The 110,213-nt window shown below is 75.4% G+C and carries 113 protein-coding genes and 4 pseudogenes (2 of these 117 cut by a window edge); 52 read left to right on the top strand and 65 right to left on the bottom strand.

The window, feature by feature from the left end:
* On the top strand, positions 1-284 hold the 3' portion of the coding sequence (locus tag ACFPK1_RS11890; RefSeq protein WP_378021341.1) for an aldo/keto reductase. It extends 505 nt beyond the left edge of the window; only the last 284 of its 789 coding nucleotides appear in the window; its start codon lies beyond the left edge, outside the window; it ends in the stop codon at positions 282-284.
* An 8-nt stretch (positions 285-292) separates the two neighbouring features.
* Here ACFPK1_RS11890 and ACFPK1_RS11895 read toward each other — a convergent pair whose 3' ends face one another.
* The 6 genes from ACFPK1_RS11895 to ACFPK1_RS11920 are packed head-to-tail and all read right to left on the bottom strand — an operon-like array spanning position 293 to position 6,314.
* Positions 293-688 (bottom strand): PEP-utilizing enzyme, encoded by a 396-nt coding sequence (locus ACFPK1_RS11895; RefSeq protein ID WP_378021133.1) that lies wholly within the window; start codon positions 686-688, stop codon positions 293-295.
* Positions 685-1,749: a TIGR03857 family LLM class F420-dependent oxidoreductase gene (locus ACFPK1_RS11900; protein ID WP_378021134.1), complete on the bottom strand. Its 1,065-nt coding sequence runs from the start codon at positions 1,747-1,749 to the stop codon at positions 685-687. Before ACFPK1_RS11900 ends, ACFPK1_RS11895 begins: the two co-directional genes overlap by 4 nt.
* Positions 1,746-3,104, bottom strand: coding sequence for a hypothetical protein (locus ACFPK1_RS11905; protein WP_378021135.1), 1,359 nt, complete (start codon positions 3,102-3,104; stop codon positions 1,746-1,748). Before ACFPK1_RS11905 ends, ACFPK1_RS11900 begins: the two co-directional genes overlap by 4 nt.
* Positions 3,101-4,198, bottom strand: coding sequence for a phosphotransferase family protein (locus ACFPK1_RS11910; RefSeq protein WP_378021136.1), 1,098 nt, complete (start codon positions 4,196-4,198; stop codon positions 3,101-3,103). Before ACFPK1_RS11910 ends, ACFPK1_RS11905 begins: the two co-directional genes overlap by 4 nt.
* A gap of 23 nt (positions 4,199-4,221) precedes the next feature.
* A complete protein-coding gene (locus ACFPK1_RS11915) occupies positions 4,222-4,575 on the bottom strand; it encodes a nuclear transport factor 2 family protein (protein ID WP_378021137.1) in 354 nt (117 codons plus the stop codon).
* A 2-nt stretch (positions 4,576-4,577) separates the two neighbouring features.
* Complete coding sequence (locus ACFPK1_RS11920; RefSeq protein ID WP_378021138.1) at positions 4,578-6,314, bottom strand: PEP-utilizing enzyme; 1,737 nt, start codon at positions 6,312-6,314, stop codon at positions 4,578-4,580.
* A gap of 193 nt (positions 6,315-6,507) precedes the next feature.
* Between ACFPK1_RS11920 and ACFPK1_RS11925 the strand changes: the two genes are divergently transcribed.
* Both ACFPK1_RS11925 and ACFPK1_RS11930 read left to right on the top strand, forming a co-directional pair.
* Positions 6,508-8,052: an AMP-binding protein gene (locus ACFPK1_RS11925; protein WP_378021139.1), complete on the top strand. Its 1,545-nt coding sequence runs from the start codon at positions 6,508-6,510 to the stop codon at positions 8,050-8,052.
* Positions 8,052-8,675: a histidine phosphatase family protein gene (locus ACFPK1_RS11930; protein WP_378021140.1), complete on the top strand. Its 624-nt coding sequence runs from the start codon at positions 8,052-8,054 to the stop codon at positions 8,673-8,675. The genes ACFPK1_RS11925 and ACFPK1_RS11930 overlap by 1 nt, the downstream gene beginning before the upstream one ends.
* Before the next feature lie 6 nt (positions 8,676-8,681).
* Here the strand turns inward: ACFPK1_RS11930 and ACFPK1_RS11935 are convergent, their stop codons facing one another.
* The gene (locus ACFPK1_RS11935) at positions 8,682-9,299 is read right to left on the bottom strand and encodes a MarR family transcriptional regulator (protein WP_378021141.1); all 618 of its coding nucleotides are present in this window, start codon (positions 9,297-9,299) and stop codon (positions 8,682-8,684) included.
* A 101-nt stretch (positions 9,300-9,400) separates the two neighbouring features.
* On the opposite strand from ACFPK1_RS11935, the gene ACFPK1_RS11940 reads away from it, so the two are divergent.
* Genes ACFPK1_RS11940 through ACFPK1_RS11965 form a run of 6 tightly spaced genes read left to right on the top strand, consistent with a single transcriptional unit; the run spans position 9,401 to position 15,181 of the window.
* Complete coding sequence (locus ACFPK1_RS11940; RefSeq protein ID WP_378021142.1) at positions 9,401-10,606, top strand: cytochrome P450; 1,206 nt, start codon at positions 9,401-9,403, stop codon at positions 10,604-10,606.
* The gene (locus ACFPK1_RS11945) at positions 10,599-11,396 is read left to right on the top strand and encodes an SDR family oxidoreductase (protein WP_378021143.1); all 798 of its coding nucleotides are present in this window, start codon (positions 10,599-10,601) and stop codon (positions 11,394-11,396) included. The genes ACFPK1_RS11940 and ACFPK1_RS11945 overlap by 8 nt, the downstream gene beginning before the upstream one ends.
* A complete protein-coding gene (locus ACFPK1_RS11950) occupies positions 11,393-12,892 on the top strand; it encodes a pyruvate, phosphate dikinase (RefSeq protein ID WP_378021144.1) in 1,500 nt (499 codons plus the stop codon). Before ACFPK1_RS11945 ends, ACFPK1_RS11950 begins: the two co-directional genes overlap by 4 nt.
* Before the next feature lie 32 nt (positions 12,893-12,924).
* Positions 12,925-13,584 carry a TetR/AcrR family transcriptional regulator gene (locus ACFPK1_RS11955; RefSeq protein WP_378021145.1) on the top strand — a complete coding sequence of 220 codons (660 nt, stop codon included), beginning with the start codon at positions 12,925-12,927 and terminating at the stop codon, positions 13,582-13,584.
* A gap of 2 nt (positions 13,585-13,586) precedes the next feature.
* On the top strand, positions 13,587-14,216 hold the full coding sequence (locus ACFPK1_RS11960) for a DNA-3-methyladenine glycosylase family protein (RefSeq protein WP_378021146.1): 630 nt from the start codon (positions 13,587-13,589) through the stop codon (positions 14,214-14,216).
* An 11-nt stretch (positions 14,217-14,227) separates the two neighbouring features.
* Positions 14,228-15,181 (top strand): molybdopterin-dependent oxidoreductase, encoded by a 954-nt coding sequence (locus tag ACFPK1_RS11965; protein WP_378021342.1) that lies wholly within the window; start codon positions 14,228-14,230, stop codon positions 15,179-15,181.
* A 1,430-nt stretch (positions 15,182-16,611) separates the two neighbouring features.
* On the opposite strand, the pseudogene ACFPK1_RS11970 reads toward ACFPK1_RS11965, so the two are convergent.
* Together ACFPK1_RS11970 and ACFPK1_RS11975 are read right to left on the bottom strand one after the other, a co-directional pair.
* Positions 16,612-17,301, bottom strand: a pseudogene (locus ACFPK1_RS11970) (DUF222 domain-containing protein); the annotation flags it as partial.
* Positions 17,302-17,355: 54 nt separating this feature from the next.
* A complete protein-coding gene (locus tag ACFPK1_RS11975; RefSeq protein ID WP_378021147.1) occupies positions 17,356-18,507 on the bottom strand; it encodes a cobalamin-independent methionine synthase II family protein in 1,152 nt (383 codons plus the stop codon).
* Between the two features lie 35 nt (positions 18,508-18,542).
* Here ACFPK1_RS11975 and ACFPK1_RS11980 point away from each other — a divergent pair, with 35 nt between their 5' ends.
* A complete protein-coding gene (locus ACFPK1_RS11980) occupies positions 18,543-19,175 on the top strand; it encodes a class I SAM-dependent DNA methyltransferase (protein ID WP_378021148.1) in 633 nt (210 codons plus the stop codon).
* Between the two features lie 6 nt (positions 19,176-19,181).
* Here ACFPK1_RS11980 and ACFPK1_RS11985 read toward each other — a convergent pair whose 3' ends face one another.
* Positions 19,182-19,742, bottom strand: a complete 561-nt coding sequence (locus ACFPK1_RS11985; RefSeq protein WP_378021149.1) for a dihydrofolate reductase family protein — start codon at positions 19,740-19,742, stop codon at positions 19,182-19,184.
* A gap of 105 nt (positions 19,743-19,847) precedes the next feature.
* Between ACFPK1_RS11985 and ACFPK1_RS11990 the strand changes: the two genes are divergently transcribed.
* Positions 19,848-20,669, top strand: a complete 822-nt coding sequence (locus ACFPK1_RS11990) for an LLM class F420-dependent oxidoreductase (RefSeq protein WP_378021150.1) — start codon at positions 19,848-19,850, stop codon at positions 20,667-20,669.
* On the opposite strand, the gene ACFPK1_RS11995 is transcribed toward ACFPK1_RS11990, so the two are convergent.
* Positions 20,666-21,166, bottom strand: a complete 501-nt coding sequence (locus tag ACFPK1_RS11995; RefSeq protein ID WP_378021151.1) for a MarR family winged helix-turn-helix transcriptional regulator — start codon at positions 21,164-21,166, stop codon at positions 20,666-20,668. The two genes, ACFPK1_RS11990 and ACFPK1_RS11995, sit on opposite strands and share 4 nt — an antisense overlap.
* 96 nt (positions 21,167-21,262) lie before the next feature.
* Between ACFPK1_RS11995 and ACFPK1_RS12000 the strand changes: the two genes are divergently transcribed.
* Complete coding sequence (locus tag ACFPK1_RS12000) at positions 21,263-22,207, top strand: NADP-dependent oxidoreductase (RefSeq protein WP_378021152.1); 945 nt, start codon at positions 21,263-21,265, stop codon at positions 22,205-22,207.
* Here ACFPK1_RS12000 and ACFPK1_RS12005 read toward each other — a convergent pair.
* Positions 22,182-22,934, bottom strand: a complete 753-nt coding sequence (locus tag ACFPK1_RS12005; protein ID WP_378021153.1) for a hypothetical protein — start codon at positions 22,932-22,934, stop codon at positions 22,182-22,184. The two genes, ACFPK1_RS12000 and ACFPK1_RS12005, sit on opposite strands and share 26 nt — an antisense overlap.
* Positions 22,935-22,941: 7 nt before the next feature.
* A complete protein-coding gene (locus ACFPK1_RS12010) occupies positions 22,942-24,141 on the bottom strand; it encodes an MBL fold metallo-hydrolase (protein ID WP_378021154.1) in 1,200 nt (399 codons plus the stop codon).
* A gap of 150 nt (positions 24,142-24,291) precedes the next feature.
* On the opposite strand from ACFPK1_RS12010, the gene ACFPK1_RS12015 reads away from it, so the two are divergent.
* From ACFPK1_RS12015 to ACFPK1_RS12025, 3 genes are all read left to right on the top strand, one after another.
* Complete coding sequence (locus ACFPK1_RS12015) at positions 24,292-27,189, top strand: AfsR/SARP family transcriptional regulator (RefSeq protein WP_378021155.1); 2,898 nt, start codon at positions 24,292-24,294, stop codon at positions 27,187-27,189.
* Between the two features lie 74 nt (positions 27,190-27,263).
* Positions 27,264-28,655 (top strand): alpha/beta hydrolase family protein, encoded by a 1,392-nt coding sequence (locus ACFPK1_RS12020; RefSeq protein WP_378021156.1) that lies wholly within the window; start codon positions 27,264-27,266, stop codon positions 28,653-28,655.
* Positions 28,652-29,884, top strand: coding sequence for a serine hydrolase domain-containing protein (locus ACFPK1_RS12025; protein ID WP_378021157.1), 1,233 nt, complete (start codon positions 28,652-28,654; stop codon positions 29,882-29,884). Before ACFPK1_RS12020 ends, ACFPK1_RS12025 begins: the two co-directional genes overlap by 4 nt.
* Before the next feature lie 3 nt (positions 29,885-29,887).
* On the opposite strand, the gene ACFPK1_RS12030 is transcribed toward ACFPK1_RS12025, so the two are convergent.
* Positions 29,888-30,892, bottom strand: a complete 1,005-nt coding sequence (locus tag ACFPK1_RS12030) for an Acg family FMN-binding oxidoreductase (RefSeq protein WP_378021158.1) — start codon at positions 30,890-30,892, stop codon at positions 29,888-29,890.
* A gap of 221 nt (positions 30,893-31,113) precedes the next feature.
* On the opposite strand from ACFPK1_RS12030, the gene ACFPK1_RS12035 reads away from it, so the two are divergent.
* Positions 31,114-31,962, top strand: a complete 849-nt coding sequence (locus ACFPK1_RS12035; RefSeq protein WP_378021159.1) for a universal stress protein — start codon at positions 31,114-31,116, stop codon at positions 31,960-31,962.
* Between the two features lie 12 nt (positions 31,963-31,974).
* Here ACFPK1_RS12035 and ACFPK1_RS12040 read toward each other — a convergent pair whose 3' ends face one another.
* The gene (locus tag ACFPK1_RS12040) at positions 31,975-33,483 is read right to left on the bottom strand and encodes a CocE/NonD family hydrolase (protein WP_378021160.1); all 1,509 of its coding nucleotides are present in this window, start codon (positions 33,481-33,483) and stop codon (positions 31,975-31,977) included.
* Between the two features lie 91 nt (positions 33,484-33,574).
* Here ACFPK1_RS12040 and ACFPK1_RS12045 point away from each other — a divergent pair, with 91 nt between their 5' ends.
* The 3 genes from ACFPK1_RS12045 to ACFPK1_RS12055 are packed head-to-tail and all read left to right on the top strand — an operon-like array spanning position 33,575 to position 35,682.
* Positions 33,575-34,165, top strand: coding sequence for a TetR/AcrR family transcriptional regulator (locus ACFPK1_RS12045; RefSeq protein ID WP_378021161.1), 591 nt, complete (start codon positions 33,575-33,577; stop codon positions 34,163-34,165).
* Positions 34,166-34,205: 40 nt separating this feature from the next.
* Positions 34,206-34,496 (top strand): hypothetical protein, encoded by a 291-nt coding sequence (locus tag ACFPK1_RS12050; RefSeq protein WP_378021162.1) that lies wholly within the window; start codon positions 34,206-34,208, stop codon positions 34,494-34,496.
* Between the two features lie 40 nt (positions 34,497-34,536).
* Positions 34,537-35,682, top strand: a complete 1,146-nt coding sequence (locus ACFPK1_RS12055; RefSeq protein WP_378021163.1) for an MBL fold metallo-hydrolase — start codon at positions 34,537-34,539, stop codon at positions 35,680-35,682.
* 2 nt (positions 35,683-35,684) lie between these two features.
* Here ACFPK1_RS12055 and ACFPK1_RS12060 read toward each other — a convergent pair whose 3' ends face one another.
* The 3 genes from ACFPK1_RS12060 to ACFPK1_RS12070 form a co-directional block, all read right to left on the bottom strand.
* Positions 35,685-35,981: a hypothetical protein gene (locus ACFPK1_RS12060; RefSeq protein ID WP_378021164.1), complete on the bottom strand. Its 297-nt coding sequence runs from the start codon at positions 35,979-35,981 to the stop codon at positions 35,685-35,687.
* Between the two features lie 106 nt (positions 35,982-36,087).
* Positions 36,088-37,032, bottom strand: coding sequence for a non-homologous end joining protein Ku (ku, locus tag ACFPK1_RS12065; RefSeq protein WP_378021165.1), 945 nt, complete (start codon positions 37,030-37,032; stop codon positions 36,088-36,090).
* A 5-nt stretch (positions 37,033-37,037) separates the two neighbouring features.
* A complete protein-coding gene (locus tag ACFPK1_RS12070) occupies positions 37,038-37,352 on the bottom strand; it encodes a hypothetical protein (protein WP_378021166.1) in 315 nt (104 codons plus the stop codon).
* A gap of 77 nt (positions 37,353-37,429) precedes the next feature.
* On the opposite strand from ACFPK1_RS12070, the gene ACFPK1_RS12075 reads away from it, so the two are divergent.
* Positions 37,430-38,350, top strand: a complete 921-nt coding sequence (locus ACFPK1_RS12075) for an alpha/beta fold hydrolase (RefSeq protein ID WP_378021167.1) — start codon at positions 37,430-37,432, stop codon at positions 38,348-38,350.
* Between the two features lie 61 nt (positions 38,351-38,411).
* On the opposite strand, the gene ACFPK1_RS12080 is transcribed toward ACFPK1_RS12075, so the two are convergent.
* The 15 genes from ACFPK1_RS12080 to ACFPK1_RS12150 all read right to left on the bottom strand — a co-directional run bounded on the left by ACFPK1_RS12080 (position 38,412) and on the right by ACFPK1_RS12150 (position 52,333).
* Positions 38,412-39,071: a head GIN domain-containing protein gene (locus ACFPK1_RS12080; RefSeq protein WP_378021168.1), complete on the bottom strand. Its 660-nt coding sequence runs from the start codon at positions 39,069-39,071 to the stop codon at positions 38,412-38,414.
* A 58-nt stretch (positions 39,072-39,129) separates the two neighbouring features.
* Complete coding sequence (locus ACFPK1_RS12085) at positions 39,130-40,125, bottom strand: NAD-dependent epimerase/dehydratase family protein (protein ID WP_378021169.1); 996 nt, start codon at positions 40,123-40,125, stop codon at positions 39,130-39,132.
* Positions 40,122-41,768, bottom strand: coding sequence for a fatty acid CoA ligase family protein (locus tag ACFPK1_RS12090; protein WP_378021170.1), 1,647 nt, complete (start codon positions 41,766-41,768; stop codon positions 40,122-40,124). Before ACFPK1_RS12090 ends, ACFPK1_RS12085 begins: the two co-directional genes overlap by 4 nt.
* On the bottom strand, positions 41,765-42,670 hold the full coding sequence (locus tag ACFPK1_RS12095; protein WP_378021171.1) for an alpha/beta fold hydrolase: 906 nt from the start codon (positions 42,668-42,670) through the stop codon (positions 41,765-41,767). Before ACFPK1_RS12095 ends, ACFPK1_RS12090 begins: the two co-directional genes overlap by 4 nt.
* A complete protein-coding gene (locus ACFPK1_RS12100; protein WP_378021172.1) occupies positions 42,667-43,695 on the bottom strand; it encodes a 3-oxoacyl-ACP synthase III in 1,029 nt (342 codons plus the stop codon). The genes ACFPK1_RS12095 and ACFPK1_RS12100 overlap by 4 nt, the downstream gene beginning before the upstream one ends.
* 261 nt (positions 43,696-43,956) lie before the next feature.
* Positions 43,957-44,778: a mycofactocin-coupled SDR family oxidoreductase gene (locus tag ACFPK1_RS12105; protein WP_378021173.1), complete on the bottom strand. Its 822-nt coding sequence runs from the start codon at positions 44,776-44,778 to the stop codon at positions 43,957-43,959.
* A 14-nt stretch (positions 44,779-44,792) separates the two neighbouring features.
* Entirely contained in the window at positions 44,793-45,566 is a 774-nt protein-coding gene (locus ACFPK1_RS12110; RefSeq protein ID WP_378021174.1) for an IclR family transcriptional regulator, read from the bottom strand.
* Between the two features lie 14 nt (positions 45,567-45,580).
* Complete coding sequence (locus ACFPK1_RS12115) at positions 45,581-46,603, bottom strand: VOC family protein (RefSeq protein ID WP_378021175.1); 1,023 nt, start codon at positions 46,601-46,603, stop codon at positions 45,581-45,583.
* 19 nt (positions 46,604-46,622) lie between these two features.
* Positions 46,623-47,804: an FAD-dependent monooxygenase gene (locus ACFPK1_RS12120; protein ID WP_378021176.1), complete on the bottom strand. Its 1,182-nt coding sequence runs from the start codon at positions 47,802-47,804 to the stop codon at positions 46,623-46,625.
* 3 nt (positions 47,805-47,807) lie between these two features.
* Complete coding sequence (locus ACFPK1_RS12125; RefSeq protein WP_378021177.1) at positions 47,808-48,197, bottom strand: nuclear transport factor 2 family protein; 390 nt, start codon at positions 48,195-48,197, stop codon at positions 47,808-47,810.
* The gene (locus ACFPK1_RS12130) at positions 48,194-48,655 is read right to left on the bottom strand and encodes an SRPBCC family protein (RefSeq protein WP_378021178.1); all 462 of its coding nucleotides are present in this window, start codon (positions 48,653-48,655) and stop codon (positions 48,194-48,196) included. Before ACFPK1_RS12130 ends, ACFPK1_RS12125 begins: the two co-directional genes overlap by 4 nt.
* A gap of 9 nt (positions 48,656-48,664) precedes the next feature.
* Complete coding sequence (locus ACFPK1_RS12135; protein ID WP_378021179.1) at positions 48,665-49,567, bottom strand: VOC family protein; 903 nt, start codon at positions 49,565-49,567, stop codon at positions 48,665-48,667.
* Between the two features lie 32 nt (positions 49,568-49,599).
* Positions 49,600-50,340: an SDR family NAD(P)-dependent oxidoreductase gene (locus ACFPK1_RS12140; RefSeq protein WP_378021180.1), complete on the bottom strand. Its 741-nt coding sequence runs from the start codon at positions 50,338-50,340 to the stop codon at positions 49,600-49,602.
* On the bottom strand, positions 50,337-51,257 hold the full coding sequence (locus tag ACFPK1_RS12145; protein WP_378021181.1) for a fumarylacetoacetate hydrolase family protein: 921 nt from the start codon (positions 51,255-51,257) through the stop codon (positions 50,337-50,339). Before ACFPK1_RS12145 ends, ACFPK1_RS12140 begins: the two co-directional genes overlap by 4 nt.
* Positions 51,254-52,333, bottom strand: coding sequence for an alcohol dehydrogenase catalytic domain-containing protein (locus ACFPK1_RS12150; protein WP_378021343.1), 1,080 nt, complete (start codon positions 52,331-52,333; stop codon positions 51,254-51,256). The genes ACFPK1_RS12145 and ACFPK1_RS12150 overlap by 4 nt, the downstream gene beginning before the upstream one ends.
* 306 nt (positions 52,334-52,639) lie before the next feature.
* On the opposite strand from ACFPK1_RS12150, the gene ACFPK1_RS12155 reads away from it, so the two are divergent.
* On the top strand, positions 52,640-53,374 hold the full coding sequence (locus ACFPK1_RS12155) for a GntR family transcriptional regulator (RefSeq protein WP_378021182.1): 735 nt from the start codon (positions 52,640-52,642) through the stop codon (positions 53,372-53,374).
* A 69-nt stretch (positions 53,375-53,443) separates the two neighbouring features.
* Positions 53,444-55,990, top strand: a complete 2,547-nt coding sequence (locus ACFPK1_RS12160; protein WP_378021344.1) for an ATP-binding protein — start codon at positions 53,444-53,446, stop codon at positions 55,988-55,990.
* A 16-nt stretch (positions 55,991-56,006) separates the two neighbouring features.
* On the opposite strand, the gene ACFPK1_RS12165 is transcribed toward ACFPK1_RS12160, so the two are convergent.
* The 8 genes from ACFPK1_RS12165 to ACFPK1_RS12200 all read right to left on the bottom strand — a co-directional run bounded on the left by ACFPK1_RS12165 (position 56,007) and on the right by ACFPK1_RS12200 (position 61,548).
* Positions 56,007-56,894, bottom strand: a complete 888-nt coding sequence (locus tag ACFPK1_RS12165) for a DUF2188 domain-containing protein (RefSeq protein ID WP_378021183.1) — start codon at positions 56,892-56,894, stop codon at positions 56,007-56,009.
* A 98-nt stretch (positions 56,895-56,992) separates the two neighbouring features.
* On the bottom strand, positions 56,993-57,568 hold the full coding sequence (locus tag ACFPK1_RS12170) for a hypothetical protein (protein ID WP_378021184.1): 576 nt from the start codon (positions 57,566-57,568) through the stop codon (positions 56,993-56,995).
* Positions 57,569-57,571: 3 nt separating this feature from the next.
* A complete protein-coding gene (locus tag ACFPK1_RS12175) occupies positions 57,572-58,117 on the bottom strand; it encodes a DUF6286 domain-containing protein (protein ID WP_378021185.1) in 546 nt (181 codons plus the stop codon).
* The gene (locus tag ACFPK1_RS12180) at positions 58,114-58,494 is read right to left on the bottom strand and encodes an Asp23/Gls24 family envelope stress response protein (protein ID WP_378021186.1); all 381 of its coding nucleotides are present in this window, start codon (positions 58,492-58,494) and stop codon (positions 58,114-58,116) included. Before ACFPK1_RS12180 ends, ACFPK1_RS12175 begins: the two co-directional genes overlap by 4 nt.
* Complete coding sequence (locus ACFPK1_RS12185; protein WP_378021187.1) at positions 58,491-58,703, bottom strand: DUF2273 domain-containing protein; 213 nt, start codon at positions 58,701-58,703, stop codon at positions 58,491-58,493. The genes ACFPK1_RS12180 and ACFPK1_RS12185 overlap by 4 nt, the downstream gene beginning before the upstream one ends.
* A 24-nt stretch (positions 58,704-58,727) precedes the next feature.
* Positions 58,728-59,057: a hypothetical protein gene (locus ACFPK1_RS12190; protein WP_378021188.1), complete on the bottom strand. Its 330-nt coding sequence runs from the start codon at positions 59,055-59,057 to the stop codon at positions 58,728-58,730.
* Positions 59,054-59,566, bottom strand: a complete 513-nt coding sequence (locus tag ACFPK1_RS12195; protein WP_378021189.1) for an Asp23/Gls24 family envelope stress response protein — start codon at positions 59,564-59,566, stop codon at positions 59,054-59,056. The genes ACFPK1_RS12190 and ACFPK1_RS12195 overlap by 4 nt, the downstream gene beginning before the upstream one ends.
* A 326-nt stretch (positions 59,567-59,892) precedes the next feature.
* Positions 59,893-61,548 (bottom strand): NAD-dependent malic enzyme, encoded by a 1,656-nt coding sequence (locus ACFPK1_RS12200; RefSeq protein ID WP_378021190.1) that lies wholly within the window; start codon positions 61,546-61,548, stop codon positions 59,893-59,895.
* A gap of 85 nt (positions 61,549-61,633) precedes the next feature.
* On the opposite strand from ACFPK1_RS12200, the gene ACFPK1_RS12205 reads away from it, so the two are divergent.
* From ACFPK1_RS12205 to ACFPK1_RS12225, 5 genes are all read left to right on the top strand, one after another.
* A complete protein-coding gene (locus tag ACFPK1_RS12205) occupies positions 61,634-62,317 on the top strand; it encodes a uracil-DNA glycosylase family protein (RefSeq protein WP_378021191.1) in 684 nt (227 codons plus the stop codon).
* 115 nt (positions 62,318-62,432) lie between these two features.
* Complete coding sequence (locus ACFPK1_RS12210) at positions 62,433-62,843, top strand: NUDIX domain-containing protein (protein ID WP_378021192.1); 411 nt, start codon at positions 62,433-62,435, stop codon at positions 62,841-62,843.
* Positions 62,844-63,026: 183 nt separating this feature from the next.
* Entirely contained in the window at positions 63,027-64,094 is a 1,068-nt protein-coding gene (locus tag ACFPK1_RS12215; protein WP_378021193.1) for a hypothetical protein, read from the top strand.
* Positions 64,095-64,136: 42 nt separating this feature from the next.
* Positions 64,137-64,730 (top strand): dihydrofolate reductase family protein, encoded by a 594-nt coding sequence (locus ACFPK1_RS12220; RefSeq protein ID WP_378021194.1) that lies wholly within the window; start codon positions 64,137-64,139, stop codon positions 64,728-64,730.
* A 96-nt stretch (positions 64,731-64,826) separates the two neighbouring features.
* On the top strand, positions 64,827-65,486 hold the full coding sequence (locus ACFPK1_RS12225; protein ID WP_378021195.1) for a hypothetical protein: 660 nt from the start codon (positions 64,827-64,829) through the stop codon (positions 65,484-65,486).
* A gap of 8 nt (positions 65,487-65,494) precedes the next feature.
* Here the strand turns inward: ACFPK1_RS12225 and ACFPK1_RS12230 are convergent, their stop codons facing one another.
* The gene (locus ACFPK1_RS12230; RefSeq protein WP_378021196.1) at positions 65,495-66,193 is read right to left on the bottom strand and encodes a hypothetical protein; all 699 of its coding nucleotides are present in this window, start codon (positions 66,191-66,193) and stop codon (positions 65,495-65,497) included.
* Positions 66,194-66,222: 29 nt separating this feature from the next.
* Here ACFPK1_RS12230 and ACFPK1_RS12235 point away from each other — a divergent pair, with 29 nt between their 5' ends.
* Positions 66,223-67,275: a CHAD domain-containing protein gene (locus ACFPK1_RS12235; protein ID WP_378021197.1), complete on the top strand. Its 1,053-nt coding sequence runs from the start codon at positions 66,223-66,225 to the stop codon at positions 67,273-67,275.
* Positions 67,276-67,321: 46 nt separating this feature from the next.
* On the opposite strand, the gene ACFPK1_RS12240 is transcribed toward ACFPK1_RS12235, so the two are convergent.
* Positions 67,322-67,510: an RGCVC family protein gene (locus ACFPK1_RS12240; protein ID WP_378021198.1), complete on the bottom strand. Its 189-nt coding sequence runs from the start codon at positions 67,508-67,510 to the stop codon at positions 67,322-67,324.
* 130 nt (positions 67,511-67,640) lie between these two features.
* Positions 67,641-68,024: pseudogene (locus ACFPK1_RS12245) on the bottom strand (DUF5994 family protein); the annotation flags it as partial.
* A gap of 220 nt (positions 68,025-68,244) precedes the next feature.
* On the opposite strand from ACFPK1_RS12245, the gene ACFPK1_RS12250 reads away from it, so the two are divergent.
* From ACFPK1_RS12250 to ACFPK1_RS12260, 3 genes are read left to right on the top strand one after another with little or no spacing between them, the layout of a single operon-like run.
* Entirely contained in the window at positions 68,245-69,078 is an 834-nt protein-coding gene (locus tag ACFPK1_RS12250; protein ID WP_378021199.1) for an enoyl-CoA hydratase family protein, read from the top strand.
* Positions 69,075-69,857 (top strand): SDR family NAD(P)-dependent oxidoreductase, encoded by a 783-nt coding sequence (locus ACFPK1_RS12255; protein ID WP_378021200.1) that lies wholly within the window; start codon positions 69,075-69,077, stop codon positions 69,855-69,857. The genes ACFPK1_RS12250 and ACFPK1_RS12255 overlap by 4 nt, the downstream gene beginning before the upstream one ends.
* A 17-nt stretch (positions 69,858-69,874) precedes the next feature.
* Entirely contained in the window at positions 69,875-70,270 is a 396-nt protein-coding gene (locus ACFPK1_RS12260; RefSeq protein ID WP_378021345.1) for a RidA family protein, read from the top strand.
* Here ACFPK1_RS12260 and ACFPK1_RS12265 read toward each other — a convergent pair.
* The 4 genes from ACFPK1_RS12265 to ACFPK1_RS12280 all read right to left on the bottom strand — a co-directional run bounded on the left by ACFPK1_RS12265 (position 70,267) and on the right by ACFPK1_RS12280 (position 75,147).
* On the bottom strand, positions 70,267-72,567 hold the full coding sequence (locus ACFPK1_RS12265; RefSeq protein WP_378021201.1) for a bifunctional salicylyl-CoA 5-hydroxylase/oxidoreductase: 2,301 nt from the start codon (positions 72,565-72,567) through the stop codon (positions 70,267-70,269). The two genes, ACFPK1_RS12260 and ACFPK1_RS12265, sit on opposite strands and share 4 nt — an antisense overlap.
* Positions 72,568-72,569: 2 nt before the next feature.
* Complete coding sequence (locus ACFPK1_RS12270; protein ID WP_378021202.1) at positions 72,570-72,776, bottom strand: hypothetical protein; 207 nt, start codon at positions 72,774-72,776, stop codon at positions 72,570-72,572.
* A gap of 13 nt (positions 72,777-72,789) precedes the next feature.
* The gene (locus ACFPK1_RS12275; RefSeq protein WP_378021203.1) at positions 72,790-74,163 is read right to left on the bottom strand and encodes a phenylacetate--CoA ligase family protein; all 1,374 of its coding nucleotides are present in this window, start codon (positions 74,161-74,163) and stop codon (positions 72,790-72,792) included.
* A gap of 81 nt (positions 74,164-74,244) precedes the next feature.
* Positions 74,245-75,147: a PaaX family transcriptional regulator gene (locus ACFPK1_RS12280; RefSeq protein WP_378021204.1), complete on the bottom strand. Its 903-nt coding sequence runs from the start codon at positions 75,145-75,147 to the stop codon at positions 74,245-74,247.
* 70 nt (positions 75,148-75,217) lie between these two features.
* Here ACFPK1_RS12280 and ACFPK1_RS12285 point away from each other — a divergent pair, with 70 nt between their 5' ends.
* On the top strand, positions 75,218-76,534 hold the full coding sequence (locus ACFPK1_RS12285) for an MFS transporter (RefSeq protein WP_378021205.1): 1,317 nt from the start codon (positions 75,218-75,220) through the stop codon (positions 76,532-76,534).
* Positions 76,535-76,546: 12 nt separating this feature from the next.
* On the opposite strand, the gene ACFPK1_RS12290 is transcribed toward ACFPK1_RS12285, so the two are convergent.
* Positions 76,547-77,356, bottom strand: coding sequence for a methyltransferase domain-containing protein (locus ACFPK1_RS12290; protein WP_378021206.1), 810 nt, complete (start codon positions 77,354-77,356; stop codon positions 76,547-76,549).
* Between the two features lie 110 nt (positions 77,357-77,466).
* On the opposite strand from ACFPK1_RS12290, the gene hrpB reads away from it, so the two are divergent.
* Positions 77,467-79,896: an ATP-dependent helicase HrpB gene (gene hrpB, locus ACFPK1_RS12295; RefSeq protein ID WP_378021207.1), complete on the top strand. Its 2,430-nt coding sequence runs from the start codon at positions 77,467-77,469 to the stop codon at positions 79,894-79,896.
* Positions 79,897-79,920: 24 nt separating this feature from the next.
* Here hrpB and ACFPK1_RS12300 read toward each other — a convergent pair whose 3' ends face one another.
* Positions 79,921-80,316, bottom strand: coding sequence for a hypothetical protein (locus tag ACFPK1_RS12300; protein ID WP_378021208.1), 396 nt, complete (start codon positions 80,314-80,316; stop codon positions 79,921-79,923).
* Positions 80,301-81,494: an inner membrane protein YhjD gene (gene yhjD / locus ACFPK1_RS12305; RefSeq protein ID WP_378021209.1), complete on the bottom strand. Its 1,194-nt coding sequence runs from the start codon at positions 81,492-81,494 to the stop codon at positions 80,301-80,303. Before yhjD ends, ACFPK1_RS12300 begins: the two co-directional genes overlap by 16 nt.
* Before the next feature lie 138 nt (positions 81,495-81,632).
* Between yhjD and ACFPK1_RS12310 the strand changes: the two genes are divergently transcribed.
* Genes ACFPK1_RS12310 through ACFPK1_RS12320 form a run of 3 tightly spaced genes read left to right on the top strand, consistent with a single transcriptional unit; the run spans position 81,633 to position 85,666 of the window.
* On the top strand, positions 81,633-83,246 hold the full coding sequence (locus ACFPK1_RS12310) for an MFS transporter (protein WP_378021210.1): 1,614 nt from the start codon (positions 81,633-81,635) through the stop codon (positions 83,244-83,246).
* 45 nt (positions 83,247-83,291) lie between these two features.
* On the top strand, positions 83,292-83,933 hold the full coding sequence (locus ACFPK1_RS12315; RefSeq protein WP_378021211.1) for a TetR/AcrR family transcriptional regulator: 642 nt from the start codon (positions 83,292-83,294) through the stop codon (positions 83,931-83,933).
* Positions 83,930-85,666 (top strand): cytochrome P450, encoded by a 1,737-nt coding sequence (locus ACFPK1_RS12320; protein ID WP_378021212.1) that lies wholly within the window; start codon positions 83,930-83,932, stop codon positions 85,664-85,666. The genes ACFPK1_RS12315 and ACFPK1_RS12320 overlap by 4 nt, the downstream gene beginning before the upstream one ends.
* A 55-nt stretch (positions 85,667-85,721) precedes the next feature.
* Here the strand turns inward: ACFPK1_RS12320 and ACFPK1_RS12325 are convergent.
* From ACFPK1_RS12325 to ACFPK1_RS12335, 3 genes and pseudogenes are all read right to left on the bottom strand, one after another.
* Positions 85,722-85,910 (bottom strand): annotated as a pseudogene (locus ACFPK1_RS12325) (PGPGW domain-containing protein); the annotation flags it as partial.
* A gap of 78 nt (positions 85,911-85,988) precedes the next feature.
* Positions 85,989-86,258: a DUF2277 domain-containing protein gene (locus ACFPK1_RS12330; protein WP_378021213.1), complete on the bottom strand. Its 270-nt coding sequence runs from the start codon at positions 86,256-86,258 to the stop codon at positions 85,989-85,991.
* Positions 86,259-86,291: 33 nt separating this feature from the next.
* On the bottom strand, positions 86,292-86,885 hold the full coding sequence (locus tag ACFPK1_RS12335; protein ID WP_378021214.1) for a TetR/AcrR family transcriptional regulator: 594 nt from the start codon (positions 86,883-86,885) through the stop codon (positions 86,292-86,294).
* 107 nt (positions 86,886-86,992) lie between these two features.
* Here ACFPK1_RS12335 and ACFPK1_RS12340 point away from each other — a divergent pair, with 107 nt between their 5' ends.
* Together ACFPK1_RS12340 and ACFPK1_RS12345 are read left to right on the top strand one after the other, a co-directional pair.
* Positions 86,993-87,598 carry a hypothetical protein gene (locus ACFPK1_RS12340; RefSeq protein ID WP_378021215.1) on the top strand — a complete coding sequence of 202 codons (606 nt, stop codon included), beginning with the start codon at positions 86,993-86,995 and terminating at the stop codon, positions 87,596-87,598.
* 54 nt (positions 87,599-87,652) lie between these two features.
* The gene (locus tag ACFPK1_RS12345; RefSeq protein WP_378021216.1) at positions 87,653-88,249 is read left to right on the top strand and encodes a dihydrofolate reductase family protein; all 597 of its coding nucleotides are present in this window, start codon (positions 87,653-87,655) and stop codon (positions 88,247-88,249) included.
* Here ACFPK1_RS12345 and ACFPK1_RS12350 read toward each other — a convergent pair.
* Complete coding sequence (locus tag ACFPK1_RS12350) at positions 88,239-88,406, bottom strand: hypothetical protein (protein WP_378021217.1); 168 nt, start codon at positions 88,404-88,406, stop codon at positions 88,239-88,241. The two genes, ACFPK1_RS12345 and ACFPK1_RS12350, sit on opposite strands and share 11 nt — an antisense overlap.
* Positions 88,407-88,576: 170 nt before the next feature.
* Complete coding sequence (locus ACFPK1_RS12355) at positions 88,577-89,797, bottom strand: PP2C family protein-serine/threonine phosphatase (protein WP_378021218.1); 1,221 nt, start codon at positions 89,795-89,797, stop codon at positions 88,577-88,579.
* Positions 89,798-90,017: 220 nt separating this feature from the next.
* Here ACFPK1_RS12355 and ACFPK1_RS12360 point away from each other — a divergent pair, with 220 nt between their 5' ends.
* Positions 90,018-91,574, top strand: coding sequence for an acetolactate synthase large subunit (locus ACFPK1_RS12360; protein WP_378021219.1), 1,557 nt, complete (start codon positions 90,018-90,020; stop codon positions 91,572-91,574).
* 6 nt (positions 91,575-91,580) lie between these two features.
* Here ACFPK1_RS12360 and ACFPK1_RS12365 read toward each other — a convergent pair whose 3' ends face one another.
* Positions 91,581-91,916, bottom strand: coding sequence for a DUF1330 domain-containing protein (locus ACFPK1_RS12365; RefSeq protein WP_378021220.1), 336 nt, complete (start codon positions 91,914-91,916; stop codon positions 91,581-91,583).
* Between the two features lie 244 nt (positions 91,917-92,160).
* Positions 92,161-92,370, bottom strand: coding sequence for a hypothetical protein (locus ACFPK1_RS12370; RefSeq protein WP_378021221.1), 210 nt, complete (start codon positions 92,368-92,370; stop codon positions 92,161-92,163).
* A gap of 362 nt (positions 92,371-92,732) precedes the next feature.
* Between ACFPK1_RS12370 and xylA the strand changes: the two genes are divergently transcribed.
* On the top strand, positions 92,733-93,917 hold the full coding sequence (gene xylA, locus ACFPK1_RS12375) for a xylose isomerase (protein WP_378021222.1): 1,185 nt from the start codon (positions 92,733-92,735) through the stop codon (positions 93,915-93,917).
* Here the strand turns inward: xylA and ACFPK1_RS12380 are convergent.
* A complete protein-coding gene (locus ACFPK1_RS12380; protein WP_378021223.1) occupies positions 93,908-94,033 on the bottom strand; it encodes a hypothetical protein in 126 nt (41 codons plus the stop codon). The genes xylA and ACFPK1_RS12380 overlap by 10 nt on opposite strands.
* A 165-nt stretch (positions 94,034-94,198) precedes the next feature.
* On the opposite strand from ACFPK1_RS12380, the gene ACFPK1_RS12385 reads away from it, so the two are divergent.
* Both ACFPK1_RS12385 and ACFPK1_RS12390 read left to right on the top strand, forming a co-directional pair.
* Positions 94,199-94,549: a cupin domain-containing protein gene (locus ACFPK1_RS12385; RefSeq protein ID WP_378021224.1), complete on the top strand. Its 351-nt coding sequence runs from the start codon at positions 94,199-94,201 to the stop codon at positions 94,547-94,549.
* 146 nt (positions 94,550-94,695) lie between these two features.
* Positions 94,696-95,343 carry a cysteine hydrolase family protein gene (locus ACFPK1_RS12390; protein ID WP_378021225.1) on the top strand — a complete coding sequence of 216 codons (648 nt, stop codon included), beginning with the start codon at positions 94,696-94,698 and terminating at the stop codon, positions 95,341-95,343.
* A 69-nt stretch (positions 95,344-95,412) separates the two neighbouring features.
* Here the strand turns inward: ACFPK1_RS12390 and ACFPK1_RS12395 are convergent, their stop codons facing one another.
* The 4 genes and pseudogenes from ACFPK1_RS12395 to ACFPK1_RS12410 all read right to left on the bottom strand — a co-directional run bounded on the left by ACFPK1_RS12395 (position 95,413) and on the right by ACFPK1_RS12410 (position 99,519).
* The gene (locus ACFPK1_RS12395) at positions 95,413-96,663 is read right to left on the bottom strand and encodes an acyl-CoA dehydrogenase family protein (RefSeq protein ID WP_378021226.1); all 1,251 of its coding nucleotides are present in this window, start codon (positions 96,661-96,663) and stop codon (positions 95,413-95,415) included.
* 1 nt (position 96,664) lies between these two features.
* The gene (locus ACFPK1_RS12400; RefSeq protein ID WP_378021227.1) at positions 96,665-97,378 is read right to left on the bottom strand and encodes an SDR family NAD(P)-dependent oxidoreductase; all 714 of its coding nucleotides are present in this window, start codon (positions 97,376-97,378) and stop codon (positions 96,665-96,667) included.
* 142 nt (positions 97,379-97,520) lie between these two features.
* Positions 97,521-98,462, bottom strand: a pseudogene (locus ACFPK1_RS12405) (AraC-like ligand-binding domain-containing protein); the annotation flags it as partial.
* Positions 98,463-98,604: 142 nt separating this feature from the next.
* Entirely contained in the window at positions 98,605-99,519 is a 915-nt protein-coding gene (locus ACFPK1_RS12410) for a LysR family transcriptional regulator (protein WP_378021228.1), read from the bottom strand.
* A gap of 72 nt (positions 99,520-99,591) precedes the next feature.
* On the opposite strand from ACFPK1_RS12410, the gene ACFPK1_RS12415 reads away from it, so the two are divergent.
* The 5 genes from ACFPK1_RS12415 to ACFPK1_RS12435 are packed head-to-tail and all read left to right on the top strand — an operon-like array spanning position 99,592 to position 104,203.
* Positions 99,592-100,923, top strand: a complete 1,332-nt coding sequence (locus ACFPK1_RS12415) for an MFS transporter (RefSeq protein WP_378021229.1) — start codon at positions 99,592-99,594, stop codon at positions 100,921-100,923.
* A gap of 22 nt (positions 100,924-100,945) precedes the next feature.
* Positions 100,946-102,598: a cytochrome P450 gene (locus ACFPK1_RS12420; RefSeq protein ID WP_378021230.1), complete on the top strand. Its 1,653-nt coding sequence runs from the start codon at positions 100,946-100,948 to the stop codon at positions 102,596-102,598.
* Positions 102,493-102,906 (top strand): flavodoxin domain-containing protein, encoded by a 414-nt coding sequence (locus tag ACFPK1_RS12425; RefSeq protein WP_378021346.1) that lies wholly within the window; start codon positions 102,493-102,495, stop codon positions 102,904-102,906. Before ACFPK1_RS12420 ends, ACFPK1_RS12425 begins: the two co-directional genes overlap by 106 nt.
* Positions 102,903-103,739, top strand: coding sequence for a ferredoxin reductase domain-containing protein (locus tag ACFPK1_RS12430; RefSeq protein WP_378021231.1), 837 nt, complete (start codon positions 102,903-102,905; stop codon positions 103,737-103,739). Before ACFPK1_RS12425 ends, ACFPK1_RS12430 begins: the two co-directional genes overlap by 4 nt.
* Positions 103,682-104,203 (top strand): ferredoxin reductase domain-containing protein, encoded by a 522-nt coding sequence (locus ACFPK1_RS12435; RefSeq protein ID WP_378021232.1) that lies wholly within the window; start codon positions 103,682-103,684, stop codon positions 104,201-104,203. Before ACFPK1_RS12430 ends, ACFPK1_RS12435 begins: the two co-directional genes overlap by 58 nt.
* Before the next feature lie 37 nt (positions 104,204-104,240).
* On the opposite strand, the gene ACFPK1_RS12440 is transcribed toward ACFPK1_RS12435, so the two are convergent.
* Complete coding sequence (locus ACFPK1_RS12440) at positions 104,241-106,394, bottom strand: malate synthase G (RefSeq protein WP_378021233.1); 2,154 nt, start codon at positions 106,392-106,394, stop codon at positions 104,241-104,243.
* 343 nt (positions 106,395-106,737) lie between these two features.
* On the opposite strand from ACFPK1_RS12440, the gene ACFPK1_RS12445 reads away from it, so the two are divergent.
* The gene (locus tag ACFPK1_RS12445; RefSeq protein WP_378021234.1) at positions 106,738-107,493 is read left to right on the top strand and encodes a Pr6Pr family membrane protein; all 756 of its coding nucleotides are present in this window, start codon (positions 106,738-106,740) and stop codon (positions 107,491-107,493) included.
* A 24-nt stretch (positions 107,494-107,517) separates the two neighbouring features.
* Here ACFPK1_RS12445 and ACFPK1_RS12450 read toward each other — a convergent pair whose 3' ends face one another.
* Positions 107,518-108,201, bottom strand: a complete 684-nt coding sequence (locus ACFPK1_RS12450; RefSeq protein WP_378021235.1) for a LysR family substrate-binding domain-containing protein — start codon at positions 108,199-108,201, stop codon at positions 107,518-107,520.
* A 42-nt stretch (positions 108,202-108,243) separates the two neighbouring features.
* On the opposite strand from ACFPK1_RS12450, the gene ACFPK1_RS12455 reads away from it, so the two are divergent.
* The 4 genes from ACFPK1_RS12455 to ACFPK1_RS12470 form a co-directional block, all read left to right on the top strand.
* Positions 108,244-108,633: a DUF5997 family protein gene (locus ACFPK1_RS12455; protein ID WP_378021236.1), complete on the top strand. Its 390-nt coding sequence runs from the start codon at positions 108,244-108,246 to the stop codon at positions 108,631-108,633.
* Positions 108,634-108,734: 101 nt separating this feature from the next.
* Positions 108,735-109,310 (top strand): helix-turn-helix domain-containing protein, encoded by a 576-nt coding sequence (locus ACFPK1_RS12460; protein ID WP_378021237.1) that lies wholly within the window; start codon positions 108,735-108,737, stop codon positions 109,308-109,310.
* A 68-nt stretch (positions 109,311-109,378) separates the two neighbouring features.
* Positions 109,379-110,161, top strand: a complete 783-nt coding sequence (locus ACFPK1_RS12465; RefSeq protein ID WP_378021238.1) for a class II aldolase/adducin family protein — start codon at positions 109,379-109,381, stop codon at positions 110,159-110,161.
* A 24-nt stretch (positions 110,162-110,185) separates the two neighbouring features.
* Positions 110,186-110,213: the 5' portion of an alpha/beta fold hydrolase gene (locus tag ACFPK1_RS12470; RefSeq protein ID WP_378021239.1), read on the top strand. The gene runs 680 nt beyond the window's last position; the window shows 28 of its 708 coding nt (coding positions 1-28); the start codon lies at positions 110,186-110,188; its stop codon lies beyond the right edge, outside the window.

Below are 110,213 nucleotides of genomic sequence, written 5' to 3' on the forward strand. Positions count from 1 at the left end.
CCGAGGCGTGGAGCCCGCTGGGCCGCGGCGCCGTGCTGCAGGAGGAGGCCCTGCGCCGCATCGCCGAGCGCCTCGACGCGACCCCGGCGCAGGTCGTGCTGCGCTGGCACCTGCAGCAGGGCCACATCGTCATCCCGAAGTCGGACACCCCGCAGCGCATCGCCGAGAACCGCGCCGCCGCCGACCTCGAGCTCACCGACGACGACGTCGCCGCCATCGCCGCCCTGCACGTCGCGGGCGAGGCGGGACGCATCGGACCCGTGCCGACCGACCCCGGCGTCTGACCGGGCGCTCAGCCCAGGAGCACGGCGCCCTCCGTGCCGCTGATGTCGAGCCGCACAACGGTGTCGTCGGCCGGCACCGTCTCGCCGCGCTCGGTGCTCACCCCGTCGGTGAACACCACGCTCATGACGCACGGGATGCCGAACTCGCGCGAGAGGATCCCCAGGTGCGAGGTCGGCATCCCCTGCAGCGTCAGCAGCCCCCGCACTCCGGCGGCCAGGGCCGGCGCCATGAAGGTCGTCGTCCCGCCCCGGCTGATCGCGATGTACTCGCCGATCCGGCCCGAGCCGACCAGGTCGAGCACGGCGTCGGGGGAGTCGAGCCAGCGCACCGGCCCCGCCACGACCTCGGCCGAGGTGTAGGCGGACGTGCCCCGGCCGATGACGGCGTGCGCGGTCCCGGTCATGCGGTCCTCCGGTGGTTCGTGGCGTAGGCGTCGACGACGGGCGCGAGCTCGGCGGGCGAGGAACAGTGCATGATCACGCCGTCGACGCCGAGGTCGAACTGGGCCGCGACGCTCTTCGCGCACTGCTCGGGGCTCCCGGTCGCGGCGGGGGCGAGCCAGGCGTCGGGGAGCACGTCGGCGATGTGCTCGATCTCCGGGCGGGTGGCGACGATGTCGGCCCAGCCGGACAGCCCGGCGACGACGGGGTCGGCGCGGAAGCGTTCGAGCGCCGCGGGGTCCCAGTCGTTGGTGCGGACCAGCAGGTCGCCGTAGACCTGCAGGTACGTGGCGAGCCGGGCCACTGTGCGCTGGAGCCGGACCTCGTCGGGCAGGTGGTCGGGCACGGTCGCGAAGCACGCCCACACCCGCACGGCCGCGGGGTCCCGACCGGCCCGCTCGGCGGCCTCCCGGACGGTGCGCACGCAGCGCGCCGTGGTCTCGTCGGTGAAGTAGGTGTGCAGGACCACGGCGTCGGCGGCCCGTCCCGCGAGCGCGAGGGTGTTGGCCCCGAACGCGGTGAGGGCGACGGGGATGTCCTCGTCGAACGTGGGGTCGAGCCGCAGCCGGGGCCAGGTCCCGGCGGGTCCGTCGTGGCCCTCGACGGTCTCGCCGCGCCAGAGCCGGCGCATGAGGCCGATGAAGTCCTCCATCTGCGCGGTCGTGATCGGCGGGAGACCGAACGCCGCGAGCTGCGGGGCGAGTCCCCGGCCCAGGCCCAGGGTGAAGCGCCCGCCGGTGAGCCGGTGCATCGTCGTCGCCCACGCGGCGGTGACGGCCGGGTGGCGGGTGTTGTGGTTGGTCGCGGCGGTCGCGACGCCGAGCTCGGAGGTGACCGCCCCCATGGCGCCGGTGAGCGACGCCGCCTCCTTGATCGAGAAGCGTTCCGAGAGGAAGGCCGTGCCGAACCCCAGGTCCTCGCCCAGCGCCACCTCGTCGAGCATCTCGCGCGGCGACTCCGGCTGGCCGCCGAGCGTGTAGAAGCCGATCTCCGGCATGCGCGCCCGGCCCACGTCCCGGCTCACGGTGCGGCCACCGGGTCGTCGCCGTGGACCGGGACGAACCCCTCGCCGGCGATCAGCACGCGCGGGAGCAGCTCGCCGGCGGTCCCGGCGTCGGTGAGCAGCGGGTACGACGCCTGCGCGAGCGGCCCGAGGGCGTCGCGGTCGGGCAGGCGCAGGCCCAGCTCGCGCAGGGTGGGCTCGTCGGCGAGGCCGGCGAGGCGCAGGAAGGGCAGGACGAAGTCCAGCGTGTACATCTGGACCCCGGCCATGATCAGTTCGTCGCGCGACATCCGCGCGTACCGCGCGTAGAGCGCGGCGTTGCGCGTGCGCGCCGCGGTGGCGATCGGCTCGAGCTCGTCCTCGCCGAGCAGCCGCACGTCCCCGACGGGCGTGTCCCACCGGTCGCGGGCGTAGACCGCGGTCCCGGCGAGGTGGGGCAGGTAGTCGCCGGGGTCGGTGAACGTCGTCGAGAGGTCGTTGACGGTGAAGCGCATGCCCTCGGGCGGCCGGAAGAACAGCGCCTGGGTCACCGCGTGCGGCAGGTCGGCGGACACCTCGAACCACGGGTAGGCGGGGTCGTGCAGGAAGTGGTCGCGGACGACCAGCACGGTGCCGTCGGGCTGGGGGTAGGGGCCGGAGTCGGCGAGACCCAGCCGGTTGTCGAGGTGGAGCAGGAACGCGAAGAGCTGGGTCATCGCGTTGAAGGAGCGTCGCGTGGCGGCGCGCTCGCGGTCGTCGTCGAACCACGTCACGTCGTCGCGGAAGCGCTCGAGCCACCCGGAGCCGGCGAGCAGGGGCGCCCGGTAACCGCGGCCGGTGGCGAACATCGGCCCCTCGTCGCCCCACAGGCCGCGGTAGAGCCGCCGCGGGAACTGCAGGGCGGTGGCCAGCGCGTCGCCCCGGTCGGCCGGCGAGGCCAGCCCGAGCCCGGTGGTGAAGCCGCGCCCGGTCAGCAGCGGCATGCAGCAGCACCACGCGTGGAGCAGGTTGACCTTGGTGCCGATCTCGCGGCGGGCCGTGGCGCCGAGCTCCACCACGCCGTCCGCGCCGCCGACCGCCTCGGTGATCCGGGCGAAGACGTCGGGGTAGGCCGCGAACTGCGCGACTCCGGCGATCGTCTCGTACTCCTGGCGCGGGATCAGGCCCGACTCGCCCTCGGTGGCGCGGCTGCCGAGCATGTCCCAGACGTTCCAGCCGCTGTAGGCGATGAGGTCGTCGAGGTCGACCGCGTCCAGGGACGACGGCTCGAGCGAGGGGGCGGACAGGGTGAGGACGTCGCCCCGCAGCGCGGTGGTGATCTCGTCGTGGCCGGGCGAGCCGGCCGCGAAGCGGGTCCGGTAGCGGGCGAGGAGCTCGCCGATCGTCGGGGCCGTCACCGGCTGCTCCGCTCGCGGGTGGCGGCGACGCCGTCCCAGTCGCGCGCCGCGGCGCAGTTGCGCTCGAGCAGCGCGAGGATCAGCCGGTTCACCGCCTCGACGTCGGGCAGCACCGCGATCGCCGCCGTGGTGATCATCAGGCCGGAGAGCACCTGCGTGCGGTAGTCGGCGAACGCCTCGTCGGCGTCGTAGCCGGGGGAGATCGCGGCGTACTCGGCGAGGTAGCCCTCGATCAGCCGGCGCTCGTGTTCGCGGCGGTCGGCGATGCCGATGCTGCCCGAGAGGAAGTAGCCGACGTCGTACATCGGGTTGCGCAGGCCGGTGACCTGCCAGTCGATGAGCACGGCGCCGATCCCGGCGCCGAGCGGCTCGAACAGGACGTTGTCGACGCGCGGGTCGCCGTGGGTCAGCGTGAGGCGGGTCTGGGGCAGCAGGTGCCAGTCGCGGGCGATCTCGCCGGCCGCGGCGACGGTGTCGAGGTCCCCGCGCTCCAGCCGGTCGGCGAACCGGTCGAGGATGATCGCGGCGCCGCGCTCGATCGTCGGCGTCCAGTAGTCCGCGGCCTCGGCCATGCGGATCGGCCAGGCCGGCGCGGTGGCCGGGTCCATCGGGGCGAAGGTGGCGTGCAGCCGCGCGAGCTGCGCGAGCACCGCCGCCGCCTCGTCGGTGCCGCACCCGGCGACCTGGTCGCCCGGCCGCGCGGCGGTGAGGTCCTCGACGACGAGGTTGATCGTCGTCTCGTCCCCGGCGACGTGGAACAGCGACGGGATCCGGCACGCGCTGCGGCTCGTGATCGCGCGGTACCCGCCGATCTCGCGGTGGTAGGCGCCGCTGCCCAGCGCGTGCGCGTGGACCTCCGGCGCCCGCGGGCGGAACTTGGCGACGACGGCGTCCGGCGCGCCGTCCGGCCGGACCTCGTAGTCCAGGGCCAGGTGGACGGTGTCGCTGACGTTGCCGGCGCCGATGGGCCGGGCGGTGACGCCGCGGACGGCGACGCCGGGGAAGTGGTCGGCGAGCACCGAGGTGACCCACGCGGCGTCGATCTCGTCGGTGTCGTCGAGCAGTCGGACCGGGGGCGTGGCGGTGAGGCTCATGGGGTTCTCGCTCTCGGCGGCGGTCAGCTCCAGGGCTGGTCGGCGTAGGGGGTGTTCCAGACGTCGGTGATGCGCCCGTCGCGGACGCGGAAGACCTCGATCCCGGACAGCAGCTGGTCGGCGGTGCGCCCGCGGGCGGTCCAGACGAGGACGGCGTACTCGTCGTCGCCCGCGAGGACCTCGGCGGTGAACCACGGCTGCCACGTCGGCAGGTCGGCGCGGATGCGGGCGATCTGCGCCTCGTGGTCGAGCGTGCGGGTGCCGCCGGGGTCGTGGCGGACGACCCCGTCGGCGGTGATCTCGCGGACGAGCTCGACGTCGCCGCCGTGGTAGATCTCGTCGAGGTACCGGCGCACGACGGTCGTCGGTGTGGTCACCGTCAGCCGACGATCGTCACGGTGGCGGCGGTGCCGTCGACCTCGATGGTCGCGCCGTCGGGGATGCGGCTCGTGGCGTCCGCCGCCGACACCACGCACGGGATCCCCAGCTCGCGGCTGACGATCGCGGCGTGCGAGAACGGCGCGCCCACGTCGACGACGACCGCCGAGGCGGCGACGAACAGCGGCGTCCACGACGGGTCGGTGATGGGCGCGACGAGGATGTCGCCGGGCTCGAGCTCGGCGTCGTCGTCGGGGTCGGTGAAGATGCGGGCCCGCCCGCGGGTGACGCCGGTGCAGCCCGAGACGCCCTGGATGACCTCGCCGGCCAGCGCGGTGGTGTGCTGCTTGCTCGACCGCCGCGTCCACTCCGCCAGTGGCGGGGCGTCGCCGATGACGACGAACGGCGGCTCGAGGTCGAACAGCTCGAGGTAGGTCCGCTCCCGCTCGCGGAGCCGCTCGGTGAAGGCACCCGGGTCGGCGAGCCAGCCCTCGAGCTCGTCGGCGAACAGCATGAAGATCTGCGCGGCGGTGTCGAGGTGACCGGCGGCCTCACCGCGGCGCCCCAGCTCGAGGGCGGGCAGGCGCAGCTCGTGCACGAGCATCGCCGACGTGGTGCGCGAGCGCTCCCGGCCGCGCAGCCAGAGCGCCGCCGCGCCCAGGGCGGCCTCGAACTGGCCGGCGGCCTCCGCGTCGCCCGCGAGCATCTCGCGCAGGGTGGCGGTGGCGGCCTCGCGCTCGGCGGCGCGGGCGGCGTTCTTGATCGCGGGCGCCTCGTCGTCGGCGACGGTGCGCATCCGATCGACGGTGTGCAGCGCCAGCTCGGGCTTCTGGCCCCAGGTCAGGGCGCGCAGCTCCCACTCGGCGGGGCCGCGGAAGTCCCACTCGGCGAGGAACGCGTCGAGCTGCTCGCGGAAGGCCGCGACCGCCGGCTCGGAGGACGCCGCGATCCGCTCGGGCAGCCCGGCGACGCCGTCGTCGAACAGCGCGGCCACCGGGCCGGTGCGCGCGAGCCTGCTCAGCGCCCACATGCCGTTGGAGGGCCCGGCCGAGTCGACGTCACCGATGCCGCTGACCAGAGTCAGGCCCAGCTCGGGCCTGCCGACCGCGGCCGCGACCTGCGCGACGGCCCCGAGGCCGACGCCGGACTTCAGGCTCGACTCGATGTGGTGCTGGAACAGCCGGCGCTGCAGCGCGCCGAACGAGGTGAGCCGCTCGACGAGCTCGCGGTCGGACAGGGCGGCCACGTCGGGGCGGGCGCCGCGGACCGCGCGCACCTCGGCGCGGTCGGCGTCGTAGGCGGGCAGGCCCTGGGCGAGCAGGACCTCGTTCATCAGCCAGGCGCCGGCCTTCTCGCTCGCCGCCGGGTCGTCGTCGAAGTCGCGCTTCTCGCTCTCGTAGGACGGGATGCCCGGCATCTCGCCGAAGTACTGCAGGTCGACGGCCTCGGCGCCCATGCCGGGGACGCGGACGCCGAAGAGGCGCATCAGCGACATGTTGATGTAGAGGTAGCTGCCGAAGGCCGGGAGGATGTTGCGCTCGACCGCCGGGTCGTAGAGGTCGTGGTCCCAGACACCGCAGGCCACGAAGGCGTCGCGCCACCCGGGCTCCAGGTACTCCTGGAAGCCGACCGACGCGTTGAGGGGCGAGATCGGGTCGGGGAAGATCTCGCCGACGTTGGCCCGCGAGTACAGCGGGAACGTCTTCGAGGTCGCGTCGAAGATCGGCCAGTCGTTCACGGAGGTGTCTCCCTCGTCGCTGAGGACGCATCGAGCGCGGCGCCCAAGTCTGTGACCCGCAGTCGCATCGTGATGGCGGCCACTTCGCGGTGTCAAGGGCTGCCCTGCGAGCAGTGCAGCGATCCGGCGCCCTTGTCGTGGCGGCCCTCGACCGGCTAGACAATGCGAACCAGTGTCTACAGAGGGAGGGCACGTGTACCCCGGGAGCATCGCGGCGCAGGTGCCCGACCGGCCGGCGATCGTGCTCGCCGAGACCGGCGAGACGGTCACCCACCGCGAGCTCGACGTGCGCAGCGCCCGCCTGGCGGGGGCGCTGCGGCGCCGCGGGCTGACCGGCGGCGACACGGTCGCGATCCTGCTCGGCAACGACGTCCGCTGGGGCGACGTCTGCTGGGCGTGCTGGCGCAGCGGGCTCGTGCTCGCCGCGATCGACCACCACCTCACGGCCCGCGAGCTCGAGCCGGTCCTGGCCGACGCCGCCCCCGGGGCGGTCGTGACGACGCCCGAGCACCGACCGGTCGTCGCAGCGGCGATCGCGGCCGCGGGCCTCCCCGAGCCGGTGTGGCTGCTGGTCGGCGGGACGGGCGACACGGACCTCGACGCCGTCCTGGCCGACGACGCCCAGCGGCTCGCCCTGCCCGAGCGCGCCGGCGGGCGGCTCCTGTTCAGCTCCGGCACCACCGGGCGCCCGAAGCCCGCCCTCGTGCCGCCGAGCGGGCAGCACCCCGACGAGGTCGGCGTCCGCTCGGCCGGGCTCATGCGGATGCTGCGCTTCACCGTGCCCGACGGCGACCGGGTCCCCGCGGACGGCGACGTGCTGCTCGTGCCGGGGCCCGCCTACCACGCCGGGCCCCTCGGCTTCCTGCAGTCGGTGCACCAGTCCGGGGGCACCGTCGTGCTGATGCGCCGCTTCGACGCCGAGGGTGCGCTCGCCGCGATCGCGCGCCACCGCGTCACCCACAGCCAGTGGGTCCCGACGATGTTCGTCCGGCTCCTGCGCCTCCCCGACGCGGTGCGGACGCGGTACGACCTGTCGTCCCACCGCGTGGCGGTGCACGCCGCGGCGCCCTGCCCGCCGTCGGTCAAGCGGGCGGTCCTCGCGTGGTGGGGGCCGATCGTGTTCGAGTACTACGGCGCGAGCGAGGGGTACGGCCGGACGGTCATCGGGCCGGAGGAGTGGCTCGCGCATCCCGGCTCGGTGGGCCGGGCGGTCGCCAGCCGGGTCGCCGTCGCCGACGAGGACGGCCGGTTCCTGCCGGCGGGGCAGGACGGCACGGTCTGGTTCGCGCGCCCCGACGCGCCCGAGCCGGCCGTCGACGCCGACGGGCGCGCCGACCTCGCCGGCACCCCGGGCTGGGGGTCGGTCGCCGACCTCGGCCAGCTCGACGCCGACGGCTACCTGTACCTGACCGGCCGCGCCGGGCAGACGATCATCACCGGGGGCGTCAACGTCCACCCCCGCGAGGTCGAGGACCTGCTCCTCGAGCACCCCGCGGTGGACGACGTCGCGGTGGTCGGGGTCCCCGACGACGAGTTCGGCGAGCGCGTCGTCGCCGTGGTCGTCGCGGCCCCGGGCGTCGACGTCGGCGACGAGCTCCTCGACTGGGCCCGCGAGCGCCTCGCCCCCGCGAAGTGCCCGCGGGCGCTGCGCGTCGTCGCGGCGCTCCCGCGCAACGACGCCGGGAAGCTCCTCCACCGTCGCGTGCGCGAGCAGCTGCTCACCGTGGACGCCCGCTGATGGAGCTGCTGTTGGTCCGCCACGGGCGGCCGGTGCGCATGGACTCGGGGGGCGCCGACCCCGGCCTGACCGAGCAGGGCCACCGGGAGGCCGGTCTGCTGGGCGCCCACCTGGTCGCCGCCGACGTCCCGACCCCCGAGGTCGTGTGGAGCTCCCCGATGCGCCGGGCCCGGGAGACCGCCGAGCACGTGGCGGGGCCGGCCGGGGTCCCGGTCCGGATCGACGAGCGCCTCGCCGAGTTCGACCTCGGCGCGCCGGCCTACGTGCCGATCGAGGAGGTCGGCCAGGGGGACCGCGCCGAGCTCTGGCGCGCGCTGGAGACGGGGCGGTGGGGGAGCCACCGCTTCGACCCGGAGGCCTTCCGGCGCCGGGTGGTCGAGGCCGTCACCGACATCGTCGACGCGCGCGACGGTGGCGTCGTGGCCGTCGTGTGCCACGGCGGAGTGATCAACTCCTACCTGTGCTCGATCCTCGAGCGCCCGCACGGCATGTTCTGCCAGCTGGGGTACACGTCGGTGAGCCGGGTCCTGGCGTCACGCCGCGGGCACCGCCAGCTGGTGAGCATCAACGAGACCGCCCACCTGCAGCTCGCGCCGGGCCCGGTCGAGAGCGCGCTCTCCTGAGCCGCGTCACTCGTCGGCGGCGCCCCGCGTAAGCCCCAGCGAGACGATGAGGTCCTGGTGGAGCTCCATCCACACGTCGTGGTACGACGCGGTCATCGGCGCGGTGAACGCCGTGGCGTCGCCGTCGCGCACGCGGGCGAGGGCGTCGGTGAGGCGGGGGCGGTAGCCGGCCATCCGGTCGACCGCGCCGCCGAGGTCCCGGAGCACCCCGTCGACCCGCGCGTCCACCTCGGCGAGGCGCTCGATCACCGCGGCGTCGTACGCGGCGTCGGTGTGGTCGTTCGGGGTGGTGCCGTCACCCCGGGTCTGCCAGGCGGTGCACACCTCCTTGAAGTCGCCGTTGACGGGCAGGAACCCGTCGTAGGCGGCGTCGAGGGCGGCGCGGGCGTCCGCGTCCACGGCGTCGGCGAGCAGCTCGGCGTGCGCCGCCTTGCCCTCCTTGGTCAGCGTCCACCCCTGCACCCGGCCGGCGCCCCGGTGCCGGACCAGCCCCTCCGCCTCGAGCTCGGTGAGCCGCGCCTGCGCGTCGGACTCCGAGAGCGACACGATCTCGGCCGCCACCGCGGGGGAGGTCAGCCCCTTCACCCGCAGTGCGTGCAGTGTCCGGAAGCGGCCGTCGTCCACGTCGTCCTCCTCGGCGCAGTTTGCGAACGCTAGTTGCATTCTTGGGCAGACTAGTGTTGCGTGTCACCGGTCGGCAACCACGCCCACCAAGGGAGCCGAGGGTGACCTCAGCGGCGAACATCGACCTGACGGACCTGACCGTGTTCACGGACGGGCGCGACGCCGAGGTCCTGCGGCTCCTGCGCGACGAGGAGCCGCTGCACTGGAACGACGAGCCCGACGGCGGGCCCGGGTTCTGGTCGATCACGCGGTACGAGGACGTCCGCCGGGTGGCCTCCGAGCCGGCGGTGACGGTGCGGGAGGGCACGCAGATCCCGAGCCGGCGCGCGGAGGGCGAGGGCGCGCGCAGCATCCACCACCTCGACGCCCCCGAGCACCTCAAGCTGCGCCGCATCGTGGTGCCCCACGTCCGGCCCACGGTGGTCAAGCGGCTCGAGAACGAGATCGAGCAGACCGTCGACGAGCTGCTCGACCCGCTCGTCGGCGCCGGGGAGCTCGACCTCGTCGCGGAGGTGTCGGCGCGGCTCCCGCTGCTCGTCCTGGGCCGGCTGCTCGGGGTCCCGGCCGCCGACTGCCCGGACATCCTGCGCTGGACCAACCAGATGGCCTCGCAGGACCCGGAGTACTCCGACGGCCCGGAGACCGCGGCGCGGGCCCGCGACGAGGTGTTCGCGTACTTCCGCGCGCTCGAGGCCGACCGGAGGGCCGCGCCACAGGGCGACCTCGTCTCCGTGCTCGCGACCGCGGAGGTCGACGGCTGCCCGCTCTCCCGTGGCCAGCTCGACGCGTACTACCTGATCCTCATGGTCGCGGGGAACGAGACCACCCGGAACCTGCTCTCCGGTGGCGTCCACGCGCTCAACCTCGAGCCCGGCAGCCACACCTGGATGGGCGAGTCGCCCGAGAACCGGCGCTCCGGCGTCGAGGAGATGCTGCGCTGGGTCTCACCGGTGCTGTGCATGCGCCGCACCGCCGTCGAGCCCCTCACGCTGCACGGGCGCACGGTCGCGCCGGGCGAGAAGATCGTCATGTGGTTCGTCTCGGGCAACCGCGACGACCGCGTGTTCACCGATCCGGACCGGTTCCGGCCCGACCGCGCGGAGGCCGACCACCTCGGCTTCGGCTGGGGCCCGCACGCCTGCCTCGGCGCCCACCTGGCGCGCCTCGAGGCCCAGGTGTTCTTCCGGCGCCTGCACGAGCGCGGCCTCGTCGTCGAGCAGACCGGTGAGGTCGACCGCCTGAGCTCGAACTTCTTCCGCGGCATCAAGCACCTGCCCGTGCGGATCACGGAGGCGGCCCGTGTCTGAGCGCGTGCTGGTCACCGGCGCGGCGTCCGGCATCGGCGCGGCGCTGGTCGACCGGCTGCTCGCCCGCGGCGACCGCGTGCTCGCCCTCGACCGCGCCCCCGTCGCCCCGCGCCCCGGTGTCGAGGTCCTGACCTGCGACCTCGCCGACCCGGCGGCGATCACCTCCGTGCTGGAGCGGGTCGACGTCGACGGAGGGGTCGACCGCGTCGCCCACGTCGCGGGCGTCCCCGGCACCGCGCCGCCGCTGTCCGTCCTGGCGGTCAACGTCCTCGCGCCGGTGCTGCTCGTCGGGACGCTGATCGCGCGGATGGCGCCCGGCGGGTCGGCGGTGACGGTGTCGTCGGTGGCGGCGCACCGCTCCGCCGTGCCGGACGACGAGCTCGACGAGCTGCTGGCCGCCACCGACCCCGACGGGCTCGCGCGGTGGCTCGCCCGCCATCCCCACTCCGGTGCCGAGGCCTACGACACCGCGAAGAAGGCCCTCGTGCGCTGGACCCGCCTCGCGGCCGGGGACGCGGTCGCCCGCGGGATCCGGGTGAACTCGGTGAGCCCGGGGCCGGTCGAGACGCCGATCCTCGCGGACTTCCGCGCCTCCATGGGCGAGGCGGACATCGACCGCGCCGCCGCCACGGTCGGGCGTCACGGGCGGCCCGAGGAGGTCGCCGCGGCGATCGCCTTCCTCCTCGGCCCGGACGCGTCCTGGATCAGCGGCACCGACCTGCCCGTGGAGGGCGGCCTGCTGGCGGTGCGTGCCGCCCGCGCCGCCCGTCCGGTGAGGAGCTCGATATGACCGGCATCGTCACCACCCAGGTCGTCGCCCTCGACGGCACCTGCTCGCTGGGCCGCGACCGCCTGGGCGGCAAGGCCGCGAGCATCGACCGCATGCGGTCGCTCGGCCTGCCCGGGCCGCCGGCCTTCGCCATCACCACCGACGTCTGCGCCCGCTTCCGCGACGGCGGCGGCGAGCTCCCCGACGACGTCTGGGCGGCCGCCCTCGACGCCCTCGCCGGCATCGAGCGCGCCACCGGGCACGCCTTCGGCGACCCGTCCTCGCCGCTGCTGGTCTCCGTGCGCTCCGGCGCGGCGCAGAGCATGCCCGGGATGATGGACACCGTCCTGAACCTGGGGCTGACCCGCGAGCTCACCGACGCGCTGGCCACGCAGACCGGCGACCCCGCCTGGGCCCGGGACACCTGGGAGCGCTTCTGTCGCTCCTACGCCGAGGTCGTCGGCCTGGACGACGGGGCGACCGAGCCGCCGCCCGACCCCTGGCGCCAGCTCCGCACCGCGATCGGCGCGGTCTTCCGCTCCTGGGACAGCCCGCGGGCGCGGGTCTACCGGGACCGTCACGGCATCGACCACGACCTGGGCACGGCGGTCACGGTGCAGGCCATGGTGTTCGGCAACCGGGACGCGCACTCCGGGACGGGCGTGGTGTTCAGCCGTGACCCGAGGACCGGTGAGCCCGGGCTCTACGGCGAGTGGATGGCGCGGGGGCAGGGCGAGGACGTGGTGTCCGGCGTCGTCACCCCCGCTCCGGTCAGCGCCCTCGCCCAGGAGATGCCGGCGATGCACGCCGGGCTGCGCGACGCCGCGGCCCGGCTCGAGGCCGAGTACCGCGACATGGTCGACATCGAGTTCACCGTGGAGTCCGGGCAGCTCCACGTGCTGCAGGTCCGTCCGGGGAAGCGGTCGGCCGCGGCCGCGGTCCGGGTCGCGGTGGGCCTCGCGGAGGAGGGGGTCATCGACCGCGACACCGCCCTCGCCCGGGTCGGTGTCGAGCAGGCCGAGGCGCTCACGGCCGCGGCTGGCGCCGACGTCGACGGCGTCGTCCTCGCCCGCGGCACGGCCGCCGGGCCCGGCGTGGCCGTGGGGCTGGTCGTCACCGATCCCGACGACGCGCTCGACGCCGACGAGGACGAGCCGGTCGTCCTGGTGCGCCCCCACACCGCGCCCGACGACGTGCCCGCCATGTACGCGTCGGTCGCCGTGGTCACCGAGCACGGCGGCACGACCTCGCACGCGGCGCTCGTCGCCCGCGAGGCCGGGCTGCCCTGCGTGGTCGGGTGCGGCGAGGGCACGCTCGCGGCGCTGGCCGGACGGCGGGTCACGGTCGACGGCGCCCGGGGCGTGGTGCTCGAGGGCGACGTGCTCGCCGACCGGCCGGCCACCGGGCGCAGCGAGCACGAGACGGCGCTGCACGCCTGGGCCGCGGCCCGGCTCGGCGAGGACGGCGGGTCGGCGTCGTTGTCCGACCTCCTCGCCCGCGTCCAGCGTATTCTGTGAACCTCGGTCACGTCGGCGAGCGGAGAGCACCTGTGGGGCGACCCGAGTCCAGCGCCGCGGCCGTCGAGCCCCCGCCAGCCGTCAAGAAGAACGTCCGGGGCCTGCGGACGCGCAAGAAGCTCGTCGACGCGGCGGTCGCCTGCTTCTCCGAGTACGGCTACGCGCAGACCCGCGTCGCCGACATCGTGTTCCACGCCGGGGTCTCGCAGGGGAACTTCTACCGGCACTTCGAGAGCAAGGAAGCGATCTTCCTCGAGGCCCTGAAGCCGGGTATGGACGAGCTCCTCTCGGCGTCCGGTCGCTCCCCGGAGCCGCCGCGGGACCCGTTCGACGCCCTCGTCGACCGCACCAACGCCTACCTCGTCTCCTACTCGCAGAACCGCCGGCTGCTGCGGGTCCTGCGCGAGGCGGCCGCGATGACGGCCGACAGCGACTTCGCCCGCGTCTGGCTCGACCAGCGCGCCCAGTTCATCGACCGCACCCGCCGCTGGCTCGAGTCGCGCCACCGCGCGGGCGCGATCGGCGCCACCGACTTCGAGCTGCTCGCCGAGTGCCTGGGCTCGATGGTCGAGCAGATGGCCTACGTCCACATCGGGCTCCCCGAGCGGGCCCCGCGGCCCGAGCGGGTCAAGGCGATCGCCGTGTCGATCGCCGAGGTCTGGTTCCGCTCGCTGCCACCCGTGACGTCCTGACCGTGCGGCCGGTCCCGGAGGCCTACGGAGCCGCGGCGACCGAGCTGGCGGCGCGGGACGCCACGATCGCCCGCCTCGCGGCGACGTACGGGCCGCCGACGTTCCCCCCGCCGGCCGAGACCGCGTTCGCCGCGCTCGTCCGCGCGATCACCCATCAGCAGCTGTCCAACCGGTCCGCCGAGGCCATCCGCGGTCGCCTGGTCGCCGCGCTCGGCGGCGAGATCACCGCCGGCGCGCTCCTCGCGCTCCCCGAGAGTGACCTGCGCGAGGTCGGGATGTCCCAGGCGAAGATCCTCTCGTTGCGGGACCTGGCCATGCGGGTCCACGAGGGGACGCTGGTCCTCGACCGCGCGGTGCTGGCGGAGCAGGACGACGAGACGGTGACGGCGGCGCTGACCGCGGTGCGCGGCGTCGGCCGGTGGACCGCGGAGATGTTCCTGCTGTTCCAGCTCTCGCGCCTCGACGTCTGGCCGACCGGCGACCTCTCGATCCGGAAGGGCTACGCCGCCGCCTGGGAGGTCCCGGTGCCGACCGCGACGGAGCTGGACGTGCTGGGCGAGGCGTTCCGGCCGTACCGCGCCGTCGCGGCCTGGTACTGCAGGGCGGTGCTCGGGCAGGCTCCGGGGGCGTGACCGCCGCCCGCATGGACCCCGCGTCGACGATCAAGCGGATCCCCGGTCCGGAGCGTCTGACCGCGCGGGTGACCGACGTCGACGACGTCTACGTGATCGGGCACTTCGGGATCGCGCACGTCGACCCCGGGACCTGGCGGCTGCGCGTCGACGGGGACGTCGCGACCCCGCTCGAGCTCGACCTCGACGCGCTGCGCGCGATGCCGTCGGTCGACGTGCCCGCCGTCCTGGAGTGCTTCGGCAACCCTTTGGTGCCCGGGGAGTTCGTGCGCCGGGCGGCGAACGTGGTGTGGCACGGCGTCCCCGTGGCGGCGCTGCTGGAGGCGGCCGGCGCGGCGCCGGCCGCGGCGCTCTGGGCGACCGGGTCGGACGCCGGGGTGTTCGCCGACGTCGCGTGCACGGAGTACCGCAAGGACGTGCCGCTCGCGGTCGCCCGCGAGCGCGCGATCGTGGCGCTGAGCATGAACGGGGCGCCTCTGACCGACGAGCACGGGGGACCGGCACGGTTCGTCGTGCCCGGGTACTTCGGCACCAACAACGTCAAGTGGCTCCGGGAGCTCACCGTCGCCGACCGGCGCCCCGAGCACCTGTTCACCACCCGCCTGTACCAGCGCGTGCTGCCCGGCGACCCGCGACCGCAGCCGGTGCGCGACCTCGACGTCACGAGCGTGATCACGAGCCCGGTCGAGGGCGCCCGGACCGGTCTCGACGTCGAGGTCGCGGGGTGGGCGTGGGGTGCGTTCCCGGTGGCGTCGGTCGAGGTCGCCGTGGACGGGCGGTGGGCGTCGGCGGCGCTGGAGCCCCGCGGGGAGCACCGCACGTGGCAGCGCTTCGCCCTCGACGTCGCGCTGCCGCCCGGCGGGCACGTCCTCGCTGCCCGGGCCACCGACGTCGAGGGGCGGGTCCAGCCCGCCGACGCCGCGCGCAACGCGGTGCACGAGGTGGGGGTTCTCGGGGGGTCGTAACCGGCGTCAGAACGGCGGCGGGTCGTCCGGGTCGTGGACCGCGGGTGGGGTGGGCGCCGGCGCGGCGTGGCGTGGCCGACGATGCCGGTGCGGCGGAGGAACCGGTGGCGCCACCTGGCGTCGTCGGCGGCGGCCTCCGCGTCGCTCGGAGCGGGATGGGTGGGCCGGCCGTCGTCGGGCAGGGGCCGTGGCCGGTGCGCGGGGCGGGGCTCGGGGAGTGGCTCGAGGATCTTCTTCGGCGTCGTGGTGAGGCGCTGTCCGGCGCGGGTGCGGATCGTGAAGTGGCCGGGGGCGGGCTGGGTGATGCGCCAGCCGGCGTGGTGCTTGGCGCGGTGGTGGTGCTTGTCGAGCACCCCGAGGTTCCCGTGCGCGGACGGTCCGTCGTGCGCCCAGTCGCGGGTGTGGTCGAGCTCGGCCCGGTGCGCCGGTTGTCGGCAGCAGGGGACGATGCAGTGCCGGTCGCGGACCCGGGTCCAGCGATCCGTCTCGGCGCTGGGGGTGCGTCGGGTGTGGTCGGCGAGGCTCGCGGGGGGCGGGCCGGGGTGGTCGAGCTCGCCGAGCCGGTCCTGGAGCTCGCGCAGCACTTCCGTCCAGGCGGGGTGGGCGTGAGGGTCGAGGGCGGCCAGCAGCGTCGTCGGGACCTGGAGCTCGACGATGGCGTGGCGCGGCGCTGACCCCCGCGGCTCGCGCCGGCCGCGGGGGCGAGCTGGTCGTCGGCGGGCGAGCAGGACGTGCTGGAGATGGCCCTCGGGGTCGGTGAGCACGACGCGCCACTCGCCGCGGTGGGCGGCAGCGAGCAGGGTGCGGGCGTGGTGGGCCAGGACGGTGCCGTAGCCCGGGACGGCGGCCGGGAGCCGGTCGAGCCCGAGCGCGGTGGTCAGGCGCAGCCGCAGTTCGCTGGAACCGGCGCGGACCCGGCCAGGGCCGGGGTCCGGGCCGGCGAGCGTCGGCGGGTCCGGCGCGGACGGGTCCAGCGGACTGCGCCCGTCGGGCAGGTCGGGCAGGTCGAGCACGCCCTGGCCGCCCGCGTGAGCCTCGCCGGCCTCGCCGGTATCGGCGTCGTCGGTGCCGTCGTCCGGCCCGCCGTCATGGGGCCCGCTGTCATGCGGCCCGTCGTCCGGACCGTCGTCGGGTCCGTCGTCGGGTCCGTCGTCGGGTCCGTCGTCGGGTCCGTCGTCGGGTCCGTCGTCGGGTCCGTCATCGGGTCCGTCATCGGGTCCGTCATCGTCGGGTGGGCCGTCGTCGCGCGGCTCCTCCGAGCCGTCGTCCGGGCTGTCGGGCTCGGGTGGCTGCCCCGCGGCGTGGTACTCCCCGGCGAGCAGGCACACGATTTGGTGGTCGGTCATCCCGGCCGTCGAGCCGTCGAGCAGCCGGGACGCGACCTCGGCGCGCACGTCACGGACCGGCAGGCGGACCCCGAGCGCGCGGACCGCCGCGGCGAGCGCGTCGCAGCGGTCGCGCATCGCCAGCCCGCGCGGCGCGGTCACGTCGCAGACGGCGAAGGTGGCGGTGCCGGTCGGGTTCGCCGAGAGCACCACCCGCGCGTTCTTCGCCGCCCGCGCCTCGCGGCGCGCCGCCCAGTCCGGGTCGATCGCCGCCGCGGTCTGCTCGATGCGCCGGATCAGTTCCCCGACCGGGATGCCCGGCGCCTCGGGGAGCAGGACCTGGGCCACGTGGCGGGCGTGGTCGTCACACAGGTCGCGGGTCCACTCGCAGAAGCGGGTGGCCTTCGGCTCGTCGAGCCACCCCTCCCACAACGCCCGCCCGACCGCCGGGAGGCGGACCGCGAGGTCGTCGGCGAGGCCGAGCCTGCGCGACGCCATCGACCGCGACCAGCCCAGAGCGACCGCGACCTCGTCCTCGGAGTACTCGTCGAGACCGGGGCGGCGATCGGTGCGCGCGTCCTGCGCGCGCCCGAGGTGGTGCATCCCGTCCAGCAGGCGGGCGGTGCCGTGGCTGGTCAGCCGCGCGCAGGCCCGCACGTAGGCGGCCAGGTCGTCGCCGGTCAGCGTGTCCGGCGAGATCGCGTCCAGGGCGGCGAGCAGCTCCGGGCCGGGGGCGAGGGCATCGAGGGCGTCCAGACCGGCCACACGGCCGTCCCGCACACCCTGTTCGCTCATGTGTTCGAATCTATCCCGGACCCCCGACAACGACGGCGCGGAGCGACGACCCGATCAGAGCCGCCCCTCGGCGAGCCGGGCGCCCGCCACGAGGGCCTCGAGCTTGGCCCACTGGATGCTGGGGTGGACGCGGCGCACGAGCGGGCCCTGCGCGAACCCGCAGTCGCTGCTCGCCACGACGCGCTCGGGCCCGACGAGCCGCGCGAGCCGCAGGATGCGCTCGGCGACCAGCTCCGGGTGCTCGACGACGTTGGTGGCGTGGCTGACCATGCCCGGCATCAGCACCTTGTCGTCGGGCAGCGTGACGTCCTCCCAGACCCGCCACTCGTGCTCGTGGCGGGGGTTGGCCTGCTCGAGCGAGTAGGTGCGCACCGGCACCCGCAGGATGAGGTCGACGATGTCGCGCAGGGGCACGTCGCCGACGTGCGGCGCGTTCCAGCTGCCCCAGCAGACGTGGTAGCGGGCGCGCTCGGCGGGGATGCCGTCGAGCGCGCGCACCAGCGCCTCGGTGCGCAGCTCCGCCCACGGCCGGTAGGCGGCGAGGTCGCCGCGCATCGTGTCGTAGGCGATGGCGAAGTGCGCGTCGTCGATCTGCACGACGAGCCCCGCATCGACGACGGCGCGGTACTCCTGGTTCAGCGCGTCCGCGACGGCGAACAGCAGCTCCTCGTCGGAGGCGTAGTGGTCGTGGGTGGGGCGGGGCACTGCGCTGGCCGGGGCCACGACGGGCAGGAACCCCTCGGCCGGGGTTCCCCGCAGCGCGGCGGTGAGGTTCGCGATGTCCCGGCCGACCGCGTCCGCGCCGGTGTAGTGCACCGGACCCGTGGCCCGCCACTCCCCGCTGCCCCCGACGAACCCCTGGCCGGCCTCGTACTCGGCGTAGAACTCGCCGAAGAGGTGCTTGTCGGTGCCCGGCGGCACGTTCGAGCGGCCGCCGGCGGGGCCGGCGGCCGCCGTCGCGGTGAAGCCGCCCAGGCGCTCGCGGATGTAGCGCGACCAGCTGTCGGACTTGCCGTACTCGCCGTCACTGACCACGTCGAGACCGATCTCGACCTGGCGGCGCACGACGTCGGCGACCGCGGCGGTGAGGACCTCGGCGTGCCGGTCGGGGTCCACGGGCTCGCCGTACTCACGGGCGCGCATGACCTCGACCAGCTCGGGGGTGCGGACGAGGCTGCCCACGTGGGTCGTCCGGATCCGTGTCACAGGGGCACTCCTGTCCTCGGCGCTAGGTTCACCGCGTGGCTGACATCGATACCGGTTCGAGCCCGTTCCTGCGACGGGCCTACGACCTCACGGGGCCCGAGGACGCCGCGGCCCTCTACGACGAGTGGGCCGAGACCTACGAGGCCGACACCGCCGCGTCGATGGGGTACGTCGGACCCGCGGTGGCCGCGGGCCGGCTCGCCGAGCTGGCGCCCGCGCCCGCGACGGTCCTGGACGCCGGCGCCGGCACGGGCCTGGTGGGCGTCGAGCTCGCCCGTCGCGGCGACTACACCGTCGACGGGTTCGACGTGTCGCCGGCGATGCTGGAGAAGGCCCGGGCGACCGGTCACTACCGGCACGTCGACGTGGCCGACCTGACCGCGCGCCTCCCCGTCGCCGACGGCACCTACGACGCCGTCGTCTGCGTGGGCACGCTGACCGAGGGGCACGTGGGCCCGGAGGCCCTCGCCGAGTTCGTGCGGGTGACCCGCCCCGGCGGGCTGGTCGTCGCCACCATCCTCGACCCGATCTGGGAGCCCAAGGGCTACCGGGCGGCGGTCGACGCCCTGGCCGAGGCCGGGCGCGCCGACCTGCGCGAGGCCGACGAGCACCCGTACCGGACCGCGCAGGACGTCACCTGCCGCCTGGTGGTGCTCGACGTCCGCTGAGGCGGATCAGGCGGCGGGCGGTCCGTCGATGACCGTCGGGACGTACTCGAGCAGCTGGAGCCGGCCGTCGAACGTGCGGGTCTCGACCAGCTCCAGGGCGAGGTCGGGGTAGCCGTCGAAGACCCGCTCGCGGCCCGTGACGCCGGTGATCACCGGGAAGACGACGACCCGGAAGCGGTCCACGAGGCCAGCGCGCAGCAGTGCGCGGGTGAGCGTGAGGCTCCCGACGGTGTGCAGGGGCCGCGGGTGGTCGCGCTTCATGGCGCGCACGGCGTCCACGGGGCCGGTGTCGACCAGCTCGGTGTTCGCCCAGGTCAGCGGCGTCGCCAGGGTCGAGGAGAACACGACCTTGGGCTGCGCGGTCATGCCCGCGAGCTCCTCGGGCATCTCGGCGGCGAGCTCCGACATCATGCGGTAGGTCCTCGCCCCGAGCAGGGCCGTGTGCTGCGGCTGCTCGTCGAGCCAGCCCAGGTACTCCGGTCCCTCCAGGCCCCAGTAGCCCGGCCAGCCCTCGCCGTGGCCGTAGCCGTCGAGGGAGATGATGAAGTCGACCATGAGGGTCTGCATCGGACGTCCTTCCGCCGCCTTCGGTCCTAGAAACGTACTGAACCGGAGTGTTGAAGGACAACACCCCGGTGGCGGACGGGTTCGGTTGCGCGCGATCATCGGCCCGTGAAGTACGGGGTCGTGCTGTTCGCCACCGACGAGACCATCGCTCCGGCCGTGCTGGGGCCCGCGCTCGAGGAGCGGGGGTTCGACGCGCTGTTCGTCCCCGAGCACTCGCACATCCCCGCACGTCGCGAGAGTCCCGCGCCCGGCGGCGGTGACCTGCCACGGCACTTCCACCGCACGATCGACGTCTTCGTGACGCTCGCGGTGGTCGCGGCGACCACCACGCGCCTCGGCCTCGGCACCGGGGTCGCGCTGCCCGCCGAGCGCGACGTGATCCACACGGCCAAGCAGGTCGCGAGCCTGGACCTCGTGTCCGGTGGGCGGGCGCTGTTCGGCGTCGGTGTCGGCTGGAACCGCGAGGAGGCCGCCGACCACGGCGTCGACCCGCGCCGGCGCGGCAAGGTCCTCGACGAGAAGCTGGCCGCGATGGTGCGGATCTGGACCGAGGAGCAGGCCGAGTTCCACGGTGACCACGTCGACTTCGACCCCATGTGGTGCTGGCCCAAGCCGGTGCAGACGCCGTACCCGCCGATCTACGTCGGCGGCGAGAGCGATGCCGCGCTGCGCCGCCTGCGCGACCACGGGGACGCCTGGCTGCGCGACCGCTTCGACCTCGAGACCTTCCGTCGCGTGCGGACCTGGCTCGCCGACGAGGGGCGTCCCGACGTCCCGTTCACGGCCTTCGGCGCCGACCCGGACGCCTTCGACCCGACGGGGCTCGAGGACGTCGGCGTCGACCGTGTCGCGTTCTGGGTGGACCCGGGTCCCGAGCGCGACGTGCTGCACCGGCTCGACGCGATCGCGCAGCGCTGGATCGGCTAGGTGCCCTTCCGGCGCCGCGGCGCCGCGGACCGGGGCGGCGTCGAGCGCATGTGGTCGCGCACCGGGGTCAGGAGGCGCGCCAGGGTGTCGGCGTCGTCGCGCGAGAGCGGGTCGAAGAGCATCCGGGCGACGACCACCTCGTGGCCGGGGAGCACCCGGGCGACCAGCGCGCGCCCGGCGTCGGTGATGGTGACCGTGACGCCCCGCTCGTCGTCCGGGGACGGTGCCCGGCTGATCAGGCCCGCCTTCTCGAGCAGGCCGGCCTGGTAGGTGAGCCCGCTGCGGCTGTGGACGATCGCGTCGGCGAGGTCGGTCATGCGGTGGCTGCCGGTGGGCGACTGGCGCAGGCGCATCAAGACCTGGAACTGCACGAACGTGAGGTCGCCGTCCTCGCGCAGCTGCTGGTCGATCGCGTGGCGGAGCAGTCCGGACACCTCGATGAGGGCGAAGTAGGCACCGAGCTGCACGGGATCGACGGCGTGCGGCGGCTCGGTCACGGCAGGGAGTCTACTTGCTTCGAAATCGAAGCACGGCTAGCGTCGACGGTGTGCTTCGAGTTGGAAGCACCTGCGACGCGAGAGCGAGGCTCCCCGATGAAGGCAGTCCGGTTCCACGAGTTCGGCGACGCCGACGTCCTGCGCTACGAGGAGGTGGAGGAGCCCGTCCCCGGTGCCGGGGAGGTGCGGGTCCGCGTCGCCGCGACCACGTTCAACCTGGTCGACGACGGCATCCGCGGCGGCTGGCTGCAGGGCCCCTTCCCGGTGACGCTGCCGCACATCCCCGGTATCGACGTCGCCGGCACGGTCGACGCGCTGGGCGAGGGCGTGGACGGGTTCGCGGTGGGGGACGCCGTCGTCGGCTTCCTGCCGATGGTGCCCGACGGCGCCGCCGCGCAGTACGCGATCGCGCCGGCCGCGATCCTGACCGCGGCCCCGCGCAGCATCCCGCTGGCCGACGCCGCCGCCCTGCCCATGGTGGGCCTGACCGCGTGGCAGGCGCTGCTCGACGACGCGAAGCTGACGGCGGGCCAGCGCGTGCTGATCAACGGCGCGAGCGGCGGGGTCGGCGGGTACGCCGTGCAGCTCGCGGAGCACGCCGGGGCCCACGTGATCGCCACCGGCAGCGCGCGCAGCCGCGACCGGCTCCTCGCGGCGGGTGCCGACGAGGTCGTCGACCACACCGCGACCGACGTGGTGGCCGCGGTGACGGAGCCGGTCGACGTCCTGCTCAACCTCGCCAAGGTCACCCCGGAGCAGCTGAGCGCGCTCGTCACGCGGGTCCGGGACGGCGGCGTCGTCGTCAACACGGTGCCCGCGACGCCGGCGCCCGCCGACGAGGCGCGCGGCGTCCGCGCCGTCGACGTCTTCGTCCGCAGCGACGCCGACCTGCTGGCGCGGCTGGTGGCGCTCGTCGACGGCGGCGAGCTGCGCGTCGACGTCGACCGGCGGGCGGCGCTGGCCGACCTGGCGACGGTGCACGCGGAGGCGTCCGCGGGCACGCTGCGCGGCAAGGTCATCGTCGTCCCCGAGGCGACCTGACCAGCGCGGCGATCCACGCCATCGCGGCGTCCACCGGCGCGTCGGGCGGGAGGGCCAGCGTGGGGACGCCGGTCGCCGGGACGGGCACGTCGGTGCCCACCGGAGCGCACCACACCACCCCCGCCAGGTCGTGGTCGCGGCGGACCGCGGCGGTCACCGTCGGGGCCGCCGCCCCCCAGCCGACGAGCACCACCGGGGACCCACCGTGCGGGCACGTGCCGGCCGGTGGCGCGCTCCCGCCGAGGACCAGGCAGTCGACGCCGCGGGCCAGCGCCGCCACGGCGAACCGTGCGTAGCCCGCGGCGACCGGCACGCTCGCGGGCAGCGGGACCACCGCGCACACCAGCCGCGCGTCGCCGAAGAGGCAGGCGTCCACCCCGAGGACCGCGGTCGGCTCCGCGAGCAGCGGCACCGCCGCGCGGAACGCCGCCACCTGGGCCGCCCGGTTCCGGCGGTGGGCCTCCTCGTCCGGCCCGAGGAGGTCCGCCGCGAACCCGTAGGCCTCGGCGGCGGCGAGCAGGGCCCGCCGCGCCCCCGGGACGTCGTCGGCCGCCAGTCGCTCGTCGGCGCCCGCCAGGGCCCGGTCGCCGTCGGCGCGCCAGAAGCGTTCCCACCCGGCGACGTCCCCGCACGCGAGGCGGCGGGCGGCCGCGGCGACGGCCGCCGGGTCGGCGGCGCCGGGGTCGCCCAGCAGCCGGTCGAACGCCGGATCGGGGTGCAGGTGCACGTCCGCCTCAGGGCAGCCGGAAGGTGGGCCGGCCCGCGGCGTCACTGCCGACGGGGAGCCCGAGCAGCAGGCAGTGGTTGAGCAGGGTCAGCTTGAGGAAGGTGCCGAACACCGGGAACTGCAGGCCCGCCTGCACGGCGATCACCGACCGCGGCGCCGCCTCGGCCCGGAGCTCGGAGTAGAGCGCGTCGATGCACAGCCCCGCGGGGTGCCGGCGCAGGACCGCCTCGACCGCGGCGGTGAACTCCTGCCCCGCGTCGAGGATCTGCTGCAACCGCGCCCGGGCCTCGCCGCCGTGCACGGGCAGCATCGGCGAGTGCCCGGCGCCGATCCCGTCCAGCAGGCCCTCGTCGACCAGGGACATCGCGCGGGACGCGGTGGCGGCCGTCCGCCGCGGGTCGGCGTCGGTCCAGATCGGCAGCGCCGACGTCTCGTCGGCCAGCATGAGGAAGCGGGCGCCGGGCAGGTGGTAGACCACGCCGCCGGCCGAGTGCCCCGCCGACTCCAGCACCTCGACCTCGGGCTCGCCGCGCTCGTCGGCGAACGTCCAGCCCGTCCAGCCCGTGGACCCGATCGCGATCTCCTCGGCGGGGCCGAGGTCCTCGTAGTCGACCATCGTCCCGACGCTCGCGTGGATCGCGGGGTAGGTGCGCAGCAGGACGTCGACGACGAGCGACGGGACGAAGCCGCGCAGCGCGGGACCGAGACCGAGGCGGGCCATCCGCTCCCCGAGGTCGGCCACGTCGTCGGCCGTCAGGGTGGGCGGGGCGCCGAGCGCGCGGAGCAGGTCGGCGAGGCGGTCGGGCGCCAGGTCCAGCCCGTCGAGGTAGTCGAAGTACTCCAGGCCCGTGCGGTACATCCGCGCGAAGAAGGCCGCGTGGTCGAGCGCGGGGCGGGCCGCGCGGGCGATGTGGTGGCGGCGCCGCGCCGCGGGGATCGCCGCGAGGACGTGGTTGTTGCCGAGGTGGTCGGGGTGGCCGTGGCTGTTGAGCAGGAGCACCTCCTCGATGCCGGTGTACCGGGCCGCCACGGCCCGGATGGCCGCCTCCTGCTCGGGCCCGGCCCCCGTGTCGAGCAGGTAGAGGCGCGGTCCGCGGCGGTACACCGCGATCGTCGGGACGTCGGGGTCGCCCCACAGCGTGTGCGGGTGGCGGCCCTCGATGAGCACCAGGTCCGGGGTGATCTCGTGCAACGCTCCGACGGCCACGACAGCCAGCCCTCCGGGGAGTGGGACACCGACGCCGGCAGGCTCCCCGCCACGGCTCTCACAGCGGTCTCACGGCCGCACGCACGAACGGAGGACGCGGTCGGAGCGCACCGGACGAAACGACCATGATCGGCAGTACCGTGGCCCGTCGTGGAGTTTCGGGATCTCGGGCCGCTCCTGCTCGACGACGACGACGTCGTGCGCCCGCCGAGCGGCGCCCGGCTCTCCACCGTGCTCGCCGTCCTGCTCTCCCGGGTCGGCGAACCGGTCGGCGCCGCGCCGCTCGTCGAGGCGATCTGGGGCGCCGACCCGCCCGCGCGCAGCGGCAAGGTGCTGGAGTCGCACATCTGGCGGCTGCGCAAGGTCCTCGAACCCGACCGCGGCCCTCGCGTGGCCCCCACGGTGCTGACCACCGACGCGACGGGCTACCGGCTCGAGGTCGACCCCGAGCATCTCGACTCGCGCCGGCTGGCCGCGGTGGCCGCGTCGTGCCGCGCCCGGCTGGGGGAGGCGCGCCACGCCGAGGTCGTTGCGGCGAGCGAGCCCGCCCTGGCGCGCTGGCGGGGCCCGTTCTGCGCCGACGTCGCCGACACCGGCTGGCTCGCACCCGTGCGCGAGCGCTACAGCGACCTGCGCCTCGACCTCGCCGAGCACCGTGCCGTCGCGCTGATGGCGGTGGGCCAGCCCGAGCGCGCGGCCCACGAGCTCGCCGCCCTCGTCGCCGAGCACCCCTGGCGGGAGCGGCTGTGGGAGCTGCGGATCCTCGGGCTGTACCGCTCGGGGCGGCAGGCGGCCGCGCTGGCGGCGTTCGACCAGGTCCGCCGGACGCTCGCCGACGAGCTCGGGGTCGATCCCGGGCCCGAGCTGGCCCGCCTGCACCACCGGATCCTCACCCACGACGAGGAGCTCCGCCCGGACACCGCACCGCCCGTCGAGGGCCCGGCGCGGCTGGCCGACCCGCGCCTGCCGGGGCGGCGTCGGAGCATCGTCGGCCGCGAGGCCGACCAGGAGCGGGTCGTGCCGCGCCTCGGCCCGGCCTCCCTCGTCACGCTGGTCGGCCCCGGCGGGGTCGGCAAGACGCGGCTGGCCGCCGAGATCGCCGCCGTGGCGCGGGACCGCTTCCCGGACGGGGTGTGGTTCGTCGACCTGGCCCCGGTGCGGCACGCGGACGCCGTGGCGCCGGCCCTCGCCGAGGCACTGGCCCTGGCGCCGGTCGCCGACACGTCCCCGGAGGAACTCGTCCTCGCGCGCCTCGGCGGTCGGCGGGGCCTCGTGGTGCTGGACAACTGCGAGCACCTGCTGCCGGCGGTCGGGGCGGTCGTCGACCGGCTGCTCGAGGCCTGTCCCGGCCTGGCCGTGCTGGCGACCGGCCGCGAGCCCCTCGAGGTGCCCGGCGAGCACCGGCACGTCCTGGAGCCCCTGCCCGTCCCCGGCTACGACGCGCCGCCGGCGGAGCTGGCCGGCTCCGCGGCGGTCCGGCTGTTCCTCGAGCGAGCCGCCGACACCCGCCCCGGCCTCGACGCGGCCGGGCCGGACGGGGCGGTGCTGCGCCGGATCTGCGCGGCGGTCGGGGGCCTGCCGCTGGGCATCGAGCTGGCGGCCGCCCGGTCCCGGGCGTTCGAGCTGTCCGAGATCGCGGACAGCCTCGAGCGCTCGCCGGCCCAGCTGTCCCGCAGCGGCCCGGGACCCGACCGCCACGCCACCCTGCTGGCGACCGTGGAGTGGAGCTACCGGCTGGCGGGACCGGACGAGCAGACCCTGCACCGCCGGCTCGCGGTCCTGCCCGGACCGTTCACCCTGGAGGCCGCCGCCGCACTGTGCTCGGTCGAGCCGCTGCGCACCGAGCAGGCACTCGACCTCCTCGGCGGCCTGGTGCACCGGTCGTTGGTCACCGCGGTCCGGCCCGGCACGTCGGGACGCGCGACCACGTTCCGGCAGCTCGAACCGATCCGTGCCCACGCCGACCGGGCCCTCGACGCCGCGGAACGGGTCGCGGCCGCCGCGGCGCGGGACCGGTGGGTGCTCCGCCGCGTCCTCGCGGGACCGCTGCCCGGCGCGGCCGGCCAGCCCGCGTACTACGACTGGCTCGACGACGACCTCGCCCCGGTCCGGGCCTGCCTGCGCTCGCTGCTCGTCGAGCGCCCGGAGCCCGCCGGCGCCGCGCTCGCCGCCCGCCTGGTGTTCTACTGGCACGACCGCGAACGCCTCGTCGAGCTCGCCCGGTGGGCGGACGCCGCGTCGGCTGCCACGACGGTGCTGACCGGGCTCGACGCCGCGGTGGTCACGGCCGTGCGGGGATGCGCCGAGGCCCTCGGGCACGACGTCGCCGCCGCCGAGCGCCACCTGTCCGCGGCGGTGCCCGTCCTCGCCGCACCGCCCCCCGAGCGCGCCGCGGAGGCGGGGCGGGTGCTGCTCGTCGTCGCGGTCTGCGCGTGGAGCGGGGACGCGATTTCGTGGGCCACTACGGCGGCCACCGCCGCGGTCACCGTGGCCGACGGGGCCGGTGACGCGCACACCGCGCTCGCCGGGCGCGCCGTGCTCGCCGCGTCGGCCCTGCTCGACGGCGAGGGCGAGCGGGCCGTGGCGCTGGCCGACGCCGTGCTCGCCGACAACACGGCCGTCGGCAACCAGGTGGCGGCCCTGTTCGCCGAGGTCACGCACTCGATCGCGACCCAGTTCGCCCGCGACGGCGTCGCGGGCCTGCGCCACGCCGACGCGGTGCTGCGCACGCAGCTGCGTCTCGGCACCCGGAACTTCGCCGACTCCTTCGAGTCGCGGGGCACCCACCACCTCCACGCCGGGCAGCTCGACGAGGCGGCGCGGGCCTACGCGGTGTCCTCGGAGCTCAGCACGCGGCTGGGTCGCAGCTGGCCCTGGCACCCCGGGACCGACGAGCGCGTGGCGGCGCTGCGCGCGGAGCTCGGGCCCCGGGAGTTCGCCCGTCACTGGGACAGCGGCCGCCGGATGGGCCGCCTCGACCCCACGGAGCTGGTGGCGGGGCTCGTCCTCGACGGGACGCCGGCCGACGCGTCGTCGCACGCCCTTTGAGCGGCCTGCGAGCCCGGTGAGAGCGGGCCCGTCGATCCTCCGGCCGTCCCCCGACGCCGGTCCGAGGAGCCCCCATGGAGCCCGCCACCCCCCTCCCGCCCAGCCGCCGTGCCCTGCTGCGGGGTACGGCCGTCGGGCTGACGGGGCTGGCCGCGGTGGCCACCCTCGCGGCCTGCTCGGGCAGCGGCGCGGCGGCCGCCCCGCCGGCCCCGACCCCGGAACCGGCCCCGGAACCGACCCCGGAACCGGCCCCGGAACCGACCCCCACGACGCTGACCGGACTCGCCTTCGGAGACGGCGAGTTCGACGGCCAGTTCCTCCGGGCGCTCGACACGATCCCCTACGGCGGCGCCGACGTCGGGGAGGCCTTCATGACCGCCCGGCGGATCACGCCGGGCGACCACGACGGGTGGCTGCGGGAATGGCAGGCCCTCGGTGACCGGGTCCACGCCGCCGCCGACGCGAGCGCCGCGGCGGGGCGTCGGGTCAGCGCGTACGAGGGCTACCTGCGGGCGGTGACCTACTACCGGACCTCGGGGATCTTCCTCTACCGCCCGCCGCTGGACCCCCGGTTCGTCGATGCCTACCGCCGGCAGCGGGACGCCTTCGCCCGGGCCGCGCGGTTCGTGGAGTGGCGGATCGAGCCGGTCGAGATCCCCTACGGGTCGACCCGCCTCGCGGCGTGGTGGATCCGTCCCGCCGGCGAGGGACCGCACCCCGCGATCGCGATGGTCGGCGGCTACGACGGCACCAAGGAGGAGTCGTTCCTCGCCGGTGGGGTCGCGGCACTGCGCCGTGGCTATGCCGTCCTCCTGATCGACGGGCCCGGGCAGGGTGGCGCGCTCATCGAGCAGGGCCTCGTGTTCCGGCCGGACTGGGAGGCCGTGGTCACCCCGCAGGTCGACTGGCTGCTCGCCCGGCCCGAGGTCGACCCGGCGCGCATCGTGCTCATGGGACGCAGCTGGGGCGGCTACCTCGCGCCTCGCGCCGCGACCGCCGAGCACCGTGTCGCCGCGCTGGTCGCCGACGCCCCGCAGTACACGCCGGGTGCGAGCGGGCGGTATCTGCTGCCCGAGCAGTACCGCGACCAGTTCGACACCGGGAACCCCGACCAGCTCAACGCGGTGCTGCGCGAGGAGATGGCCCAGAGCCCGGAGCTCGCCTTCACGCTGGACCGCGGCATGCTCACCCACGGGTTCGCGACGCCGCTGGACTACCTGCGGCTCACCACGGCCTACACCCTCGAGGGCCTCGCCCCGCGGATCACCTGCCCGACGCTGCTGTGCACCGGTGAGGACGACGTGCGCGGCAACGACGCGCAGCCCCTGTTCGACGCGCTGACCGTGCCCAAGGAGTACATCCGGTTCACCAACGCCGAGGGCGCGGGCGAGCACGACGAGGCCGGCGCGGCGGCGCTCTGGAGCCAGCGCGTCTTCGACTGGCTCGACGCCACCCTGCAGCGATGAGCGCCCGACGCCTCGCCGTCGCGACGGCCGCCCTGCTCACCGCCGGCGCCCTGACCGCCTGCGGCACCGTGCCGGCGCCGCCGCCCGCAGCGCCCGACTACGCCGACGACGTCGCGCAGAGGATCACCGCGACGATGAGCGCGTACGTCGTTCCCGGCGCCGTCGTCCGGATCTCCTCGCCCACCCGCGGCGAGTGGACCGGCACGTTCGGCACGGGGACGATCGGCGCCGCCGAGCCGCCGACGGTGGACGACCACGTGCGGATCGGCAGCATCACCAAGACGATGACGTCGACGGTGATCCTCCAGCTCGTCGGCGAGGGACGGCTGTCGCTGGACGACCCGATCGGGAAGTTCCGTGCGGGGGTCCCGAACGGCGACCGCATCACGATCGCCCAGCTCTCCGAGATGCGCAGCGGCCTGTTCAGCTACACGTTCGACCCGGCCTTCAACGCCACCCTCGACGCCGACCCGGGCAAGGCGTGGACGCCGGACGAACTCCTGGCCATCGCCTTCGCGCACCCGGTGGACGCCGAGCCGGGGACGCAGTTCGAGTACAGCAACACCAACATCGTGCTGCTGGGGCTGGTGATCGAGCAGCTCACCGGGGCGCCCGTCGCGCAGGCCTTCCAGGAACGCATCTTCACCCCGCTCGGCATGAGCCGGACCTCGCTGCCGGCGCGCACCGACGCGGCGATCCCGGACCCGCACCCGCGCGGCTACTCGTTCGGGACCAACGTCTCGACGATCGACGGCTACGCCCTGCCCGTCGACCAGCAGGCCGAGGCGCTCGCCGGGCGGCTGCGGCCCCGCGACGAGACCGACGCCAACCCCTCCTGGGCGTGGACCGCCGGGGGAGCGATCTCCACCGTGCCGGACCTGGTGACCTGGGCGCAGGCGCTCGTCGGCGGCCGCCTGCTCGATCCGGGGCTGCAGCAGGTCCGGATGGACAGCATCCGGCCCGCGGACGCCGCGCACCCCGGGACCGGCGGCTACGGGCTCGGGATCGCGAGGTTCGGGCCGATCGTCGGGCACGACGGCCAGATCCCGGGGTTCATGACGTTCACCGGGCAGGACCCCGCCACGGGGCTGACCATCACGATCGCGACCAACCTCGCCACCGTCCCCTCCGGGGAGGGCTCGGCGGTCGCCCTGCTCAAGGCGATCCTGCCGGTCTTCTACCCGGGGATGGCGGTGCCGGGGAGTCCCGCCGCGGCGCCGAGCGGCTGACGCTCACCCCGTCTCGGTCAGGACCTCGGCGAGGGGGCGCCGCGGCGTCGGCACCAGGGGCGCGCTGAGCGGGTCCGGCCAGCCGAGGCGCAGCACGCACACCGGCGGGCGGTGGGCCCCGACGACGAGGTGACGGACCCGCTCGCGCGTCTCGGGCACCTCGAGGACCTGGGTGATGGGCGTCGTCCCGAGCCCCTGGGCCGTGGCCTCGAGCAGCACGGCGCTGAGGGCCTCGCCGGCGCGCAGCACCGAGACCGGGCTGTCGTCGACCGCGGTGAGGACCGCCAGCACCGAGGCGTCCCGGTCGTCCGCGCCTCCCCGTGGCTGGCGCAGCGTCCCGCGGGGGAACCACCGCAGCACGAGGTCGCGGTACGCGGGCGGCGGCCCGTCGAGACGGGCGCTCGCCGGGATGCCGTCGTGCCCGCCGGCGTAGCGGTGGGTCCACTGCTCCAGCTCGGCGGCATAGCCCTCCTGCCGGGGCTGCTGCTCGGCGGCCTTGCGCATGGCGTCCGCGACCACCGCGCGGTGGCCGCCGTAGGCGAGGTGGAGCACGCCGCCGAAGGGCCGCGCCGCGTCGTCGAGCGCCTGGAGCACGGTGGTGGGGACGGACCGTCCGGAGAACCGGCGGCGGTCGGTGTGGCGCCGGTCGATCGCCGCCGCGTGCCGGGCCGTCCACGGTCCCGCGCCGCCGGTCGCCGGCCGGATCCGCACCCGGGCGAGCGGGCGTCCCGACGGGCCCTCGGGCTGGTGGCGGACGTCGGCGTGCCAGCCCTGGTCGCCGAGCGCCACCGCCAGGTGGTGCAGGGCCGCCCCGCAACCGAGCAGCACCCCGTGGCCCCGCTCGTCGGTGAAGCGCAGCCGGCGCGTCGGGTCGACGTGGAGATCGAGGTGGTCGGGCCCGAGCACCCACCGCCAGGGCTGGGCGTTGTGCTCCGAGGGCGCCCGCAGCGCCCGCGCCACCGCGTCGCGCAGCGCGGCGCGCTCGGTGCCGACGGTCGGGGTGCTCATCGCGGGTCCTCCCTGCCTGCTCCGGACGGTCCGGGGTCCGAGTCCAGCGCCTCCGGCGGCCCGGGGCGAGGTCCGCAGGTCCCCGCCGCGGCGCCGGAGGTCCCGCCGTCCCGCGGGACCCGCCCCTGCCGCACCCGGGACGTCCGGCCCTGCCGCCGTCCGCCGCCACACGGCAGCGTCTGCGGTGGCCCGTCGTGGGGCCCGGGACGGAGGGATGCCGGATGGCGACAGAGTCGGCGGGCGCGGCCCGTGAGGTGACCGGGGCGCGGGGGCCGGTCGTCGTCGGGGTGCCCCTGCACGGCCTCGGTGCGGCGGCGGTGCGCTGGGCGGCGGCCGAGGCGCGCGACCGGGGCGTGGTCCTGCGGCTGGTGCACGCGCTGACGACCCCGGCCGGGAGCTACCCGGGCCGGTCGGTCGTCGGCGTCGACGTCCACCAGGGCCTGCTCGGGCTGGCGCGCCGCGAGCTGGCCGACATGGCCGAGGTGGCCCGGGGGACCGCTCCCGACCTGGTGGTGGAGGAGTCCGTCGTGGAGGGCGACGTGCTCGGCGTGCTGCGGGCCCAGGCCCGCGGGGCGGCGGTGCTCGTCGTCGGCACCGACGGGTTCGGGCTGATCGGCGAGCTGACCCTCGGCGGCGTCGCCCGCGGTCTCGTCGGCCACGTCGACGTGCCGGTGGCGGTGGTGCCCTCGACCACCAGCGGCACGGGCGGCGGGGACGTCGTCGTGGTCGGGGACGACGGCACGGCGGGCTGCCGCGGCGCCCTGCGCTACGCGGCGCAGCGGGCCGTGGCGCGCGGGGTGCCGCTGGTGGTGGTGCGGGCCGGTCCGGATGCCCGCCTCCTGTCCGAGGACCTCCCGGACCTGGGCGCGGTGCGTCCCTCCACGCTGCAGGTCGTGCTCGCCGAGGACCGGGCGGACCGGGTGCTCGCCGACCAGGCGCGCGACGCCGGGCTCGTCGTGCTCGGGGTGGGGCAGCACGGGTGGCGGCACCCGCGCCACAGCACCCGCCGCGGCCTCGCCGCGCACGCCCGCTGCCCGGTGGTCGTGGTGCCGCCGGACCGCCCGGCCTGACGCGGGCCGGGCTCAGCCCGGGACGACGGGCAGGAGCAGGTGCGAGGCGTGCTCGCCGCCGACGTGGACGGTGGTGCCGGGCGCGGGGCGGCGCAGGTCGGGGTGGGTGTGGGCCATCATCCCCATGTCGCCGTCCTCGGCGAGCAGCTCCAGGCGCAGCCGCTCGCCCGGGGCGAGCGTGATGCTGGTCGGCCAGATCTCGATCTCGAGCAGGGTGGGCTCGCCCGGGACCATCGGCGTCTCGCGGTCGTGGGGGTGCCACGGCCGGTGGGGCTCGGAGAGCGCCGGGTCGGTCTCGCGGTGCGAGGCGCGCAGCCAGCCCATCGCCATCGGCAGCGGCCCGCCCTGCGGGCCGATCGCCGGGATCGGCTGCCCGTCGACGTCGAGGTGCTGGAGGCGCACGAACACGTCGAGGTCGTCCTGGCCGGCCGACACCCACAGCCGCAGGGCGGCCGGCCCGGTCAGTTCGAGGGTCTCCGTCGCCGGGGCGGAGTCGACGGTGGCGGGGAAGCCGACGGTGCCCGGCTCCGGCGCCGACCACGCGAGATCCTTCTCGCCCAGGTACAGCTCCTGCCACCGCGTCTGCGGCAGCGGGAAGTCGGTGGCCGCGCGCCAGACGACCTCGCGGCCGTGGCGCACGGCGAGCTGCACCGGGGGCACGCCGTCCATGCGCTCCGGCTCGTCCTTGAGGAAGCGGTCGAGGAACCGCAGCTGCAGCTCCTGGGCCCAGTCGGCGTAGTAGGGGTCGATGTGGGTGCCGGTGTGCACCACGAGCCACTTGTCGCGCGACGCGGCCCGGCGCCAGCCCTCGATGTTGCCGCGCAGGTGCAGGTGCAGCGCGCCCCAGTTGGCCGCGGAGAGCACCGGCACGGTGACGCGGTCGAGGTCGGTGGTGCGCTCACGGTGGTAGTCGTCGAGCAGGGGGTGCTGCGGGAGCACCTCGCGCCAGTCGTCGCCGTCGGGGCCGTTGCGCTGCGGCTCGATCTGGCGGTCCCACCAGAAGTCGACGAACCCGTCGGCGTACAGGCCGCCCTGGAAGGCCATCTCGCGGTAGAAGTCGGTGGCGCCCTCCCAGGCGATCACCGCGGCCAGGTGCGGGGGCTGCAGCGCCGCGACGCGCCAGCCCATCATCGCCAGCCACGAGATGCCGCTGGAGGCGACCCTGCCGCTGCTCCACGGCTGCTCGGCGGCCCACTCGACGACGTCGTGGAAGTCCTCGGCGTCCCGCGGTCCGTAGAGGTCCAGCCGGCCCGGCGACTTCCCGGTGCCACGGGTGTCGGCGCGCAGCAGGGCGTAGCCGCGCGCGGTCCACCACACGGGGTCCGGGGTCTCCCAGACCATGTGCTCGTGCTGCGGCACCACCTCGAAGAGCGGGTAGCGCTCGGGCCAGTGCACGTCCTTGCCGTACGGGCTCACCGAGGCGATCACCGGGAACGGCCCGTCGCCCTCGGGGCGGAAGACGTCCACGACGATCGGGGATCCGTCGCGGGTGGGGACCGCGACGTCGCGATCGATCTGCATCGGGAGCTCCTCAAAGTCCAGTCGACTGGCGTTAGGAGTGTGCGGCCCCGCCGGCACGAAAAGCAAGACTACTGGCGTTAAGGTGGGCGGCATGAGCGAGCCGGAGGTGAAGCGGCGCCCGGGCGGACGCTCGGCCCGCGTCCGCGCCGCGGTCCTCGACGCGACGTTCGAGCTCCTGCGGGCGCGCGGCCTCGAGGGGCTCCGGATCGCCGAGGTCGCGGACCGGGCCGGGGTGCACGAGACCTCGATCTACCGCCGGTGGGGCAGCCGGGAGAACCTGCTGCTCGACGCGTTGCTCGAGATCACCGAGCAGCTCCGGGTGCCCGACACCGGCGTCCTGCGCGACGACCTCGTCGCCTACGCCACCGACCTCGCGGCGTTCCTGGCCACACCGCTGGGCCACGCGCTCGAGCACGCCCTCGCCGCCGCCGGCGACGACCCCGACGCGCGGCGCGCCCGCGACCGCTACTGGGACGCCCGCGCCTCGCGCTCCCGGCAGATCGTCACCCGCGCGATCGAGCGCGGCGACCTGCCCGAGACCGTCGACCCGCGAATGGTCATCGAGATGCTGGTGAGCCCCGTGCACTTCCGGGTGGTGCTGACCCGCGAGCCGATCGAGCCCGGGATGCCGGCGCGGCTCGTCGACGCCCTGCTGGGTGGTATCGCGCCCCGGTCGCCCTGACGTGTGTCTCACCCCACGGTCGCCGGGGTACAGACGTCCCATGGACTGGGCCGACCGGACCGGACCGCGGGCCAGGACGCCCTCCCGGGTGCGTCCCGCGGCGACACCCCCGGGCATGCACCTCGCCGGCGTCGGGCAGGGGAGGGGGCCCGCCCACGGCCGTGCCCGCAGCCAGGCCCGGGCGGTCGCGGGCCGGCTGGGTGCCGCGCTGATCGTCTTCGTGCTGGCGCTGCTGCTCGTCACCGGGATCGAGGCCGTGGTCGGCCACCCGCTGTCCGGCGGGCCCGCCGGCCACACGACGCTGGGCGACCTCGTCCACCCGTCCCGCTGAGGCACGCTCGCGCGGAGATCGCCTCCGTATCGTGGGGATCATGCCCCGTGGGTCGCGCGCCCTGCTCACCCTGCTCTCCGCCGCCCCGCTCGCCGGTGCCGCGTTCGGGGCGCACGTCCGGCGCGCCATGGGCGCGTCCCGCGCGGAGCTGCGGCGCGCGGCGGACCGGTCGCCGCACGCGACCGGGGGGACGTTCGCCAACCGGGAGCCGGGTCTGCCCCGCCCGGACCTCACGACGCGGCAGCTCGCGACGATGCTGCTCCGGCGCACCCCGCGGGGCCGGCCGGCCAGGGCGGTCCCGCTCGCGACGTCCGGGCCGTGGCGGCGGCGCGCCGAGCTGGCCGCCACCTGGTTCGGGCACGCCACGGTCCTGCTCGAGGTGGACGGCCGGCGCGTGCTCGTCGACCCGGTCTGGTCGGAGTACACCTCGCCCGTGCCGCGCACCGGACCCCGGCGCCTGCACCCGCTGCCGGCCCCGCTCGGCGCGCTCGGCGAGGTCGACGTCGTCCTCCTCAGCCACGACCACTACGACCACCTCGACCGCCCGACGGTCACCGAGCTGGCCCGCACGACCGCGGCGGTGTTCGTCGCCCCGATCGGGGTCGGCGCGCACCTGCGGGCCTGGGGCGTCGCGCCGCAGCGCATCGTCGAGGCCGACTGGGACGACGTGCTCGAGGTCGCCGGTCTGCGGTTGACGTGCCTGGAGTGCCGGCACTTCTCGGGTCGGAGCTTCCGCCGGAACACGACGCAGTGGGCGGCGTGGAAGGTGGCCGGTCCGGCGCACGCGGTCTACGTCGCCGGGGACACCGGGCCGAGTGAGGTGCACGCGCGCACCGGCGCCGCGCACGGCCCGTTCGACCTGACCCTGATGCCCGTCGGGGCCTACGCGGACCTCTGGCCCGACATCCACACGACCCCCGAGCAGGCGGTCGCCGCGCACCGCGACCTCCGGGGGCGGGTCATGCTGCCGATCCACTGGGCGACCTTCGTACTGGGCTTCCACCCGTGGGACGAGCCCGCGGAGCGCGCCCTGCGTGCGGCTGATGAGCACGGCGTCGAGCTCGCCCTCCCCGAGCCCGGCCGCCGCCTCGAGCTGCCGCTCACGGGCCCGGCCGCCGCGCCGTGGTGGCGTGGGCTCGCGCCGACGGCGGAGCCGTTCCCGGTCCCGACAGCTGCCGAGGCCTGACGTCAGCCCGCCCGTCGCGTGCGCAGGATCGCCCCGCCGACGAGCGCCGCGGCCACGGCGGTGAGCACGAGCCCCGAGACCGTGACGGCGTGCGCGAACTGCACGCCCTGAGTGGGCGACCAGGGCGTCGCCGCGACGGCGCCGGTGAACAGGGCCGCGACGACGGTGCCCACGACGGGGACACCGACGCCGGAGGTGACCTCGGAGGTGGTGTCGACGAGCGCCGCGCCGATCGAGGTGCGGTCCCCGGGCAGGCCGTTGATCACGTTGAACCCGGCGACGACGCCGACCACCCGCATCCCGGCCCGAGATCGCCACGGGTGCTCCGTGCACCCCGTCAGATCGGGCGGAAGGAGCACCTGCGCCGATCAAGGGCGGAGCCGGGAACGCGCCGGCGAGGCGGCGTCAGGACGCCTGGGCCGACCCGCCCGCCTCGGCGACGGCGCGCTCGAGCTCGTCGCGGGTCATCGTCGAGCGACCCGAGATGTCCAGCTCGCGCGCCCGCGCCGCGAGGTCGGCCTTGCTCAGCCCGGACAGGTCCTCGGCCTCACTCGCCTTGCTCTGCTTGCCCGCCCCGGCCGCGTCCACGCTGCGCCGCAGGGCCTCGAGCAAGTCGCTGACCTCGGTCGCGTCCTCCGGCGCCTCCGCGGGCACGACCTCGCGGCCCTCGCGCTTGTCGGCGACGAGCTGCTCGACGCGCCGGGTGTAGGTGTCCTCGTACTGGTCGGGCTTCCAGGTGGTCGTCATGGCGGCGACGAGCTGGACCGCCGTGTCCAGTTCCTGCTTCTTCGGGTCCTCCCGGACGGGCAGCGAGGAGAGCTGGTCGGCGGGGTCGCGGACCTCGTCGGCCCAGAACAGCGTCTGCAGCGCCAGCACATCGCCGTCGGCGCGTAGCGCGGTGAGGTGCTCGCGCCCGTGCATGGTGACCGTCGCGATCCCCGCGCGCCCGCTCTGCGCGAGCGCCCGGCAGAGCAGGCCGTAGGAGTGCTCGTAGCGCGGGTCGCTCGGCGCCACCCAGTAGGTGCGGTCGAAGTACACCGGGTCGATCTCGGCGAGGTCGACGAACTCGATGACGTCGATGGCCTGCGAGCGCCCCGGGGCGATCTCGCGGAGCTCGTCGGGCTCGACGACGACGATCTCGCCCTCGACCTCCCGACCCTTGACGACGTCCTCGTTCGGCACCGCGTCGCCCGTGCGCTCGTTGACGCGCTGGTTGCGCACACGATCCGAGGTGCCGCGCACGTACTGGTGGAAGTGGATCGTGTGGTCCTCGGTGGCGCTGTAGAGGCCGACCGGGATCGTCACGAGCCCGAACGTGATCGCACCGCTCCAGACCGAGCGGGGTGCCATCACCGTCAGCGCTCCCGTTCGAGGTGTGCCTGGACGGCGTCGCCCGCCTCGTTGAGCCACCCCCGCTCGCGGGCCTTCGCGAGCATCGCCTCGAAGTCGGCGTCCCATCCCTCGGGGACCCGTCCCGCGGCGAGACGACGCAGGGTCGCCACGGGGATCATGACCGACTGGCGGTCCTCGGAGAGCTCGCCGGCGTCGTGCTCCGCGAGCACCTTGGTGATCGTGTCCGGTCCCAGACGCTCCCAGTAGGACGCGTAGAGGTCGGTCGTGTGCTCGGGCAGCTTGAGCTCGACGCCGTCGGTGGCGATCGTGAGGTACACGGTGCTCCTCGGGGAGGGGGCGGTGTCGGGACGGGGGGTACCCGCCCGCGCCGTGATCCTCGCCGTCCCGGTGGAGGGTGTCCACGGCGTCGGTGCGGAAGGCCGGCGACATGCGCACGGTGACCGCGGGCGTCCTCGCGATCGGCTACGTGGAGGACGGTCCCGCCGAGGGCTGGCCGGTGGTGCTCTCCCACGGTTTCCCCTATGACGTGCACGCCTACGACGACGTCGTCCCGCTCCTGACCGCGCACGGCGCGCGGGTCGTGCGTCCCTACCTGCGTGGCCACGGCCCGACGCGGTTCCTGTCGGCGAGCACGCCGCGCAGCGGGCAGCAGGCCGCGCTCGGGTCCGACCTGCTCGCCCTGCTCGACGCCCTGTCCCTCGAGGCGCCGATCATCGCCGGCTACGACTGGGGCGGGCTCGCGTCGTGCGTGGTCGCGGCGCTGTGGGCGCACCGCGTGCGTGGGCTGGTGTCGATGGCGAGCTACGACATCATCGACATCGCGGCGCAGCGGGCGGCGCACGACCCAGCCCTCGAGCACGCCGTCTGGTACCAGCACCTGTTCCAGACCGAGCGCGGCCGGGCCGTGCTCGCGGAGCACCGTCGCGAGCTGTGTCGCCTGCTCTGGCGCCAGTGGTCACCACGCTGGCCGTTCGACGACGCCACCTTCGACCGCACCGCCGAGTCCTTCGACAACCCCGACTTCGTGGACGTCGTGGTGCACGCCTACCGCCACGCGCTCGGCACCGTCGCGGGCGCTCCCGACCTCGAGACACTCGAGGAGCACCTGGCCCGGCGTCCGCCGATCACGGTGCCCGCCGTGACGCTCGACGGCGCCGACGACACCCTCAAGCCCGGCGGCACCGCCGATCAGGCCGGCATGTTCACCGGGCGCCACGAGCACCGCGTCGTCGGGGCAGGCCACGCCCTGCCCTTCGAGGCGCCGACGGCGTTCGCCGACGCGGTGCTGACCGTGCACGGGTGGACGCGGGCGTGACGCCGGCTCGGACCGGCGCCGCCGACGCGGCTCCCCGCGCCGTCAGGTCGCCGGAGCGGCATCAACCGCGGCTGACGGTGCCGAACCCGGAGACGTTCTGGGTGACGGCCGGATCGCCGAGGTAGACGATGCTGCCGACCCCGGTGATCCGGGCGTCGAGGGTGCGCGCGGCGTTGACGGTCGCCGTGCCGGCGCCACCGACCGACACGTCCGCGGCCTGCGCGACGAGGCCGCGGGTGTCGATCGCGCCCACGCCGACGAGGTCGACGTTGAGCTGGTCGGTGCGCCCGGAGGCCGTGATGCTGCCCGCGCCGCTGTTGGCCAGCGAGAGGTCGGGGCCGTCGACGCCGGTGGCGGTCACGGTGCCGGCCCCGGAGAGCACCACGCCGGCCAGCTGCCGCACGGTGATCCGGTAGTCGATGGTCGCGCGGCCGATCTCGGCGCCCGGCTGCGCGCCCAGCTTCAGCGTGCTGCCCTGGACCTCGGTCGTGAGCAGGCCCTGGATGTTCTCGTCGGCCTCCACCCGCAGCGAGTCGGTACCGGTCTGCTCGATCGTCACGGTGCCGGGGGTGGAGAACTCGATCGTCGTGAAGGGCGCGACCGGCCGGTCCTGGGTCTGGACGTTCCCCGAGCCGGTGGTGCCCCCGCCGCCTCCGGAGCACCCCGCAGCGACCAGCACGACGAGGACGACGACGGCGAGTCGGGCGAGCGGTGCGCGCATGCCGTGGGTCTAGCGGGCTCCCGCCCCGGGCGCCAGCGGCGCGTCGCGGACCCGACAGTCAGGCCGCGAGCGCACGGGCCAGGCGGTCGAGCCCGGCGTCGACGTCGACCCGCGGCCGGTAGTCCAGGTCGCGGCGCGCGGCGGAGATGTCGAACCAGTGTGTCGTCGCCAGCTGGCGCGCGAGGAAGCGGGTCATCGGGGGCTCGCCGGGGTCGGTGACCCGGCCGAGGGCCCACCACGCCGCCTCGACCGCTGCCCCGGCCGCCACCGCGACGGGGCGGGGGACCGTGCCGCGCACCGGCGGCAGCCCGCCGGCCGCGAGGATCCCGTCGACCAGCTCGCGCACCGGGCGGGGGTCGCCGGACGTCACGAAGTACGCGCGCCCCGCGCAGGGAGCCCCGGGGCGGAGGTGGTCGACGGCGTCGAGGTGCGCGGTCGCGGCGTCGGAGATGTACGTCGTGTCGATCAGCGCGGACCCGTCGCCGACGAGGCGCAGGGTGCCGGCGCGGGCCCGGGCGAGGATGCGGGGGACCAGCTGGGTGTCGCCCGGTCCCCAGATGAGGTGCGGGCGCAGCGCCGTCGTCGCGAGGTCGGGGGAGTCGGCCGCGAGGACCAGGCGCTCCGCGGCGGCCTTGGTCCGCGGGTAGGCCGAGTCGTACCGGTCGGCGTAGGGCAGCGACTCGTCCCCGCCGTCGATGTCGCCGCCCGCGTGCACGACGCTCGGGGTGCTGGTGAACACGAAGCGCCCCACCCCCGCGGCGCGGCAGGCGTCGAGCAGCACGCGGGTGCCCTCGACGTTGCTGCGGTGGAAGTCGGCGTCGCGCCCCCACAGGCCGGCCTTGGCCGCCACGTGCACGACGACGTCCTGGCCGTGGACGGCGTCGCGGGCCGCGGACGGGTCGGCGAGGTCGCCGCGCAGCGCGCGCACGCCCCGGGCCGCGAGGTCGGGGTAGTCGCCACGGGCGAGGCTCGTGACCTCGTCGCCCCGCGCCAGCAGCGCGTCCACGACCGCGCCGCCGAGGAAGCCGCCGCCCCCGGTGACCAGCGCCTTCACGCCGGCCCCCGCTGCCCGGCGACCCAGCGCTCCAGTGCCTCGCGGTCGATCTTCGAGTTGTGCCGCGGGTCGACCGGCAGCGCGGGGTGGAACACGACGTCCTGCACCGCGCGCGTGCGGTGGTCGGCGTGCGCGACGCCGAGCAGGTGATCGCGCAGCACGTCGGTGGGCGCCGAGCCCCGGGCGGGCTCGACGACGAGGACGGGGCGGCGCACCGCCCCGGTCCCGAGCCCGACGAGGGCGCTGCGCCGCACCGCCGGGTCGCGGTTGAGGACCTCCTCGCACGGCACGCTGTAGAGCGGGCCGTCCGCGGTGGGGACGACGTGCGACACCCGCCCGGCGAACCACAGCCGGCCCTCGGCGTCCCGCGACGCGAGGTCGCCCATCCGGTGCGCCGGCGCCCCGTCCCAGTCGACCCGTGTCGCCGCGGTGGCCTCGGGCCGGTCGGCGTAGCGCGGGCTCACGACCGGGCCGCGGACCACCACCTCGCCGACCTCGCCGTCGGGCACGGCGAGCTCCGGGGTCAGCGTGGCGACCGGCCCGTCGGCGACCCGCATCAGGGTCACCTCGACCCCGGGCACCGGGCGGCCGACGCAGATGCCGTCGTCGGGCAGGTCGAGCAGCTCGTCGCTGCCGATCGTCGCGACGGGCAGCGCCTCGGTGGCGCCGTAGGGGGTGTGCACCCGGGCGCCGGCGCCGAGCAGCGCGAGCACCCGGCGCTGCACGTCGCGGGGCACCGGCGCGCCGGCGGAGATCACCGTGCGCAGCGCCGGGAGGATCGTCCCGCCCGGGGCGTCGCGGCCCAGCCGGTCGAGCACCGCGGGCGAGCCGAACATGGTCGTCGCGCCGGTGCGCCGCGCGGCGCGGACGAGGCGGGCGGCGCGGACGCGACCCGGGCGGGTCGGGTCCATCCGGGGGACGACGGTGGTCATCCCCAGCGCGGGGCCGAAGAGGGCGAACGGCGGGAACGTCGCGAGGCTGACGTCGCCGGGCCCCAGCCCGTAGAGGTCGCGGACGAGCGCGGCCTGGGCGACGAGACCGTCGTCGTGGTGCTCGACGCCCTTGGGCGGGCCGGTGCTGCCGCTGGTGAAGACGATCGCGGCGGGGGTGTCGGCGGGCCGCTCGGCGTCGAGGCGGCCGACGGCGCCGCGCCGTTCGAGGTCCCGCACCGACGTCGCGCCCGGGACGGGGACGCCGCCGGCGGCGATCGCGAGCCGCGCTTCGGGTGCCCAGCCCAGCGCCCGGCGGGCGAGGTGGGCCTTGGCGACGCCGGCGAACGCGTCGGGCGCGGCCTCGGCGAGGCAGCGCCGGACGCGGCGCAGCCCGATGCCCGGGTCCACCACGACCGGCACGGCCCGGGCGCGCATGAGCGCGTAGGCGAGCACGAAGAAGTCGGCGACCGGCGGGACGAGCAGCGCCACCCGCGCGCCGGGTCCCACACCGGCGGCGTGCAGCCCGGCGGCGACGCGGTCGACGCGGGCGTCGAGCTCGCCGAACGTCACCGTGCGGGTCGTGCGCTCGCCGAGGACCGGTTCGAGCGGGCCGCGTCCCGGCGCCGGCAGCACCAGGGCGGCCCGGTCGGGCTGCTCGCGCGCCCGGTCGGCGAGCATCGTGTCGAGCGTGGCGAGCCGCGTGCCGGTCATCGCCGGTCCAGGAACGCGCCCACCCGCGCGCCGATCGTGTCCGGCTCGTCCTCCAGGACGTAGTGGCCGGCGTCGGGGTAGCGGAACACCTCGGCGCGGGGGAGACGGCGCTCGACGTGGGCGAGGATGTCGGCGTCGAAGACCGGGTCCTTCATCCCCCAGTGCACCTGGATCGGGCGGGCGTCGAGCAGCGGGAGCCGCTCCTCGAGGCGCACGAGCACCGGGTGGGCCGGATCGGCGGGCCCGAGCGGGATGTCGCGCACGAAGGCGTGCACGGCGACCCGGTGCTCCGGGCGGTCGTAGGGCGCGAGCAGCCCGCGGCGGGCCTCGGCGGGCAGCCAGGCGCGCCCGGTGCCGAGCACGAGCGCGCCGAGGGAGAACGCCCCGAGGCGCCGGACGAGCACGTCGCTCACCCCGGGCAGCCGCGCGGCCCGCAGCATCCACGGCAGCCCGTGGTCGGCCGGCAGCGGGAAGGGGCCGGTGTTCATGACGACGACGTCGGCGACCCGCTCGGGGTGCTCGGCGGCCCACGCCAGCCCGATCGGCCCGCCCCAGTCGTGCACGAGGAGCGAGACCGGCTCGGTGAGCCCGAGGCCGTCGACGAACGCGGTGAGGTCGGCGACCCGGCGCGCGAGCGTGTGCGGGTGGTCCTGCAGCGTGGGCTTGTCCGACAGCCCCATCCCGATGTGGTCCGGCGCGATGACGCGCCGGCCGCGGGCGGGCAGCGACCGCAGCAGCGAGCGCCAGTAGAACGACCAGGTCGGGTTGCCGTGCACGAGCAGCACCGGGGGCGCGTCGCGGTCGCCCTCGTCCACGTAGGACATCCGGTGGCCGCCGACCTCGGCGGTGTGCGGCACGAAGGGGTAGCCCGCGAGCCCGGTCGCGGTGGCCGGCGCGCTCACCAGCGCACCTCGGCGGCCGCCGCGTTGATGCCGCTGCCGACGCCCATGAGCATCACCCGCGAGCCGTCGGTGACCGTGCCGTCCTCCACCGCCTTGCTCAGCACGGTCGGCACGCCGGCCGGGCCGATGTTGCCGAACTGCGGGTAGATCGACGGGAAGCGATCGGCGTCGAGGCCGAGCTGGTCGACGACGGCGCCGGTGTGGACCTTGCTCACCTGGTGCAGGCAGTAGGTGTCGTAGCCGGTGGCGTCCCAGTCGAACGCGGCGACGGCCTCCTTCCACACGCGCCCGGCGAGCTCCATGCCGGCGACGAGCAGGCCCTTGCTGTCGGTGCGCATCTCGTCGCCCTGCCCGACGCACAGGCCGGCGTTGCCCGCGGTGCTGGCGCGCCCGAGGCCGCCGAGGAACCGGTGCCCGCCGGGGCCGTCGGCGCGCGAGAGCACCATGGCGACCGCGCCGGAGCCGACGGTCAGCGTCGCGAACTGCTCGTGGAACATCCGCCGGGTCGCGGCGTCGCCCGCGAGGCGGGCGATGGTGCCCTCCATGGCGAACCGGCTGGTCTCGCCGGCCACCACCAGACCGTGGTCGATCTGCCCGGCCTCGATCATCGTCGACACCAGGTTCATGCCGTCGAGGAATCCGAGGCACGCGTTGCCGAGGTCGAAGTTGACGGCTTCGGGCGGCAGTTCCATCAGGCCGTGCACGATGCTCGCGGTGGAGGGCTCGAGGTGGTCCCTGCTCACCGACGTGTTGATCAGTGCGCCGATCTCGTCGCGGCACACGCCGCTGTCGCGCAGCGCGCGCTCACCGGCGCGGGCGGCGACCTCGCTGGGCATCGTGCCCTCGTCCCAGAGGCGCCGTTCCCGGATGCCCGACAGTCGCTCGAGCAGGCCGGGCGCGATGCGCAGGCGCTCGAAGGTGCCCGCGAGCTGGTCCTCGAGGAACGAGGAGGTCACCACGTGGGGGGCATCGAGGTGCGCCAGTCCGGCGATCACCACGTCGTCGAAGCGCCGCTCGGATCTCATGCCCCGACGATGCGGCACGTCGCGGGCCCGCGCAGGAATGCGAGGACGGCGCGGGTTCAGCTACCGTGAGTCCTACGAACACCGGTAACAGGCACATCCTGTCCACCATTGCACCACCCGGCAGATCACCATTCCTGCCTTCGCCTCAACGGCGAGCGCGAATTCGGTGATCGACGAGAATACCCGTGGATCGACGGGAATTGTCGGGAACATACTGCGATCCATCCGACAATCGCCGGGCGGCACGCGCTCACCGCGAGATCACTTGAGGGCGTAGCCGGCGTCGACCGGCAGGGCGACCCCGGTGATCCAGCGGCCCTCGTCCGAGGAGAGGAACAGCACGGCGTTGCTGATGTCGTCGGGCTCGAGGTAGGCCACCGGCAGCGCGTTGAGGCTGCGGTACACCGGCCTGACGTCCTCCTCGGTGGGGTCGTCCAGGTCCGGGCGGAACAGCCCGAAGTTGACCGGGTTGAGCAGCATCGGCGTCGCGACGGTCGTGGGGTTCACCGTGTTGACGCGGATCGAGTGCTCCGCCAGCTCGAGCGCGAGGGTGCGCATCAGGCCGGTGAGCCCGGCCTTGGCCGCCCCGTAGGGCGCCAGGTTGGGCACCGAGCGCAGCCCGATCGACGAGCTGGTGATGACGATCGACCCGCCGCCCCGCGCCGCGAGATGGGGGATCGCGGGGAGCACGGTGTGGAACACCCCGGTGAGGTTCGTGTCGATGACCGCGCCCCAGTCCGCCGGCGTCGTCTGCGCCGCCGGGCCGGGTATGCCCTGGATCCCGGCGTTGGCGACGACGACGTCGAGGCCGCCCAGCTCGGCGACACCCCGCTCGACGACCTCGGCCACGGCGTCCGCGTCCCGCACGTCGGCCCGGGCCGCGACGATGCGGCGGTCGCTCTTCTCCACCAGGCGCACCGTCTCGGCCAGATCCTCCGGCGTCGCCGCCGGTGCGCCCTGGGCCTCGACCGGCCCCGCCACGTCGAAGGCGATGATGTCGGCGCCCTCCTCGGCGAGGCGCACGGCGTGGTGGCGTCCCTGGCCCCGCGCGGCCCCCGAGATCAGCGCGATCTTCCCTGCCATCCGTCGAGCCATGGTCATCCTCCTGGGTGTGGGGGTGGGGTGCCGAGCAGCCGTGCGGCGTCGGCGGCCGCGGCGTGCACCGCCGCGGCGGGGGAGGCCGTCGCCATGCGGGGCGTCCGGCCGGTGACCGACACCGCGGCGAGGGGCCTGCGCCGGGCGTCGAGGACCGGCGCGGCGAGGCAGCTGATGCCGACGCGCGCCTCCTCGTCGTCGCGGGCGTGGCCGAGATGCCGTGCCGCGGCGAGCTGGCCGAGGAACCGGCCGGGGGTGACGACGGTCCGGGGCGTGCGCCGCCGCAGGCCCGCGGCGAGGACCTCGGCGGTGGCGTCCGGGGTGTGGGCGAGCAGGGCCTTGCCGAGCGCCGTGCAGTGCGCGGGCATGCGTCCGCCGGTCCGCGAGGCGACGGCCGGCCCGGCCGGCGCCTCGATCTTGTGCAGGTACACCACCTCGGTGCCGTCGAGGACCGCGAGGTGGACGGTCAGCCCGGTCGCCGCGTGCAGCCGCGTCAGGACGGGGGCCACCGCGTCGGCGACGCCCTGCTGCCGCGGGACCAGCGCGCCGAGCTCGAACAGGCGCAGGCCCAGCCGGTAGCGGTCGCCGTCGCGGTCGACGAGCTGGTGGTCGACGAGCTGGTGGAGCAGGCGGTGGGCCGAGGCCTTCGGGATCCCGGTCCGGCGGTGGATCTCGGCGAGGCCGAGGGCGTCGTCGTGCGGGCGGAAGGCCGCCAGGAGCGCGACGCCGCGGCCGAGCACCGACGTGGCGGGCGGGAGCGTGTCCGTCGCCGTCATGGTGGTCCCGGCCCTCAGACGAGGGCGCGGTCCTTCCACCCGTCGAGGAGCTTGTCCTGCCCGTCGTTGCCCGGTGTGCCGTAGACGAAGTAGGTCTCGGCGGGCAGCGTCGCCCCGCCGAGTGCGAGCCCGGTGTCGAAGTCGGCGAGGTCCCACGTCACCGTCTCGTGATCGGGCTCGAACTGGAGGATGCCGGAGTTGCCGAAGAGCTCGATGCGGTTGCCCCCGGGCTCGAAGACGTAGAGGAACGCGCCCTGGGTGATGCCGTGGACGTCGGGGCCCGCCTCGATCTGGATGCCGTACTCGCGGCAGAGCTCGGCGGCGTCGGTGTTGTGCTGCGGCACGCCGTACCAGAACGCGAGGTGGTGCAGGCGGCCCTTGCTGCCGGTCTGGTCGCGCATGACGGCCATCTCGTGGCCGAGGACGTTGACGCTCATCCAGGCGCCGATCTCGGTGCCCCCACCGGCGCCGTCGATCACGCGTTCCCGGGTGCCGAAGCCGAGGGTCTGCTCGAACAGCTCCTTCTGCACCGTGACGTCGGAGGCCATGAGGTTGACGTGGTCGAGGCGCCGCGGCGGCAGGCCCTTGAGCGGTCGGCGGGAACGCCGGGTCAGGATCCGGCTCCGCAGCTCGACCGGCGCCTCGTACTTCTCGACCTCCCAGACGAGCTCCATCGGGTGGCCGTCGGGGCTCTGGAAGGCGAAGGTGCGCCCGACGCCGAGGTCGCCCGCCGTCCAGCCGAGACCGAGCCCGGCCGCGTCGAGGGCGGCGGCGCGGCGCTCGAGGGCCTCGGCCGACGTCGTGCGCCAGCCCACGTTGCCGAGGCCGGGCCGGTCGCGCTCGGTCAGCTTGAGGCTGTGGTGGTAGGGGTCCTCGTAGCAGCGCAGGTAGACCGAGCCCTGGCGGCGGGCGGTCTCGCGCATGCCGAGCAGCTCGGTGAAGAACCAGAGGCTGCCCTCGAGGTCGGGGGTGTAGAGCTCGGCGTGCGCCATGTGCGCCAGCTCGAAGCGGGCGTCGGCGGCGTCTCGGAGGGTCATCGTTGTCGCCTCTCGCGGGTCAGGTGCGCAGCGCGGGCGCGCGGTGGTCGTAGGCGTGGATCCAGCTGAAGTCGTCGACGAGGTCGAGCAGCCGGCGGTCGCGGCGGGCGGCCGCGTCGCCGTCGGGCAGGTGGAGCAGCGACGAGGTCTCCCAGGCGCTGCGCGCGATCTGGCGGGTCCGGCACCGGCGCAGCCGCTCGTACTCGGCGAGCGCGGCGGGGACGTCGTCACGACCGCGGTCGAGGCAGTCGGCGAGAACCGCGGCGTCCTCGACGGTCGTGTTCGCCCCCTGTCCGTGGTGGGGCAGCATCGCGTGGGCGGCGTCGCCGAGCAGGACGACCCGGTCGTGCCGCCACCGCGTCAGCGGCGGGAGGGCGAACAGCCCCCATCGCGGGCTCTGCGGGACGGCCGCCACCAGGGCGCGCACCGCGGGGTGCCAGTCGCGGAACGCGTGCGCGAGCTCCCCGTCGGCCGCCGCGGCCATCCCGCCGGGCGCGTCCCAGCGCTCCGGGCCCTCGAGGACCGCGAGAAAGTTGACGACGTCGCCGATCGCGTAGTGCAGGAGGTGGGCGTCGGGGCCCATCCAGAACTGCACGGCGTCGGGGTCGGGCAGGTCCGGGACGGCGGCGCGCGGGACCAGGCCCCGGAAGCCGCTGGTCCCCGAGTACACGGGCTCGGCGCCGGGGTCGCCGCCGGTGAGCCAGCGACGGACCCGGGAGCGGATGCCGTCCGCGCCCACCACGACGTCCGCGCTCGTGGTCGACCCGTCGGCGAACGTCAGCCGGGTGGGCCCGGCCCGCGGGTCGACGCGCACCAGCTCCTTCCCGAGGTGGAGGTCCTCGGTGCCCCACGCGTCGGCCAGCGCGCACTGCAGCCGGGCGCGGTGGACGCCCCAGAACGGCGCCCCGAAGCGGTCGGAGTACCAGTCGCCGACCGGGTGGGCGGCGATCCGCCGTCCGTCGGCCCCGTGCCGGTAGACGAGCTCCGACGGGACGGTCGACGCCGCGCCGAGCACGTCGCCGAGGCCGAGCTCGCGCAGGATGCGCGTCCCGTTGGCCGCGAGCGCCACCGCGGCGCCCACCTCGACCAGCGCGGGCGCCTGCTCGTAGATCCGTGCGCGCAGCCCGAGCCGGCGCAGGGCCAGGCCCAGCGTCAGCCCGCCGATGCCGCCGCCCACCACCGCGATGTCCGGACCGTCCACGGCTCAGCCGACCTGGGCGGGCGTCGGGTCGATGAAGATGCGCAGGTCGTCGATGGCCCCGTCGCGGTGCTCGATGACCGTGAGCGCGGGGACGGCGACCTCCCGGCCGTCGGGCAGGCCGTAGGTCACGGTGGCCTCGAGCATCAGCGTCGTCCCGCTCTCCCACACGCCGAGGAACTCGTGGCCGATCCGGCGGTAGGTGGTGAAGAGGTAGGTCAGGCCGGCGCGGATGGCCTCGTGGCCGGGCAGCGGGTCGCCCGCCCCGTAGCGCATGGAGGCGTCGGGGGCGAAGCGGGCCAGGACCGCCTCGGTGTCCAGCGCGTCGACGTGCCCGTAGAACTCGACGAGCCACGCCGGGGCGTCCACGGCCCGCGCGGTGGTCGTGCCCGTCATCGGACCGGCTCCGCGGTGCGGGCGCGGACGGCGGCCAGCGTCGTCTCCACGGCGGCCCGGTACGCGGCGACCATCTGCCGCGACAGCTCCTCCTCGGTGATCGGCAGCTCGTCGCCCGGCCGGGTCGCCAGGGCGAACCGGAACCGGAGTCCGAGCTCCCCGTCGTCCTCGGTGATCTCGTTGGTGATCGTGCCGAGGACCGGCCCGTCGAGGCGGGTGAACACCACGCGGTGCGGCGCGTCCAGCCAGACCCGCTCGACGTACCGCGCGCCGCCGAGCTCGATCTCCCGGTCGAAGACGGTGTCGCTGTGGCGGGCGATCTCCCGGCAGCCGGTGATGGCCTCCACGTAGGGCACGGCGTCGAGGGCCTTCTGCTCGAGGCCCTGCCAGATGCGGTCCCGGTCGAGGGGTGTGGCGCCCGGGGGGTTCGCCGGCAGCTCCAGCTCGCTGTAGATCATCTCTGCTCCTCAGTGGTCCAGGATCTCCGGGAGCACCGGGCCCCAGGAGTTGGCGGTGGCGATGTCGACCTCCCAGGTCTTCGGGACCTGGGGGCTGTCCTCGTGCCACGGGCGGGGCTCGAAGTAGCCGTTCGCCTCGTCGATCATCTGGTCGAGCTGGGTGAACAGCTCGACGGTGTTGCCGTCGGGGTCGCGGTGGTAGGTGAAGACGTTGTGGCCCGGGCCGTGACGTCCCGGCCCCCAGTGCAGGCGGTGGTCGTGGCGCGCGAGGTGGTCGAGCGTCGTCTGCAGGTGGTTGAGGTCGCGCATCTCGTAGGCGACGTGGTGCATGCCGGAGTACGTCGTGCTCTGCAGGAAGTTCGCGGCGTGGTGGTCGGCGTTGCACCGCAGGAAGACGAAGAAGTCGCCGATGGTGTCCGACCACCGGAACCCCAGCAGGTCCTGGTAGAAGCCCTGGATCTCGGCCAGTCCCGGCGTGAACGCCGCGACGTGGCCGAGCTTGGTGGGCCGGTGGGCGGGGCCGGGCCCGGTGCCGCTCGCCGCCTGGGTCTCGTAGAGGTGCACCGGGACGCCGGTGCCCGGCTCGGCCAGGACGAGCACATCGGGCGTGCTGGGGGCGATGTCGGTGCGGCGGGACACCTCGTACCCGGCGTCGGCGAGGCGCTTGTGCGCGTCGTCGACCGAGCCGGCGATCTCGTAGCCGATGCTCGTGCGCGCCGCGGCGTCGCCCCGGCGGACGACGACGCTGTGGTGGTCGAGACCGGTGGTCAGGAAGGCCGTCTCCGGGGAGCGGTCCTCCAGGTGGAGGCCGAGACAGGTCGTGTAGTAGTCGACCAGGCGGTCGACGTCGGGGGTGGTGAACTCGACGTACCCGACCTTGCGCACACGCGCGGCCGCGGTGTCGTTGTCCATACGGGGGCTCCTCGTGGTGTTCGGGCCGCGGGTCAGGCGGCGAGGTATCCGCCGTCGACGGGCAGGACGGCGCCGTTGACATAGGCGGCGGCGGGGGAGCAGAGCCAGACGACGGCCTCGGCGACCTCGGCGGGCTCGCCGTAGCGCTCGACGGTGGTGCGGCCGATGACCGGCGCCATCGCCTCGTCGGGCACCGCGGCGGTCATCGCGGTGCGGATCGGGCCGGGCGCCACCGCGTTGACGCGGATGCCGTGGCGGCCGTAGTCGATCGCCGCGGTCCTGGTCAGGCCGGCGACGCCGTGCTTGCTCGCCACGTAGGCGCCCTGCGCGGCCGCGCCCTGCTCGGACCAGATCGAGGCCGTGTTGACGATCGCGCCGCCGGTCTCGAGCAGGTGCGGGATCTGGTACTTCATCCCGAGGAAGACGCCGCCGAGGTTGACGGTCACGACGCGCGACCAGTCGTCCTCGCCGAGGTCCGCGAGCGGGGCCACGGCGAAGGTCCCGGCGTTGTTGTGGGCGAAGTCGAGCCGGCCGAAGGTGGACACCGCGGCCTCGACGGCGTCGCGCACCGCGGCCCCCTCGGCGACGTCGACCTGCAGCGAGAGCGCCTTCACCCCGTGGCGATCGGCCTCGGCAACGGTCTCGGCCGGGTCGACGAGGTCGCAGGCCACCACCGACGCGCCACGGGCGGCGAACGCCAGCACGCTGGCCCGGCCGATGCCGCCCGCCGCGCCGGTCACGAACGCGACCCGGCCCTCGAACTCGCGGTTCATGCGATCTTCCTTCCGCTCGCGACGGCGAGCGCGCCGTCGACCACCGGGTTGCGCAGCCGGCCGAGGCCGGAGATGTCGACGACCATCTCGTCGCCGTGCGCGAGGTACTCGCCGCGCGGGGCACCGACGCCCGCGGGACTGCCGGTCGCGACGATGTCGCCCGGCTCGAGGGTCATGATCCGGCTCGCGGCCGCGACCACGGCGAAGGCGCCGTTCATCATGTCCGCGGTGCCGGAGTCCTGTTTCACCACGCCGTTCACGGTCAGGGTGATGTGCAGGTCCTGGGGATCGCGGACGAAGAAGGCCGGCGTGATGCCCGGGCCGGTCGGGCAGAAGGTGTCCTCGCCCTTGGCCGAGGTCCAGTCGAAGCCGAAGGGCGGCGCGACGGCGTCGGACCGACCGAGCCGGTCGCGGGCCGAGACGTCGTTGACGATCGTGTAGCCGGCGAGGTGCCCGGCCACCTCCGCCTCGTCGAGGTCGCGGGCGCGGCGGCCGATGACGAGGCCGAGCTCGGCCTCCCAGTCGATCCGGCGACCCGGGCGGTCGGGCAGCACGACGGCGTCGTCCGGCCCGATCACCGTGGTGGTCGGCGGCTTGAGGAAGAAGTAGGGCGCCCCGACGGGATCGGGTCGCTCCACGCCCATCTCCGCCAGGTGCGCGAAGTAGTTCGCGCCGGCGCACACCACCTTGCGCGGGAACCGGATGGGGGCCGCGAGCGGCACGTCGCCCAGCACCGGCAGGGCGCCGACCTCGATGGTGCGCAGCTCCGTGACGACGGTGTCCCAGTCGTCCAGCAGGTCGAGCATGGTGCGACCGGCGTAGCGGGGGAGGGCCCGCACGGTGCCGTCGGGCTCGCGCAGGCCGACGGCGATGCCGTCCGGCCCGTCCGTGCGGTGGGTGACCAGGGACCACGTCATGAGGAGCTCCTCGAGGAGTGCGGGGCGGGAGCCCAGTCGTCGTCGGCGGTCGTGAGCACGACCCGGCCGGTGTTGGCGGAGTCCTCGAGGTAGCGGTGCGCCTCGGCGGCCTGCGCGACGGGGAGGGCACGGTCGATCACCGGCCGGAAGCCGTCGGCGACGGCCGCCCACAGGCGGCGGGCGCTGCGCAGGTTGCCGCTGCGCACACCGACGATCCGTTGCGAGCGCGAGTAGAGGCGCAACAGGTCCAGCTCGACCCGGCCGCCCAGGAACGCCCCCGACGTGACGACGCGGCCGCGGAGGGCGAGCACGTCCATCGTGGCCTGCCAGATGGCGGGGTCGCCGAGGTCGTCGACGACGAGGTCGACGCCCGCACCGCCGGTCAGGGCCCGCACCCGGTCGGCGAACCCCGGATCGGTGGGGTCGACGACCGCCTCGGCGCGCAGGGCCAGGAGCCGCTCCCGCTTGGCCGCGGAGCGCGAGGTCGCGATGACCCGCGCTCCCCGGTGCACCGCGAGGGCCGCGGTGAGCGAGCCCAGGGCCGACGACGCGCCGTGCACCAGGACCCACTCGCCGGGTCCGAGCCCCGCCTCGTCGAACTGGTTCTGCGCCACCGCCCCGGACAGGGCCAGCGCCGCGGCCTGCGCGGGGTCGACCCCCGCCGGCACGACGACGACGTTGTCGGCCGGCACCACGGTGTACTCGGCGTAGGCGCCCCACGTGTGCAGCCCCAGGATCCGCGCCGCGGGGCAGGACTCGGTGGCGCCGTCCTGGCAGGCGGGGCAGTCGCCGCAGGTCAGCACCGGGAGGACCGCGACGTGGTCGCCGATGACGACGGCGTCCACCCCCGGCCCGACCGCGGCGACCGTGCCGGCGTGCTCGGCGCCCGGGACGTGGGGCAGCGCGATCCGGGCGTAGGGGTGGGTGCCCGCACGGGCGCTGAGGTCGAGGAGGCGCCCGACGCTCACCGCGGCCACCCGCACCGCCACCTCACCGGGGCCCGGTAGGGGTGTGTCCACTTCTCGTATCTGGAGCACCTCCGGCTCCCCGAAACGATCGAACCCCACGGCGCGCATCCGCGGGGGCGGGGCGGCCAGCGGCGGCGCGGGCCATGGCGTGGAAGTGGCGACCGCAGACCTCGTCATCTGCATCCTCCTTGACCGGATAACTCGGCTGGCCGGCGTCGTGAACCGGCGTTGAGCACGACTTTTGCGGGAAGAGCCGAGTGTTCGCATGTCGTGCGCCACATCGGGGTGCGGCAAACTGTACCCACTTTGGCTCGGGAAGCAAGGGTCGTCTGCGCCGCCGAGTCAGCGGAGATCGCCAGGATCGGGCGGCAGTCAGTCGGTCCGGAGTCCGGTCAGTGTGGATACACTGAGCACATGAGTGAGGAAGCGGTGGCCGTGGCGGCGCCCCCCGAGGTCAAGTCGGGGCGACGGCTGGCGCTCGACGTCCACGCCGCGGTTCGGGCGATGATCCTCAGCGGCGAGCTCCCGCCGGGCGCCCCGCTCCTGCAGGCCGAGCTGGCGCGCTCCCTGCGCGTCAGCCGCACCCCGATGCGGGAGGCCTTCCGCCTGTTGCAGGAGGAGGGCCTGATCGAGAACAAGCCCGACCAGCGCGCTGTGGTCCGCGCGATCGACCCCGGTGAGGTCGACGCGATCTACACCTCACGGGTGATGGTCGAGTCGGTCGCGGTGAGCCTCTCGGTGCGCACGGCGACGCCGGCCCTGGTCGAGCGGCTCGAGCAGTCGTTGGCGCGGATGCGCCGCCTCGCCGCCGACGAGGACATCGAGCAGTGGCAGCGGGCGCACCGCGAGTTCCACCAGCTCACCGTCGAGGACGCGCCGGTGCTCCACGACTCCCTCCGGGGCCTCAACGACCGGGCGGAGCGCTTCCTGCGGCTCGCGCAGCTCGGCCGGCCGACGGCGTGGGCCCGCTGGGATGCCGACCACGAGACGCTCGTCGAGGCCTACCGGAACCGCGACCACGATCTGGCCGTGCGCACGATCGCGCAGCACCTCGCGCGCACGGCGTTCACGGCCATGGCCGACATCGCCCCCTGCCTCGACGCCTCGGCCACCCGCGCGGCGCTCAACCTCCTGCTCGCGCACCGGTGAGCCGCGCCGCCGGCTGACGGTGGTGCACGACCGGAGTCGTCCCCTAGCGTCGGGCCGGGGGTGGGTGCGATGCCGGTGGCGCTGCTGGAGCGGGACGACGAGCTGGCCCTCCTCGCCGCCTCCCTCGACCGCGCCCGCACGGGGGCCGGCGGCTCGGTCGTCCTGCTCAGCGGCGAGGCCGGGGTCGGCAAGACCAGCCTCGTCCGCGCGTTCACCGCGCACGCCCGCGACGGCGCGCGGGTGCTGCTCGGGGCCTGCGACGACCTGCTCACCCCCCGCGCGCTCGGGCCGCTGCGCGACGTCGCGCGGGCGGGCGCCGCCGCGCTCGGGCAGGCGCTGCGCGACGGGGACCGCGACGCGATCCTCGCCGGGGCGCTGGCCGAGCTCGCCGACCCGGCGCGCCCCACGGTGCTCGTCGTCGAGGACGTGCACTGGGCCGACGACGCCACCCTCGACGTCCTGCGCTACCTGGGGCGGCGTCTCGCGGACCTGCCGTCGGTGCTGGTGCTGACGTTCCGGGAGGAGGACGTCGGCGAGGCCCTGCGGCGCGTGCTCGGGGCGCTCGCCGGGCCGTGGGTGCAGCGCGTCGCGCTCGGCCGGCTCTCGCGCGCCGCGGTCGCGGGGTGGGCCGGCGGCACCGCGCTCACGTCGGCGACGCTCTACCGCCTCACCGGCGGCAACCCGTTCTACGTCTCCGAGGTACTGGCCACGGGGGACGGCGGGCCGGAGGTGGCCGTGCCGGCGACGGTGGTGGACGCGGTCCTCGCCCGGGTCGACCGGCTCGACGACGCCACCCGGGACGCGCTGGCCCAGCTGGCGGTGGTGCCCGGTGCGGTGGAGCTGTCGCTGGCGCGGACGCTGCTGGGGAGCCTCGACGTGCTCGCGGCCGCGGAGCGGGGCGGCATGGTCGAGGTGCGCGCGGACGCGGTCGCGTTCCGCCACGAGCTGGCTCGGCACGCGCTGGAGAGCACGCTGCCGGCGAGCCGGCGGATGACGCTGCACGCCCGCGCGCTCGCGGCGCTGCTGGCTCGCCCGGACGTCGATCCGGCGCGGGTCGTCCACCACGCCGTGGGCGCCGGTGACGACGCGGCGGTCGTGGCGCACGGCCCGGCGGCGGCCCGGGCGGCGGGCCGGGTGGGCAGCTTCGGCCAGGAGGTCGCGCTCTACGAGCAGGTCCTGGCCCGGTCACACCTGCTCGCGCCCGCCGAGCACGCGACGCTGCTGGTCGCGTGCTCGACCGCGCACCAGAGCATGGACCGGCAGACGGCCGCGCTGGCGGCGACCGAGGCCGCCGTGCGGATCCGGGAGGAGCTCGGCGACCCCGTCGCGCTCGGGGAGGCCGTGGTCCCGCTCGCCCCCGTCCTGTGGTCGCTGCTGCGCCCGCACGACGCCACCCGGGAGGCGCAGCGGGCCGTCGACCTGCTGACCCCCGCGGGGGACGGCCCGGCGCTGGCGATGGCGCTGTCCTGGCTCTCGTGGCTGCGGGCCGAGGCGGGCCGGCCGGAGGAGGCCCTCGCGACCGCCGACACCGCCGTGGGGACCGCGCAGCGGCTCGGGGTGGGCGTGGTGGAGGCGCTGCCCCGCATGATGCGCGGGAGCCAGCGGATGCTGCTCGGCGACCCGGAGGGGGCGGCCGACCTGGACGAGGCCCGCCGGCTGGCCGTCGGCGCGGGCCACCACGTGCTGATCATGTACACCCACATCCTCGCCGCGCGGATCCAGTGGGAGCTCGGGCGTACCGACGAGGTCCTCGAGGCGGTCGAGCGGGGGCTGGCCCACACCCGCGACCGCGAGCTCGAGGTCTACGCCGACCAGCTGCTCGCGCACCGCCACCGCTGCCAGGTGGTGCGTGGCGAGTGGGCCGCGGCGGAGGCCGGGCTGCGCGGTGTCGTGGGGCAGCGCGACGGCCACGTGACCATGGCGACCCGGTACACCCTCCCGTGGCTCGCCCGCCTGCTGGTGCGCCGCGGCGCCGACGACGCCGACGCGGTGCTGGCGTGGGCGCTCGACGTCGCGGTCCGCACCGACAGCCCGTTCGAGCTGGTGCCGGCCCTGCTCGCCGAGGTCGAGAGCGCCTGGCTGGGCGGCGACACCGAGCGCGCCCGCCGGGCCCTGGACCGGCTCGACGAGCGCACCGCCGGCGACGTCGTGCCGGGCCGCCACGCGGAGGTGCGGCGGTGGCGGGCCCGGCTCGAGGGGGCGACGACGGACGAGGCCGCGGGCCGCGAGGACCCCTACGAGCGGGCCCTCGAGCTCGCGGACTCCGGCGAGGTCGACACCACCCTGCGGGCGCTGGCCGTCCTGGACGACCTCGGTGCCGGGCCCGCCGCCGCCCGGGTACGGCGAGCGCTGCGGGACCTCGGGGTCCAGGCAGTGCCGCGCGGTCCGGTGTCGGCGACCCGGGCGAACCCGTTCGGGCTGACCGAGCGCCAGCTCGACATCCTCGGTCGGCTCGCCCGCGGCCGCACCAACGCCCAGATCGCCGCGGAGCTGGTGCTCTCCGTGCGCACCGTCGACCACCACGTCTCCGCGGTGCTCGCCAAGCTCGGCGTCGCCAGCCGCAGCGAGGCGGTCGCGGCGGCGTCCGCGCAGGGCCTGGGCACCGACGGGACGTGAGGCCGGCGGGCGCGGGTCAGCGCGTGGCGACCTCGCGGACGCGCTGCTGCGCGGCCGCGGTGCCGCGGGCGGCGCCGACCCCGAACAGGTGCAGGCCGCCGGCGGCCAGCGCCCCGACCACGCGGCCGGTGATGCGCACCGGGTTGAGCGCCCGGGCGAGCTGGTCGAGCGGGGCCGCGGCGGCCTCGGTGTAGGCGTGGATCTGCCGGCCGACGCGGTCGGCGGCGTCCTCGGCCTGCTCGCCGACCCCCGCGCCGACCGTCGCGGCGCGGTCGGCACCCGCGACCGCCTGCTCACCGGCCTCGCGGGCGGTGGCGTCCACCCGCGCGGCGGCGCGGCGCCCGGCGGCTCGGGCCTCGCCGGCGACCTGCCGGCCGGTGCGGTCGACCTGGTCGGCGACCTGGCCGCCGGTGGTCCGCGCGATGCTCGCCGCGTCCTTCGCGGCGGCCTCGACGCCCTTGTCGCCACGGCGCGCGGCGTCGACCTCGTCGCCGACGCCGGAGGCGCCCGCCGCGGCGGTGGCGCCGGCGCGCTCGGCGCCGGTGCGCGTCTGGCCGGCGACCTTCTTCGCGGTCACCGACGCGTCGCCGGTGACGTCCTCGGCGGCGTCGGACACCTCGGCGGCGGCGGCCTCGGCGGTGACGCGGGCCCCGGTGCCGGCGGCGCCGGCCGCGAGCGCGGCCGCGACGCGGTCGGTGTCGGCGTCCGCGCCGACGGTGCGCGTCTCGCGGACGGCGCCGTCGGTGCCGTGCACGACGACGTCGCCGCCGCCGTCGTTCACGACGATCTCCACGGCGCGCTTGATCGCCTCGGCCTGCGTCGGGGTCTTGGCGCTCGGCCGCTGGGCGTCGGGCTTCTCGACGGCCCAGCCGTCGTCGGTGGGCGTGACGTGGCGCTCGGACATCGGTACTCCTTCGGGTGGGGCTCCACTCCTACTGTCCACGGATCGCGTGACCCACCCGTGTCCGTCACGGGGATCACGGGTGACGGGCGTCGCCGCGGTCAGGCGACGCGGTCGGTGGGGCGCGCGCGCCCGGTGCGCAGCAGGATCCGGGTGGGAACGGCGGCGACGCCGAGAGCGCCGCGCAGCCGGGGCAGGGCGTGCTGCTCGAGGTGGTCGACCGCGCCGCGGACGTCGGCCCCGGCGTCGAGGTCGAGCTCGACGTAGAGCGTCGGCCGCGGCGCCCCGTCGGTGAGGCGGACGCGGGCGTCGGCGATCGCGGCGTGGCCGGTGAGGTCGGCGCGCACGGCCGACTCGGCGACGCCGCCGGCCACACTCGTGCTGCCGGGCACGGGGCCGTCGGCGGTGACGGTCCAGGTGTCGCCGGCCGGGCGGCGGCGCGCCTGCGCGAGCAGCCAGCGCAGCCCCAGGAGGCCGACGACGATCCCGGCGCCGGCCGCGGCCCAGGGCCACCAGGACGGCAGGGCCCCGCCGAGCACCGGGGCGTCGGTCGCGACGAGGGGCAGGCGCCCGGTGGCGACGCCGGCGACGAGGGCCGCGACCGCGAGCAGCACGAGGCCGGCGACGGTGAGCAGCGAGCGGTTGAGGCGGGCGGGTGGGTTGGTCGCGCGGGCCACGGGTCAGCGCTCCTTCCGGCTGGAGGTCACCGTCACGCGCAGGCGGGGTCGCCGGGCCAGCCCGAGCGTGTCGAGGTCGGTGCCGACGGCGGTGGCCACCGCCGCGCGCAGGTCGGCGGTGCTGCTGCGCGACGTCCGGGCCGTCACGCGGATCCGGCGGCGCCGGACGCGGGCGGTGGCGCGCTCGACGCCCTCCACGGCCAGCGCGCGACGGCGCAGCCGGGCGGCGAGGTCGTGGCGGTGCCACCCGCCGGCGACGATCTCGGGGACCGAGGGGTCGGCGACCAGCGGCAGCACGTGGCTGCGCCCGGGCCACAGGCCCGCGACGAGCAGGACCACGCCGAGCGCCGCGGCGACGCCGGCGGCGACCAGGACGGCCGGGGCCTGCCAGGTGGTGCGCCCGAGCGCGCCGGTGACGGTGTCGACGGCCAGCAGCGGGGTGCGCCCGAGCAGGACCTGGATCGCGCTGGTCGCGACGAGCGCGCCGACCGCGAGGAGCACGAGGGCGGTGAGGGCCGCCGGGAGCGTCCGGCGGGAGCGGCGGATCACGCGACCACCCGCCCGGTGCGGCCGGCCGCGTCCGTCGCGGGGTGCGGCAGGGCGGTGACGTCGACGTCGACGCGTCCGACGGTGAGCCCGGCGAGCTCGGCGACCCGCGTGCCGACGTGGCGGCGGGCGGCGTCGGCCGTGGCCGCGACCGGGGTGGGATAGGTGATCGCGAGCGCGAGGCCGACGACGAGCCGGTCCTCCGTGCGGCGGACCCGGGCGGTCGCGCGGCGGGCACCGACCACGCCGGCCAGCCCGCCGGCGCCGGGGACGGTGACGCCGTCCACCTCGCCGGCGGCCGCGGCCACGAGCTGCTCGAGGACCCGGTCGGCGATGGTCAGCCCGCCGCGGGCGCCGGGGTCCTCGGATCCGGGGGTCATCGCCGGACCCGTTCTCGGTCGGAGCCGGCGCCGCGCAGCTGCTCGGCGAGCTCGGTGAGGTCGAGCCGGCCGTCGGCCCAGCGGCCGACGAGCAGGCCGACGGCGCCGAGCACGAGCACCAGCAGGAAGGCGCCGAGCCCGCCGAACGCGCCGGCGAACCCGAGGGCCACGCCGGCGGCGAGGCCCAGGACGGTGTTGGAGGTGATCACGGGGTTCCTCCCGGGAGGGGACGGTCAGGAGACGTCGGTGACGACGACGTCGACGGGGTGGCCGGGGGCGCGGACGCCCACGGCGGAGCGCACCTGCTCGACCAGGCGGGTCAGGGGTGCGCCGTAGCGGGCGACGACGGTGACGGTGATCCGGGCGGGCCCGCCGGCCGGCTCGCCCACCCGGACCCCGATCACGCGGCGGCCGGGCAGGAGCGTCGCGGCGGTGCCGTGGTCGCCGGCGTCGAGCCCGGCGACCAGCGGGCACGCGGCCACCGTCGCCGCGACCCGGTCGACGTCGACGCCGGCCACCACGGCCGCGTCGGAGTGCCGGCCGGGTCGGGCGGGGCGGGTCACCGGACCCGGGCCTGCGCGGTGGTGGCCGTGTCGGTGTCGCTGTCGGTGTCGTCGCCGGGCAGGTGCAGGTCGACGACGTTGACGTTGACCTCGACGACCTCGAGGCCGGTCATCTGCTGGACGGCGGTGATGACGTTGCGGCGGATGGCGCGGGCGAGGTCGGCGATGGCGATGCCGTAGTCGACGACGATGGTGAGGTCGACCGCGGCCTGGCGTTCGCCGACCTCGACCGAGACGCCCTGGGTGGTGGAGGAGCGGCCGCCGGGGATGCGTTCGGTGATGGCGCCGAAGGCGCGGGCGGCGCTGGTGCCGAAGCCGTGGACGCCGTCGATCTCGCGGGCGGCGAGGCCGGCGATCTTGGCGACGACGCCGTCGGCGATGGTGGTGCGGCCCTGGGTGCTCTCCAGCGGCGAGGTGCCCGCGGTGGCGGGGCTGGTGGCGGGGCTGGTCGCGGGGCTCGTCGTGCTGCGCGGCGCGGGCGACGGGGTCTGGGTGCTCGGGGTGCTCATCGTCGGGTCCTTCCTCTCGGACGGCTCGCCGGCGGTCTCCGGTCGAGCTCATTCGGTTGGACACGACCGATCGCGGATCCTCACGCCACGGCACCCGTGATCACGGTCACCGTGCCGATCGGGCGGCGCGCGTGTCCCACGAGGAGCAGGCGCCGTCGAGCCCGGAGGAGGGGCACGATGATCACCAGGACCGTCACCGCGGGATTCGCGATCGGCACCGCCGCGCTCGGCGCGGCCGTCGTCGTCGGCGAGCAGGCGACGTTCGTGGTCCTGCTGCTGCTGACCTGCGCGGGACTGGCCGTCGGCCGCTTCTCGGACCGGGATCGCTACGCCGAGCCGTCGGCCCCGTACGTGGGCTCCCAGCGGGTGCGGCGCACCGCGGCGCGCAGGTCCTCGTCCGACGCGGCCGGGGCGACGCCGTCCGCGACGGCCCGCCGGGCGACCGCGAGGGCGATGTCGTCGGCGACGTCGCGCACGTCGGCCCAGCGCGGCAGGAGCGGCGCGCGCGGGTCGGACAACGCCGGCGACGCGTCGCCGAGCGCTCCCGCCGCGGCGCGCATCATCCCGTCGGTCACGCGCGTCGCCCGCGCCGCGGTCACCGCGAGGCCCACCGCCGGGAAGATGTAGACGTTGTTGCACTGGGCCACCGGGATGTCGGGGCCGTCCTCCCGGTGCAGCGGCGGGAACGGCGACCCGGTGGCGATCAGCGCCCGCCCGCCGGTCCACGCGTCGAGGTCGGCTGGGCGGGCCTCGGCGTTCTCGGTGGGGTTGGACAGCGGGAAGACGATCGGCCGGTCGACCCGGCCGGCCATCGTGCGCACGATGTCCTCGGTGAAGGCGCCCTGCGCGGTGGACAGCCCGAGCAGCACGCCGACGGTCACGTGCGCCACCACGTCGGCCAGCCCCGGCAGGCCCTCGACGCCCCACCCGGCGACGTCGGCCGGGTCGCGGGCGAAGGCCCGCTGGGCGTCGGAGAGGTCGTCGCGATCGCCGGTCAGCAGGCCGCGGACGTCCACGACCCAGCAGCGCGCGCGGGCCTCGTCGGGGGACAGCCCCTGGTCGACCATCTCCTGGCGGACCATCTCCATGACCCCGATACCCGCCGAGCCCGCGCCCAGCATCACCACCTGCTGGTCGCGCAGCGGCACGCCCGCCACCTCGGTCGCCCCGCGCAGCGCGCCGAGCGCCACCGCCGCCGTGCCCTGGATGTCGTCGTTGAACGTGAGCAGCCGGTCGCGGTAGCGCTCCAGGATCGGGTGCGCGTGCGGTGTCGCGAAGTCCTCCCACTGCAGCAGCACGTCCGGGAGCTCGTCCTGCACGGCCGCGACGAAGGCGTCGACGAACGCGAGGTAGGCGTCGTCGTCGATGCGGTGGTGGCGCCAGCCCAGGTAGAACGGGTCGTCGAGCAGCGTCGGGTTGTCGGTGCCGACGTCGAGCAGGATCGGCAGGGTGCGCGCCGGGTCGATGCCGCCGATGAGGGTGTAGAGCGAGAGCTTCCCGACGGGGATGCCCATGCCGCCCACGCCCTGGTCGCCGATGCCGAGGATGCGCTGGCCGTCGGTCACCACGATGACGTCGACCTCGCGCTGGCGGCGGTTGCGCAGCGCCTCGGCGAGGTGGTCGCGGTCGGGCCAGGACAGGTACAGCCCCCGCGGGCGCCGCCAGATCTCGGAGAACCGCCGGCAGCCCTCGGCGACGGTCGGGGTGTAGACGAGCGGCAGCGCGGTGGGCACGTCGGCGGCGAGCACGGCGTAGAACAGGCGCTCGTTGCGGTCCTGCAGGGCGCGCAGGTAGATGTAGCGGTCGAGGTCGGTGGCCTGGCGGCGGACCTCGCCCCAGGAGCGCCGGACCTGCTCGTCGAGCGTCGTCACCGCGTGGGGCAACAGCCCCAGGAGGCCGAGCCGGCGGCGCTCCTCGTGGGTGAACGACGTGCCCTTGGTGCGCAGCGGGTCGTCCAGCGCGTGCCCGGTGTCCTCGTCCATGCCCCGCCCCCCTCGCCGGGGGCACCCTACGACGGCGAACGGCGGGCCAGGGAGAATCTCGCGGGTCCGGCGACGGGGGAGCAGCATGCGGGTCGCCGGCACCAGTGACCTCGAGGCCCTGGCCGCCCGCATCGCCGACTGCACGGCCTGCCCGCGGCTGGTGGCGTCCCGGCACGCGGCCGCCGAGACCGGCCCGGGGCCCTACTGGGCACGTCCGGTGCCCGGGTTCGGCGACCCGGGCGCGCGCGTCCACGTGCTCGGGCTGGCGACCGCACCGCACGGCGGCAACCGCACCGGCCGCGCGTTCACCGGCAACCCGACCGCCGACACGCTCGTCGCCGCGCTGCACCGCGCGGGGCTCGCGGACCGCCCCACCTCGCGGCACGCCGGTGACGGGCTGCGCCTGCAGGGGGCGTGGATGGCGTCGGCCGTGCGGTGCCCGCCGCCCGACCACCGCCCGACCCGTGCGGAACGGGCGGCCTGCGCGGGGTGGCTCACCGCGGAGCTCGCCGCCCTGCCGGACGTGGCGGTCCTGCTCTGCCTGGGTCGGCTCGCGTGGGAGGCGGCGTGCGACTGGGGCGGCGTGCGCCCCCGGGCCCGCTTCGCGCACGGCGCCGAGCACGTCCTGACCGGCGGGCCGCGCCCGGGCCTGCGGTTGCTCGCGTCCTACCACCCGAGCCCGCAGAACACCCGCAGCCGCCGGCTCACGCCGGGGATGCTCGACGCGGTGATCGCCCGGGCGGTGGCGGCGGCGTCACCGGACCCGTAGGTGCTCGCGCTGCCTCGGCACGGACCAGGACTCGTCCCACCCCTGGGCCGCCGGCGGCGCGATCTCGACCGCGACCCACCCGGTGGGCACCCGCCCGACCGGGCACCCTCCGGGCATGTTCCGGAGCCGGGCCGCGGGCGGTGTGGTCGTCGACCCGGCGGGACGTGTGGCGGTCGTCCGCCAGCGGGCCCGGACGTGGTCGCTGCCCAAGGGGCACGTCGAGGACGGCGAGGACGTGCTCGACGCGGCCCGGCGCGAGATCCACGAGGAGACCGGGCTCGCCGACCTGGAGCTGGTGCGCGAGCTCGGGTCGTACACGCGGCCGGGCTTCCGGCTCGGCCTGCCCGAGGCCAAGACGATCACCCTCTACCTCTTCCGCGGTCCCGCCGCGGACCTGCGTCCCCTCGACCCGGCCAACCCGGAGGCCCGCTGGGTGTCCCCGGGGTCGGTGGCGTCGACGTTGTCGAACCCGGCGGACGGACGCTTCTTCCGGCGGCACGTCCTGCCGCTGCTCGACGGCGGCTGAACGCCCGCGACCGGTTGCGAGCCGTCGCTCGCGCGGGTGCCGTAATCATTCCGTGATTCGACGGAAATAGTCACCGGATTCGTGACCAGACCTTTCCCGGGAGGGCGGGCGAGGGGAGGGTGGCCTCGCCGTGCGATTCGGGGGAGGTCCATCGGGATGCCTGTTCACCATGGCCGACACGAGATGCCGGGGTGGCGCGGCTACCTCCCGGACGGCGTCGACCGCTCGCGGCGCAAGAGCGCCGGCCCCGCCGTGCTGCACCCGGGGCCGCGGCGGGTGGTGGCCCTCGGCGCCCTCGCGGCGTGCGCCGTCGCCGCCGGCGCCGCGTTGCAGACCCGGCCGGACGGACCGCCGGACCGGGGTGCCGACCCGGCCGAGGACGGCGGCTCCGCCCTGGCGCGGAGCTCGGCCTGGACGCGCGAGGCGACACCCGTGCTGGCGTCGATCGAGACCGAGCTGCGGCGCACCGACGAGGTCCGGGCGCGGTGGGACGGGTCGTCCCTCGCCCGCCGCGCGCCGTCGACGCCCGGTGCCGTCGTCGCGCTGGTCGACCGCCGGGCCGAGCTGGCGCACCACCGCGACGGCCTGCGCGCCGCCCTGGCCACGGTGCGCTCCGCGCCCGGCTCGGAGGCCGCGCTGGTGGTCGCCTGGCCGCGGCTGCGGGCGGCGCAGGAGCTGCTGCACTCGCTCTCCTCGGCACGCGGGGAGCTCGGCGACCCGGTGGAGGCCGCGGTACTGCGCCTCGTCCTCGACGAGCAGGTCCAGGGTCCGTCCGGGGCGCCGCCTGGGCGTGGCACCGGCGCGGACACCGTGCGGGTCGCGCTGGCGTCGACGGCGTCGGCCGTCGAGCAGCCCGCGGTGTCCGCCGTGTCGACCGTGTCCGCCCTGCCCAGCGTGCCGGCCGTCTCCGCGGCGCCGGCCGAGGTCCCGGAGACCGTGGCGGCCGCGCCCGCCGTGGCAGCGGCCGCCCCGGCACCCGAGGTCACCGACGACGCCCCCGAGGACGCCGCACCGCGCACCGCCCCCGTCACCCCGGACACGGTCGAGGTCGTCGCCGACGAGGCGCCGGAGCCCTCGATGCTGAGCTTCGACCGGTCCCCGTCCGACGCGACGACAGCGACCGCGGAGCCGGAGGAGCCGGAGCAGGAGCCGGAACAGGCGGGAACCGGGGTGACCGACGCCGACCCGGCCGTGCGCGACGGGTCCGCAGGCGATGTCGAAACGGGGACGGGGCTTTCGTCGCCAGGGTGAGGGACCGGCAGCGGGCCGGCCCCCCGACCCGCGGAGGCACCGATGACCGCCACCTACACCTTCGACGTCTTCTCCAGCCTCGACGGCTACGGCTCCTACGGCGGTGACGGCGACTGGGGCGGCTACTGGGGCAAGCAGGGCCCCGAGCTGCTCGAGCACCGTCGCGCCTCGTTCGACACCGAGCACCGCATGGTCTTCGGCGCCACCACGTTCCGGCAGTTCGTGGAGATGCTGGCCGCGAGCACCGACGAGTCCGAGGTGCGCGACCCGTGGGTCGACCGGATGCGCAGCATGCCCATGACGGTGGTGTCGTCGACGCTGCAGGGACCCCTCGACTGGCCGGACGCGACGGTCGCGGGCGGCGACGCCGTCGACGTCGTCACCCGGCTCAAGCAGGAGTCCGACGTGCCGCTGCGCTCGCACGGCAGCCTGTCGCTGAACTGGGCGCTGATGGCGGCCGGGCTGGTCGACCGCCTGCAGGTGACGATCTTCCCCGTGATCACCGGGAGGACCGGGACCGACCCGGTCCTCGGCGGAGCGGGCGACTTCGACCTCGAGCTGCTCGAGCACCGGACCCTCGACGGCGACATCCAGGAGCTCGTCTACCGGCCCACCCCGCACACCCCGCGGGGCTGACGCGGCGCCTGTGACCTGCGCCTCCAGGGCTGGAGTGTGCCGTGGCGGCACGGTCGATCGTCGTGCCCGAGGGCGACACGAGGCCCCGCGGGGAGGGTGAGGACCGTGCTGGAGAAGTACCGGCGCCGCTGGCAGCTCGCGAAGGTCAGGCCGGGGGACGGGAGCCCGTTGCCGGAGTACCGCCCGTGGCAGGTGCTGTCGCGGTCGCTGTTCCTGCTCGAGCTGCCCGACCCCGACGGCGGTCGCCACGAGTTCGCGGTCGACGTCCGGCACCTGCGCGACAGCTCGTCGACGAAGCGGCCGGCCCTGCTCTACCGCGACGGCACCCAGGTCGCCGGGGCGAACCTGCCCGCCGCGTTCCCGGTGCCCGGCGGCGTCGTCGAGGTCGCCACGTCGGTGTACGGGCTCAAGCGCATCCACCACGTCGCCGACGACGGGACCGAGCGGGTGCTGCGCCCGCACCCCCGCTCCGGCGAGGGCCTGCGGGCGCGGTTCGCGCGGCGGTTCCCGCGGACGAGCACGGTGGTCGGGGCGGTGTCGGTCGTCGTCCTGCTCGTGGGTCTCGCGGTCACCCTCGCGACGGTCGCCGAGCAGGTCACCCGGGTCCCGCCGGTCGCCGCGGCGATCGGCACCTTCACCTCCCCGATCCCGGCCGGTGGGTGGGCGACGGTCGTCGCGGCGGTCCTCGGGGCCCTCGCCGCCACCGAACGGTCGCTGGCCCTGCGCGACCACTGGCTGCTGCGCAGCGGGGCGTAGCCGGGCGGTCAGTCCGGCGCGTGCGGGATCTCGGAGGGCGCGGTCATCCCGCCGCCGCCGCGCAGCGCGGCGACGCACTCGCGGGCGAGGGCGGAGCGGTCGACCGGGCCGTCGTCGAGGCGCGCCGGGCCGCCGGCCTCCACCGCGCGGAAGAAGGCGCCCCCACCACGCTCGACCCGCCCGTCGACGATCCCGACGCCCTCCTCCCACAGCTCCTGCACGAACTGGGCCTGCGCCTCGGCGTAGAGGTCGCGCCACCGGGTCCGGCCGCGGCGGACCTCGGCGCGCCAGTCGTAGGCGCCACCGACCCGCGCCGTCCCGTAGCGCGCCTGTGCCCCGAGCGCCTCCACGGTGTACCGCGCCCCGCGCGTGCGGTACTGCCACACGTGCACGGCCTCGTGCACGAGCAGGCCGGGCGCCCGTCGCCCCTTGAGGTAGATCGTGGTGCCGAGCGTGAAGGGGTGCGGCACGACGTCGAAGAGACCCGCCCGACCGTCGATGATCCTGATGTCGTCCAGCGCCGTCCCGCCGGCGAGCACGGGCTGCAGCACCGCGCGCTCGTCGGCCGTCAGGGGCCGGGCGGGGGCCTGCAGCGACGGCGACAGGCGCTGCACCGACGAGACGGACCGGCCCAGGGCGAGCACCACGGCGCCGGCGAGGTGGAGCCATCGTGAACGGGCGGTGATCGCCCCCCGTCGCCCGATCACCTTCTCGATCCTCGGGGTACAGGGCGTGCGTGTCGAACTCCGTCTCCGCCTCCACCGTGGTCCTCGCCGCGATCCGCGAGCGTGTGGCCGCCCTCCACGCCGCCACCGAGCCCGAGACCGGGCCCGCGACCGACGACGCCGCCCCCGACACCGGCGACGCCGCCCCGGACGCCGACGCCGAGGGCGGCTCGTCGGTGACGGTGCCGGCCGCGGAGGACGAGACGCCCGACGACGAGCCCGTCCCCGGATCGGGTGACGCGTCCGGCGCGGAGGGGCCCGATGTGGAGCGCCTCGCCGAGGCGCTCGCCGACCTCGAGGCCGTCCTCACCGGCTTCGCGCCGCTCATCGAGGGCGGCGAGCTCCCCGCGCTGCGGGCGGAGCTGGCGTGGGCGCGCTCGACGGTGGAGGAGGTCCGCGCCCTCGACGGCACGATCGACGTCCTCGAGGACCTCCTCGAGGACCTCGACCCCGCGCTGCGCCAGGGCCCGGTGGAGGCGCGGGTCGGGATCGTCGTGGCGGCGCGCACCTCCGAGCGCCGTGACGCCGTCACCGCGATGCTCACGCAGCCGGAGTGGACGAGCCTGCTCGCGCACGCCGACCAGCTCGTGCTCACCGCGCCGATCCGCGGCCGCAAGGCCAAGAACGCCGCCCGCGACCTGGCCCGCGCGCTCGCCGACGCCGACGCCGCGGCGCGTGAGGCCGCCGAGGCGGCCGTCGTGGACGCCGAGGGCCCCGCCCGCGCCGGCGTGCCGCAGCTCGGTCCGGCCGTGACGGCGGCCCACACGGTCGCGACCACCGCCCGGGTCGCGCGCGGGGTCCTGGGCAAGCAGGCCCGCAAGCTCGGCGACGCCGCCGCCGCGCTGGCCACCACCACCGAGGAGCGCCGCCGCAGCGAGTCGGTGACCCACTGGCTCGTCGACCTCGCCGACCTCGCCCACCGCGCCGGGGAGCCGAGCTTCACCTACGGCGTGCTGCACGCCGAGGCCACCGCCCGCCGGGAGGCCGCCGACGAGGCCCTGGTCGCCGCCGTGTCGGCCTACACCCGGCCCAAGCTGCGCAAGGGGCTGGCCGACGTCTCGTAGCGTCCGGGACGCCACCGACCGCCGGCGGGCGCCCGGGACCCGCGGGTCACCTCGCGACCCGGGTGGGCGCGGAGCAGATGCACCCCCGCGACAGCGCGGACACCTGCGTCGCGGTGCAGAAGCGTCGCCCGAGGGCATCGTGGTCCGGCCAGGGGTGCGGGCACACCGTGCAGGTCGCGTCGTCGGTGCGCCCGTGCCGGCCGGAGAGGGGACCGGGATCGCTGATGCCGCTCATGGGGTCCTTCGTCCTGCTGTCGGCGGGGTCGTTCATCGCGGGACGCGCCGGCGTCAGGGGTCGCCCCGGTGCCGGTACCGAGCAGCTCGGTCGTGGAGCGGTGGTCGCCCGGTGCGGACGCCGCGTCGAGCGCCGACTCGGCGGCGTGGTCGGATGTCGTCGGCGGCACGACGAGCAGGACGATCCGCGCGCCCTTGTCGCCGACGACGGTCACCGTGTGCGGGTCGGTCGTCCGGAAACCCTCGAGCCGGACCCGGCCACCCGGCAGGCGCCGTGGCGCGCGGTCCCAGCCACCGAGGTGGTAGCCGAGGCGTGCGGCGGTCCCGACACGCGTCCCCAGCTCGGCCAGCATCGGGGGCAGCTCGGTGGACAGGTCGCGCGATCGGGGCCACCAGGCGCCGTCGACGTGACCCGACACGGGCGCCACGGGCTTGACCCGCAGGCGAGCGGGAGGCGGCACGGCGTCGCCGGGGTCGGCGGTCGTGGCGGGTGCGGTGATCGAGGCCGGGCTCATGCCGGCACTCCCGTCTCCGGTCCGGGGACCGGGGGAGGACTACGCCGACGACGACGACGGCTCGAGCGCCGGCGTGCAGGAAACCCTCGGTGACCCGACGGTACCCGCTCGCGGGTCCGCGCGGGTCGGATGCCGCCGTATAGCGCTGCGTTGACGGTCGTGGATCAATCGTCATACGCTCGCGGCGATGGACGACGGCGCCCGCGGAGAGGACCGACCCATGCCGGCCAGCCCCTTCCGCGCCTCGGCGCCTCTGACCGCCGCGTGGGAGCACTTCGACTTCGCGGTCGACGACGGCGTGGCGACCGTCCGGCTCAACCGGCCGGAGAAGTACAACCCGCTGACCTTCGACAGCTACGCCGACCTGCGGGACCTTCTCCACGAGCTCCCGCAGCGCGGCGACGTCCGGGTGCTGGTGGTGCGCGGCGAGGGCAAGGCGTTCTGCGCGGGCGGCGACGTCCACGAGATCATCGGTGAGCTGATCCGGATGGACGCCCGCGACCTGATGGCCTTCACCAAGATGACCGGCGACGTCATCAAGGCGATGCGCGAGTGCCCGATCCCGATCATCTCGGGGATCCAGGGCGTGGCCGCGGGCGCCGGCGCCGTCGTGGCGCTCGCGTCCGACTTCCGGATCGTGGCCCGGTCCGGCCGGTTCGCCTTCCTGTTCACCAAGGTCGGGCTCTCGGGTGGCGACATGGGCGCGGCGTACCTGCTGCCGCGGGTGGTCGGCGCCGGCCGGGCCACGCAGATGCTGATGCTCGGCGACACCGTCGACGCGACCACCGCGGAGCGCTACGGCCTGGTCAGCGAGCTCGTCGACGACGACGGGCTCGACGACGCGTGCACCCGCCTGGCCCGCCGGCTCGCCGACGGCCCCACCCTGGCCTACGCGCAGACCAAGTCGCTGATCACCCGCGAGATGGACATGCCGCTGGGCGCCGCGATGGAGCTCGACGCCATGACCCAGGCGCTGCTGATGACCACCCACGACCACACCGAGTTCCACGCCGCCTTCACCGAGAAGCGCGAGCCGCGCTGGACGGGGCGGTGACCCCTCCGACCCCGAGCCGGGTCTGCCTGGTCACCGGGGCGAGCAGCGGCATCGGCGCCGCCGTGGCCGAGCGGCTGGCCGCCGAGGGACACCGGGTGGCGCTGGCCGCGCGGTCGACCGAGCGCCTCGACGCGGTCGCCGCGGCGATCCGGGCCGCGACCGCAGGGGCGCAGGTCCTGCCGGTGGCCGCCGACGTCACCGACGCCGCGGACCTCGAGGCGATGTTCCGCGCGGTCGAGGAAGCGTGGGGGCCGGTCGAGGTGCTGGTGGCCGCCGCCGGGGCGGGGTTCGGCAGGGCGCTCGTCGACACCACCGACGACGACTGGCGCGGGGCGCTGGAGCTCAACCTGACCGCGCCGTTCCGCTGCCTGCGCCGGGCGCTGCCCGCGATGCTCGAGCAGCGGTGGGGACGGGTCGTCGTCATCGCGTCGGTGGTCGCCAAGCGCGGCGAGGCGCAGGTCGCCGCGTACACCGCGAGCAAGCACGGCGTGCTCGGGCTGGTGCGCTCCGCCGCCGCGGAGCTCGCGGCCACGGGCGTCACCGTCAACGCGATCTGCCCCGGGTACGTCGACACCCCGATGACGGACCGGACCGTCGGCGCCATCAGCGCGCGCTCCGGGCGCACCGAGGGCGAGGCCCGCGCGACCCTGGCGCGCCGCCAGCCCATCGGGCGGCTCGTCGAGACCGGCGAGGTCGCCGAGGCCGTGGCCTTCTGCGTCGCCACCGGCGCGGTGACCGGGCAGGGCATCAACGTCGACGGAGGAGCCGTGCAGTCGTGACCGGGACCGACCGACGCATCACCCACGTCAACCCGCCCGAGCTCGGCGCGCCGTCGGGGTTCTCGCACGCCGTGCGCACCACCGGGGGCGTGACCGTCCACCTCGCGGGGCAGACGGCGCTGGACGCCGACGGCGCGATCGTCGGGACCACCGTCGTCGAGCAGTTCGAGCAGGCGCTGGGCAACCTGGTCACCGCACTGCGCGCCGCCGGCGGCACGCCCGCCGACCTCGTCGCCCTCACCATCTACATCGTCGACATCGACGACTACCGCGCGCACTCCCGCGAGCTCGGGCGGGTGTGGAAGCGGCTCATCGGCGGCTCCTACCCGGCGGTCGCCGGGATCGGGGTCAGCCGGCTCTGGGACGCCGAGGCCCTGGTGGAGGTGCAGGGCACCGCCTGCGTCGCGAGCTAGGGGCTCTGCTCCCGGCGCCGCGCCGAGAGCCCCGCGAGGTACTGCTTCGGCACCGCCACCCCCTCGTAGCCCTGGTCGAGCGCGGCGTTCCAGGTCCAGGAGGGGTCGACCAGGTGCGGGCGCGCGATCGCGCACAGGTCCGCGCGGCCCGCCGCGACGATCGTGTTGGCGTCCTCCACCGAGGCGACGGCGCCGACGGTGATGGTGGGGACGCCGCACTCCTGACGGATGCGGTCGGCGAACGGGGTCTGGTAGAGCCGCCCGTACTGCGGGGCCGCCTCGGTGGAGGTCTGGCCGGTGGAGACGTCGACGACGTCCGCGCCGTGCGCGGCGAGCATCGAGGCCAGGGCGACGGCGTCGTCCCCGGTGAAGCCGCCGTCAGCGACCCAGTCCGTGGCGCTGATGCGCACGCTGACCGGGCGGTCGTCGGGCCACACCTCCCGGACCGCGTCGAGGATCTCCAGGCCGAGCCGGGCGCGGTTCTCGAGGGGACCGCCGTAGGCGTCGGTGCGCCGGTTCGACAGCGGCGACAGGAAGCTCGACACCAGATAGCCGTGCGCGTAGTGCAGCTCGAGCAGGTCGAAGCCCGCCGCCGCGGCGCGCCGCGCCGACGCCACGTGGGCCGCGATCACGTCGTCGATGTCGTCGCGGGTCATCGCCCGTGGCACCGGACTGTCCGGGCGGTAGGGGATCGGGGAGGGTGCGAGGACCTCCCACCCGCCGGACTCGAGCGGGTCGTCGATGCCCTCCCACATCACCTTGGTCGAGCCCTTGCGTCCCGAGTGGCCGATCTGCATGCCGATCAGCGAGGCGCTGTTCGCGTGGACGAAGTCGACGATGCGGGCCCACGCCTGCTGCTGCTCGTCGTTCCACAGCCCGGGGCAGCCGGGGGTGATGCGGCCCTGCGGCGTCACGCACGTCATCTCGGCCATCACCAGGCCGGCCCCGCCGGTGGCCCGGGCGCCCAGGTGCACCAGGTGCCAGTCGGTCGGCACCCCGTCGACCGCGGAGTACTGCGCCATCGGGGAGACGACGATCCGGTTCGGGAACACGCGGTCCCGCAGCCGGAACGGGTGGAACATCGGCGGGGTGCCGTCGGCGACCTCGAGGCCGGCCGCGCGGGTCCGGCCGGCGAGCCAGGCATCGAGGCGGGCCACGTAGTCGGGGTCGCGCAGCCGCAGGTTGTCGTAGGTGATGCGCTGGCTGCGGGTGAGCAGCTGGAACACGAACTGCTCGGGCGCGAGGTGGCGGTAGCGGGGCAGCCCCTCGAACCACTCGAGGCTGGTCTGCGCCGAGCGCTGCAGCGACGCCACCACGGGCCTGCGCTCGTCGGCGTAGCTCTTGAGCGCGGCCTCGACGTCGTGCTCGCGGCCCAGCGCGCCGGCCAGCGCGATCGCGTCCTCGAGGGCGAGCTTGGTGCCCGAGCCGATCGAGAAGTGCGCGGTGTGCGCGGCGTCCCCGACGAGCACCACGTTGCCGCTCGACCACTGCTCGTTGCGCATCACCGTGAAGGCGAGCCAGCCGGAGTTGTTGCCGATCAGGGGGTGACCGTCGAGGTGCTCGGCGAAGACCTCCTCGCAGAACCGCATCGAGGCCTCGTCGTTCTCGCCCGGCCGCCGTGGCACGGCGGCGTGCGCGTCGAGCCCGGCGCGCCGCCACGTCGCCTCGTCGGTCTCGACGATGAACGTCGAGCGGGTGTCGTCGAAGGGGTAGATGTGCGCCCAGAACAGGCCGTACGCCGTCTCGACGATGAGGAAGGTGAAGCAGTCGAAGGGCCGTTCGGTGGCGAACCAGGCGTAGCGGGCCGTGCGGCCCTCGGTGCGGGGACCGAGCTCGGCGGCCAGGGCCCGGCGCGTGGGGCTGTTGACGCCGTCCGCGGCGAGCACCACGTCGTGGTCCCGGCGCAGCTCGGCCAGCGCCGGCGCCTCGGTCTCGTAGCGGACGTCGACGCCGAGCTCACGAGCGCGCTCGCCGAGGATCTGCAGCAGGCGCTTGCGCTCGAGGGCGGCGAAGGCGTGGCCGTCGGAGCGCTCGACCGTGCCCAGGAAGTCGACGTCGATCGCGCTCCAGTGCCGGAACTCGGCCTGGATGCGGGCGATCGACTCCGGGTCGGCGTCGGCGATGTTCTGCAGGGTCTCCTCGGAGAAGACCACCCCGAAGCCGAAGGTGTCGTCGGCGGCGTTGCGCTCGTAGACGGTGACCGCGAGGTCCGGGTGGGACTTCCGGAGCAGGATGGCGGTGAACAGACCGCCGGGGCCGCCGCCGACGGAGGCGACGGAGCGGAGCGCGCTCACCATGGTCAGACCCCGTCGTCGAGCAGGTGGTCGTAGCGCAGCCCGAGGTCGGTGACGACCACGCCGAGGTGGGCGAGGGCGGCACGGACGCCGGCGCCGGCGCACGGGGCGAGGTCGTGGCCCAGCAGGGCGCGCAGGTCGTCGTATGCGGCGAGCAGGGCGCGCTCGGTGTCGGTCAGGGGTGTCCCGAGCAGGTCGGTGTCGTCGGACATGGGCGGTCCTCGTCTAGACGGAGAGCTCGGAGATGCCGGCCGGGGTGCCCGCGGCGGCGCGCTGCTCGGCGCGGAGGTCGGTGAGGCGCTTCGCCTTGAGCTCGAAGCGCGGCAGCTCGCCGGTGCCGGCGCGCCGCAGCAGGAAGCGCAGCCCCTCGTGGGCGTCGGCGAGGTCGGTGGCGAGGTCGCGCGCGAGAGCGGTCCAGCCGTCGTCGGCCAGGGTGGGGTGGGGCTCGACGACGAGGATGACCTCGTCGCGGCCGTCGAGGTGCTCCAGGCGCACCTGGAACTCCTCGATGCCCGCGTGGCCGCGCACGATGGCCTCGATCGCGCCGGGGTAGACGTTGGTGCCGCGCACGAGCTTCATGTCGTCGACGCGCCCGATAATCCCGCCCTCGTAGAGGTCGAAGGTGCGCCCGTTGCCGGCGGTCGCGCCCGGCACCTTCACCACGAGGTCGGCGGTGCGGTAGCGGATCAGCGGCGTGGTGCTGCGGCCGAACGAGGTGCACACCCGCTCGCCCCGCTCGCCGTAGGCGACCTCGCGGCCCGTGGAGGGGTCGACGACCTGCTCGATCAAGTGGTCCTCGATGACGTGGCAGCCGCCGGGCTGGTTCGCGGGCTCGAACATCACGATCGTCGACACCTCGGTCATCCCCGCGGTGTCGTACGCCTTCGCGCCCCACGCCCGCTCGATGAGGGCCTTGGTCTCCGGGATGGAGCCGGCCGGCTCGCCGGAGAGGATCAGCGTGTGCACGGCGCTGCCCGGCAGGTCGACGCCGAGCGTCTCGGCCTCCCGGGCCAGCCGGAGCGCGTACGTCGGCGTCGAGGCGACGACCGTCGCCCCGAAGTCGACGATCTGCTGCACGCGGCTGGCGGTGGTCTGGGCGCCCCCGGGCACGACGAGCGCCCCGATCTTCTCCAGCCCGCCGTGCAGCCCCCAGAACCCGATGAACGAGCCGTAGCCGAAGGCGACGTACCCGACGTCGTGCGGGCGCACCCCGGCGCCCCACAGCGCGTAGCACCACATCTCCGCGGCCCACGACCAGTCCTTGCGGCTGTCCAGCGCCCGCAGCGGCATCCGCCCGGAGGTGCCGCTCGTGGTGTGCACCCGGATCGCGGCCTCCGGCCCGACCACGGGCAGCTCGCCGAACGGCGGGTGCGTCTCCTGGCCCGCCATCCACTCCTCCCGGCTCAGGAAGGGCAGCCGGTCGAGGTCCGCCCAGGTGCGCAGCCGGTCGGGGTCGACGTCGCGCAGCGTGCGCCGGTAGTGCGGGCTCCGCGACCGCGCCCATGCCACCTGCCGGCGCAGCTTGGCCAGCTGCAGCTCGCGCAGCTGCTCGCGGGGCAGGGTCTCGGTCTTGGGGTTCCAGAAGTGCTGCTCGGCCATGGCGGGCCTCACGCTCGTCGACTCGTATTGCGTCTATATTGCGGCGGTCACGACGACACACTACGACGTGTCCGGTGCCGGTCAACCCTCCGCGGGACCGAGGACGCGGGCGACGTGGCGCCGCGCGCGCGGCGCGAGGACCTCGCGGAGATCCGTGACGAGGGCCTCGGCGCGCACGCCGGTCCAGTCGGGCGGCAGGGCCGCGAGGGGCAGCCCGGGGTCGAGGTAGGGCAGGCGGCGCCACGCGGTCACGGTGTCGACCCAGTCGGCGAACGCCTGGGCGTCCGCCGCGTCCGCCGCGTCCGCTGCGTCCGCCGGGGCCGACCACCGGGCCCGCACCGGGGCGAAGCGGTCGACCCACTCGGCGTAGAGCTTCTCCATCGCGGCGAGGTCCCACCAGGCGGCCACCGTCTCGGCCGCCGGCGCCGCCCCGACGTGCGCGCCGACGAACAGGTCGGCGAACCCGCGCAGCCCGACCCGCTCGAGGGCCCCGACCACGGCCGGTTCCAGGTGCGCCGGGGCCACCCAGGTCCCCGGGCCGACCGTGCCGAGCCCGAGGCGCGTCAGCGTGGTCCGCAGCGTGTGCCGCTTGTCCCGCTCGGCCTCCGGCACCGAGAACACCACGAGCAGCCACCCGTCGCCGACCGCGGCGCGGGTGCGCTGGAAGATCCGCGTGTCGCCCTCGGCCAGGATCGCCTCGGCGTCGGGCGAGAGCCGGTAGCCCGCCGCCCGGTCGACCTTCTCGGCCACCAGCAGCCCGCGCTTCTTGAGGCGGAAGATCGACGACCGGACGGCCTGCTGGTCGACCCCCAGGTCGTCCATGAGGGCGACGAGGTCCGCGATCGACATCCACCCGCCGCGCTCCCGGCCGTAGAGGCCGTACAGGGTGACGATCAGGGCGCGGGGGGCCCGCGACCCGGCGGCCCCCTCCTCGCCCTCCTCGGACGAACCCGGCGAACCGGACCTTGCCTCCGCGTCGGACACGGCGTTAGCGTAGCGTCCACTTGACGGGCGTCATGGTCGCAATATCTGTCGATCGACCCGAGGAGCCGTCGTGGAGGACCCCGCCACCGCACGCCGCCCTGGCCCGGCCGTCGACGCGGGCGACACGCCACCGCGGGTCCGGTCCCGCGCCACCGTCATCGCCCTGTGCTGGCTCGCCATCGTCGTCGACGGCTACGACCTGATCGTCTACGGCTCCGTGCTGCCGACCCTCATCAGCAGCGAGTGGCGGCTCACGCCGGCCGAGGGCGGGCGGATCGGTGCGGCGGCCCTCGTCGGGATGCTGATCGGGGCGCTGGTCGCCGGCTATCTCACCGACCGCATCGGGCGGCGGCGGCTGATGGTGCTGTGCATCGCCTGGTTCTCCGCCGCGATGGCCGTCTCCGCGCTCGCGCCCACCCCCGAGCTCTTCGGCGTGACCCGCTTCGTCGCCGGCATCGGGCTGGGCGGCGTGGTCCCGACCGCGATCGCGCTGACGGTGGAGTTCGCCCCGCCCGGGCGCCGGAACGCCGCCAACGCCCTGATGTTCTCCGGCTACTCGGTCGGCGGTGTGCTCGCGGCCCTCGGCGGCATCTGGATGATCGAGGCGTTCGGCTGGCGGTCCATGTTCTGGACCGGCGCCCTCGTCGGTCTCGTGCTGGTCGCCGTGGTGTGGGCCCTGATGCCCGAGTCGGTGGTGTACCTGGTCGGCCGGGGCCGGCACGAGGACGCCAGAGCGGTCGCCCGGCGCTACGGCATGGACGTCCCCGAGCCCGCCGCGACGACCGGCGCCCGGGCGGGCGGGCTGCGCGAGCTGCTGCGACCCGAGCACCGCGCCGGCACGTTCCTGTTCTGGGGCGGGACCGCCGCCGGGCTGCTGCTCGTCTACGGGCTCAACACCTGGCTGGCGCAGATCATGCGGCAGGCCGGCTACCCGCTGGGCGGGGCGCTGGGCTTCCTGCTCGCGCTCAACCTCGGCGCCATCCTCGGCGCGCCGCTGTTCGGGGCCCTCGCCGACCGGATCGGTCCGCGCCCGGTCGTCACCGGCATGTTCCTCGCCGCGGCGGGCTCGATCCTCCTGCTCATGGTGGAGCTGCCCACCGTGCTGCTGCTCTCGCTGGTCGCGATCGCCGGCGCCTGCACGATCGGGACGACGATCATCGTCAACTCCTTCACCGCGACCTACTACCCCGAGCACCTCCGGGCCGTCGGCCTGAGCTGGGCGCTCGGCGTCGGCCGCATCGGCGCGATCAGCGGCCCGCTCTACGGCGGGCTGATCATGTCGACCGGGTGGGGCTTCCAGGCCAACTTCCTCGCCTTCGCGGTCCCGGCCGTCCTCGGGGCGGTGCTGATGGCGCTGGTGCCCTCGCGGGCGGCAGCGCGGTCGTGACGCACCACGGGGTCAGGCGGGCCGCCGGGCCCGGACCTGGTGCATGCGGGCCTGGACGAACACGGTCCCGGGACGCTCGGCGCCGGCCGCGACGGCAGCCCGGACGGCGCTGACCTCGTCGGGTGTCGCCGCGCCGGCCGAGGCGATCGCGTCGTGCATGTTGTCGAGCAGCTGCGCGAGGAACATCTTCTGGGCCACGGTGGTCATCCGGTTCTCGACGGTCCGCTCGTGCACGTCGACCAGTCCGGCCGCGCCGAGGTGCGCCCCGAGCCGCGGTCCGATCGTCGGATCGCCGCCGTGGAAGCGCACGGTCGTGCTGTAGACCTCGATCAGGTCGTCGAGTGCGGGCTCCCGCGGCTCGGCGTGCAGCGTCGGGGTGAAGAGGTCCTCGACCGCGACCACCCCGCCCGGGCGCACCGCCGCGACCATCGCGCGCAGGGCCGTCATCGGCTCGACCAGGTGGCTCAGCAACAGGCGGGCGTAGGCCAGGTCGACGTCGGCGGCCGGGAGCTCCTCGCGGGAGGCGTCGGCGTGCAGGAACGTGACCTCGACCCCGGCGTCCCGGGCGGCGCGGCGGGCGATCTCGAGCGCGCCAGCGTCCGCGTCGACCCCCACCACGCGGCCCGACGCCCCCACCTCGCGGGCCATGTCGAGGGCGACCTGGCCGTCGCGGCAGCCGACGTCCAGGCACGAGGCGCCGGCGGCGAGCCCGGCGCCGCACAGGAAGGTGAGGGTCGAGTCGGCCATCACCGTCGACATGCGGCTGAGCCGGTCGGCGTCGGTCGCCCCGCCCGCGATCGTGTAGCCCGCGCGATCGTCCATCCCCGGCCCCCCTCGATCCGTCCCACGGTGAGCCTGCCAAGCGCCGCCCGGCGCGTCGACGATCCGACGTCCTCGACGCCCCCGGCGCCGCGGGTGGTAGACCGGCGGTCGTGATCGACGAGGTCGACCTCGACCTGCCGGTGCGCGCCGCGCTGCCGGAGCTCGCGGCCGCGCTGGAGGCGCGCGGGGCCGCCGTCCTCGTCGCCCCGCCGGGCACCGGCAAGACGACGCTGGTGCCGCTCGCCCTCGCCGGGGCGGTCGGCGGCCGGGTGCTGGTCGCCGAGCCGCGCCGCGTCGCCGTCCGCGCCGCGGCCGCAAGGATGGCGTGGCTGCTCGGCGAGCCCGTCGGCGGGCGGGTCGGCTACGCGATCCGCGGCGAGCGGCGCACGGGCCCCGGGACCCGCGTCGAGGTCGTCACGACCGGCCTGCTCGTCGCCCGGCTGCAGCGCGACCCGGAGCTCGCCGGGGTCGATGCCGTCGTCCTCGACGAGTGCCACGAGCGCCACCTCGACACCGACCTCGCGCTGGCCTTTGCCGTGGACGCGCGCGCCCTGCGCCCGGACCTGCGCCTGCTCGCGACGTCCGCGACGGCGGCCGCCGGCGACCTCGCCGCCGCCCTCGACGGCCCCGTCGTCACCGCCCCCGACCCGATGCACCCCGTCGACGTCGTGTGGCGCCCGCCGCCGCGTCCCGTCCCGCCGCCGCGCGGGATGCGGGTGGAGCCCGCGCTGCTCGACCACGTGGCCGGGACCGTGCGCCGGGCGCTCGCCGACGCCGCCGGTGACGTGCTCGTGTTCCTGCCCGGGCGCCGGGAGATCGACGACGTCGCCCGCCGACTCGGCCAGATGGAGGGGGCTGGGATCGACGCCGAGCTCCTCACCCTGCACGGCGGGCAGGACGGTGCCCGGCAGGACGCGGTGCTCGAGGGGTCGACGAGCGGGCGTCGCGTCGTGCTGGCCACGTCGATCGCCGAGACGAGCCTGACGGTGCCCGGCGTGCGCGTCGTCGTCGACGCGGGCCTGTCCCGGCGGCCGTGGACCGACCACGCGCGCGGCCTGGACGCCCTGGTGACGGTGCTCGCGTCGCAGTCGTCGGCCACCCAGCGCGCCGGGCGCGCGGGCCGGGAGGCGCCCGGCACGGCGTACCGGTGCTGGTCGGAGGCCGAGCACGCCCACCGCGACCGCCACGACGCCCCCGAGGTGGCGCACGCCGACCTCGCGGGGTTCGCGCTGCAGCTCGCCCGGTGGGGCACCCCCAACGGCGCGGGGCTCGCGCTGCTCGACGCGCCGCCGGCGACCGCCTTCGACGCGGCGCGCGCGGTGCTGCGCGGGCTCGGGCTCGCCGACGACGACGGACGCATCACCGAGCGGGGCCGCGCGGTGGCGACGGTCGGGGTGCACCCCCGCCTCGGGCGCGCCCTGCTCGACGGCGCGCAGGCCGTCGGGGCGGACATCGCCACCGACGTGGTGGCGCTGCTCGCCGCCGACGTGCCGGGCGACGGCGACGACCTCGAGGAACGCCTGCGGGCCGCCCGGGCCGGCCACGATCCGCGGTGGCGGGCGGAGGTGCGCCGGCTGCGCCGGGTGGAGGGGCTGCCCCGCCGCGGCTCCCGCCCGGAGAGCGCGGCCACCGTCGTCGCCCTCGCCCATCCCGACCGTCTCGCGCGGGCCCGCGGCGACGACGCGCGCGAGTACCTGACGACCGGTGGCACCGGGGTCGAGCTCGCCGCGGGGTCGCGGCTGCGGGGGAGCCGTTGGCTCGCGGTCGCGGACGCCGTGCGCGGCCCCGGTGACCGGGTGGCCCGGGTGCGGCTCGCCGTGCCGATCGACGAGGACATCGCCCGGGAGGCGGCCGCGGGGTGGTGGCGCGACGACGCGGTGGTGGCCTGGGAGGACGGCGACGTCGTGGCGGAGCGCCGCGAGCGTCTCGGCGCGATCGTGCTGGCGCGCCGGCCCCTGGCCCGCCCCGACCCGGCGGCGGTGGCCGCCGCGGTGCGCGACGGCCTGGCCGCCGAGGGGCTCGGGCTGCTGCGCTGGGACGACGCGGCGCGCGCGCTGCGCGCCCGCCTCGCGTTCCTGCACGCGGCGCGGGGCGACCCGTGGCCCGCCGTCGACGACGAGGCCCTGCTGGCCCGCGCCGACGAGTGGCTCGACCTCACGCGCGTGCGGCGCCGCGCCGACCTCGCGCGCGTGCGGGTGGCTCCCGCGCTGCGCGGTCTCGTGCCGTGGTCGGAGGCGGGCCGGCTCGACGAGCTCGCCCCGGAGCGGGTCACGACCCCGTCCGGGCGCGGCGTCCGCGTCGACTACACCGACCCCGCGGCCCCCGTCGTCGCGCTGACGGTCCAGCAGGCGTTCGGGTGGGAGCGGGCGCCCGTGCTCGCCGGGGTCCCCGTCGTCGTCCACCTGCTCTCGCCGGCGGGGCGCCCCGCGGCCGTGACCGCCGACCTCGCGTCGTTCTGGGACTCGGGCTACCCGCAGGTGCGCGCGGAGCTGCGCGGCCGGTACCCCAAGCACGCGTGGCCGGAGGACCCGCGGCGCTGACCTCGCCCCGGAGCTCGGCGGGATCTAGACGTGGATGCAGGTGATCGATATCGAGACGGCTCCCGCCGCGGGCATCGTGAACACCGCTTCGCCGCCCCCGCTTCCGGGCACGCCGAAGATTCCGGGAGCCCAGCGATAGATGTGCAGCTTCCGTCCCGCGACCTGGCCGGGAAGTGCCCGCACATCCGTCGTCACATCTCCGGGGTTCAGACGGGCGGTACGGATGAGCTCGAAGTACTCCCCGTCGATCGTCTCGCACACCACGGCCGCCCAGGCGTGGCTCTGATTGCTGACCCGGAGGAAGACGGAGTCCTCGAGCTCCACGTCACCGCTCTGGGTGACCGTCCCGTTCGCCTCGATGACGCACTTCGGCGCAGCGGGCGTGAAGGTGAAGTCGAGTGTGCTCACCGAGGTGGCCATGTCCCGTTCCCCCGCGTCGTGACACGTCCGGTCGACGGTACTGAGGTCCCGAGGCGGCGCCATCTTCCGTCCGAGTGACCCGTCACCGGGTGCAGATCCACGCGCCTCGGGGCGAGGTCTCTCGGGGACCTCCGCTGACGGCGGGCACGACGACCGGTGAGGGCGCCGACGACGGCCCCGAGCGCGGCGCCGGCACCGAACGTCGCGGCCGTCCGCCGGGCCGACGGCGGCCTCCCCACCGTGACCGCGGACCGCACGACCACCCCCGCGGGCTCATCGACCGGGTCCGGGGCGTTCTCGCGCAGCGTCGCCGCCCACGCCGTCACGAAGAGGACCAGGCGGGCCACGACGTTGGTGAACACGAGCAGCCCGAGGATCGGCCCGAACGCCACCCCGGCCGGGGAGGTCGTCACGCGGGCGAGGTAGACGGTCACGAGCTGCTGCAGCGCGACGAGCCCGACGGCGCCGAGAGCCGCGGCCCGGACGGCGCTGCGCACCGTCACCGGCTCTCGGGGGAGCCGCGCGATGACCCACACCAGCACGATCCAGTTCGCGACGAGGGTCAGGGCCAGCCCGGACACGAGGACCAGGAGCCGGGTCAGCCACGCGCGGTCGAACCCGAGCAGCTCGATCACCGTGTCGACCATGCCCGTGCCGACCGCCGTGATCCCGAAGGACAGGAGCAGCGCCAGGACGAGACCCACCATGACGAGCAGGTCGGCGCCGTAGCGGCGGACCAGCGACCCCGAGTCGGCGCGTTGGGCCCACTGCTCGGACAGCGCCTCGCGCAGGTTCGCCGTCCACCCCAGGCCGGCGACCAGCCCGAAGGCGAGGCCGAGGACGCCCACCGCGTCGCGCTGGTCGATCGCCGTGGTGATGATCGCGTTCACCGTGGGGGCCAGGGACGCCGGCACGGTGCTCGTGACGGCCTCCTGCAGCTCCGCGAGCAGGTGCGGGTCGCCGGCGAGGACGTAGCCGGCGGCGGCGAAGGCCACCATCAGGACCGGGACGAGGGCCAGCACGCTGAAGTAGGTGACCGCCGCCGCGTAGTGGTCGCCGTGCCTCTCGACGTACCGGGTCCCCGCGCGCACCAGGTGGTCGAGCCAGGGGTGGCTGGCCCGGAGCGCCGCGAACCGGTCGAGCACCGTCGGCGCCGCCGCGTCCCCGGTCGTGGTCATCAGGTCCTCCCTCGCCGCAGCGCCCGGCGCATCGTGGGCCGCGCCCGGCGGCTCCCGGCTCATCCCCGCCGGGTGAGGCCCGCGGGGACGCCGCCTCCGACGCTGGGGTCCGGGGACGCCGGACCGGAGGGGGAGGAGATGGCCGCGGGCGGGTCGCGCTGGATGCCGTTGCTGGCCCTGGGCGCGGCCCAGTTCCTGGTCGTGCTCGACACGTCGGTGATGAACGTGTCGATCAGCCGGCTGGTCGCCGACTTCGACACCGACGTCACGACGATCCAGCGCGTCATCACCGTCTACACGATGGTCATGGCGGCGTTCCTGCTCACCGGGGGGACGATCGGCGACGCCTGGGGCCGACGGCGGACCTTCGCCGTCGGCCTGGTCGTCTACGCGGTCGGCTCGCTGCTCACCGCGCTCGCCCCGTCGGTCGCCGTGCTGACCCTCGGGTGGTCGATCATCGAGGGGCTCGGGGGCGCCCTCGTGCTGCCCGCGCTGGCCGCCCTCGTCGGCGGGAACTACGCCGCGGGCCGCGAGCGCACGCTCGCCTACGGCGTGGTGGGGGCGCTGGCGGGGGCGGGGATCGCGGTCGGGCCCCTGCTCGGCGGGTGGGTGACCACCTACCTGACGTGGCGCCTGGTGTTCGCCGGCGAGGTCGTCCTGGTCGTGCTCATCCTGCTCGGGCTGCGGTGGGTGGCCGACGCGCCGCTCGACGGGCCCCGGCCCCGCCTCGACGTGGTCGGCGCCGCGCTCTCGGTGCTCGGCGTGGCCCTCGTCGTCCTCGGGGTCCTGCAGAGCACGACGTGGGGCTGGCTGCGACCCCGGGACCCGGAGACGGCGCTGCTGGGGTTCGCGCCGACCCTGTTCGTCGTGGCCGCCGGCCTCGCCGTGCTCGCCCTCCTGCGCTCCTGGGTGCGCCACCGCGAGGCGATCGGGCGCGACCCGCTGTTCCGGTGGTCGCTGACCGCGGTCCCCCCGCTGCGGGCGGCGCTGTGGTGCCTGCTCGCCCAGAACCTCGTCCTGCTCGGGCTGTTCTTCTCGATCCCGCTCTACCTGCAGGTCGTGCTCGGGCTCGACGCGTTCCAGACCGGGCTGCGGCTGCTGCCGATCTCGGCGACGATGCTGGCCACCGCGCTCGCCGCTCCTCGCCTCGCGGGGTTCCTGGCCCCGCGGCAGGCCGTGCGGCTGGGCTTCGGCATCCTCGTGGTGGCCATCCTCTGGATGCTCGCCACCGTCGAGCCCGAGCTCGACGACGCCGCCTTCGCGGGGTCGACCGCCCTGCTCGGGGTGGGGATGGGCCTGCTCGCGGCCCAGCTCGGCAACGTCGCCCAGTCCAGCGTGGGCGAGGACGACCGCGGCGCCGCGGGCGGGCTGCAGTACACCGCGCAGAACCTCGGGTCCTCGCTCGGCACCGCCTTCGTCGGCTCGGTGCTCATCGCCGCCCTGGGCGCGTCGGCGGCCCGCGGCGTGGGCGGCGACCCCCGGATCGCCGCCGACCTGGCCGGCCGGGTCGGGGTCGCGATCTCGCGCGGACTCGACTTCGTCCCCCTCGGCCAGGCGCAGGCGGCGCTCGCGGCGGCCGGCGTCCCGCCCGAGCAGGCCGCCCCGGTGCTCGAGGCCTACGCCGAGGCCCAGCTGCAGGCCCTGCGCGCGGGGATGCTCGCGACGGCCGCGATCGCGCTGGCGAGCCTGCTGGCGACGGGCGACCTGCCCGCCACGCCGGCCCCGCGCGGGAGCCCGGCCGCGGCCCCGTGAGACGAGGTCTTCCGTCCTGACAGGGCGTCCTGTCAGGATGAGCCCGTGGTCACCCGGACCTTCCAGGGCGCGAGCGCGGCCGAGCGCGTCGCCGAGCGCCGCGCGCGCCTGGTCGCCGCGGCGCTCGACGTGGTGGGCGAGCGCGGGGTCCGGGACTTCACGATGACCGCGGTGTGCCGCGCGGCGGGGCTCACCGAGCGCTACTTCTACGAGTCGTTCGCCCGCCGCGAGGACCTGCTCGAGGCGCTCTTCGACAGCGTCGCCGCCCACGCGCTCGACCTCGCCGTGCGCGCCGCCGACGCCGTCCCGCCCGCGCGGCTCGAGGAGCGGGCCCGCGCGGCGATCGGCGCGACCACGACGCTGCTGGGCGACGACCCGCGCGCGGCCCGCCTCTACCGGGAGGCGATCGGCCACCCCGAGCTCGCCGGGCGGCGGCAGGACACCATCGCGGCCTTCGCCGCGCTCCTGGCCCGGCTGATCGCGCAGGCCCACCCCGAGCTGCGCCGCGAGGACCTGCAGCTGACCACGGTCGTCCTCACCGGCGGGGTCATCGACGCCGTCGGGTTCTGGCTCGACGGCCGCCTCGACGCGGACGTCGACGCGCTCCTCACCCGCTGCGCCCGCCTCGTCGTGGCCGCGGCCGACCAGCACCGCCACGACACGGCCCAGTCCACGGAGGATCGATGACGTCCATGCTGGCCCACCACGTCCAGCAGTACCTCGCGAGCGCGGTCAGCCGGGTCCCGTCCGCGACCGGGCCGCTCGCGCCGCCGCCGCCGGGCAGCGACCTGGCGGCGATCCCGGGCGACCACGGCGCGCCGCTGGTCGGGCGGTCGCTGGAGTTCGCGGCCGACATGCTCGGCTTCGCCCGGCAGCGCTACGAGAAGTACGGCCCGGTGTCGTGGACCGGCGCGTTCGGCCGGCGCATGGTGGCCGTGCTCGGTCCGGACGCGATCGGGCAGGTGCTGGTCAACAAGGACAAGTACTTCGGCAACGCCGACGGCTGGGGCTTCTTCATCGGGCCGTTCTTCCGCCGCGGCGTGATGCTGCTCGACTTCGAGGAGCACCGCACCCACCGGCGCATCCTGCAGGAGGCGTTCACCCGCGACCGGCTCGCCGAGTACCTCGAGGTGATGACCCCGCGCATCCGGCGCAGCCTCGACGACTGGACCACCGGCGACGGCATCCGGATCTACGACCGCATCAAGCAGATGACCCTCGACATCGGCACCGAGGTGTTCGTCGGCGACGACCTCGGGCCGCGGGCGGACCGCGTCAACCGCGCCTTCGTCGACACCGTGCACGCGGGGGTCGCGGTGATCCGCGCACCGGTGCCGGGCGGCTCCTGGAAGCGCGGGCTCGACTCCCGCGCGGTCCTCGAGCGGTACTTCACCGAGCAGATCCCGGCCAAGCGCGCGGGCGACGGGCGGGACATGTTCAGCGTGCTCTGCCGGGCGCGCAGCGACGAGGGGGAGACGTTCTCCGACGACGACGTCGTCAACCACATGATCTTCCTGCTGATGGCCGCGCACGACACGTCGACGATCACGCTGTCGATGATGTGCTACCTGCTCGCCACGAACCCGGAGTGGCAGGAGAAGCTGCGCGCGGAGTCGCTGGCCCAGCGCGGCGACGACCTGACGGGCCCGGAGCTCGACTCCCTGGTCTCGCTGGACCTCGCGATGCGCGAGACCCTGCGGATGTACGCGCCGGTGGGACAGCTCGCCCGCATCACGGTGCGCGACGCCGAGCTGCAGGGCTTCCACATCCCGGCCGGCACCCTGCTCTCGCTCGGCATCCACGCCTCGCAGCGCATGGAGCCGTGGTGGGACCGCCCCGACGAGTTCGACCCCGAGCGCTTCGCCCCCGAGCGCGCCGAGGACAAGTCGCACCGGTTCGCCTGGATGCCCTTCGGCGGCGGCGTGCACAAGTGCATCGGCCTGCACTTCGGCGGCATGGAGGTCAAGGCGATCATGCACGCGATGCTGCGGCGGTTCCGCTGGTCGGTGCCCGCGGACTACGTGATGCCGATCGGGCTCACGACCGGGCCGACGCCCGCGTGTCGATCACTGGGATCGCTCCTCCCGACCGGTGTCCCGGTCTCCACGGGGACCGGTGACGTCCCTGCGCCGGCCCATCACCCTCTCCAACACCCGGGCGTCCCGCGGTCATCCGCCCCGCGAAGGGCGGATCCCCGGATCACACCACGCGCCGGCGCGCCCCGGCCCCGACGGACGTCGTGGCCCGGTCCCGCCCGCCGCCCCACCGGCGGACGCTGTACGCCAGGAGGCCGAGCAGGATCACCCCGGACAGCACGAGGCTGGACCCGGTGCCGACCCCGCCGAACGGGAGTCCGGGCACCGTCATCCAGACGATCCCGGCGACGACCAGCGCCAGTCCGACCAGCGTGGTCCAGGTGATCCGCCCGCGGGACGCGACGCTGAACCGCGCCGCCGTGACGGCCTGCCGCCGGACCGGGGCGACGTAGCGCTGGGCCGCCGGGTACTCGTTGGCGAGAACGACGAGTCCGGCGAGCACCAGCAGCAGGCCCGGCCCGGGCAGGACGAGCAGGAGCACGCCGACGGCGACGAGCGCGACGCCGACGACCGTGACCGCGACGCGGCGGAGCAGGACACCGGTCCGGTGGGCACGCTGAGGTGACATACCGGGGGCTACCCGCTTCGACACGTGCCTCCGACCGCGCACGACCCTGACCACCGAACAGCCCCGCGGGCGTGCCGGTCAGCGACCGTAGCGCTCGCGGGCCAGCGCCCGCTTCTTCTCCGCCTCGACCTCGCGGTCCTTCGGTGGGGCGGTGGTGACGAGCTCGTCGAGCAGCGTGCGGGTGCTCGCGGTGATCTCGGCGACGGCCCGGGCGAAGGCCTCCTCGTTGGCCTTCGAGGGCCGCGCCGCACCACTGATCTTGCGCACGTACTGCAGGGCGGCCTCGTGCACCTCGCCGTCGGTGGCCGGGGGCTCGAAGTTGTGCAGGACCCGGATGTTGCGGCACATGCCGCGATCGTGCCCGATGGGCGCGGGCCGGGGTCAGTGCAGGAGGGTGAGCAGGCCCTCGAGACCCCGCCGGAACGCCGCGCCGACCTCGGCGGCGCCGTCGAGGTCGGCGCCGGTCACCGCGCCGTCGCGCATCATGAGGAAGTGCCGCGCAGCGTCCTCGGGGCGCCCACGGCGGGGGGAGTCGCCGAAGACCTCGGCGAAGAGCCCGGTGAGGGTGGCGACGTACCAGGCCCGGTGGTCGAGGATCAGCCGGCGCACCGGGTCGTCGGGGTCGGGGTACTCGGCGGCGGCCTTGAGCAGGGCACACCCGCGGAACCCCGGGTCGGCGAGGTCGTCGGCGACCGCCGCGCCGATGGCCCGCAGCGCGTCGTCCGGCGCGGCCGCGGTCTCGACGGCGCCCCGCACGACGGCGCGGGTGTGGTCGTCGACGCCGCCCAGGTACGCGAGGACGAGGTCCTCCTTCGACGGGAAGTGCCGATAGAACGTCGCTCGCGTCGACGGCGTCTCGGCGAGGATCCGCTCGACCCCGACGGCCCGGATCCCCTCGCGGTAGAAGAGCCCGGCGGCCGTGGCCAGCAGCCGCTCCCGCGCCTCGGAGCGCACGGCACGGGTCGGTGTCCCCATGGGCCGACCGTAGCAGAAAGAACGATCGGTCTTGCGTCCGCCGTCGGCGGAGTGGCAGCCTGGCCCTCGTCATAGAGAGAACGGTCTTTCTACTTCGAGGAGAACCCGTGTCCACCTCCACCGCCCCGGCTCCGGTCGCCGCCGGCGCCGGCGCCGCCCCGACCCTGCGTCGGCTCCACCTCGCCCGCTCCGGGTTCGCCCTGGTCTGGGCGGTCCTGCTGTTCGTCGCCGCGTCGGGCACCGCATCGGGCACCGGGTCGGGCGTCGCCGTGCCGACCGCGGTGCTGCTGGTGCTCTACCCGGTGGTCGACGTCGTCGCCGCCCTCGTCGACGCCCGTTCCTCGCGCGTCGGGGCGCTCCTCGTCGGCAACGTCGTGGTCAGCGCCGTCACCGCGGTCGCCCTCGCCGTCGCCGTCACCTCCGGTGTGCCGGCGGTCCTGCGGGTGTGGGGCGTGTGGGCCGTCGTGGCCGGGCTCGTGCAGCTCGCGGTGGCGCTGCGCCGGCGCCGGATGCGCGGCCACGGGGCGATGATCGCCAGCGGGGCCCTCTCCGTGCTGGCCGGCGCGTCGTTCGTCCTCGCGGCGTCGGCGCCGGGAGCGGGCGTCGCTCCCGTGGCCGGCTACGCCCTGCTCGGCGGCGCCTTCTTCCTCGTCTCCGCGCTGCGTCTCGGACGTGCCGGACAGGGGGCACGAGGGGCTGCTACGGTCGCCTGACCACTTGCAACTCGCAATCACCCAGGGGTGATGATGTCGGACACGACCTGCCACATGTCGCTCTCCCTCGACGGCTTCGTCGCCGGGCCCGACCAGAGCCGCGACGACCCGCTCGGGAAACGGGGCATCGAGGTGCACACCTGGCACATCGGCGACCCCCGGGCCACCGAGGCCGACGAGACCGCCACCGGGTGGCTCATGCGTCCACGCGGGGCCTACGTGATGGGACGCAACATGTTCGGGCCGGTCCGCGGCGTGTGGGACGAGGACTGGCGCGGCTGGTGGGGGGCCGAGCCGCCGTACCACGCGCCGGTGTTCGTGCTGACCCACCACGCCCACGCACCGATCGAGATGGAGGGCGGCACGACGTTCCACTTCGTCACCGAGGGGTTCGACGCCGCCTACGCGCAGGCGCGCGAGACCGCGGGCGACCGCGGGGTGGACATCGCCGGCGGCGCCTCCACCGTCCGGCAGGCCCTGGACGCCGGCGTCGTCGACGAGCTCACCCTGGACATCGCCCCGACGCTCCTCGGTGCCGGCGAGCGCCTGTTCGACGGCGTCGACTCCTTCGGCTTCGAGCCCGTCGAGGTGCTCCACTCGCCGCTGGCCACGCACATCCGCTACCGCCGGGCCGCCGCGGTCAGTGGGTGAGGCGGTGGCGCAGGAGCTCCTCGGTCGCCGGCTCGAGGTCGACCGGGGGTCGCCGGGCCCTGGCGAGCTGTCGGTGCAGCACGATCTCCGCGCTGCGGTCCCGGGCCGCTCTCGCGGCCTCGATCACGGTCCGGGCGCGCTCGAGCGCATCGGCCACTCCGCGCGGTTTCGGGACACGAGGCAAGAGGCGCCTCCCTGCGGGGTGGCCGACCAGAGGTGGTCGCACCGGGGCCGGCGCAGGTGCTCGACCGGATCGTCAGGTGTGCCCGATCCGGAGGCCGCGCCAAACCGTCGGTACCCGGACGGAACGGCCCCGCCGGGCGCTCGTCAGTCGAGGGTGTCGGGGAACATCGTGCGGTGTCCCTCGGTGGACCAGTCGAGCATCAGCAGGGTGGCGTCGTCCTGCAGCTCGCCGGCCTGGTGGTCGAGCACCGCCGCGGCGAGCCGGCGGAGGGTCTCGGGCGCGGTCAGCCCGGACTGCTCGTTGCGCTCGGTGAGGTCGACGAGGCGACGTTCCCCGAAGTAGGTCCCCTCGGCGTCGCGGGCCTCGACGATGCCGTCGGAGTAGAACAGCAGCCGGTCGCCGGGTTCGAGCTGCTCACGGGCGGCGGGGCGCCGACGGGCCGGGTTCGTGGAGACGCCGAGGGGCAGGAGCGGAGGGGCCTGCAGCGATCGGACCATGTGCCCGTCGCGCAGCAGCAGCGGCGCCGGGTGCCCGGCGACGAGGTAGTCCAGGACGCCGGTGGCGGTGTCGAGTCGCGCCAGGACCGCGGTGACGAAGCGCCGGGATCCCCCGCGCGCGGCGATGTGACGGTCGGTCTCGTCGGCCAGCGCGGACAGGTCGGTCTCGCCGCGGCGGCGGGCGTTGCGGATGACGCTGACCGCCAGCGCGGTGGTGAAGCCCGCCTCGAGGTCGTGGCCCACGCCGTCGAACACCGCGAGGTAGACGATGCCGCTGTCCACCGCGTAGTCGTAGGCGTCCCCGGCGACCCGGTCGTAGGGCTCGAGCAGCGCGGAGACCACGACGCGGTCGGTGGCGAAGGTCCGCGGCGGCACGAGCTGCCAGAGCATCTCCGAGGCCACCGAGAGCGGCTGCGGCGCCCGCAGCTGGCGGAGATGGTCGCTGTAGACCATCTTGCTCATGACGACGTGGCCCATCAGTCCGGACACCGTCCAGCAGTGCCGCCGCAGGTCCGCGTCGTCGACGACGTCGTCGCCCAGCTCCAGGCGGATCACGCCGGCCCGCTCGGTGCCGTCGAGCATCGGCATCCACAGCACCCGCGCGCCCTCGGCGCCGGTGCCGGCGACGTGCTCGCCGTGCTGGAAGGCGCGGCCCGCGAGGCTGCCCTGCACCGACTGCGATCCCGACGGCTCCCGGCCGATGGGCGTCAGGGTGCGCTGACCCATGTCGACCAGGAGGACCTCGGCGCGGATCCCGACCGGTCGCAGGGCGTCGTCGAGCATCCGCGAGAGGCCGTCGCCGGCGACCAGGTGGGACTCCGTGATGAGCCGCCGGATCACCCGGTGCCACGAGAGGGGGTCGCTCATCGCCCGCCCCCCTCGCTCGTCACGTCCGGTCCTCGTCCCGTGGAGTCTGCGATCGGACCCCGGAACACGTTACTGACCCGTCGCGGTCGGGCCGTGCCGCGTCCGCCGGCGGGGCGCGGTTCACCCGCCCCGGCTTCCGTTCCCGGTGCCCCACCGTGTGAGGTGGACCCATGACGACGTCGCTGCGCTCCCCGTCCGCCACCCGCGCCCGGCTCGTCGCGTGAGGGGCGCGGAGGCACTGGTCGGCTCGCTGGTCGGGGCGGGTGTCGACGTCTGCTTCATGAACCCCGGCACGTCGGAGATGCACTTCGTGCAGGCGCTCGACTCGGTGCCGGAGATGCGCGGCGTCCTGACGCTGTTCGAGGGCGTCGCGACCGGCGCGGCCGACGCCCACGCCCGCGTCACCGGGCGGCCCGCCGCGGTGCTGCTGCACCTGGGGCCCGGGCTCGGCAACGGGATGGCCAACCTGCACAACGCCCGGCGGGCCGGCACCCCGCTGCTCTGCGTCGTCGGGGCGCACGCCACCGACCACGTCCGGCACGACGCCCCGCTCGAGTCCGACATCACCGCGCTCGCGCGGACGGTCTCGGGCTGGGTGCACACCTGCGGCGACGTGCGCGACGTCGCGGACGACGCGGTGCGCGCCGTCGCGGCGACCGGCGAGCGCGGCGGCCAGGTCGCGACGCTGGTGCTGCCCGCGGACGTGTCGTGGTCCGACGGCGCCGCACTCGCCCCCGCCCTGCCGGTCGCGGGCCCGGTCCCGGCGGCGTCGTCGCGGGTGGGCGACGCCGCGAAGGCCGTGCGCGAGCCGGGCGCGGTGATGCTGCTGGGCGGCCCGGGGCTGACCGCGCGCGCGATGGACGCCGCGGGCCGTGTCGCCGCCGCCACCGGCACCCGCCTGCTCGTCGAGACCTTCCCGCGGTACTGGGACACCGGCGCCGGACGCCCCCGCGTCGACAAGCTCGCCTACTTCGCCGAGCAGGCCCTCGAGCAGCTCGAAGGGGCGTCGTCGCTGGTGCTCGCGGGGGCGCGCGCGCCGGTGTCGTTCTTCGGCTACCCCGGGATCCCGGGCGACCTCGTGCCCGACGGCGCCACCGTGGTCGGGCTCGCCGACGCGGCGAGCGACGCGGCCGCCGCCCTGGAGGCGCTGGCCGCGGAGGTGGCGCCGGACGCGGTCGCCGAGCCGGCACCGCGGGACGCGCCGGAGCCCCCGCCCGGGCCGCTCGACGTGCGCTCGCTGTGCGCCGCGGTCGCCGCGACGCTGCCCGAGGACGCCATCGTGATCGACGAGTCGCTGACCGCTGCCGCCGTGCTCGCCCCGGCCCTGCAGACCGCCGCGCCCCACACCCAGCTGGCCCTCACCGGCGGCGCCATCGGCCAGGGCCCGCCCGCCGCGCTCGGGGCGGCGGTGGCGGCCCCCGATCGGCCGGTCGTCGCGGTGCAGGCCGACGGCAGCGCCCTCTACACGCTGCAGGCGCTGTGGACCCAGGCCCGCGAGCAGCTCGACGTCACCACCGTGCTGATCAACAACGCGGCGTACGCGATCCTGCGGGTGGAGCTCGCGCGGACCGGTGCGGGGGAGGCCGCCCACTCCGGGCGGGCCGGGCGGATGCTGACGCTCACCGACCCGACCCCGGACTTCGTGTCGCTCGCGACCGGCTACGGCGTCCCGGCGCGACGGGTGGAGACGACCGAGGACCTGCTCGAGGCCCTGCGGTGGGCGCACCGCGAGCCCGGCCCGCACCTCATCGAGGCGATCGTCCCCGCGGTGGGGTAGGGCCGCTCAGACGTCCCGGTCGTTGAGCACGGGGCGCAGGTCCTCGAGCTTGTCGTAGGCCCACCAGAGGTAGTTCTCCGTCCCGCCCTCGCGCAGGGGGTGGAGGTCGGTGTGGTCGGGGTCGTCCTTGAACGCCTGGAACGCCTCGGGCGAGGGCCACTCGACGAGCACCAGGACCTGGCGCGGGGTGCCTCCCGAGCTGGGCGAATCCGCGCTCAGTCGCCCGAGCGCGACGACGCGCCCGCCGTGCTTGCCGACCGCGGCCGCCGAGCGCCTCGAGTAGGCCTTGTAGTCGTCGTTCGGGGCGAGGTCGAAGAGGTTCAGGGCGTACACCGCAGCCATGGCGGCAGTCTTCCACCGAGGTGGGAGGGGATCGGGAGCCGTCCACGTGAGGGTCCTCCCGGAAGCGGTCGCCGCCGGGGCGACCGCCCGCATCCGGAGGAGCCGACATGCCCGTCTACACCGTGACCACCGAGATGGGGCGTCTCGACGAGGACCAGCGCGAGCGGCTGGCCAAGGGGATCACCGCGATCCACGGGGAGGAGACCGGGGCTCCCGAGCCCCTCATCCACGTGGTCTTCAACGCCTACCCGCCGGGCGTCGCGTGGTCGTCGAACCGGCCCGGCTCGCCCAACGTCATCAACGCGAGCGTGCGCGCGGGCCGCCCCCAGGAGGTGCGCGTGCGCATGATGGAGCGCATGAGCGCGCTGTTCTGCGACGTCACGGGGATCGCCGAGCGGGACGTCCTCGTCGCGCTCTTCGACTTCGCGCCGCACTGGGCGATGGAGGCCGGCATGGTGCTGCCGCCGACCGAGCCGGGAGGCCGAGGCCGCCTGGAACGCGGAGTTCCTCCGCCGCTTCCCGGTGAGCGAGGGCCACGCAGACTGAGGTCCGGTGAGCTCGTCGGCGATCGCCCGAGCGGCTACCTGCTGACCCGCCAGGTCACCTTTCTGGAGCCGTTTGGCCTTCCAGCGCGACCTCGTCGCACCTCCTGGACGACCCCGAGGGTGTCGCGGCGCGGTCGCACCGGCGGGCGTCGGCCGCGTCGAGCGAGGCGTGAGAGCTCGCGTTCTCCGCGGTGTCACGTCGAGCCCGGTGATTGCCGGGCCGGTGTGGCGGCGGGGATCCTGCCCTCGACGCCGAGAGAGGGGATGGCCCATGGCCGCGCCGACCCGCGAGGACAAGTTCAGCTTCGGCCTGTGGACGGTGGGCTGGCAGGCCCGCGACCTGTTCGGCGAGGCCACCCGGCCGGTGCTGGCCGCGGTGGAGGCGGTGCACCGGCTCAGCGAGCTGGGCGCCTACGGCATCACCTTCCACGACGACGACCTGATCCCGCCGGGCAGCAGCCCCGACGAGCGGGCGCGCATCGTGCGCGAGTTCCGGGGCGCTCTCGACGAGACCGGGCTCGTGGTGCCGATGGCCACCACCAACCTGTTCGGCGACCCGGTGTTCAAGGACGGCGGCTTCACCAGCAACGACCGCACCGTGCGCCGCTACGCGATCCGCAAGGTGATCCGCAACCTCGACCTCGCCGCCGAGTTCGGCGCGCACACCTACGTGTTCTGGGGCGGCCGGGAGGGCTCCGAGATCGACTTCGGCAAGGACGTCCGCGCCGCGCTCGACCGCTACCGCGAGGCCATCGACACGCTCGCGCAGTACGTGCTCGACAACGACTACGGCATCCGGTTCGCGCTCGAGCCGAAGCCCAACGAGCCCCGCGGCGACATCCTGCTGCCCACGATCGGGCACGCCCTGGCGTTCATCCACGAGCTCGAGCACGCCGAGATGGTCGGCATCAACCCCGAGACCGGGCACGAGCAGATGGCCACGCTCAACTACACCCACGGGATCGCGCAGGCGCTGTGGGCCGGCAAGCTGTTCCACATCGACCTGAACGGGCAGAAGGGGCCGCGCTACGACCAGGACCTCGTGTTCGGCTACGGCGACCTGCTGCAGGCGTTCTCGACGGTCGACCTGCTCGACAACGGCGCGCCGGGCGGCGGACCGGGCTACGACGGGCCGCGGCACTTCGACTACAAGCCGCTGCGCACCGAGAGCATCGAGGGGGTGTGGGAGTCCGCGCTGGCGAACATGGAGACCTACCTGGCGCTGCGGGAGAAGGCCCGCGCGTTCCGCGCCGATCCCGAGGTGCAGGAGGCCCTCGAGGCCGCCGGAGTCCTCGAGCTCGCCCGGCCGACCCTCGGCGAGGGGGAGACCTACGCCGACCTGCTCGCCGACCGCTCCGCGTACGAGGACTTCGACATCGACCGGGCCCGCACCCAGGGCTACGGCTTCGCCCGCGTCCAGCGCCTCGCCGTCGAGCACCTGCTCGGTCAGCGCTGAGCCCCGCCGCCCTCACGGGCGGGGGTCTGCGGTCGGTGCCCGGCGACCACGAGGGCCAGCTCGGTCCGGTTGGTGCAGCCGGTCCGCGAGAGCACCTGGCCGATGTACTTCTTCACCGTGTCCAGCGTCAGCCCGATCTCGGGAGATGCGCGCGTTCGTCAGGCCGCGCCCGACGAGGTCGGCGATCTCGGCCAGCCGCGGGCTGAGGCGGACGGCCGGGGCGGGGTGCGGCGACGGCGTCGAGGGGGACCCGTGTCGGTCGGGCCCCGTAGGTTCCGCGTGTGAGCTTCCAGATCGTCGACCCGGCCGACCTCGACACCGGGCGGGGCCCGCACCCCGCCGCGAGCCCCTTCGAGAAGCGGGTCGGGGAGGCGATCGGCATCACGGCCTTCGGGCTGTACCAGGTCGAGCTGCCGGCCGGCGAGGAGACCGTTCCGCACGACCACCGCGACGACGGGGCGGAGGACGCCTACGCCGTCCTGCGCGGGGACGGCTGGGTGGTCGTCGACGGGCAGGAGACGCCCGTCGGTCCCGGGCAGTACATCGCGGTGACGGTGGAGTCGTCCCGGTACCTCCGCGCCGGGCGCGACGGCCTGGCCTTCGTCGCGGTGTGCGCCTCGCCTCCGGCGTGACCGGCGGCCCTTCGCCGTCGTCCGCGGGCGGACGCCACTCCGCTCGTCGGGGTGGTGGTGAGGGGCTCCGGAAGCACCTAGCCTCTGTCGACGGTCGTCAGGGGAACGCGCCGAGGTCGCGTGTGCAGCCGGAAGGACGGTGGGCCGTGGGCTACCGCATCGATCGCTTCGATCCCGCGCGCACCGCGCTGTTGGTGATCGACATGCAGCACGACTTCGTCGCCCCTGGCGCGCCGCTGGAGTCGCCCGCCGGGCGAGCGATGCTCCCCACCCTCAACGGCGTGATCGGGTTCTGCCGCGACCGGGGCATCCCGGTGATCTTCACCGCGCACGTCCACCGCGCCGACGGGTCGGACATGGGCCTCTACGGCGAGCTGTACCCGCCCATCGAGCAGCGTGCGGCGCTGATCGACGGCGAGCCGGGGGCCGAGCTCTACGCGGAGGTCGACAGGCGGCCCGACGAGCTGCTGATCCGCAAGCACCGGTACAGCGCCTTCCACGCCACGGACCTGGAGATGGTCCTGCACGGCCACGGGGTCCGTGACGTCGTCGTCGCGGGGGTCACCACCGAGGACTGCGTGCACGCCACCGCCCGCGACGCGATGTTCCGGAACTTCAAGAACGCCGTCCTGTCGGACTGCAGCGCCACCTACGACCACCCCGACCTGGGCCACGGGGCGATGTCGGCCGAGCAGGTGCACGCGGCGACGTTGGTCGTGCTGGCCCAGTCGACCGCCGACGTCATGACCTCGGAGGAGTTCGCCCACCGGGTGGAGGCGTCTCCGTCGGGCTGATCGACCGCCGGCCCACGCGGGCCCTCGGAGCGAGCCGGACGGCCCTCGAGGACCTGTCCACGCCAGGGGTCAGCCGTCCACGGTCGTCCAGGGGTCGTAGGTCGGGTCCGCGAGGAGGGCGTGCAGGCGGCGGCGCCGGAACCCGTTGTTGCCGCCGCTGAACAGCGGATAGGCGAGAGCGTCCTGGAGGAGCCCGGCGAGGGGCAGGTGGTGGCCGTAGGAGTCCACGCCGATGACCCTCATCAGCTCCACCAGGGTCTGGACGGCGGCTTCGGAGCCGAAGATCTTGGCGTGGACGGACAGTTCCTCGGCGGCCGGTGAGCCGCTGTCCACCGCGGCGCACGCCGCGCGGGTGAGGGCGCGGACGGCCTCGATGCGGGTCTTGACGTCGGCGAGCTGGAACCCGACCCCCTGGTGCTCGACGACCGGGACCAGCCCGCCCCGGCGATCGGTGCGCGCGAAGCGCAGGGCGACGTCGAACGCGGCGCGCATGACGCCGGTGGCGCACGCCCCGACCAGGGCGCCGCCGAACGACGCGGCGACGATGCCGAGCCCGTCGCCGACCTCGCCGAGCAGGTCGGCGGCCGGGACCCGGACGTCGGTCAGCGTGAAGCGGGGCAGGAGGTGCGCGCGGTGGCCGAGGGGGTCGAGGACCTCGGTGACGGTCAGGCCCTCGATCGGGCCGGGGATGAGGAACACCGCGGTCGAGCGCCGCGGGTCGGGATCGTCGCCGGCACGGCAGACGACGCTCATGAGATCCGGTCCGGCACCGTCCCAGCCCGTCGCGTGCGACACCCACTGCTTCTCGCCCCGGATCGTCCACTGCCCGTCCTCGTGGCGCGCCGTGGTCCGCAGCCCGACGGCCGGCCCCGTGCCGGGGTCGGGCTGGTCGAGGTTGGCGGTGCCGCCGGGCTCGGACAGGGCGAGGGAGGCGATCGGGGTCCCGCTCGCCGCCAGGAAGGGCGCGAGGAACCGCCGGTGCTGGGCCGGTGACCCCGCCCGCAGCAGCGGGGTCAGCCCGAGGCCCGTCGAGAACAGGTGGAGCGCGACGCTCGGGTCGCCGGCGACCAGTTCCTCGGCCAGCACCGCGGTGGTGGCGGCCCCCGTCCCGTCGCCCCCGAGCGCCTGGGGGACGAGCCGGCGCAGGAACCCGGCCTCCACCATCTGCCGGTAGAAGGGGCGGGTGGCCCGGTAGCGCTCGGTCGGCGTGGGCAGGGGGTCGGTGACCTCCCGGACGTGGGCGAGGACGTCGCCGGCGAACTCGCGGGCCCGGGCCCGCAGGGCCGTCCGCTCGTCCTGCGGGGTGGTCGTCGCGGTCATGTCAGTGCCCCGCGCTCTGGCCGCCGTCGACGTGCAGGGTCTCGCCCGTCACGAAGGTCGCGGACTCGAGGTAGAGGACGGCGTGCACGATCTCGTCGATCTCGCCCATGCGGCCCAGCGGGTGGAGGCCGGCGTAGGCCTCGTGGGCCTCGACGGGGTGCATGGGCGTCTTGATGATCCCCGGTGACACTGCGTTCACCCGCACGCCCGAGCCCGCGCACTCGATCGCGAGGGACCGGGTCGCCGCGTCGAGCCCGCCCTTGGTGAGGGACGCGAGCACCGAGGGGACCGCGCGCATCGGGTGCTCCACGAGCGAGGTGGTGAGGGTGACGACGTGGCCGCTGCCCTGCTCGAGCATCCTCGCGACCGCGCGCCGCGTGATGCCGAAGAAGCCGGCGAGGTTGAGGCCGACCATCGCCGCGAAGTCGTCGTCGGTGTAGGCGGTGAAGGGCTTGGCGAGGAACGAGCCCGCGTTGTTGACCAGCGTGTCGACGCGCCCGAAGCGCTCCAGTGCCGCGTCCACGACACGCTCAGCGGTCCGCGGATCGGCGAGGTCCCCGGGAACGGTGTGCACCTGCGGGTCGTCCGACGGCCCGATCGAGCGCGAGGTGGCGACGACGGCGTGGCCGAGCTTGCGGTAGCCCTCGACGACACCGGCTCCGATGCCGCGCGATGCGCCGGTGACGATGACGACCTTCTGGTCGGACGCGGTCATGGGGTCTCCTCGGACGTGCGTGACGGACCGGACCGCGGAGCGCGGTCCGTGCGGTGGGGACGGGGTGGGGAGGACGCGAGGTGGTCAGGCGGGCGTCGAGCGGGGGCCCGCCGCGCTCCCATCGGCCCGACCGGCGGATCTCGCCCGCGGTCAGGCCGAACTCGGCCTTGAGCGCCCTGCTCAGGTGCTCGGTGTCGGTGATGCCCCACCGGGCGGCGATCGCGGCGGCGGTGCGTCCGTGGAGCGACTCGTCGACGAGGTCGCGGCAGACCCGCTCCAGCCGTTGCCGCCGGATCCAGGCCGACAGGGTGCTGCCGGTCGGGGCGAGCACCTTGTGCAGGTAGCGCACGGACACCCCGTGTGCCCGCGCGACCGACTCGACGGTGAGCCCCGGGTCGGACAGGGACGCCAGGCAGTGGGCCAGGACCCGGTCGGCGAGGTCGTCGCCCGCACTCTGCGGGGCGATGTCGACCAGCTCGGCGATGACGAGCGAGACGATCGCGTCCGCGAGGTACTCCTTGCTCCGGCTCGCCGCACCCAGCGTGCAGGCGTCGACCTTCGCGGCGAGGCCCTCGAACAGCGCGCCCACCACGTCGCGGGGGCCGCAGTCGGTGCCGACGGCGACGGCCGTGCGCCCGGTGAGCGCGTCGGCGTGCGAGCCGAGTGCGGCGACCGGGACGGTGACGACGACGGCCTCGTAGGGCTCCCAGAACGTCACCTCGTAGGGCCGCGAGGTGACGTGGTTGACCAGGTCGCCCGGAGCGAGCAGGCAGTGCCGGCCGTCCTGGGAGACCCCGGCCCGCCCCGCGCGGAGCAGGGCGACGGAGAGCAGCGCGGGGTCGTCGGGGTGGATCAGGTCGGGGCCGCGGGTCAGCACACAGGGGCTGCCGCTGACCACGGCGACCTGGACCTCGCCCGCCGCGGCGCTGCGCACCGAGCTGTGGAAGGTTCCGTCGACGAGGGGGCGCACGCGCAGCGGGGCCAGCGAGCGGGCGAGCTGCGCGGCGAACCGGTCGCCGTCGTCGGTCTCGGCCACGGTGACCAGGCGGGACGGCTCGGAGCTCCCGAGGGCCTGTGCGCTCATCCGCCACCTCCCCGGTCGGCCGCGCCGGTCACTCGACCGGGCCCGTGCGACGACTGTAGGAGTGCTCGCCCCTTCCCGGGCTCCACCGCGTGCACCGGTAGGCGCCAGATCGTGCACCGCTCCCGGGGCTCCGGAGGCTCGGTTACCCGGTGCCTGCGGCGATCGCCGCGGCGGCGTCCCTGATCGACGTCAGCGCGTGGCCGATGACGGGCTGCGCGGCGCCGCCCGCGCGCGTCACGGCCACGATGCGGCGCACCGGGGCCGCCGGCCCGCCCAGGCGCAGGCGCACGACCTCGGTGTCGGGGTGCACCGTGGCCAGCCGGGGGAGCATGTAGATGCCGAACCCGTGGGCGACGAGCGCGGTCCCGGTGGCCCACTCGTCGGCGTAGTGGGCGACCGTGGGGCGGAAGCCGGCGGCCTGGCACGCGGCGAGGGTCAGGCGGTGGTACGCGCTGCCGGGGCGGCAGGTGATCCACGACTCGGCGGCGGCGTCGCGCAGCGTCACCTCGGACCGGGCGGTGAGGTGGTGGCCGATCGGGACGGCGAGGTCGATCGGGTCGTCGAGCACGGTGTGCTGCTCGAAGCGCTGGTCGGTGTCGGGCGGGACCCGGTCGTCGACCACGAGCAGCGCGAGGTCGCAGTCGCCGGCGAGCAGCAGGTCGATGCAGCGAGCCGGCTCGGCCTCCACGACCTGGATCGCCAGGGCCGGGAAGCGCTCGCGCAGCGCGGCGGCCGTCGGGACGAGGAATCTCGACGCCGCGGTCGAGAACCCGCACAGGCCGATCGTGCCCGGCGAGTCCTCCGCGCCGGCCAGCTCCGCCCGGGCGACCTCGGCGCGGGCGTGCAGCGCCTCGGCGTGGCGCAGCAGGACGTGTCCGGCCGCCGTGGGTTCCATGCGCCGCCCGACCTGGCGCACCAGGGCCACCCCGAGCTCGTCGGAGAGCCCGCGCAGCTGCTGGGACACCGCGGACGAGGTGAAGTGCAGGGCCTTGGCCGCCGCCGTCACCGAGCCGTGGTGGGCGACGAGCTGCAGCGTCCGCAGCCGGGAGTCGATCATGTAGCGATGCTACGCGCTCGATGAAGAAACGTGCGCTGGTGCTGAATGCCGACTCGACGGATGGTCGTGGTCATGAGCGCCCCCGCCTCCCCGACAGCGAACGCGCCGGCGCCGCCGACCTCACGGGGGCCGTCACGGGCCGCCCGGGGGTGGGCGCTCGCGCTGCTCGCCCTGGGGGCCGCCGGCGCCGGCATCCCGAGCCCGCTCTACCCCGGCTACCAGGCGCAGCTCGGCTTCGGCGACCTCACCCTGACCGCCGTCTACGCGGTCTATCCGCTGGTCAGCGTGCCCGCGGTGTTCCTGCTGGGCGCCCTGGGCGACCGGCTGTCCCCGCGGCGTGTCATGCGCCGCGGCATCGTCGTCGCCGCCGCCGGATCGGTCGCCCTCGCCCTGGCGCCGAGCACCGGCTGGCTCGTCGCCAGCCGCGTCGCCTACGGCGTCGCGCTCGCCGTGATCACCGGCGCCGGGGTCGCGGTCGCGACCAGCGGTGCGGACAAAGTGCGTGCCGGTACGGTCTCGGCGCTCGTCTTCCTCCTCGGTACGGGGGCGGGCCCCGTCCTCGGGGGCGCGCTCACCGGGTACGGGCCGACGCCCGGCCTGCTGCCCTTCGGCGTGGACGTGGTGCTGCTCGGTGTCGTGTTCGTCGGGCTCGGCCGCGTGCGGGACCCGGACCCCCGCCCGTCGCCGGCCGCCGGGTCGCGCGACGGTGCGATGACCCGCGCCGCGCGGCGAGCCCTCGTCGTCGCCGCCGTGAACGGCTTCCTCGGCTGGGCGGTGGTCGGCCTCTTCCTCGGGCTGATCTCCTCGGTCGCCGAGCGCTTCCTCGGCCTCCGCGACCCGCTCGTGGCCGGAGGTCTCGCCGGCGCGCTCCTGGTGTGGTCGACGGTGACCGTCCCGGCGGTCGGGCGGCTGGGACCCCGGCGCGCCCAGCTCGTGGGTCTGGTCGCCCTGGCCGTGTCGCTCGTGGTCCTGGCGCTCGGCGTGGGCTCGCTGGCCGCCGTCGTGACGGCCTGCGTCGTCGCGGGCCTGGCCAACGGCATGCTCTACGGCGCGGCGACCACGACCGTCAGCACGACGGCCCCGCCGGAGCGAGCCAGCCGCACCGCCGCCGCCGTGTACTCCGCCTTCTACCTCGGCGCGGGACTCCCGGCCCTGCTCGTCGGCCTCCTCACCGTCGTGCTCCCGCTCGACGCGGCGCTGTCGACCATCGCCGTCGCGACGTTCGTGCCGACCGTCGTCATGATCATCCTCACGGCGAGGACGGCCACCCGCGCGCCGTCCGCCGAGGGTGCGGGCCGCCGTGGGCGTGACGGCGCGGCGACACACCGTGACCTGGCAGGACCACTGGAAGCCGTTGCCGATCCGCCGGGGGCCGGGCGGGTTCACCCTCGACGGGGCAGGTGACCGAGCGTCCGAGGAGCACGCCGTGGCCGACAAGCACCCACGCCCGCCTGGAGCCCGTCCGATCCCGGGACCCCCGGGCCACCCGGTGGTCGGGAACCTCCTCGATCTGCCGCGGGGTCGCATGGTCCGCGCGATGACGGACCTGGCGCTGCGGTACGGCCCGATGATGAAGATCAACATCCTCGGGGGTGACCGCTACGTCGCGTCCGGCGTGGAGATGTTCGACGACCTGTGCGACGAGACCCGGTTCGCGAAGTTCGTCGCCACGCCGCAGCGCACACTCGGTGGTGCCCTGCCCACGCGGGGGCTGTTCACCTCCGAGTCGGACGATCCGCTGTGGAAGAGCGCCCACGAGGTGCTGCTGCCGGCGTTCTCGATGCGGGCGATCCGCGGCTACACGCCATTGATGATCGACATCGCCGACCAGCTGATGCTCAAGTGGGAGCGACTGAACCCGGGGGAGCCCGTCGACGTCACCGCGGACACCACGCGGTTGACCCTCGACACGATCGCGCTGTGCGGCTTCGGGTACCGGTTCAACTCGTTCTACCGCGACAGTCGGCACCCCTTCGTCGAGGCGATGATGGTGATGCTCGCCGAGGGGCAGGCGCGGCTGCGGCTGCCCGCACCGGTCGTGAAGGCACGGCGGGGTGCCCGGCGCCGCTTCGACGACAGCGTCGAGCTCATGACGAGCACCGTGCAGGGGATCATCGACGAGCGCCGCGACTCCGGGGAGCCCGGCGACGACCTGCTCGGGTGCATGCTGGCCGGCCGCGACAAGGACGGGGCGCGCCTGCCCGACCGCGACATCGTCTCCCAGTGCATCACCTTCCTCATCGCGGGCCACGAGACGACGAGCGGCCTGCTCGCGTTCGCGATCCACTTCCTGTCCCGCCGGCCCGAGGTCGCGCAGCAGGCGCGCGACGAGGTCGACGCGGTGCTGGGCACCGACCCGACGGTGCCGCCCTCGGACGCCCAGCTCGGGCGGCTGACCTACCTCTCGCAGATCCTCGAGGAGACACTGCGGCTCTGGCCCACCGCGCCCGCCTTCTTCCGGCGTCCGCTGGAGGACACGACGGTCGGCGGGTACGAGTTCGCCGCCGGGACCCCGATCATGGCCCTGTCGATGGCCCTGCACCGTCGGCCGGACGTCTGGGGCGCCGACGCAGAGCTCTTCGATCCCGACCGTTTCACCCCCGAGCGCCGCGCCGTCCTGCCGCCCAACGCGTACAAGCCGTTCGGGACCGGCGCGCGGGCCTGCATCGGGCGCCAGTTCGCGCTGCAGGAGGCCGTGCTCGTCCTGGCGATGATCGTCCAGCGCTTCGACCTCGTCGCCGACCCGGGCTACGCGCTCGACGTGCGGGAGTCGATGACGATCAAGCCACAGGGTCTGATGATCACCGTCGTCCCCCGGCGCGGCCTGCGCCCCGGCTCGGCACGCGCGGCGCCGGTCACCGCGCCCCCGCGACGGCCGTCGCGACCCCGGCGCCGAGCCCGCAGCCCGTCCCCGACGGGCACGGCACGCCGCTGCTGGTGCTGTTCGGGTCGAACCTGGGGGCGGCCGAGGACATCGCGCGCCGCGTCGCCCGCGACGGCGCCGACCGCGGGTGGGCCGCGACGGTGGCCGAGCTCGACGACCGGGTGGGCGATCTCCCGCGCGAGGGCGCCGTGGTGATCGTGTCGGCGTCCTACAACGGGATGCCGCCGGACAACGCCGTCCGTTTCTGCGAGTGGCTGCAGGGCGACGGCGTGTCTGTGCCCGGCGTCCGCTACACCGTGTTCGGCTGCGGCAACCGGGACTGGGCCTCGACCTACCAGGCCGTGCCGACCCTCATCGACGCCCGGCTCGCCCACGCCGGGGCGGTCCGCGTGCACCCCCGGGGCGAGGGCGACGCGCGCGTGACTTCGACGCCCAGTTCCAGGCCTGGTACGCGGACCTGTGGGACGCGCTCGGGCCGGCCTGCGGGCTCGCCGCGGAGGTGACCGCGGCGTCCGCCGCGAGCACGGCGGCCGGCCCGCGGTTGACCATGGAGCTGGAGAACCGGCGCACGGCGAGCCCGGTCGTGCGCTCGTTCCGTGCGGTCCCGGCGACGGTCCGCGTGAACCGCGAGCTCACGGCCCGTGCGGGCACACCCGGCGGGCGCTCGGTGCGCCACCTCGAGATCGCGCTGCCCGCCGGCGTGACCTACCAGGTCGGCGACCACCTCGGTGTCCTGCCGCGCAACCACGTCGCGCTGCTGAACCGGGTGACCGCGCGCTTCGGTCTCGACGCCGGTCAGTACGTCACGCTGCACGCCCGCGGCGGTGCCCCGACCCACCTGCCCACCGGGGAGCCCTACCCGCTGCTGGCCGTCCTCGCGGGCTGCGTCGAGCTGCAGGACGTCGCCACCCGGCCCCAGCTGGCCGCGATGGCCGAGCACCTCCCCGAGGGCCCGGCGCGCGACGAGCTGCGCGACCTAGCGGCGACCACGGAGGACTCCCGCGCCCGCTACCGCGAGCGCATCGCCGCCCCTCGCCGGACCTTCCTCGAGCTGCTCGAGGCCCACCCCGACTGCACGCTGCCCTTCGTCGCGTTCCTCGACCTGCTGCCCGCCCTGCGCCCGCGCTACTACTCGATCTCGTCGGCCCCGTCGGTGAGCGAGGAACCGTCGGTGACGGTGGGAGTGCTCGACGAGCCCGCCCGCTCCGGGCAGGGCCGGTACCTCGGGGTCTGCTCACGTCACCTCGCCGAGACCCGGAGGGCGGCACGGTCTTCGTCGTGGTCCGACGACCCACGATCGCCTTCCACCCGCCGGAGAACCCGCACCAGCCCATGATCATGATCGGTGCGGGGACCGGCATGGCACCGTTCCGGGGCTTCCTCCGGGACCGCGCCGCCCTCAAGGCGCACGGCGTGCCGATCGCCGAGTCGCTGCTCGTGCTCGGGTGCCGCGACCCGCAGGACGACCTGCTCTACGCCGACGAGCTCGCCGGCTACGAGAAGGACGACGTGGCGCGACTGCTCACCGCGTGCTCGCGCGTCGCCGGCTTCCCCCACCGCTACGTGCAGCACGCGATCGAGGCCTCGGCCGACGAGGTCTGGAGCCTCCTGCAGCAGGACGCCGCGATCTACGTGTGCGGCAACGCCAGCACGATGGCGCCGGGTGTCCGCGCCGCGCTGGGTGCGGTCTTCCGCGCGAAGACCGGTGCCGGCGAGGCCGACGCCGACGCCTGGCTCGCGGGACTGCGATCCAGCGGGCGCTACCTCGAGGACATCTGGGGCGAGACCGCGGTCGTCTGACGGGCCGAGGCGACGACCGGGCGCCGTCGCACCCCGCTCAGGCGTGCGCCTTGGCCTTCCGGCGCCACTGGGTGAGGGCGCGCTCGGTGTAGCCGTTCGGCTCGGTCCCGCCCGCGAAGACCAGCTCGAGGGCGGCCTGGAACGACTCGCTGCCCTCGAGGTCCGGCGCCATCGGCGGGTAGCCCTCCACACCCTCGTTCTGGTCGTCGACCAGCGCGGCCATGCGCGCGAACGTCGCCCGCACGGTGTCGGCGTCGACGACGCCGTGCTCCAGCCAGTTCGCGATCAGCTGGCTGGAGATGCGCAGCGTCGCGCGGTCCTCCATGAGCCCGACCCCGTCCAGGTCGGGCACCGTGGAGCAGCCGATGCCCATCCCCACCCAGCGCACGACGTAGCCGAGGATCGACTGGGCGTTGGTCTCCAGCTCCCGGCGCACGTCGTCGTCGGACAGGGTGCTCGGGTCGGCGAGCGGGAGCTCCAGGAGGTTGCGACGGTCGGCGGTGTCCCGCCGCGCGATCTCCTCCTGGACGGCGTGCACGTCGACGCGCAGGTAGTGCAGCGCGTGCAGCGTCGCGGCGGTCGGCGAGGGCACCCAGGCGGTGTTCGCGCCGGCCTTCGGGTGCCCGATCTTCTGCTCGAGCATCTCGGCCATCGCCGCCGGCTTGGCCCACATCCCCTTGCCGACCTGCGCGCGGTGCTCGAACCCGGCGGCCAGCGCGACGTCGACGTTGCGGTCCTCGTAGGTCTGCAGCCAGGTCGTCGACTTCATGTCGCCCTTGCGCAGCACCGGCCCGGCGGCGAAACAGGTGTGGATCTCGTCGCCGGTGCGGTCGAGGAACCCGGTGTTCACGAAGATCACGCGGTGCGCGGCCTCGCCGATACAGGCCGACAGGTTGGCCGTCGTCCGCTTCTCCTCGTCCATGATGCCGATCTTGAGCGTGTTCGTGTCGAGGCCGAGGGCCTCCTCGACCGCCGCGAACAGCTCGACGGTGAGCGCGACCTCCGCCGGCCCGTGCTGCTTGGGCTTGACGACGTAGACGCTCCCGGCGCGGGAGTTGGTGTGCGGTCCGAGCCCGCGCAGGTCGTACAGGCCGGCGACGGCGCAGACGAGCGCGTCGACGACGCCCTCGTTGGCCTCCTCGCCGTCCGCGGTGAGCACCGCATTCGTGGTCATGTGGTGGCCGCAGGTGCGGACCAGCATCATCGAGCGACCCGGCAGCCTCAGCGCCGAGCCGTCGGGGGCGGTGTACTCGCGGTCCGGGTTGACCCGGCGGGTGACGGTCTCGCCGCCCTTCGAGAACTCAGCGACCAGGTCGCCGGTCATCAGCCCGAGCCACGTGCGGTAGGCCAGGGCCTTGTCCTCGCCGTCGACCGTGGCGACCGAGTCCTCGAGGTCGACGATCGTGGTCACCGCCGACTCGAGCACGACGTCGCTGACGTCCGCGTGGTGCTGCCGCCCCACCTGCGTGGACGGGTCGAGCACCAGGTCGAGGTGCAGGTTGTTCCGGACGAGCAGCACGTGGCCCTTGCCGTCGGCGTCCGGGGCGGTGAACCCCGCGAACTGCGAGGGGTCGGCGAGGCCGACCGTGCCGTCCGCCGTGTCGGCGGCCAGCCCGTCGGTCGACGGGCGGTAGGCGGTGACGTCGGCGTGGCTCCCTCGCTCGAGCGGGAAGAGCTCGTCGAGCAGCTGGTCGGCGGCCTCGATGACCTGGGCGCCGCGCCGCTCGTCGTAGCCGCGGGCGAGCTCGTGGTCCTGGGGGAGCGCGTCGGTGCCGTAGAACGCGTCGAACAGCGAGCCCCAGCGGGCGTTCGCGGCGTTGAGCGCGAAGCGCGCGTTCGTGGACGGCACCACCAGCTGCGGGCCGGGGACCTCGGCGATCTCCGGGTCGACCCGGTCGACGTCGATCGTCGGGACGCTCGACGGCTCCGGCGCCAGGTAGCCGAGGTCGGTCAGCAGCTTCTCGTAGTCGTCCCGGGAGCCCGCGCCGTGCTCGGCGTGCCAGGCGTCGATCTTGCCCTGCAGATCGTCCCGCTCGGCGAGCGCCGACGCGATGCGGGGCGCGAACCGCTCCTGCAGGTCGGCCAGGGTCGACCAGAACTGCTCGGGGGTGATCTCGACCTGCGCGAGCAGCTCGTCCTCGACGAACGCTCGCAGGTGCTCGTCGACCTTCAGCCCGGACCGCTCGGACATCTCGGACACTGACGGACCGCCTCTCTGACCTGCTGGTCCCCTCGGGACCCGTGACGACGACGAACGTCACCGTCGGCTGTCGTGTTCTCGCGTCGACCGGAGGGTGACCCGGAGAGGGCAACCCTAGGTCGACGGCCGCGCGGGCACCCGACGAGTACCCGTCGCGCGCCGCGCGACGCACGTGGTGGGGAAGGGCTTCGCGTGGGGCACCACGCACGTCGGCCCACGAGTCCACTGCCTGCCCGGAGAGCTCTTTCGTGTCGAGGCCTCACCACTCGCCGTCCGTCTGGTGGAGAGTCCGACCGACCGCGATCACCCTGCTCGACCACCACGAGGCGCACACATGACCGCCGTCAGCACCCCATCGACGTCGTCGTCCCGGCGGGCCGGCACGGCCTCCCGCCTCTGGCACCTGCTGATCGCCGTCGACGTCGGTGTCGCCCTGGTCATCCAGCTGGGACTCATCCTCACCGGCGGCCCCGACCCCAACACCGGCGAGGCCGTCGCCTCGGTCGGGATCGGCACCCGGATGATCCAGACGCTGAGCTACTTCACCATCCAGAGCAACATCCTCGTGCTGATCGTCGCCATCACCCTGGTGCTCGACCCCCACCGGGACGGACGGGTCTGGCGCATCCTGCGGCTCGACGCGCTCCTGGGCATCACCATCACGGGCCTGGTCTTCGACCTGGTGCTCATCCGCTACGTCCACCCGAGCGGATGGCAGCTCGCCGCCACCATCGGCTTCCACTACATCGCCCCCTGGGCGACCTTGCTCGGGTGGCTGCTCTTCGGCCCCCGCCCCCGGATCGACCGCCGCACCGTGGCGTGGGCGTTCCTCTGGCCGATGGCCTGGATCGCCTACACGTTCATCCGCGGCGCGCTGGTCGGGTGGTACCCCTACCCGTTCCTCGACGTCGTCGACATCGGCTACGGGGCGTCGATCCGCAACACCGCGTTCGTCCTCGCGGTGGCGATCGTCCTCGTCGCGGTCTTCATGGTCGTCGACCGGTTCCGCACCGTCGGCGCGGGCCCGCGCCCGGGTCGCGGCCCGCGTTCCGGCGCGCCTGACGCGAGACCGTCCTCGGCGACGCGGTGAGCGCCCCCGACGACGGGCACCGGGTCACCGACGACGGCCCGTCCGGCGCCCGCGGGGTCCCTTCGTCGTGGGGGCCGGGGTGCTCTCCGGACGACGGGGGGTGCGGGAACTGTTGGCCGTGCGTCCGCGGACGATGCCGATGAACTCCTCCATCAGCTCGGTGTTCTCCGCGTCCGGCCAGGTGAGGACGACGCTGGACCGGGGCGCGTCGACCACCGGCCGGTGGGTGAGGTCCCGGCGGTGGTGCAGCCGCGCCAGCGACTGGGGGAGGACCAGCAGGCCGACGCCCGCGGCGACGAGCTCGATCGCCTCGGCCGTCGTCGCCGGGTCGGACGCCGCCGCCCGGCCCGGCCGGTCACCGGGCCAGGGGAGGGTGTCGTCCTGCGGACGCAGGACGATGTCGTCGGCCAGGTCGTCGAGCCGTGCCTCGTCGACCGCGGTGAGCACGTGGTCCTTCGGCGCGACGGCCACCGTGGTCTCGGTGTAGAGCGGGATCGCGTGCAGCCCGGCCCGGTCGATCGGCAGCCGGACCACACCGGCGTCCACCGCACCGGCACGGATCCGCTCCACCACCTCGTCCGTGGGTGCACCGACGAGCTCGAGGGGGACGTGGGGACGGCGCTCGGCCCAGATCCGCGCCCACTTGCCCGGCGTGGCGCCCGGGACGTAGCCGAGCCGGAAGGACGCGATCTCGCCGGGCTCGGTCACGGGCTCAGGCTATCGACCGGCCGAGCCCGATAACCTGGGCCGATGACGCGGCAGAGGGCGACGCAGACGATGAAGCCCGCAACGGCGGCGAAGAAGCTGGGCGTGCACCTCGACGCGACGCCCGCCGAGTTCCGCGCCGGCCCGGTCTCCCGCGACGAGCTCGACGCCCTGCAGGCCGACCCGCCCGCGTGGCTGCGCGACCTGCGGCGCGACGGCCCGCACCCGCGCCCCGTCGTCGCGGACCGGCTCGGTGTGTCGATCTCCGGGCTGGCCCGCGCCGAGATCACCGAGCCGCTGACCACCGCCCAGATCACGGCGTTGAAGGAGGAACAGCCGGAGTGGCTGCGCCGCGAGCGCAATCTGCGCGCCGAGGTCCAGCGCGAGGAGGCCCGGCTGCGCGCCGAGCGGTCGGGCGACGGACGCTCCCGCTAGTCGAGCGTCCAGGACCTGGCGTGCGCTGACCAACGCGGCTCGCCGACCGGCGCGCCTCGTCTACGCTTCCCTGCGTCCGACCGCCGCCGATGGGAGGCCCAGTGCACGGCGAGGCCGGCGCCGAGGTCGAGGTCGTGGAACGGCGCATCACCCAGCGCCTGCGCCGGGTGCGCCTGGAGCGGGGGCTGACCCTCGAACAGGTCGCCGCTCCCGCCGGGGTCAGCGCGGGGTATCTCTCCCGCGTCGAGCAGGGACACCGCGTCCCCAGCATCGGGACGCTGGTCGTGCTCGCCCGGAGCCTCGACGTGAGCGTCGCGGAGCTGCTGGCCGACGACCGGACGTCCCCGGTCGTGCGCGGTGGCGAGGCGCCCCGTTTCACCCAGGGCGACGCCGAGCTCGTGCAGGTGTCACGTCCGACCCGAGCCGCCCTGATCGACGCGACGGTGCTGCGGCTGCGCGACGGCGCCGTCCCGCCGCGGCCGGCCGTGCACGGCGGGGAGGAGTGGCTCCATGTCCTGCACGGGACCTTGGAGCTCTCCCTCGGCGACGACCGGTACGTGCTCGGGTCGGGGGACTCCGCCCAGTTCGACGGCACCACCCCGCACGTGCTGCGGGGCGCCCCCGACGTCGAGGTCCTCGTCGTCATCGCGCGGGACCGGACCGCCGACCACCGTTGACGGCACCCTGCCTGCTGGGCAACTATGTTGCCTCTCAGGCACGTTGCGAGTCCTCCGGAGGTCGGGTCATGAGTGCTCCTCCCGCGCAGGACGACCTCGATCTCGAGGGGGAGGCCCCGGGGCCCACCTCGGTCGCCGAGGAACGTGAATTGCGCAAGCAGCAACTGGCGGTCGCGTTCCGGCTCTTCGGGCGGTACGGGTTCGACGAGGGCGCGGCCGGTCACATCACGGCGCGCGACCCCGAGTTCCCGGGCCGCTTCTGGGTCAACCCGTTCTCGGTGCACTTCTCCCGCATCCGCGTCAGCGATCTGCTGCTCATCGACGAGGACGGCCGGGTCGCGCACGGCTCGCGCCGCACCAACAAGGCCGCCTTCTCCATCCACTCGGCCATCCACGACGTGCGGCCCGACGTCCACGCGATCGCGCACGCCCACTCCGTGCACGGCCGTGCCTGGGCGGCGCTCGACCGACCCCTGGCGCCGATCGTGCAGGAGTCGTGCGCCTTCCACGACAACCACGTCGTGTTCGACGACTACCGCGGCCTCGTGCTCGACCGGGACGAGGGCGACCGGATCGCGGAGAGACTCGGTGGGAACCGGGCCGCGATCCTGCGCCACCACGGGCTCCTCACGGTCGGCGGCAGCGTCGCCGAGGCGGCCTGGTGGTTCATCAGCATGGACCGGGCCTGCCGGATCCAGCTGCTCGCCGAGGCGGCGGGTGACCCGCGCCTGATGAGGCGCGAGGAGGCGGACACCGCCGCGCGTCAGTTCGGCAGTCCGGGCATGGCCCGCGCGAACTTCTCGATCCTGTTCGACCTCGTGGTCGAGCAGGAGCCCGACGTCCTGGACTGACCGACCGGCGAGGTGGAGACCACGATGAAGACCTTCGTCCTCGTGCACGGGT

This window comes from Actinomycetospora rhizophila (genome assembly GCF_042657905.1).
Lineage (GTDB): Bacteria > Actinomycetota > Actinomycetes > Mycobacteriales > Pseudonocardiaceae > Actinomycetospora > Actinomycetospora rhizophila.

Coding starts and splice junctions, on each gene's coding strand:
- ACFPK1_RS12115 (WP_378021175.1), bottom strand. CDS start 46,603: ATGACCCTCCGAGACGCCGCCGACGCCCGCTTCGAGCTGGCGCACATG.
- ACFPK1_RS12000 (WP_378021152.1), top strand. CDS start 21,263: ATGAAGGCAGTCCGGTTCCACGAGTTCGGCGACGCCGACGTCCTGCGC.
- ACFPK1_RS12150 (WP_378021343.1), bottom strand. CDS start 52,333: ATGCGCGCCGTGGGGTTCGATCGTTTCGGGGAGCCGGAGGTGCTCCAG.
- ACFPK1_RS12265 (WP_378021201.1), bottom strand. CDS start 72,567: ATGGTGAGCGCGCTCCGCTCCGTCGCCTCCGTCGGCGGCGGCCCCGGC.
- ACFPK1_RS12035 (WP_378021159.1), top strand. CDS start 31,114: ATGGCGACAGAGTCGGCGGGCGCGGCCCGTGAGGTGACCGGGGCGCGG.
- ACFPK1_RS12465 (WP_378021238.1), top strand. CDS start 109,379: ATGAGTGCTCCTCCCGCGCAGGACGACCTCGATCTCGAGGGGGAGGCC.
- ACFPK1_RS12455 (WP_378021236.1), top strand. CDS start 108,244: ATGACGCGGCAGAGGGCGACGCAGACGATGAAGCCCGCAACGGCGGCG.
- ACFPK1_RS12330 (WP_378021213.1), bottom strand. CDS start 86,258: ATGTGCCGCAACATCCGGGTCCTGCACAACTTCGAGCCCCCGGCCACC.
- ACFPK1_RS12030 (WP_378021158.1), bottom strand. CDS start 30,892: ATGAGCACCCCGACCGTCGGCACCGAGCGCGCCGCGCTGCGCGACGCG.
- ACFPK1_RS12400 (WP_378021227.1), bottom strand. CDS start 97,378: ATGACCGCGTCCGACCAGAAGGTCGTCATCGTCACCGGCGCATCGCGC.
- ACFPK1_RS12310 (WP_378021210.1), top strand. CDS start 81,633: ATGGCCGCGGGCGGGTCGCGCTGGATGCCGTTGCTGGCCCTGGGCGCG.
- ACFPK1_RS12025 (WP_378021157.1), top strand. CDS start 28,652: ATGAGCGCCCGACGCCTCGCCGTCGCGACGGCCGCCCTGCTCACCGCC.
- ACFPK1_RS12320 (WP_378021212.1), top strand. CDS start 83,930: ATGACGTCCATGCTGGCCCACCACGTCCAGCAGTACCTCGCGAGCGCG.
- xylA (WP_378021222.1), top strand. CDS start 92,733: ATGGCCGCGCCGACCCGCGAGGACAAGTTCAGCTTCGGCCTGTGGACG.
- ACFPK1_RS11965 (WP_378021342.1), top strand. CDS start 14,228: ATGGACCCCGCGTCGACGATCAAGCGGATCCCCGGTCCGGAGCGTCTG.
- ACFPK1_RS12365 (WP_378021220.1), bottom strand. CDS start 91,916: ATGGCTGCGGTGTACGCCCTGAACCTCTTCGACCTCGCCCCGAACGAC.
- ACFPK1_RS12060 (WP_378021164.1), bottom strand. CDS start 35,981: ATGCGGGTGGTCGGCGTCGTCGCCGGGTTCAACGTGATCAACGGCCTG.
- ACFPK1_RS12125 (WP_378021177.1), bottom strand. CDS start 48,197: ATGACGGGCACGACCACCGCGCGGGCCGTGGACGCCCCGGCGTGGCTC.
- ACFPK1_RS12090 (WP_378021170.1), bottom strand. CDS start 41,768: ATGACCGGCACGCGGCTCGCCACGCTCGACACGATGCTCGCCGACCGG.
- ACFPK1_RS12195 (WP_378021189.1), bottom strand. CDS start 59,566: ATGAGCACCCCGAGCACCCAGACCCCGTCGCCCGCGCCGCGCAGCACG.
- ACFPK1_RS12155 (WP_378021182.1), top strand. CDS start 52,640: ATGAGTGAGGAAGCGGTGGCCGTGGCGGCGCCCCCCGAGGTCAAGTCG.
- ACFPK1_RS12270 (WP_378021202.1), bottom strand. CDS start 72,776: ATGTCCGACGACACCGACCTGCTCGGGACACCCCTGACCGACACCGAG.
- ACFPK1_RS12020 (WP_378021156.1), top strand. CDS start 27,264: ATGGAGCCCGCCACCCCCCTCCCGCCCAGCCGCCGTGCCCTGCTGCGG.
- ACFPK1_RS12445 (WP_378021234.1), top strand. CDS start 106,738: ATGACCGCCGTCAGCACCCCATCGACGTCGTCGTCCCGGCGGGCCGGC.
- ACFPK1_RS12415 (WP_378021229.1), top strand. CDS start 99,592: ATGAGCGCCCCCGCCTCCCCGACAGCGAACGCGCCGGCGCCGCCGACC.
- ACFPK1_RS12335 (WP_378021214.1), bottom strand. CDS start 86,885: ATGGGGACACCGACCCGTGCCGTGCGCTCCGAGGCGCGGGAGCGGCTG.
- ACFPK1_RS12055 (WP_378021163.1), top strand. CDS start 34,537: ATGCCCCGTGGGTCGCGCGCCCTGCTCACCCTGCTCTCCGCCGCCCCG.
- ACFPK1_RS12410 (WP_378021228.1), bottom strand. CDS start 99,519: ATGATCGACTCCCGGCTGCGGACGCTGCAGCTCGTCGCCCACCACGGC.
- ACFPK1_RS12140 (WP_378021180.1), bottom strand. CDS start 50,340: ATGAACCGCGAGTTCGAGGGCCGGGTCGCGTTCGTGACCGGCGCGGCG.
- ACFPK1_RS12105 (WP_378021173.1), bottom strand. CDS start 44,778: ATGGCAGGGAAGATCGCGCTGATCTCGGGGGCCGCGCGGGGCCAGGGA.
- ACFPK1_RS12135 (WP_378021179.1), bottom strand. CDS start 49,567: ATGGACAACGACACCGCGGCCGCGCGTGTGCGCAAGGTCGGGTACGTC.
- ACFPK1_RS11895 (WP_378021133.1), bottom strand. CDS start 688: ATGACCGGGACCGCGCACGCCGTCATCGGCCGGGGCACGTCCGCCTAC.
- ACFPK1_RS12130 (WP_378021178.1), bottom strand. CDS start 48,655: ATGATCTACAGCGAGCTGGAGCTGCCGGCGAACCCCCCGGGCGCCACA.
- ACFPK1_RS12205 (WP_378021191.1), top strand. CDS start 61,634: ATGCGGGTCGCCGGCACCAGTGACCTCGAGGCCCTGGCCGCCCGCATC.
- ACFPK1_RS12145 (WP_378021181.1), bottom strand. CDS start 51,257: ATGACGTGGTCCCTGGTCACCCACCGCACGGACGGGCCGGACGGCATC.
- ACFPK1_RS12275 (WP_378021203.1), bottom strand. CDS start 74,163: ATGGCCGAGCAGCACTTCTGGAACCCCAAGACCGAGACCCTGCCCCGC.
- ACFPK1_RS12290 (WP_378021206.1), bottom strand. CDS start 77,356: ATGGACGATCGCGCGGGCTACACGATCGCGGGCGGGGCGACCGACGCC.
- ACFPK1_RS12220 (WP_378021194.1), top strand. CDS start 64,137: ATGACCGCCACCTACACCTTCGACGTCTTCTCCAGCCTCGACGGCTAC.
- ACFPK1_RS12200 (WP_378021190.1), bottom strand. CDS start 61,548: ATGGACGAGGACACCGGGCACGCGCTGGACGACCCGCTGCGCACCAAG.
- ACFPK1_RS12045 (WP_378021161.1), top strand. CDS start 33,575: ATGAGCGAGCCGGAGGTGAAGCGGCGCCCGGGCGGACGCTCGGCCCGC.
- ACFPK1_RS12160 (WP_378021344.1), top strand. CDS start 53,444: ATGCCGGTGGCGCTGCTGGAGCGGGACGACGAGCTGGCCCTCCTCGCC.
- ACFPK1_RS12210 (WP_378021192.1), top strand. CDS start 62,433: ATGTTCCGGAGCCGGGCCGCGGGCGGTGTGGTCGTCGACCCGGCGGGA.
- ACFPK1_RS12355 (WP_378021218.1), bottom strand. CDS start 89,797: ATGAGCGACCCCCTCTCGTGGCACCGGGTGATCCGGCGGCTCATCACG.
- ACFPK1_RS12040 (WP_378021160.1), bottom strand. CDS start 33,483: ATGCAGATCGATCGCGACGTCGCGGTCCCCACCCGCGACGGATCCCCG.
- ACFPK1_RS12180 (WP_378021186.1), bottom strand. CDS start 58,494: ATGACCCCCGGATCCGAGGACCCCGGCGCCCGCGGCGGGCTGACCATC.
- ACFPK1_RS12250 (WP_378021199.1), top strand. CDS start 68,245: ATGCCGGCCAGCCCCTTCCGCGCCTCGGCGCCTCTGACCGCCGCGTGG.
- ku (WP_378021165.1), bottom strand. CDS start 37,032: ATGGCACCCCGCTCGGTCTGGAGCGGTGCGATCACGTTCGGGCTCGTG.
- ACFPK1_RS12370 (WP_378021221.1), bottom strand. CDS start 92,370: ATGCCGGCCTCCATCGCCCAGTGCGGCGCGAAGTCGAAGAGCGCGACG.
- yhjD (WP_378021209.1), bottom strand. CDS start 81,494: ATGACCACGACCGGGGACGCGGCGGCGCCGACGGTGCTCGACCGGTTC.
- ACFPK1_RS12240 (WP_378021198.1), bottom strand. CDS start 67,510: ATGAGCGGCATCAGCGATCCCGGTCCCCTCTCCGGCCGGCACGGGCGC.
- ACFPK1_RS12345 (WP_378021216.1), top strand. CDS start 87,653: ATGTCGCTCTCCCTCGACGGCTTCGTCGCCGGGCCCGACCAGAGCCGC.
- ACFPK1_RS11930 (WP_378021140.1), top strand. CDS start 8,052: ATGGAGCTGCTGTTGGTCCGCCACGGGCGGCCGGTGCGCATGGACTCG.
- ACFPK1_RS12100 (WP_378021172.1), bottom strand. CDS start 43,695: ATGAGATCCGAGCGGCGCTTCGACGACGTGGTGATCGCCGGACTGGCG.
- ACFPK1_RS12215 (WP_378021193.1), top strand. CDS start 63,027: ATGCCGGGGTGGCGCGGCTACCTCCCGGACGGCGTCGACCGCTCGCGG.
- ACFPK1_RS12165 (WP_378021183.1), bottom strand. CDS start 56,894: ATGTCCGAGCGCCACGTCACGCCCACCGACGACGGCTGGGCCGTCGAG.
- ACFPK1_RS12395 (WP_378021226.1), bottom strand. CDS start 96,663: ATGACCGCGACGACCACCCCGCAGGACGAGCGGACGGCCCTGCGGGCC.
- ACFPK1_RS11950 (WP_378021144.1), top strand. CDS start 11,393: ATGACCGGCATCGTCACCACCCAGGTCGTCGCCCTCGACGGCACCTGC.
- ACFPK1_RS12110 (WP_378021174.1), bottom strand. CDS start 45,566: ATGACGGCGACGGACACGCTCCCGCCCGCCACGTCGGTGCTCGGCCGC.
- ACFPK1_RS12050 (WP_378021162.1), top strand. CDS start 34,206: ATGGACTGGGCCGACCGGACCGGACCGCGGGCCAGGACGCCCTCCCGG.
- ACFPK1_RS12080 (WP_378021168.1), bottom strand. CDS start 39,071: ATGCGCGCACCGCTCGCCCGACTCGCCGTCGTCGTCCTCGTCGTGCTG.
- ACFPK1_RS11985 (WP_378021149.1), bottom strand. CDS start 19,742: ATGCAGACCCTCATGGTCGACTTCATCATCTCCCTCGACGGCTACGGC.
- ACFPK1_RS12300 (WP_378021208.1), bottom strand. CDS start 80,316: ATGGCCACCTCGGTGAGCACACTCGACTTCACCTTCACGCCCGCTGCG.
- ACFPK1_RS12440 (WP_378021233.1), bottom strand. CDS start 106,394: ATGTCCGAGCGGTCCGGGCTGAAGGTCGACGAGCACCTGCGAGCGTTC.
- ACFPK1_RS11910 (WP_378021136.1), bottom strand. CDS start 4,198: ATGAGCCTCACCGCCACGCCCCCGGTCCGACTGCTCGACGACACCGAC.